This is a genomic window from Pseudomonas sp. MWU12-2037 (genome assembly GCF_023242345.1).
In the GTDB taxonomy this organism is placed as follows: Bacteria; Pseudomonadota; Gammaproteobacteria; order Pseudomonadales; family Pseudomonadaceae; genus Aquipseudomonas; species Aquipseudomonas gingeri_D.
Window position 1 is genome coordinate 1 of the sequence record NZ_JALLIZ010000017.1, and the last position, 112,724, is coordinate 112,724.

A 112,724-nucleotide genomic window follows, 5' to 3' on the forward strand; every position below is an offset into this window, starting at 1 on the left:
CCAACTACGCGGCCAGTCTGCGTCTGGAAGGCTTCAAAACGACCCCCGCAGATGGTGAGAAAAGCCTGCCGTCGCGTGAGGAGGTCCTGGAGGCTTTCTCCAAGAACTCAAGGCGAACCAAGTGAAAGAGCATTTCCCGTAATTTCCTATCGATGTTGGTCGCCATGTAGGACATTTCTGGTAGTTAGTTGGGATCTGTAGCAAACAGCGGTATTGCTCTTCTTTTCAGTCCTTATCTATCTTTATATCTGACGCCATCTTTCATACCTCAAGGATGTGAAGCATGGCGAACGGATTCATCAATGAAAAGACCATCCATTACCCCAGTCTGAAAAACCAACTGTTGATACAGCGCGGTTCACATGCACAGACCAAGTTTGACACGATCAATAGCCACCTGCGCCGCTCGATGGTGACATCGGGACAATTGGTGATCGTTCCCGATGACAGCACGGCGTCCTGCACCTTCGAAGAAGCCTGGCTGATGACCCGGGCACGGGAAATCGATCTGGCCTTGAGCCTCGACCCCAAGGCCGGTGTCGAGGTTCTGAACAACTATGATTTGTTACAGGGCTTGCTGGGCTATAGCTCGATTGGCATCGGCAGCACCACAGCGGCCTGGGGGCGGCATTTGACTGGGGTCGAGGAAACCTTGAAGGACATCGAAAAATTGCATCAGCAGCATTTAAAAGGCGGCAGCTCGGCCAGGAGCGAATTTATCGTCAAGCGCCAGGCCCTGTTCCAGAAGCTGGACACTCAACTCCAGGGTGTGGGCCATTACGGCACCAGCCTGCGACACAACGAGTCGATCAAGAAAATGCTCGGCATTTCCACCCAACGCTACCTGCATCGCCAGACCATCGACGGCTATGCGCAGCGGATCAACAAGATTGCCAGCACCTCGCGTTTTCTGAGCAAAGGCGGCTATGTGGGCATGGCCCTGGACGTGGGGGCGGCGGGGCTGGCGATTCAGGAGGCGTGTTCGACGGGGCGGGAGGAGCAGTGCAGAAAGGCTCGGTATGTGGAGGGCGGCAAGGTGGCGGGAGGAATTGCTGGTTCTCACTTCGGAGGAAAGCTTGGGGCGCGTGCAGGGGGATTGGTGTGCGCGGTTGGGTTGGGTGTTGTATCGGGCGGGTGGGGAGCATTGAGTTGCGGAATTATTGGTGGGGTCGTAGGTGGATATACTGGCGGAATAATATTTGGAGGGCTGGGAGAGCTTGCGGGTGATTTGATTTATGAGGGAACGCATTGATGATGACGTTGGAGGCGATGAGTGTTTTTCTACTTCTGTTTCTATTGTTCTTTAGTCTTGGCTTGTCAGCCTATATCACTAAAACAAAGCTGGATTTGGTCGAAGCCTATTTCGATAATAACGAAATGATGATCGGTGACCGCAAGTGGTGGGGCAGCAAGTCTTACAAACATCGCTCAATGAGGTTATGTCTGATCGGCATTGTTATCATGTTTCCCAAGATGTTCATCTGGCGGGGACTCGTCACCCAGCGAGAGCTCGACGCCATACCACAGGGGCTCAAACGATGGAGCAAAGCACCTTTGTATCTTGAGCTTCCTCTATTCTTCGGCATGATTGCCTTTTGGATATGGCACCCATTTCTGTGAGATGGGCAGTGCGCAAGTTCACGCTGAGCAACTGGCCGACGTATCACGCCGGCGATGTCATTGTCAGCCTGGATGCGCGGGTCAGCGGGGCAGGCAAGAGGTAGACTGCTGGTTTATCCTTCGTCCGGAGTAGCTTCCCCTTGGAACTCAAGCAACTGCGCTATTTCGTGAAGATCGTCGAGCACGGCAGCCTTGGCCGTGCCGCATTGGAGCTGGACGTCGGCGTCTCAGCACTAAGCCAGCAGGTCGGCAAGCTTGAGAGTGAACTGTCGACTCGCCTGCTAAACCGTACCAGCACCGGCGTGACACCGACCAGCGCCGGGTTCGCCTTCCTGCACCACGCCCAACTGACCTTGCGCCAGGCGGAGAACGCGATCCTGGCAGCACATCGCGGACGCATGAGCGGATACGTCAGTGTCGGTCTGCCACCCACCACCGCCACGGTTCTGGCGCTGCCATTGATCAATGCAATGCGCGAGCGTTACCCAGACATCCAGTTGCACCTGGTGGAAATGCTATCCGGGCACCTCGCGGCGCAGCTCAATGCACGACAGATCGATCTGGCCATCCTGTTTCAACTCGAAGGCGGCAAGCGCTGGAGTGTGACGCCGTTGCTGGACGAAAAACTATTCGTGATTACCTCCCGGGAGCTGCCAGGCGCACCGCGTGGCGACAGCGTGCAACTGGCAGATCTTGGTCAACTGCCGCTGGTGATGCCCAGCTCTCAACATGGGCTGCGTACGACTCTGATGACTGCATTTGAACGCTCGGGCGTGACGCCCAACATCATCATGGAGATAGACGGGCTGGTCGTGCTGATGAACGCGGTACGGGCCGGACACGCCGCTACGATTCAACCAGGTGCCGCCGCAGCATTAGAAGGGGAGTCGGGACTGTCACTGGTACAGATCGCTGATGCGCACGTTGGGCGTAGGAATTTGCTGGCGACTCTTGCTGACGACGAACTGTCTCCGGCTGCTCTGGCGACGCGGGTCGTGATAACCGATGTAGTGCGACACCTGGTCAATGATCGGCAGTGGCCCGGAGCGCGTTTGATCGAGGAAATTTGAGACTTGGAACCCTATCACCGTACCTATGCCTTACAGGCAATGCCGCCCACTCAATAGTTGTTCGCTTCGCATAACCGTTGCGATCAAAGGGGCCGTTGCCCGAAGAGAGTTCACTTCTCCCCCCTTTAGCAAAACTAAAGCCCCCATGTAAAAACCCGCCTTTCGCCCCCTTGGGTGCCGCACTACTGTTCGCCCACTCGCCAGCAGCAACTCGTTCCCGTCTGCTTGCGAATTGAGGAGAAACGATGGTTGATGTTTTGGTTATAGGTGGCGGTAACGCGGCCTTGTGCGCGGCGCTGATGGCGCGGGAAGCCGGTGCCAGCGTGATGTTGCTGGAAAGCTCGCCAAAGGTCTGGCGTGGTGGTAATTCACAGCACACGCGCAACCTGCGCTGTATGCATGATGCGCCGCAGGATGTGCTGGTCGGCGCGTATCCGGAAGAAGAATATTGGCAGGACTTGCTCAAAGTTACCGGCGGCATAACCAATGAAAAATTGGCACGCATCGCCATTCGCGCCTCTTCCTCGTGTCGTGACTGGATGCGATCCCACGGCGTGCATTTCCAGCCGCCGCTGTCCGGCGCGTTGCATGTAGCGCGCACCAATGCGTTCTTCATGGGCGGAGGCAAGGCGCTGGTCAACGCGTACTTTCGCAGCGCCGAACGCCTGGGCGTCAAGATTCGCTACAACGCTCAAGTCACCGATATCGAGCTGCAGGATGGAAAGTTCGTCGCCGCGCACATAGGCGTGCGTGAGGTCGATGGGCAGCATTTGCCTTCCGAACGTGTTGAAGCCCGCTCCTGTGTGCTGGCAGCCGGTGGCTTCGAATCCAACCGCGAATGGCTGCGCGAGGCTTGGGGCCAAAACGAACGTGGCGAATGGCCGTCGGATAACTTTCTGATCCGTGGCACGCGTTTCAATACCGGGGTGTTGCTACGTCGCATGCAGGATCTCGGCGCTGACATCATCGGTGATCCGACACAGGCGCACATGGTTGCCATCGATGCCCGGGCGCCGCTTTACGACGGTGGGATCTGCACCCGCATCGACTGCGTGTCGCTGGGCGTGGTGGTCAACCGCGACGGCGAGCGCTTCTACGACGAAGGCGAAGATTTCTGGCCCAAGCGCTATGCAATCTGGGGGCGGCTGGTGGCCGGTCAACCCAACCAGAAGGCGTATTCGATCATCGACCAGCAGGCGATCGGCCGCTTCATGCCGCCGGTTTTCCCTGGTGCCAAGGCCAACTCGCTGCAAGAGCTCGCGCGTCTTCTGGATTTGCCAGAAGCGCAGTTCATGCAAACCATCGAAAGCTACAACCGTGCCTGTCAGGTCGGCACTTTCGACCACACCGCTCTGGACGACTGCCATACCGAAGGTCTGACACCTGCCAAGACACACTGGGCACGGCCTTTGGTCAAACCGCCGTTTTATGGCTATCCGCTTAAACCCGGTGTGACCTTCACCTACTTGGGTTTGGCCACCGACGAAACGGCGGCTGTGCACTTCAAAGGCAGAGCCAGTCCGAATCTGTTTGTCGCCGGGGAAATGATGGCGGGCAATGTGCTGGGCAAGGGCTACACCGCCGGCATCGGCATGGCCATAGGCACTGCTTTCGGGCGTATTGCTGGCGTTCAGGCGGCGGCCTCGGTGGGTTTCGGCCCTTCTACTGTGATATCGGAATCTCGACATGCAACTGTTTGATCCCCAAGCGTCCAGCCAACTGATCCCAGTCCTTAATCTGGAGGTAAGTGAAGTTGAGCGGCAGATGACCATCTGCAATGCCTGTCGCTATTGCGAAGGTTTCTGTGCGGTGTTTCCGGCCATGACCCGGCGTCTGGAGTTCACGCAGGCAGACATCCATTACCTGGCGAACCTATGCCACAACTGCGGCGCTTGCCTTTCGGCGTGCCAGTACGCCGCGCCCCATGAGTTTGCGGTCAATGTGCCTAAAGCAATGGCCAAGGTGCGTCTGAACACTTATGCCGAGTACGTTTGGCCGCAGCCTTTGGGCAAGCTTTACCAACGTAACGGTCTAACCCTGGCTCTGGCTTCGGGTGGCGGGTTGGCGTTGTTTCTGTGCTTGACCCTGGTGGCGATGGGTAACCTGTTCACGGCCATGCCGGGGGGCAATTTCTACGGTATTTTCCCGCACAACACACTGGCCCTGATGTTTGGCGCGGTGTTCGGCTTTGCGGCACTGGCGCTGACAATCGGAGTACGACGCTTCTGGCGTAACGTCTCACCTGCCGACGCGCCGCTGCCACTGAAAACCTCTGCCGCCCTGGAGGCCACGGCCAACGTCGCACAGCTCAAGTATCTGGACGGCGGCCACGCAGAAGGCTGCAATAACGACGATGACAAATTCACTCTATGGCGCCGTCGCTTCCACCACTTCACCTTCTACGGCTTCCTGCTGTGCTTCGCCGCCACGGCAGTGGCCACGCTCTATCACTTCCTGCTCGACTGGTCTGCCCCATACCCGATCTTCAGTCTGCCGGTGATGCTCGGAATCCTCGGCGGTATCGGTCTGCTGGTGGGCCCGGCCGGATTGCTATGGATGAATCTGCGCCGCAACCCGGAACAGGGCGACGAGAACCAGAAACCCATGGATCGCGGATTTATCGCGCTGCTGTTGCTGGTCAGTTCCAGCGGCCTGGCGTTGCTTGCTTTGCGCGAGACCAGCGCCCTGGGCCTGCTGCTGGCAATCCACCTGGGGCTGGTGATGGCGTTCTTTCTGACCATGCCCTACAGCAAATTCGCCCACGGTATCTTCCGTAGCGCCGCGCTACTCAAGTACGCCATCGAAAAACGGCTACCCAACCCGATCAACGCCGGCAGTGACTGACCGTCACGACCTCTATTCCAATAACAATATCGAGTAGCACCGTAACCATGGTCAAAATAAAAACGGAAAACACCCGATCCCGGACGTCAAAATTCGGCGCTATCATAAGGGTCACCAGCGGCAACTTTCTCGAACAGTTCGACTTCTTTCTGTTCGGGTTCTACGCAACCTACATATCCCAGACGTTCTTCCCCGCAAGCAGTGAGTTCGCCTCGCTGATGATGACCTTTGCCGTATTCGGTTCGGGTTTCCTGATGCGTCCATTGGGCGCCATTGTGCTGGGCGCCTATATCGACAAGGTGGGGCGTCGCAAGGGGTTGATTGTGACGCTGTCGATCATGGCATGCGGCACGGTTCTGATCGCATTGGTACCGGGGTATGCCAGCATTGGTGTCGCGGCACCGATTCTGGTGCTGTTGGGTCGATTGCTGCAGGGCTTCTCGGCGGGTGCGGAACTGGGCGGTGTGTCGGTTTATCTGGCCGAGATCGCAACGCCGGGTCGTACGGGTTTCTACACCAGTTGGCAGTCGGCCAGCCAACAGATCGCGATCATCCTTGCGGCGGCGTTGGGCTATGGGATCAACGCCTACCTGAATGCAACCGAGATAGCGGCGTGGGGCTGGCGCATTCCGTTCTTCATCGGCTGCGTGATCATCCCGTTCATTTTCATTATTCGTCGTTCGTTGCAGGAAACCGAAGCGTTCAAGACTCGTGCGCATCATCCAAGTACTGCCGAAGTGTTTCGCTCCATGAGGGAAAACTGGCGCACAGTGCTGGCGGGCGGACTGTTGGCCTCGATGACCACGACTACCTTCTACCTGATCACCGTATACACCCCGACATTCGGAAGAACGGTGCTGCACTTGAGCACCACTGATAGCCTGGTGGTGACGTTGTTTGTGGGTCTCACCAACTTTATTTGGTTGCCCATCGGCGGTGCGATTTCAGATCGAATCGGCCGTCGTCCACTGCTGTTGGCGATCTCGCTGCTGTGCATTTTCACAGCGTATCCGGCCATGCATTGGCTGGCTGAAGCCCCCAGTTTCGAGCGATTGTTGGTGGTCTTGCTGTACTTCTCGTTTTTCTTCGGCGTGTACAACGGTGCAATGGTCGCGGCCTTGACCGAAGTCATGCCACAGAATGTGCGGGTGGTGGGGTTTTCTTTGGCCTTCAGCCTGGCGACCGCAATTTTTGGTGGGTTTACCCCGGCGATGTCGACCTTTCTGGTGCAGGCAACCGGCGACAAGGCGTCTCCGGCCTATTGGTTGATGTTCGCAGCGTTGTGCGGGTTCTCGGCAACGATGGTCTTGTATCGGCAACGTAATAGGTCTGCGAAAAAAAACGGGCCGCCCCCAAAAAGGGGATTGTCGCGAAAAACGCCTGACCAGGTGGTTTAGCGTGGCAGCGAATTTTCACGCGATATCTGAGCAAATATGGCAATTGAGCCTGGCCTGTACAATCGGCTGTTAGATTGCCAGCCGTTGAGTTCAGGGATGACAGGAGCAGTGCCAGTGCAAGGAAGCACAGATGGAAGAGCCTTGGCTCTGGCTGTAGTCGGAAGGGGCTCGGGATAGGCGCCTTGCGATATTCCTTCGTTGCGCATGCCCTATGGACAAGATGTGCCGTTGACCCAGGCATCGGCGGGGATGCGCCGTATCGCGGCACTGGCCTATCTGCTGGTGTGGACATGGCGAGAGCATCAGCTTGCTTACGAACGTTATCGAGTCCCACCGGCAAGAGAGATCATCTTTCTCATCGACGAGATCGAGTGCCATCTGCACCCACGATGGCAGCGTCGAATTGTTCCGGCCTTGCTGAATGTCATGAACGCGCTGACCGGCACCCGTGAGGTGCCCGTGCAACTGTTGGCGGCGACCCATTCACCGCTGGTGCTGGCGTCGGTCGAACCGGAGTTTGACGACAATCGTGATTGCATTTGGGATTTCGACCTGGTCGGGACTGAGGTTCACGCTTCGCTCTTTCCGTACTCGCGCAAAGGGGATGTGAATGCCTGGCTATCGTCCGAGGTGTTCAACCTGAAGGCGCCCAGCTCTGTCCCCGCCGAGGAAGTGCTGGAGCGTGCTCGAGCCTTTTTGCGAGAGGTGGCCTCTCAGCCGACACCGCTGACGGCCGAGCAACAGAGCACCTTGGCAGAGATTGATTCAGCGTTACGCGGCAGCCTCAATGATGTCGATTTCTTCTGGATCCGCTGGAGCCATTTCCGCGAGCAGAAGGTGGGCGGCGCATGATTAGAGTTCCCTTTCTGCTTTCTGTGCAGCCATTTCTCCGTGAATTGTTTCCGACAATCCGTCAGACGCGCCGCGACAGGAGCACCAGGTCGGCCGCTTCCTCAGCGTCTTTGAGGAGCGTCGTGCGCGGTGTGCCCATCTGCGCACGCATGGTCAGCCCACGCGCTAGATCCGTGACTTGGATTGCACGCGCGGTTACGGGAAAGTCAGACGGGATTTCTCCCGCGCTGATCCCGTCCCGGAAACGGCCTTCCACTAGCGTCACCGCGCCAGCTCCCGCGTTCTGCAGGAACTGCCGGACCTCGGGGTCGTTCACAAGCGGCGCGACGCACACGAGAAGACAGCCTGGGGCAGAACCTTTCTCGGTCGCACTTTCTACGGCCTGCCTCAGGAAGCTGGTGAGCGAGTCGCGAAGAGTCCCTGGCGAGAGGAGGGCTTTGGCTGCGAGAGCGCCTTTCCTCTCCGCATACGCCCTGAGGGTACGCAAGAATATCGTCCGCTTGTCCCCAAAGACGGCATACAGGCTTGGCCGTCCCACACCCATCCCGGCGACGAGATCGTCGATCGTCACTCCGTCGTAGCCCTTCGACCGGAACACCTGGGTCGCCTTTTCCAGCGCCCCCGCTTCGTCGAAGCTGCGCGGTCGGCCCCGCGGCCTAGCTGTATTTTGAATCATTTAGTTCAAAACTCGTTGACAATGGTTGTTTCGCAAATATATAACTGAATAGTTCTAAATTGGCAAGCCGGCTCCGGCTTCGCGTTTCACCACGGAGACACCTATGGAACATTCGATCGCACTCGTCACCGGCACCACCTCCGGGCTCGGTTATGCGGCAGCCCGCACTCTTGCCGGAGAGGGCTGGCGCGAGATCATCGTCACCGGGCGCAGCCTGGCCCGGACCCAGGAGACGGCCGCTCAGCTCGCGGCGCAGACCAAGGCGCAGGTCTTCACGCCGCTGGAGCTGGATCTGAACTCGCCGGCCAGCGTCGAGTCCGCCCTCGCCGAGCTGGTCAAGCGCGGTAGGCCGATCGATTTCCTGCTGCTCAATGCAGGGATGGTTCCAGGCAAGGAGCGCGTGATCACGGCCGCAGGCGTCGAGGCTTCCCAGGCCCCGCTGGTCGGCCATCATCAACTGACGGTCGGCTTGCTTCGCGCCAACCTGCTGAGCCCCAACGCACGGATTGTTATCGCCGGTGCGGAGCCTGCCCGAGGGGGCGTACCCATGTTCCGCTACACCGACGTGCCAGCCTTCGCGGCCAAGTACTACCGGGGTGACCAAACCGCCGCTGTGGAAGCCTTGATCCGCAACGGGCCGAACGTGAAGTACGTGCCCAACAATGCGTATGCCGACGCGAAGCTCATTGTCGCTTGGTGGGTCGCGGCGCTGGCCCGCCGGCTACCTTCCGGCATGGCCGTATACGCCGTGTCGCCCGGTGCCGCGACCGCTACCAAGGTTTCGCGACAAGCTGGCTTGGCCGTGAAGTATCTGTTTATCCCAATCGCGAACCTCATTCCCGGCATGAATCAGACGCCGGAGACCGCGGCCCGTCGGTACCTCCAGGCGTCGGAGTTCGGAACCGACGTCTCAGGGCAATTCTTCGCCTCGGCTCAAGGGAAGTTCTCAGGCCCCATTGAGGTGCAACGCCAACCACACCTCCACGATCACGCCAGCCAGGAAGCCGCGTGGCAGGCCGTCGTCAAGGTCTCCGGCGTCGACTTGTCCTAGCCTGCATCTTTGGCGATGGCGACCAAGAACTGATCGCCCTGACAGCCTGCCAAGCCTACGTCAAAGAAGTTTCAACACCAGGGTGACCGTGGGGCTGTCTGAGTGCGCGAATATCCAGTTCGGTCGGCCCAACAATCTCGATCGACATTGGCTGAGTGCCTGCCTGATACAGTATCCAGGCGTGTACCAACCTCAATTGCCAGGCCGTCAGTTGTATCGCAACGCCAGGGGCGTCGTATGAAGGACTCCATCCTGTTGCTTCTCACCGCGCTGGTGGTGGCCGCCGTGTCCTGGGCGTTTTGGCATTTTGCTGGCGCTGATGGGTTTGCAGTCTTGAACCTTCTCGCCCTTGTTGCTTTGGCTGCAGATAACCTGCGACTACGTAGAAGGTTGAAACGGCTGCTCTAAATTCTGCTGTCGTCGTCAGGCTGCGTCTGTTGTGGTTCAACGGTGCCGGGCACTGCATTGGTTTTCTGCTCAGTCCGAACAGGTATCAAGCAATGGCCTGAGGGGCTGATACGGCTGTAGAGCTCCATACTCAATGAACGGGAAGATCCGCTTCCCGTTCATCTATCGTTTTAGAGTTGTCAGCTGCTGACGCTGGCCGCTTGCCCATCCAGGACCGAGTCCATTTTGAGCTGTGCGAGTTCGATCAGATGCACCACACCCATCGCCACCTTGCGGTTCGAACCGGTCTGGTTGTCGGCGTGCTCATAGGCCGTGGCCGCCGCGGATTGCAGAATTGAGTAGACGTTGGCCAGGGCGTCTTCCTGGTTCCCGGGTTCATGCAGATGATCATGCAACACGGTAACAGGCGCTGGTTTCGTACCTGCCTTCGGACCGAGGTTGTAGTGAGACAAAGCACGGTCGGCGATACGAGGGTCGATGCTTTCGATGTTTGAGGTTGCAGGCGGATTGGGGGTGGGCTTGAACATAGTACGAGGTACTCCAAGTGCATGTATTGAAGCCGTCACCATCGCTACCAAACGATTGAAGGGTGGCGGCCGTACGCAGGTTGGTAGACCGGTGCACTAGGAACCCGGCGCGTCCGCGGACGCCCTGCGCACGGCCACCATAAAAGCTGAGGCCGAAAAAAAGCGCCTTGCTCAAGGTGGCGCTTTGCGCCTAGTTACACCGAGGGCTACCAAACCCTGTCACTGATGTGCAGTGACGGATCGAAGATAACCAGCGATATGGGCAGGCGCAAGCGGTCAGGATTTTCTAGGAAATTTCACTCAAGGGAAAGAGAGAACTCTTGCCGGACGCTGAAATTGCCGGCTCCAGTGAGAGACCGTGAGCACCACTGGCCCTGTGTTCGACCCCACTGGTTGAAAGGTGCCGTTGATGGCCGGCGGCTTTCGAGCCATGGCAGGCGTAGGTAGCATGAGGAGGATGCAGAAAACTCAAACGCAGCCGTTACAAAGGCGCGTTCCAATTGAAGCCACACACCTCCTGTCGAAACCATTGCGCTAGAACACATCATGATCGATCTATTCATTGCTCTTCTGGAGTTCCTGGGCCCTCTGGACTCTGTAGCCCAAGCAGACGGGCCGTCCACATGGGCACGACGTCATCGGAAGCTGATCAGAGTCTTGTACATCCTTTGTATGCTTCCCGTGTGCGTAGCGCTTTTGCTGCTGGTTATCGACTGGGTGGCTGGCCTCGGCATCGGAGGGAAGAGGGTGGTCATGGTCGTGGTGGGGATGCAACTGATCGGTTTGTTTGTCCTGCTGCACCGCAAGAGCAATAAATAAACGTCATCGTTTGGTTCCGCCATCTCCGTAAGCGGCGACGCGGGCCCGTTCCGAGATGTCTCTGTCTCGGGCACTCAAGGAAGGATAAAACGTGGTCGACGAATACAATCAAGCACTCATCATAGGTGCAGCCTGCAGCGCCATGGCTGTCGCTTTACACATAGGCGTTGTCATTTCAGGTCCTGCCGGATGCCAGTTTGCCGGCGCAGGAAAACGCTTTGTTCGCGCAGCGGAGGCGGGAAGAGCATTTCCGGCAATCGTCACAATTGGAATCGCGCTGATCCTCACGGTCTGGGCTCTCTATGCCCTGTCTGGCGCAAGCTTCAGGTCCGTCATCAACTGATCGCGGGTGTCTGATGGATACTGGGTGGTGTTGCCCCTCTCTAGCGTTTAACGAAAGTTCGTTACCTGAATAGAGCATTCTTCATCTTTAGCAAAAGGGCAAAAAGCTATCATCGCCCAGCAGTAAACGCTGCAAGGATAAATTGGAACGGGAGCTATTTTTCCATGATGGAAAACGCCGAGCTGGAAGCTTTCAAGGCTATTGTCGATTACGGCAGTGTCACTCAGGCCGCGCTGAAGCTCAACCGCGTGCAATCAAGCATCTCATTCCGTATCAAGACGCTGGAATCCAAGCTGGGCACCCGCTTGTTCGAACGCTCAGGGCGCCGCATTGTAGTGACGGCTGCTGGCAACGAACTGTATGGCTATGCCTCGCAAATCCTTGAGTGGGTAGCGAAGGCCGAGGCTAGTTTTGGGCAGGGTAGCGGTCCTCAGAAGCTGCGCCTTGGGGTGATCGAAAACTTCACGCTTTCTCGTCAGCCGTTATTGCAGCGAATAATGAGCAATCCGATAGCGTTGGATATCGATATTACCTTAGGTAACTCCACCTATCTGATCGATGCATTGGAGTCGGGCATTTGCGACGCCGCCATCGTCGGCGCCGGAATCGCACCTGGGCATTTGACGCGCCTCGGATTGTTCGAAGATCGGCTCACGCTGATTTATGGCGAGTCCCATGCTCCGGTATCGCTGGATACCCTGGATGGGTGCAGCTTTTTGGTCAACAGCCGGCAGAGTGCCTCGCAGCGCAATCTTAAAGAGTTGCTGACGCTTCATCGTGCGACACCTGACCGGATCGTTGAGTGCGGTTCCTACTCGTTGTTGTTCTCTCAGGTAGCGAATGGTGCTGGTGTCTCACTGGTGCCCCAAGCACTGGTTGAAGTCTTTGCCCCCACCCACAAAGTGCTTAGCCTGGAACTGACGGGCCCCTATGCGACGTTCAATACTGAAATGGTCTTTCTGGATGCGTCACTGGGTTCTGCTGCAAGGCGGCTTACCGAATGGATTCTTGAAAGTGAGACATGTGAGGTTAGGTCGACGGTTGGGCAGCGAGTGGAGATGAGCCACGGCTAACCATGGCTCATCGTGCTCAGCTATCTGCGGATGGACCTATTAGTTACAGGAGCAACGTACGGCTTCGTCCTCATAGCTTACGCTGATCTCAAGTGAATCCAGATCTGAACAGGCAGTAATCAAATCCCCGTCCTTGAGTTGAAAACCGTCGCGATCGCTGCTGATTGCGGCGCCCAAAAGAACGAAATGGACGGTCCCCGGTTCGCATAACGTGTCATGTTGGAACAGCATCGTTTCCAGTTCGGGTTTGCTGATGTTCAATTGAGCTGAGCCTAGCTGCGAAGACTTCTTCCAGGCGACTTCTCCCTTTCTGATGACCGAGCTGCTAACGGTGGTCTGTTGCGGAAGGTCGCCAAGGACCAATTCGGGGCACACCACTGTTTGACGCAGCTTTGACAAGCCCGCCAGGCTGGGATGTCGATGACGCAGATCCGGGTCCGAAAAGTCGAAAGCCAGTGTATAGCCGCAGTACCTGGGGTTGCGAAGGTGGTCGATGACATAGACGCAGATGTACTCGACCTCGAAGCCTGCGCTGCAGGCGTGAAACGGTGTCGTCACGATCTCCTGTGCAACCACCAAACTGCTACCGTTCCCTTTGTAGTACCAGTCCGGCGCCTCACGAGTAGGGGCCTTCACTGCATTGACGTGGGTGTGCGTGTATCCAAACCCACTGACACAGCAATCCCTTGGCGCGCTTGGCTTTAGTGGGATAACGGGACGGGTGTTAGGGCACAGGGGACTCAATTGAGCGTCGAATGCCAGGCGCTCACTGAATGTTTCGAAATCCAGTCCGCTGGCAATCTTTTGCAGCATGAGGTCGAGCCCGCTATCGAAGCCGTTGAGCGTGCGATACCCGTACGCAGCCACACTTCCTTGCGCAATGCTGATCCTGCGAGCTCCGTTATCGTCCACCCGTTCTATTAATTTGTTCATCAGGCAGTCTCTACCTTGCTCATCAGTTTCGGCTTGGGTTTGGCCGAGCACATCACAACGCCGACGGCGATAAGCAGCAGGCTCACCCAGTGGTAGGCATGGAGTGGCGTGCCCAGGAAAATGATGCTCAGGATGCCCCCGGACAATGGGACGATATGCGTAAAAATCTCCCCACGTGTTGCTCCGATTTCAGCGATGCCGCGGTTCCAGAACAGGTAAGACAGCCATGATGGAAAGATGACCAGGTACGCCAGCCCCCATAAGCTGACGGTGCCATTCAGCATCGTGTGAAGGCTGTCTGGTGTTAGGTATATCGTCACGAGCGTGAAGGGGATCAGCAGTAAAGTGCCAACCAGTGCGGAGTAGGTGACAAAGGCGCCGCCAGGAATTGTCTTGGGCTTTGTCCGCAGAAAGGCGCAGTACATTGCCCAACTGGCAGCCGACAGCATGGTCCATAGGTCACCCTTGTTGAATTGCTTGAGGAAGCGTAGGTCCGAGAGGTGGCCCATGGTAACCAGCCATATGACGCCTAACGTACTGGCTACGACGCCAAGCCAGTTGCCACGCGATATGTGGTCGCCGAATACAAAGCGATTGATTGACAGTACCAAGCACGGTGTTGCCGAGAGATAGATGGCAGCGTTCAACGACGTGGTGTACTGCAGCCCTATGTACAGGGTCAGCGGGAACAACACCTGGCCGCAGATTGCGAGCATCGTCAGAGTTTTCCAGGACTGACGAATCGCCCCCATTGATCGGGTCAGAGGTCGATAATTAATGATCAGTAGCAACGCACTGGTCAGCAGCCATCGAGCTTGCGACAGGAGAACAGGATCGATGTCGATGACCATCAACTTGCCAACGACATAGTTGCCACCCCAAAAGACGGCAGCGAGGGATAGATAAAGATACGGCATGGGTTGTCTCCTTTACACCTTTTCCAGGCAGGCGAATTCCAGATGACCGAGCTTGATGTCTGCGCGGCGAATGAATAGCGCAGACGCCGAGTCACCAAGGGTGTTCAATGCCGTCAGTGGATAGAGGAGTAGGCCTCCAGGGGCGCAGACTCTGAGGGCTTCATCAACCACAGTGGTGGGTGGTTGACCTTCGACAGCGCTTACCACGACGACGCCATATCCCAGCTTTCGGCGATAGTGGTAGTGACCTCCGGTGACGAAGGGCAGTGCATCCGCATTGAGGTCCGCGCGTACCCGCAGGCGTCGTTGCCCTGCATCCTGAGCCCACTGCAAAAGTCTGGCAAAACCAACACGCGAGTCACTGATGATGTCGGTGGCTCGATCTGCGAACCAGGGGGCCATCCTTTGGGCATCAGGCCCGACCAACAGGGCGCAGGCTTGGCCTGTAAGTTCTTTGAGCACTGCCTTGAGCTCGGTAGGTGTTTCGCAGTCCAAAGGTTCTTCATCGCGATAGGCGATCAGCCAGTCAGCATTGACCACCTCCCAGTCACTGATCTGGAGTGTTTGTTCCACGGTTGGCTGAAAGCTTTCCATCAGCCAGGACTTATAGGGTAGGTACTGAAGAATTTTTCCTTGGTCGCCAACAATCGAGTAGTCACCAACCCAACTGTTCACGAAGCTGCGCAGACCAACGATGCTGCCTTTGCCCAAGTAGTCTGCGTTCCAGCCAACAATTGCTTCCCGACCGACCCAGGCGTAATCGCAGAGCCGCACGGGGGGCAAGCGTGTCATGGCAACGGTTCTGGAGCCGATCGAGAGCCGGCCGTAAGGATCATGGTCTTGGCGCAGCAACTGCGATCCTGGCGACAGCCAGGCGCCATCGCCGATGCGAACATCGCCTCCCGCGTTTATGGCTGCGTTGCGACCGAATCGGACGTATCTGCCCACTTGGATTTTTGGCAATTGCTGTGCGCCGTAATCCAACTGATGGTCGGCGTGAGGATGGCTGAAGTAGGCGCCATTTTCGAAGTGAGTGGGTGAGATCAGATGCTCACCGGCGGCTTCCTTCACGATCAATGGGTCGCCGTCGTTAATGATTTGGAAATGGGTCTCGTGTAGGCCAAGCTCGTTCGACAGATCAGAAAGCCGGGACTGGACCGTTCTGGAGAACTGGATTTCGTCCCGATGTCCGCTGATGCCTTGTGACGCCTTGCGCAGTTGACGCAGTGCATTCACATACAGCGGAATAGGGCGATTTTCCTGCGGGCTGGACAAGGCCCATTCGAGTGCACCCAGGGTGCCGCCCTGTTCGGGGATGGCGGTGGGAGTCAGCGTTACACTTTTATCCAGATAACGGTCAAACACTTCAATATTCCTTCAGCTTTCAAACCCAAGAACCGAGCGTCGTGCTCGGTGAGGGAAGCTTACGAAGGCGTTGGCCGCACGAATATCGAGTTATTTTGCTGGGTCAATTCGAAGAAAACGAATGATCGGGCGCAGGGGGGGCCGCTATCCTCGAACGCCTCAACGACTGGGTGCCTCAGGGTCCGTGTAGCAACGGTGGTGGCGCTTGATGACTATCTGACGCCGCAGCAAGCCGAGTCGCTCATTGCGCAAATGCCCGCCATCATGGCGTTGAGCAACTTTGGCGATATAGGCCCACAATCTGAAAAGGGCAATCGGTGTACTGGGGGCCAGTGGGTTGATTGCCTTGATGGGATGAGTCATTTCATTTTTGCCGGTGGCAAAAACGCAAATGCCCCGACAAGTCGGAGCATTTGTTTTTGGCCCTTGATGGTTTTTGTCGCGAGAGGGTTTGCGACACGCTCCGTGCAGACGCATCAATAACAGGTGTTTGGCACATCAGGCGGCAACCGCCTGCCGTTGTTGCTTGAGCAACGGCACGGCGCGTACTGAGCTGCCCGGTTGCAATCGCAGGCGTTTGGCGGTCAGGCGATCGACCAGCAGGCAGTTGCCGACCATTCGGGCGCGGGCGGCGGTGATGCGGCAGTTTTCCAGGCGCTGGTTATGGATCAGCCAGAGTGGCGCATTGTCGTCAGGTGTGCCGACCATCAGGTCCAGCGACTGGCTGTCGCGCACGGCACGGATTTTCGAGATCTGGGCTTCTATGACCGGACCGCCGTCGAAGATGTCGATGTAACCCTGATGGGAAAAGCCTTCGTTGCAGAGGATTCTGCGCGCCGGTTCGGCGTATTGATGGGCCTTGCCGATCACCGCCTGAGCTTGCTCGGTGAGCAGGCAGGTGTACAGCGGCTGACGTGGCATCAGCTCGGCGATGGACGACTTGTTGCCAAGCCCGGAAAGGTGATCGGCGTGACTGAAGTCCATTTTGAAAAAATGTCGACCGAGGCTGTCCCAAAACGGCGAGCATCCGTGCTCGTCGGCGCTGCCGCGCAGTTCGGCGATCAGTTTTTCGCCGAACAAGTGTGGGAACTCGGCGACAAACAGCAATCGCGCAACTGATAACAGTCGGCCGTTATGGCCTTGACGCTGATCCGGGCGCAGGAACAACGAGCAGATTTCCGATTGGCCGGTCATTTCGTTGTTGAGGAACAAGGTCGGGATTTGTCGACGGATTCCCAGGTCTGCCGAGGTGTTGACCGTCAACCCGACACGGTAGTTGTACCAGGGCTCACGCAGCCCGACGGCACCTGCCAGGGCGCTGACGCCGATCACTTGCTGATCGTCGTCTTCGAGCACGAACAGGTAGTCGGCGTCCGCCCGTTCTACCTGCCCGACAAAGGTCCGCTGCGCCCAGCGTATGCGCAGGGTCAGACGCTCCTCGTTGGCCGGCAGCGTAGTGAACTCCGGGCCGGCGAGGCGTGCCAGCGCCAGTAACGCGGGCAGGTCGGTCATTTGAACCGGGCGCACGATCATGATGGAGCTCCTTGGGGGCGGAAGATCTGCTTCATAGCGCAATCAGCCTAACGGGGCTGCCGTTGTCCAGTTGCAAGGCGTCGAGCTGGGTGGAGTTGAGCAAGACAGGCTCCTCAAGGCTCCAGTCCAGCTCGGCGATAATTGCCCGGTAGTTTTCCAGTGCGTCATTGCTCAGCAGGTACGGCGTCTTGCCACTGCTGTGTGGGCTCAAGTGCGCAACGGCCGTGCGGGTCTGGGTGATCGAACGAATACTCGCGGTGCGCGCAAACAGCGTTGGTCCACCGTCGACGAGGTCGATGTAGCTGTTGCTCTCGAAGCCTTCGCGTTCAAGGATATCGAAGGCTTCCTGGCCGTCCGGATGAATCCGGCCAATACACGCCTGAGCGCTTTGCGGCAGCATCGGTACGTAGATCGGGTAGTGCGGCATCAACTCGGCGAGAAAACTTCGGTTTTTCAAGCCGCAGAGGCGTTCAGCCTCGACATAAGGCAGGTCAAAAAAGTGCTTGCCCAGTGCATCCCAGAATGGCGATTCACCTGCGTCGTTGCTGTAGCCGACGATTTCGGCAATCACTGCGTCGGAAAAGCGCTGAGGGTGGGCGGCGATGAACATCAGGCGGGCCCGGGAAAGCATTTGCGAAGAGGGTGTGCGCTCAAGCTCGGTGTTGAGATGAAAACCTCGCAGCAAGGTATGTGCGCGGAGGTCCTGGCATAACGACAGCGCCGGCACCCCGTGATGAATGTTCAGCTCGCGCGACTCGCTGGTGAAAGGGCGGTTGCGCAGGCTGTAGAAGGGCTCGCTGAAACCGGCGGTCGCGAGGACTTCCGAACAGCCCAGCAGCCGTTGACTGGCCAGGTCCTCCAGCACGAAGAAATAGTTCTCCGGGCCATGGCTCTTCACGTCACTGGCAAACGATGCGCAGGAAGCGAGAATCTTCTGGCGCAGGCGCTCGCTGTCGTCCGGAAACGAGGTGGCACTCTCCAGGCTGTCGCGTGCAAGTTGCTGCAACTGAGGCAGGTCGGATAACTGAACTGGACGTAAGGCCAGCATGGAGGTACTCCTGTATCAAAGAGCCTGATACCGGGGCATCAGGCTTGACTATCACTGTCGGCATCCACGCATACAACGGCGGTCGGCTAATCACCGTCAGCGACCGCTCGACGTTTTGAACACTGTTTTTTTCAACTGTTGGACGGGTCTGGCAATACGCTGCTGGCGCCGATTCTGTTGAGGAAAAACAGGTAGACCAGGCCCGCCGCAATCCAGATGCCGCCGAGCTTTTGCGCATCGACACCCATGTTGTAGAGGATGGCGCTGACGATGATGAAGCCGATCACCGGGCAGATCAGATGGCGGATCACCTGGCCGGATTTCTGCCGGCGCCAGTAGTAGTTGATCACTGTCAGGTGCAGCAGCATGAAGCCGCTCAGGGCCCCGAAGTTGACCAGTGAAGTGAGGGTGTCCACCGAGTTGATGAACAGGTAGCAGATCAGCAGCGACAGCACCGCCACCAGGTAAATGCTGATGTGCGGGGTATTGTGCTGGGGATGTACCTTGGCCAGCACCTTGGGCAGTTTGCCGTCTCGTGCCATACCGAACAGCAAGCGCGATACCGCGGCTTGCGAGGTGATCGCCACCGCCACGCCCCAGGCCAGTGCCGTGGCCACGCCGGTGACAGTCGCCAGCCAGCTGCCGGCGGCGATTTCGGCGATTTCATAGAACGCGGTATCGGCGGACTTGAAGCCCATGCCGGCGGCCAGGTCTGTGGCGATCCAGGTCTGTACGACGAAAATCCCCCCCATGACCACCAACGTGATCAACGCGGCTTTGCCGACGCTGCGGCCCGGATCGCCTTTGATCTCTTCGGCCAGGGTCGAAATCGCATCGAAGCCGAGGAACGACAACACCGCGATCGACACTGCCTGCATGAGCAACGCGAAGTTGAAGTGCTCAGGGTTGTACAACGGTGCCAGGGTCAACTGGCCGTTACCGGCGCCACCGTGCAAGGCGGTCCAGGCGTAGAACAGGAAAATTCCCAGCACCACCAATTGCGCCAGCAGAAAGAGCATGTTCATCCGTGCGGTAAAAGTGATGCCCCGCAGGTTGACGAAGGTCGCGCTGACCAGGAAGGCGAGGATGAAACCGACCTTGGGAATGTCCGGGTACAGGTGATTCAACGCCATCGCCGCATACACGTAGAGCAGCGGCGGGATCAGCAGGTAGTCGAGCAGCATCAGCCAGCCGGCGATAAAGCCGACATGCGGGTTCAGCCCGCGTTGAGCATAGGAGTAGACCGAGCCGGCGATCGGGAAGGCCCGCGCCATGCTGCCGTAACTCAAGGCGGTGAACAGCATCGCCACCATGCCGATGATGTAGGCCAGCGGCACCATGCCGGGGGCCTCCTGGTTGACGTAGCCATAGACGCCGAACGGGGCGATGGGGATCATGAAAATCATCCCGTAAATCACCAGGTCGGTCAGCGACAGGCTGCGTTTCAACTCTTGCTTGTAGCCGAATTCTTCTATTTCCATGAAGCAGTTCTCCTTGTAAGCCACTATGGCAATGTGTTTGAACCAGGCAGGTAAAAACACGCTACAGCGTTGGTTATCGTTGTTTTACCGGTACAACCCTCCGTTTTTTTTCAGCTTGAAACTGTTCGCTTGAGGCCTCGGCTTTACAGCAACGGCGCCAGGTAATCGCTCCAGGTCTGGACCGCCAGCCGATTGCGCAACAGGTCGTTGCGCACCTCGATCAGCACCGAGTCGATGCCACGGGCGTCGCCGTGAACCGGCACCGTCATGTCGGCCGCAGGGTTGATTTTGTAGGGCTGATTACCGGCGACCCGCAGTGGATGCCTGGCCAACCCGTCGACCAGCCGGCTTGCATAATCCTCGGCCCGCCCATACAGCACGCCGGCTTCCAGCGCTCGGGGCTGGCCGAAGTAGATTGGCGTGAAGCTGTGAATGCCCACCACCCGTACCGTGCGGCCCTCGGCCACGCGGGTATCGATCAGTTCGCCAAGGCGTGTGTGAAATGGTGTGAACAGGCACCGGCGTCGGTAGTCGCGGGTCGCATCGTCGAGATTCTGATTGCCCGGCACCGGATAAATTTCGCTCTTGGTCGGGATGCTGTCCGGCGCCTGCAACGGACGGTTGAGGTCGATCAGCAGGCGCGAGTAGTTGGCCGCCAGCAGGGTCGCGCCGAGAGCTTTGGACAGGCTCTCGGCGAGCGCCAGCGCACCGATGTCCCAGGCAATGTGCTCGTGTGTGGCATCGCCGCTCAATCCCAGATCGTTCAAGGCGCTCGGGATGTAGCGGCTGGCATGTTCACACACCAGAATCAGCGGGTGCTCGGATGCTTCCCGGCTCAGGCTGTAAGCCGGCTCGGTGTAGAGTCCAAACTCGGCGGACTCAGTAGAGGCGTGCATAGTGCTCACACAGTTGGGCGGGCGACAGGTGCTGGGTCAAGGCAAGTTCCTCGGTTTTAACGGCGAAGTAGGTGTCGAGCAGCGCGCCTGGCAAGGCTTCAAGCAAGGCCTCGCTGCCCCGCAAGTGGCTCAGGGCCTGCGCGAGTGACGCCGGCAGGGCAACGATGCCACGGTGCTGGCGTTGTTCTTCATTCAGCGAGTCCGGGACTTCATCGGTGATCGCGTGCAGCGCCAGGCGTTGCTCGATGCCCAGTCGGCCGGCAATCAGCACGGCGGCCATCGCCAGGTGGGGGGAGGACGTGGCGTCCATGGCGCGGAATTCGAGGTTGTATTGCGCGGCCTCGGATTTTCCGCCCAGGCTCACGGTCGGGCAGATCCGCAGAGAGGCTTCACGGTTGCGTTGACCCAGGCATGCATATGACGCGCTCCAGTGATGCGGTTGCAGGCGCTCATAGGAAATCGGTGTCGGCGCGGTCAACGCGCAGAGGGCCGGCAAGTAGTGCAACACGCCCGCGGACCAGTGCTGGCCAAGGGGCGACAGGCCGTTGGCGGTCCCGGCGTCATACAGCACCGGATGGCCGGACAGGTCGTGCAGGCTCAGGTGCAGGTGCACGCCATTGCACACCGCGTGCTCCGAGGTCTTGGGCGCAAAGCTCAGGTTCAGTCCCATCTGCCGGGCGATCTCGCGGGTAATCTCGCGCACGTTGACCGCACGGTCGGCCGCTGCGACGCCCAGGGTCGGTCGGCAGGTGATTTCGTATTGGTGTTTGCCATATTCGGGCAGGAACATTTCCGGCTCGACCCCACCTGCGCGCAAGGCGCTGAGTAGCCAGCCACCGAACGTTGCGCCTTGACGCTGAGCCTCTAGCGAAAACGCCAGATGTTCAGCCTGGACGCTGTCGGTGGTGAGGTTGAATTCGTGCTCGAAGGCCGCAGTGATCTGCAGCCCAAGTTCATCGTGGTAGCGCTGTACTTCGTTGCGCAGCAGCGTGCGCGGGCAGGTAGCCCATGGACGGCCATCGGTTTCGCAGATGTCGCCATGGATGAAATCCAGGGCCGGCGCACTGGCATCGGGACCGTTGCTGACCGTCACGCGACTGCTCAGGTCGGGGATCAGCCGCAAGTCACCGTAGGCCCCCCACGGATTGCTGGCGGCGATGATGTCTTGCGGGGTCAGCGCGCTGTTGGCCGGGACCCAACCGCAACCAGCGGTCTTGTAGTGCTCCAGTTCATCGCTCGGAAACGACCGGCCACGGGTCACGCCGATCAGGTCCGTGGTGATGATGGTGGTCATTGCCACGGGCGTCAGAGGCTCACCGCTGTTGGCGCGGCTCATGCCTGCAACGCCTGCAAACGATCGAGTACGGTTTGCGTATCGGTGATCCAGCAATAGCCCTTGATCGCGCTCAGGCATGCCAGATGGCGTTGCTCGGTATAGGTTGCACAGGCGTCTTCGACCAACGTCACCAGATAGCCGCGGTCAGCCGCATCGCGCACGGCCATGTCGACACACTGGTCGGTGACGATGCCGGCAATGATCAGATGGCGGGTTTGCAGGTTACGCAGCACGTAGTCGATGTTGGTCGAGTTGAACACCCCGGAGGAGGTCTTGGGCAAGACGATTTCATTTTCGACCGGTGTCAGCGCTTCAATGATGGCGGCTTGCGGGCTGCCTTTTGGCAGGTGCATCTGCGACAGTTTGTGGTCCAGCGAGCGGTCGCGCCCGTCGGCGGTGAGGCTTTCGATGATCGTGTGTAGAACGTTCTGCCGAGCCGTGCGCACGGCGGCCAGCAACCTGAGTTGGTTGGGAATCACCTGTTGACGGGTGCGGTCGAGGAAGTACCTGGCGTCCGGCCCTTGCAGATGCGGGTCGAACTGCGGCTCAAGCCAGGCGCGTTGCATGTCCACCAGCAGTAGCGCGGTTCGGTTGGTAGTAAACGGCAGGTCACGGGGCGAGTGATGGGGGAGCATAAACATCCTTATTTTTCCTCCAGCAGGTGAGTGGTGAAATCGTTTCGTAGTGCGTCGATGCCTTCCAGTCGCTCGGCAAGATCGGGGCAACGCAGCGTCAGGCAGGCAATCAAGGCTTCGACCTGGGCCAGTGCCGGCACCAAGGTGTCGAAGGCCGATACCGACTCCACGGGCGCGGTGATCACCAGGTTGGCCATCTCGCGCAGCGGCGAGGCGTAGATGTCGGTAAACAGCACGACGCGTGCATGCCGGTTCTTGGCCGCGCTGGCGACACGCAGAGCCTGGGATTGATAACGTCGATAATCGAACAGCAGCACCACGTCCTGACGTTGCACATCGAACAGGCGATCAGGCAGTTGCGCGTTGTCTTCCAAGGCAAAGCAGCCCGCACGCAACAAGCGCAAATGATTGAGCAGGTAGTGGGCGAGGAAGCTGCTGAAGCGTCCGCCGAAGCAATGCACTTGATGCCGTGTATCGAGCAGCCACTCCACCAGAATGCGCACATCTTCGGGTTGAGTCAGGGCCTGGGTTTCGAGCAGGGTACTGTGACTGTCCGCCAGGTAATGACTCCAGACGTCGTCTTGCTTGAGGTGTGAGCGCGGTCGCAACAACGTGCTGGGCGAGCGCAGGCGGTGATCCATGTCGCTGAGAAGCGCGTCCTGAAAGTCGGCATAGCCACCGAAGCCGAGTTTTTTCACCAGGCGCACAATAGTCGGATCGCTGACGCCGGCGTGCTCGGACAGACGCGACATCGGGCCCAGCCCGCTACGCGGGTAGTGGTCCAGCAATGCACGTATGACTTTGCGTTCCGACGGCGTGAGGTCCAGGCCGGGATCGGTGATCCGGTCTCTAAGTGAGGGCATCCGAGCTCCTGCTAGAGGGGGGGGGTGTTGCTTTTATTTCATAATTGGCTAAATAAATACTTATGTAATTTATGCTACATGTCTAGCGGGTTTTTTCATATGCCTGACCTGAAAAGCACCGAAATGGGGTGGAGGTCTTGTTGGGTAAGGCCTGCGTGGGTTTTGCTTATCTGCGAGCGCTATATCACCGATCCGACTTATCGCTTCGTCGAGGCCCATAGCCTGAGCGAGGGCGCGGTTCAAATCTACAACGCCAGCGTTGTAGATTTGAACCGCGACAAGCAACAGATTTGAGGTGATTCTCTGCATCAGCAGCGTCCAGGCCTTGGCGGCTCGGTACAAGGTCACACAACCCAGCCGGGTAGAAAAATCGGGTTCAGGGCCCCCCCAGCAGTACCCCGGTGCAATCATGCTGATTACCCTGATCGTCACCAGTACCCCGGTTTTTTGCATCATGCTGGGGTTTATGCTGCGTTCGGCAACCGTGACTGTCTGGCATCTGTTGTGCGCAGCCCTGGGCATTGGCGCGGCGATGATGCTGCTGCTACCCAGTGCGGCGCTTCCGGAGGGCTCGTCACGGTGTTGGTTGGGCGCAGCCATTGGGGTTCCAGTGAGCTATGCGCTTTACAACCTGTACGTCGCCTGGTCGGTGTTGTTGCTCGATGAGCAGATCACGCAGTGGATGAATGTGAGCATCAGTGCGATTGTTCTGTCGCTATTCTTGTGTCTGGTCGGGGATCGAAGTCAGGCACGAAGGGCATCACTGAGCGAAGCCTGAGCCAATCAGTGGAGTCTTGGTCCTACGCCCACTCGTTTTGCGGTGGGCAACCGAGAACCTGGAAAGCATCGACCTTGCATCGCAATGCGGGCGCCGCAATGTGTCAGTTAGGGCGCCATTACGGCCAAGGCCGGCTCCTACAGGATGTTATCCCGATGTTGATTTTGGGCTGATTTTTTTCGCGGTTCGAATTCAGGCTTCGCTCTATGCAGTGAGGGTAGGAGTCCACTGAGAGCTTGGCGCTGGTACTCGCTGACAGCTGTGAACAGTGCTTCTGCCTCGAGACGCAGCCGCCCAACTTCGTCTGCTGATTGCGTTCCCTGAGCTTCGTGGTACTGCCGCAGCACATCCAGCGCCTGTGTCATCAAGGGTTCACCCTCTTTGATTTTGTCGATCAGGCTCTGGCCAGCGCTGTAATGGTTATCGTTGCTCATCGAACTACTCCATCCCGATTGAGGATCAACGCAGTATAGGCCGTCCCACACGACAACCCTGCACGTCCATCATAAAGCTGAGGCGAAAAAATGCCTTGCCCAAGGTGGCACCTTGCACCTGGTTACACCGAGGGCTACCAAACCCCGTCACTGATGTGCAGTGGCGGCTTGAGGATAGTCATCGACGTTAGCAGCGGAATCTGATGGGTGGTCTACAATTGAGATTCAAAATATCAACTCGCAAGACGCTTTCATCATGATGTAGGGGGTGTTGATATGTCGGTGATTTTGGAGTTGGCACTGTGGCGGTGCGGATAAAATGGATTTGCATGAAGGGGGTGTGAATAGTTCGGCCGCTACCGGCGAGCCGCCTGACGCTATCCATATTGTAATTAAGCTTTATGTCTGCTTGCTGCTCGCAGGGTTTGCGTTTGTTCCGGCTTATCTGATTGGCTACTTGTACGTCTTCCAGGATCCGACCCTTATATTCGAGAACCACACGTTCCATATCATTGCTATCACGGCCGCCACCCTGGAAGGGCTGTTTGTTACTTACGTAACCTGGTGCTGCTATCAGTCATCGGGAGATCCGCTGCTGCGCTGGATGACATTGGGCTTTCTCGGGTTTGTGATGATCTATGCCTTGCATGGGGCGTTCACCGGGCTCGCTCACTCCCATCTCTGGCTCTTCCTGCTTTACGGACCGGCCTCTCGACTGGTCATGGCAATTCTGCTGTTGATCGGCATGCTGTCGTACCATCAACCACCTGACGCCGCTGCCCAACGCACAAAGCTCCGCCCGTGGTTGACCTGGATAGGGCTGTTCCTGCTGGTTGACCTGGCGGTGGCACTCGTTGCGAATTCGCAGGTTGCGGGCCATCCCGCAGTACGCCTCGCGCTGGAAGGTGGGGCCCTGTTTTTTTCCGCCGTGAATGTGGCAGTGCTGCTGTTGCGTCGTTTCCGTTCGCCGCTGATGGTGATTTTTGCCATCTCGGTTACCGCGTTCGCGTTGTCATCTCTTGCGTTCATCCTAGGGCGTCCCTGGAACCATATGTGGTGGCTCGCCCATGCGATCTTCGCTGCTGGATTCTTCCTGTTGAGCTATGGGGTCGCGCAAGCGTTCCTCTCCACTCGGTCGTTCTCGAAGATTTACAGTCAAGGGGAGTTGATGGTGCGTCTTGCCGAGTCAATGGCCTACGCTGAAAATGCCCTGCAGGAGCTCCAGCGCACCAATCGGGAACTCGGCCACCTTGCCGCGACCGATCCACTGACGGGTGCTGACAATCGGCGTCGTTTCATGGAGCGGGTCGATGCCGAAATTGACCGGGCTAAGCGCGGCGACGTTCCGTTCTCGGTGTTGGCGCTCGACCTGGACAACTTCAAGTCCATCAATGACCGCTTTGGGCATCAGGTTGGCGATGACATCCTCAAGAGGTTCGTGCAGGAGTGTCTCGAATCGATCCGGCCGTACGACGGCGTAGCCCGAGTGGGTGGGGAAGAGTTCATGATATTGCTGCCCCAGACTCCACTCGAAGGCGCACACGTAATCGCTGAGCGTCTGCGGAACACCATTGCAACGACTTCTTTCAATATCAGCCAGCAACGGCTGACCACGGTCACAGTGAGCATCGGCGTATCGCAATACGGACGAGACGGGGACTCCATCGAAGACATTCTGCATGTAGCCGATCAACGCCTATACGACGCGAAACACCAAGGTCGTAACTGTGTCGTCACTACCATCAAAACCATCCTGCAGCCTCAGCCCTGATACTACTGCACCATCGAAACGGTGCCGGTTATCGGTACATTTCACGGGGAGGGCGAACAGGCTGTGTTCGACGAGATCGTCAGGCTTGAGGCTACCGACCCAGGTATCGCTTTTTGGGGGCTTCCAGCGCCGGCTGACTCCGATCTGCAAACTGAAGATTGCCCATTGCTCGTTCTACAATATCTCTCTGGAATGGATAACGGCTCGGAATCTTCAAGACCTGAGTCGACGGCGACACTTGTGATGGGCTGAAATCGGTGGAGGCTCGAGAAAATACTTAACGTCATGTCCGAGATTCGTTGATCACTACAGCGTCGGCCGTTTGGGGCAGACTGGGACACCCCTTATGTGCAGGATCGTTGTTGGCGGGACGATATGCCAAGCGCGGCGAATCGACTCTAAAACTTACACCAGCTCTTTAACCATAGGAACACAAGCCAGTTGAAGCCCGGAGGGCGAATGGTAAATCGCAGGGGCATCACCAACGAAACCGCATCGCCGGTAAAACTCTGCAGCGTTCAAAGTCGCGTCCAGGTTGACTTTCTCCAGCCCCAAGTCGCGAGCCAGGTGTTCAAGGTGGTCCAGGACCTTCATGCCGATGCCCTGCTGCATAAAGCTTGGGAGTACAAAGATCGCGCCGATTTCACTTTTCTCCAGATCAAGCATGCCTGTCGCCACGGGGGTACCCCGAATACATCCCAGATAGAAGTGCTTTTCCATCAGTTCGCTATACCCATTCTCAGGCGATCCTGCTGTCCAGGCCAGTATCTGCTCTGTGGTATAGGCGCCGACGCATTGGTGCCGTATCGCTAGAAGGCGAATGTCGAATGCTGTTTGGGAGTCGCTTTGCGTTGCTCGTCTAATCGTGAACATGTTTATTCTCCGTTAGCCAGAGGCGGACGGAAAACTAAAAAGCCCCGTCCATTTTCTGGCGGGGCCTTGGGGTAATTACGTCATGTTTTAAGCGCGCATAACCTCATTGCCCGCCAGAAGCGGTCATCAAGGTGCACATCATGTTCATGCCGGGTGTATGGATCATAGTCAGATGGTCTTCTGGATGATCGGATTTGTCAATCTTGGGGCGGAGTCAAGGTTCAGCCCTGAGCGCAATAGCGGTCATGACCACCTGTTTGCATTCGATCGGACCAGCATTGCTTCGTGGCCATGGTCGGTAGAGAGCGACTCGAACGGACTTGTCCTCCAACGCCACATCAACGGTCGATGCGTTATTATCGTCTTTCGACATCAGCCAAGGAGGCACCCATGAGCATTCGTGGTAAAGACCGACAGATCGACAACATTGAGTTCAATGTCGGCGACATCGCCCGTAGCAAAGCCTTCTACGGCGAGGCGTTCGGCTGGACATTCGTCGATTACGGCCCTGCCTATACAGAATTCAGTGATGGTCGCCTTACGGGGGGCTTCACTACGGGAGAGCCCGTTCGGCCCGGCGGCCCTTTGATCATTTTGTACTCGGATGATCTCGATGGGGCGCAGCAGCGGCTCAAAGCCTTGGGGGCTGTTATTTCCCGCGAAACCTTTTCGTTCCCTGGTGGAAGCAGGTTCCACTTCATTGATCCAGATGGCTATGAGCTGGCGGTTTGGACCGCTCAGCCGTAGGTCCCGGCCTCTCTTGAATGGGCTGGGTCCGTTTTCAATCAGCGCCAACAGCTCACGCCATCTCGGAGGAGCGTGCCAGTGCTTGCGTGTCGATATATTCGCGGATGTTTGTCACTTTGCCATTGCGAACAGTCATGGCGAAGACAAAATGGTCCTCGAACGTCCTGTTCGTGGCCTTAACTTTCCCCATGGCGAACCCGACCATCAGAACCCGGTCCCCCTGCGCTACAAATTCGGGGGGCTCCGGGAATGAAGTCTCCATTTCGCAAGCCTTCTGAAGTAAATCCGCCAATCCCTGGTGCCCGCGGTGCGTGCCGGCCAGCGGCCAGTCCTGGCCCGGAATGATCCACTCGATATCTTCGGCAGACAACGCCAGAAGACCGGGCCTATCGCCGCGGCCCATGGCTGCAAAAAAACTCTTTACAGTCTGGACATTCCCTTGTGTGCTCATCGAAATCTCTCCATTTCCTTTACCAGGGATCGTGTCCGATCACATCGGACACGTTGTGGACCTGCTGGTGAGGACGGGGTGTCGGTGATTCAGCCGATATCGACTTTCATGGCGATGTCCCAGCTGCCGGCGCCGTTTTTGGCCAGGCCGATCATCATCAGGCCGAGCGCCTCGAGCGTCTGGGCCATCTGCAGGCCGCCAACATCCAACGGACGCAGCCCGAGACTCTCGAGAAACGTCGAGACCCGCGCCTTGGCGTGCGCATCGTCCGCCGCGATGAACGCGTCGAGGCGTTCACCCTTGGCAAGTACGTGGCCGAAGAGGGTATTGAACGCCTTGACGACATGCGCGCTGGCGGGGGCGCCCTTGGCGATCTCCTGCGCACCGGAACTGCCGTGGGGGGTAACGAGGCCCGAGAGATCGGGAGCGACCGGGTTGGTGATATCGATGATCACCTTACCGTCGAGCGATTTCCCAAAGTCGGCCAGTACCGCCACCGCGCTGGGGTACGGCACGGCGAGAATGACGATGTCGCCCGCCGGAGTGGCGCCGTAAGTCCCTGTGATCGCTCCGGAGGCGAGCTTGTCGGCAAGCGCCTGCGCCTTGGCGGGATCGCGGCTGAATACCTCGACGGTGTGTCCGGCCTTGGCAATACGGCCGGCGACCGCCGTGGCCATGCCTCCCGAACCGATGATGCTGATAGTGCTCATGTGCAGTCTCCGTTCTGAAATCAGGTATTTTTCGTCTTTTCTGGACGGGTTACGCCGTCGCGGCTTGGCCACCCGCCGGGCGCAGTGCGGCCCGGCGCAGTGCGGCCCGGCGGTGTGCCGTCACCTCATCAGACGGCCGGGAAGTAATGACCGTTATCAAGATCGGCGAAGAGTCCGGGCTGGGTCGGTTCCCAACCCAGAACCTGGCGCGTGATGGCGTTCGATGTCGGGGTGTCCAGCGTGACCAGATTCGCCAGGAACCCGAAGTAGCCAGGCAGCATCAGCACGTCCGCGGGAATAGGCACGGCGGGCAGATTCAATCGGCTGGCAATGGCTTCGGCGATCTGGCGGTATGGGATGGCCACTTCGGCGATTGCATGCCAGCTTCTGCCCGCGGCGCCTTTCTCCAGCGCCAGGCGAAACACGCTGGCGAGGTCACGGGCGTGCACGGCCCCCCAACGGTTGGCACCGTCTCCGGGGTAGCCGACGACACCCTTTTCCTTGGCCAGCCCGATCAACAGCGGAAGGAAGCCGGCGTTATCGGTGGAGCTGTGCATGATCTCAGGGATCCGCACGATTGAAGACCGTATGCCCTTTTCGGCGAGACCGATCACCGTGGTTTCCACGATGTTCCGAACCCGCAGGGTATTCTTGTACGGATCGCCGCCGGGAAGGGGCGGATCCTCCTCGGTGGCCGCCCGGCCCAGGCCCTCCCAGCCGGGCGAGCCGACGCTTCCAGACACGACCAACGGCTTTCCGCTTCCGGCCAGTGCTTGGCCATAGGCGAGCATGATCTCAAGCTCCGCGGCCGCAACGGCGTTGATTCCGCCGGTTGGAATCAGGTCCTGCCGGTGCGCGAGGTGGATGACTCCGTCCGAGGCTGCGGCCGCCTCCTTGAGCCCGTCGAGATCCTCGAGATGGCCGCGATGTACCTTGGCGCCGAGCGCAGCCGCCTGCGCGGCGGCCTTGTCGGACCGAGCCAGGGCCGTGACCTCGTGGCCGGCGGCGATAAGATCGGAGATGATGTACGGACCGGAATGCCCGGTGCCGCCAGTGACAAAAACGCGCATATGCGTGCTCCTCGTGGGTGATGGGGTGCGAGAAAAGGTGTCAGGGGACTGTGCCGGGCGCATTGGCGATCCAGCGCCCCGCCGTCAGCTCAAGTCAGTCGGTGGAAAGTAATGGCCGTTGTCCAGGTCCTCGATCAGACCGGGCTGAACGGGGTCCCAGCCAAGAGCCTGGCGGGTGATGGCGTTCGACGCGGGGAGGTCCAGCGTGGCCACTGCCGCCAGGAACCCAAAGTAGCCCGGCAGCATCAGCTCGTCCGCGGGGATGCTCACGGCGGGTATTCCCAGGCGAGCGGCTATAGCCTCGGCGATCTCGCGGAACGGGATTCCCTCGTCGCCGATCGCGTGCCAGGTTTTGCCTGCGGCCCCTTTCTCGAGCGCCAGGCGGAACAGAGAGGCTAGATCGCGGACGTGCACGGCGGGCCAGCGGTTCTTGCCGTCTCCCGGATAGCCGGCGAAACCCTTTGTTTTCGCGAGCGTGATCAGCTGCAGGCGACCGGTCGCACTGTGTAAGAGCGTGGGAATCCGCACGACCGACGATCTGACACCTCGCTCGGCGAGGCCCACGACGGCGGTTTCCACGATATTGCGTGTCAACAGAGTGCCTGAGTCGTTCGGGCCGCTGGGTAGAGCGGGATCCTCTTCGGTCGCCGGGCGGCCCAGACTGACCGGTGCGCCGATAGGCGCCGCCCTGCCCACATTCATGGGCGTGCCGATACTGCCTGCAACGACCAGTGGCTTATTCGTGCCCGCCAGCGCCTCGCCGAACGCGAGGACGGTCGCGAGTTCCGATTCGGCCAAGGCGGCGATCCCGCCGGACGAAAGCAGTTCGGCCCTGTATCCGAGGTGAATGACGCCGTCGGACTCAACCGCCGCCGCCTTGAGCCCTTTGAGGTCGGCAAGATCTCCACGACGCACCTTGGCGCCGAGCGCTGCCGCCGCTGCCGCGGACGCGTCTGACCTCGCCAGAGCGACGACCTCATGGCCGGCTGCGATGAGGTCAGGGATGACGTACGAACCGACGTGGCCGGTGCCGCCAGTGACGAAAACGAGCATGTTATTGGCCCTTCTGAGCAGTGTGATACGAAACGCGCTGGTGCGACTGCGTTCAACTTAGAAGCCATGCTGGTCGTCTCGCTTGCAAAAAGCAAGTGAATTGTAGGAATTTACTTGCTCCATGCAAGCGATGTTAAGGTCCGGTCATGAAAAAAACCTCGATTTCTCGAGATTAAGGAGTGAACCAGAGGGCAAGAAAAAACGAGGTCAGAAACCTCGCGACCGGCAGCAACGGGTCGATTCTGTTGAAAAAGTCGACCCTGAACGGTCACATCGTCAATGTCCGTTCAGGGTCGAAGGCTCTGCCTGCTCCGCTATTGCAGCGGAACATACACATCTGTTTGCCATTGATCCTGCGGTGTCTCGGGATAGATGCTCAGGTAATTGAAGAACAGCGGCTGGTCACGCAGTTCCTCTCCACTGGCAGGAAGCCAATCGCGGTAAATCGGATAGATCGTTTCGCCGATGTGATCCGGTGACCCCACGTGTCGCACCACGACGCAGCGACCGCCAGGAATGACGATCTCGTGCACGCCGAACTCATTCGGTGCCACGGCCTCGTGAATCTCGCCGCAGATTGCGAAGCGGAATGCTTCTGGTGGAGTCGTATCGGGGTTGTTATAGGGAATGCCAAAGTTGCGACTCGATGCCACCGGCGACTGTCCGCTCTGCCTACGCCACTCGATGAACCTGCGCACGCTCTCATTGACGAGCCCGGGTGGTCCGCAGTGCTCGAGCGCGGCTACCTTGACCTCAGGGAAATCTACGATTCGTATTTGCATGACAATAATCCTGGAAAAGTGAGGGATGGCGAACACCGCATTCCAGACCTGCCAGTTCGGTTCCTTCCTGAACGCACTCGGCGTCGTACCGAATGCCCGTCTGAACGCCCGGCAAAATGCCTCGGGACTTTCAAAGCCGGCACCGAGTGCGGCGTCCAGTACCGAGTGATCAGCGAGGGCGGCCAGGCGATGTGCCGCACGTCGTAGTCGCATCAGTTGCACATAACGTGAGACGGGCACGCCAACGAACGCGGTGAATTGTCGATGGAAGTGAAACGCCGAAAAGTTCGCCACATGGCTCAACGTCTTCACCGACAGGTCACCTTCGAGATTGGCATCAATGTAGGCGAGTACGGCGTTGAAGCGCTTTGTGTAAGCGAAATGGGTCGGCATGTCGGGCACTGGGAAAAGCTCCTGGAAGTACGGTCGGCAATAGAATCGACTATAGCGGCGCGGACGTGCCTAGCCGCGCTTGCTCAAGACCCATTTTGGATGGGCCAATGCGATCTCTTCCAAGGCGTTCCTCTATCGTTTGAGCCACTGTTATCAGCTGACACCTACTACTGAAGAACCCAATACCCAGGCGGGCCGGCGGTGCTCGGCAGCGTGCATTGCCAGGTAGGCTTTGAGGTTTTCGTCACCGATCCCCAAGGTGTATAAGATTCCAGCCATGAAACTGACCGGAGCGGTACCCGGCGCCGTAATTACGCGCTTATCGGCGATCGCATAGGGGACATCCTGATAGTAAGCCGCTCCACCGTAATTCAGTTTCGACAGGTTCTCTGCCGAGTTGGAGGTGTGGCGCAGGTTATCGAGCACGCCCGATTGTGCTAACACACGGGTACCGTCGCAAATGCCGGCGAGGATGATGTTTCTTTCATGGGCCGCGATAACCAGGTCCGTGATATTCGGGGCCTGATCGGTCTGCCAAACGGTACCCCCACAGATGATCAGCAGGTCGAGCTCATCGAGCTGTATGGCTTCGATCGCCAGGTGTGGGGTGACGATCATCCCACCAGAGGAGGTGACTTGGGTGCCCCCTGAAGTCGCGAAGCGTGTATCGAAGCCGTAGTAGCCACGACCGGTGGAGTTGATCAGGGCTGTTTCCCAATCCGAGAAATTCTCGGTGAGAATAGTAATGGCACGTGTCATTAGAGTGTCCTTCTCTGACGGCATTGATAAATATCTGAGGGGGCCTTTTCCTCGGGGGCCAAAGGGTAACAAACACGATCGTCAGTTTTTGTCAGTAGCGCTTGGGGCGTGCGTAGGGATGGTGTCAACTTCATACCGCGCTGGGTTTTGAGAAGCGCTTTACGACGGCTCGGGGGAGCAGTTGCAACAACTGGCCGCTGTCGAGCAAGGGCTTGGCGATGAACGAGGGCAGATCGCCGATACCGAGGCCGGCCAGCACCGCCCTCGCTGACTACGTCCAGCAGGCGGTCGTCGAGAATGACATGACATCGGCATATGCATGCTCGCCTGGTCAGGCTGTTCCAGTCTGTCGGCGAGCGGCGCCAATACCCAGCGGGTGGTTCGGCTGAAAAAAGCATGGAACACCTCTCCCTCGGTCAAATGGGATCAGCCTGTAAGGGTTGCATCGGAGCCGACAAGGCACATGAGTCAAAGGCTGTCGCCCCCGGCAGGGCTTGCCAGGCCGACGGGCCGGCGGCGATTTCCTGAGTACTCAACAGGCAGTTGTCGAGCTCACGCTGCAACACCTCGGTATCCAGATCCTGGCCGATAAAGACCAACTCCTGTCGGCAATCGCCGACAATGCTGTCCCACTTGGCCATGATGCTCTGCAACCGATATTCATCCCGCGGCCATTGCGACTGCTCGATGAAATTCCACCAGCGCCCGACATAGTCCCACTGGAACTGCCTGCCGCTTTGCACCAGCAGGCCGGTTTCCAGGTGCCGACTGGCGAGCCAGAAGTAACCTTTGCTGCGCAGCAGGTGCCCGTTGCGCCAGGGCCGCTCGAGAAAATCGAGCAAGCGCTGTGGGTGAAACGGGGCGCGCTCGCGGTACACCCAGGACGTCACGCCATAGGTGTCCGACTCGGAGGCCGGTGTGTCGTCGGCCTCCATTTTCTTCATCCAGCCCGGTGACGCCGCGAGGCTGGGTAAATCAAACAGGTGGGTACCGAGGATGCCTGATAACTCAAGGTTACCGTGGGCCATCGGCATGATCCGCGCGGTCGGGTTAAGGCCGGTAAGAATCGCATGCACGGCCTGGTAACCAGGCTCATCGATCAGGTCCAGTTTGTTGACGAGAATGATGTTGGCGTACTCCACTTGCTCGATCAGCAGATCTGCCAGATGGCGCTTGGGCGTGTCCTCATGTGCGTCGTCGCGGGCCACGATGTCCGGCGACTCGAGCAACGCCTGAAAACGGCTGCCATCGACCACCGTCACCAAGGTATCGAGCCGTGCCAGCTCGCTGAGGCTGAAGCCCTCTGCGTCAAGGAACGCAAACGTCTCCGCAACCGGCATCGGCTCAGAGATCCCCGTGGATTCAATAAGCAGGTAATCGAAACGCTGCTGACGTGCCAGGGTACTGATCTGCTCGAGCAAATCGGCGCGCAGCGTGCAGCAGATACAGCCATTGCTCATCTCGATCAACTCATCGCGACCGCGGTGCAGTGACACGTCGCGCCTCACCGCTTCGGCATCGATGTTGACGTCGCTCATGTCATTGACGATGACTGCCACTCTCAGGCCTTCGCGATTGCGCAGGATATGGTTGAGCAGGGTGGTTTTGCCGGCGCCGAGGAAGCCAGAAAGCACGGTCACCGGCAGTCGGCCCGCCTGGGCGCCGTCTATCATGCGTTCACCGCTTGTTTGCTGGCGGCCTTATCCAGGTAGCTTTCGAACAGGTCGACCACCACAAACCCCTCATCGGCCGCATCGCCCCACAGATCTTTCACGCGGAACTCGACGTGGTAGGTCGGCTGATGCGCCGCACTCGTATCGCCATGGCCAATCGCGTCCGGGAACGGCCACTTTTCGGAGGTGCGGTGCAGGACCACGCCTTCCTTGCCGCGCACGTAGGCCGGCATGCGGATATGCCCGGCCACATACTCGTCTCGCACGACAACCCGGTCGCCCACCTCAAAGGGCGCTCGGCCGGTGATCGCCGGACGACCTTCAGCATGCGCGGGGTTCGCCAGCTTGAAGTGCGAACCCAAGGCCTGATCGAGCTCCGCTTGAGTGATGACGCCCGTTTCAACCAGCAGGGTGGCGGTGGCGATGACGTAGCGTTCGTAGTACTGGGTGCCGACATGCTGGCGAACATCCAGGCGTTCGACGGCGTGACGCACTTCGTCCACGCTGAACTTCTTCAAGTGATCGGCACCGATAAACATCAAGCTGTAGGCCAGGTGTTCCCAGTCCTGTTTGAACACCTGTTTGTAGCTCAGGCTATTGATGGAGTGAGGGACTTTTCCAAAGCCTTGGAAACCGCCGAGATCGTGAAAGCCATCCATAATAAAAACTCCGGGAGTTGAACGATGATGCGTTGTTTTTCTCAGTCAACGCGGGGCAGGGCGACACCAATCAGCACGTCTTTCGTCACCAGCTTCTGCAGCTGCTCTTCACTCATGTGCTCGGAGCCTTCAGGCCTTACCGGCAACACCAGGTAGCGGCTTTCGGCGCTGGTGTCCCAGACCTTGACCACCACGTCGCTCGGCAACTCCGTCCCCAGCTCGCGCAGGACCGTGCGCCCCTCCCGGACCAGCCGCGCACGAAATTCAAAGCCCTTGTACCACTCAGGTGGCAGGCCGAGGACAGGCCAGTTGGTGCAGGAGCACAGGCTGCAGACAATGACGTTCTTGACCCCCGGCGTATCTTCCAGGGCGACGATGTACTCGCCCTGGGGGCCGGTATAGCCGAACTGGGCACAGGCGGCCGTGCCGTCCTTGAGCAACAGCGCCCGGAACTGCGGATCGACCCAGGCCTTGGCGACCACACGAGCGCCGTTCTCCGGGCTCCAGCCGTGCTCCATCAATTGCGTGAGTTGCTCGACGTAGCCCTCTGGGATGAGTGCCTTGCTCTTGAGGACTTGAAACAATGCCCATGCCCGCTCACCGGGCGTTGAAGTGGTCGCAGTTGTGGAAGTAGATGGACTCATTGGGTATCTCCTATCAGTCAACGCGGTTGTGGAGTGATTGAAACGTGCCGGTCTTTCTTATTTTCTTCAGGTAAGAGACTCAGAGCGTGCGCCAGTCCACCGCGGCTTCAAACGCCGCCGCGGCCTGGTAGATCGTGCCTTCGGCATAGTGCCTGGCGACCAGCATCAGCCCGACGGGCAGGCCGTCCACCAGACCGCACGGAATCGACATGGCGGGATGCCCGGTGATGTCCTGCGCAGCGGTATTGCCGATCATTTCCAGCGCGCGCATCACATACTCAGTGATCGAGCAATCCGCTGCCGGGTGGGGTTGGGCCGTGATGGGCGTGGTCGGCATCACCAGCAGGTCATAGGTCTGCAGTGCCTTGTCATAGCCTTGCCGGGCAAAGCGTGCGAGGTTTTGGGCCTTGGCGTAATAACGGCCGTTGTAGTGCGTCAGGCCGTATTGGCCGACGAACATGCACAGTTTGAGCGACGCGGATAATTGGTCAGCCTGCTCGCGCCAGCCGGCTTGTTTGTCCAGCAGGCCGACGTCGTAAAGTCCTTTCCAGTTAAAGCCCGCGCCGTTGCCATGCATCATCTGCATGGTCAAACCTTCGCAGCCAATGGGGTGCCACAACGACCCCGCCAGGTTGTGTTCGGGAATGGACACCGGCTCGACATGCGCGCCCAACGCCTCGAGACGGGCGATGGCTTCGCGCACCTTGTCTGCCACGCGGGGATCCTGGTTGGCCAGCGCGAACCCCTCCTGCAGCACGCCGATTCTGAGCCCGCCCAGCCCCCGTGCCAGGTAGCTGCAATAGTCATCGACCTGCGGCGCCGCCTGGCGTGGGTCGAGTCCATCCGAACCGGCCAGGGCCTGCAGCATCAGTGCGTTGTCGCGCACGTTGGCGGTAATGGGACCGACATGATCGATCGTGGCTTCAATCGCCATGATGCCGGTGTAGGGCACCAAGCCATGGGTCGGCTTCATGCCGTAGGTACCGCAGAACGACGATGGGATTCGTATGGATCCGCCTTGATCACCGCCCACGGCGATGTCCACCTCGCCGGCGGCGACCAATGCCGCACTGCCCGACGAAGAGCCGCCCGCGGCATAACCCTGGCGATGTGGGTTGTGCACTGGGGCAGGATCAGAGGTGTGGCTGCCCCCCGAAAGGCAGTAGTGCTCGCAGGTAGCTTTACCGAGGATGATTGCGCCGGCATCGAGCAAACGCGTGACCACGGTGGCATCAAACCCCGGTACAAAGCCTTCCAAAGGCGCAGCGCCGTTCATCATCGGGACGCAGGCCAAGGCGATGTTGTCTTTGAGCGCCACGGTTTTGCCGGCCAGCAGGCCCTCACGGGCGCCGTTCACTTCAGTCCGGTAGTACCAGGCGTTCAGCGGGTTTTCCTTGTCCGAGGGGCGATAGCCTGAACTGCGGTCGTAGCGAATGGGGGGAACGAAATCGCACAGTTCGTCGACCAGGTCGTATGCATCGAAACTCGGTTGCATCAGATCCAGGTAGGACGCGGCCTGCTCGGGCGTCAGTTGCATGTTCAACTGACTCGCGATGGCTAAAAGCTGATCAAGCGTGGGACGAATAATGGCCATGGTTTTCCTGTCTTCTTATCAATTCAATCCGGTGGCAATGGGGCCCAAATTAGGCATCTATCGCCGTCTGCGCATGGTTGAGCAGGACACTCACTTGGTTGAAAAGGACATCGGGATTCAGAAGACTTTCAAGACGCGCAGATTCAGACGTGCACCTTCCTTGAAGCCTTGCTCTACCTCGATGTCCTTGCCGAGTTGAGCCTGGAGTTGCAGCGTTGGATCGACAAAGTGAGTGACGGTAAAACGTGCGTAGGACGTCGAGACACCGTCGTGCTGGTCAACGCCGTCCACGGTGGTCGCGGCCCCGGTGACGTAGCCCCCGCCGAATGCGAACGTGGTGCTGGGCGACCAGTTGTAGCGCACGGCGGCCTGGTATTCGTACCGGGTGTTTTCTTCGAGTTTCGCGCTTGTGGCGCCGTAGTCATTATTGGTCGATACCCAGGACACGTCCGCGACGGTGTCCAATGCCCATTGCGCGGAAAAGTGATGGATGTAGGCCGCTTGTAACGTCGCCCGCCAACGGTTCTCGCCCAGGTTCAAGGCATCATTTTTGTTGTAGCTGCCGATCGGGATGTACAGATAGGGGGCGAGGGCGAACACATCTTTGTTCGCGGTGGGTAATGTCCACTTGAGAGGCGCGGTGAGAATCGGGTCGCCCACGCCATGGGTGTCGCCCAGCGCCCCGGCATCGCCCGAGGCGTTCATGTAGCCGAACGGCAGCAATATCTGCGGTTCCCATGAAAGGTTCTCGCAAAGGCCCATGGCGTGGATGTAACGCAGGATGCCCACATCTGAGCTGAGCTTGGCGTTATCGGAGGTTCTATGGCCGTCTTGATAAAGGTCAGACCGTTGCGCGTGTTGGTAGTAGAACAACATGGCATTGGCCCCGGCGGGCAGCGGCTCGAAATCCCCGGGCGCTACTTCAAGGGCCTGGCTTTTGACAAATGGCAACATTCCCAGCACAAGCACTATTCGACTCAATTTCATGATCAAATTCCTGGCAAAAAGTGGCCCCTACCCCATGCGCTAGAGATGAGGGACCAAAAAGTGATGGTGTGAATCCAGGGGCAGACAGGGACAAGGAGCATCCTCATCCAAGCCGCATTTGTCGGTGTTGAGTGTCAGGCCGGCGCGGCAACGGCATCCCGCAGCATTCCGGTGTGCGGATGGCAGTTGATGTACTCGAAGATCTGGCTCTTGGCGTCCGACACCGACACTTCGTGGTACAGCCGTAACTTTTTCAAACCCGCGGCCACGCGGAAGAACGTCACGAAAATACGCAGGTGGGTAGGATGGGATTCGGCCCAGCGTTCGAGTTTCTCCACCGAGCGCCAGTGGCCGATGTTGTAGCTGACGTCGAGAAAGTTGCCGTCCAGGTCGATATTGCGCACGAACCGGTTGCTGTAGCAGCCCAACGGTTGGCCATTGTCACGAAGGAAGTCCATGCCGTCCTGCAAGGTCGGCAAAATTTCGTCCAGGTACAGCGAGCGTTCGTCCGCCTCGGCATCCGCCCAGTCCTGGCCTGAACGAATCAGCGTGAGGTTGTCATGCCCCAGGACCACGACCCGTCCGCCCCGGGCAGGGTCACCCACGATCACTTGCAGCTCGCTCGTAGGCTTCATCCAGTCGGTCTGGGAGATCGGGAAGCGGTCGCGCATCGATCCCCAGTAACCGTGCTCTTCGATCTCGTCACTGGTCGCATCCATGACCGCGCCGACACCGGGAAGATTGTCCCGGAAGGCGTACAACGTCTCGAACTGCTCGGCGCGCGGTGCGGTGATTTCGCGGAAATAGCCAAGACCATCATTGAGGCGATCCGGCGAAGCCCACCAGTCGTTTACCTCAGGCGAGCGTAACCAGCGACAGTGGGCGGCAGGGTCTTTCCAGTACCCGACCACAATCAAATTATCAAAGCCGCTGTTGTCGGTGTGGTGGGTCAAATCATGGATCTGCGGGCCATCGGCCAGGCTGAAACTGCCGACGATGTGACGCATGGCCTGCAGCGCGGCGTCGCGCTGTGCCTCGCCTCGATACTGCACACCAAGGTAAGCCATCACCACTTGTTGCAACTGCTCGTCGGCGCGTGCAACCCACATCGGAAAGGGCGGCTGGTACTCTTCAGGCACGCGGCGAGACAGGGTGCGTGGGCATTTGAGATGTGTGTCGATTGCAGATTCCATCTTGAACTCCTCGTTATTTTCGTTCAGGCCTACGGGTGGGCGTCAGCGCGTCAGCGGCTGGTCGCGCTTGGCGATCTGTCGTCGGTACAGCAGCCTCATGGCTCCCCATTCAATCAACCAATAAGCCGACTCTTCAGGCACAAGGTCGCGCCTTTGCAGAAACCAGGAGCAATCAGCCAATCGTTGTGAAGACGGTCGATGCATGGCGTGCCTCATCAGGGGGATATGAGCTGCTGTGAGGTGGAAATTAGGCTGGACGGTGAGGGGGCGCTTGGTTCGTCGGGACAACCGTTTGGTTGGAAAAGACAGCGCTGGGCTGACGGTCCACCCATGACCGGCGTTGGTGCGCCGGTGCCGAAGTTCGCGTTTTGTGCCTCTAAATGGGGATGGCTAGGGCGTCAAAAGCCTTGCCGACGTGGAGACAACCTCGATGAAAACCCGCCGTTGCCTCCTCAAGGATGCCCGTGAGTACGCTTGGCCTATTAATTGCTCTCGGTGACAAACCCGTTACACCTTCTCGAGTTCTTACCGCATCGCTGTACCGAGGTCCGTGCTATGAACCCAAGCACTCAGTATTCGACCCTTGCCGTTCCTGCACCACGTCGCTTTGATTATTGGAAAGAAGTGGTCTGCCGTCATTGCCTGGCGGCCGATAGCAAACCCTTGTCCCAGAGCAATTTCGACGGCGCGCTTGCCGTCAATACCGTAGGCGATCTGGACCTCTGTTCGCTGTCATCGCCACTGCATTACTGGGAACGTTCCGAGCGGCACCTGCGCAGCGGTCCGGCCGAAGATTTATGGTTGGGTTTCGCTCTAAATGGCCATGGCCAGATTGAGCAAGGCGCGAGAAAAGCCAGTCTGGCGGCTGGGAATCTGTTTCTTTATGACGCAACTCAGGCGTTTCGCTTCAGCTTCGGTGGTACCGAAAACCACCTGGTCCGTATTCCGCGAGCCTTGCTCACCGAGCGGCTACCGCGTATCGCGGAATACACCGCGATGGTCCTCGACGACCGGCGCCCCGGCGTAATTCCCTTGCGTGAGATGCTGCGTCAGGCCGCAAGCACGCCGGTGTCGTTGCAGGATGAGCACATCGCCAAGCGTTATTCAGCGGCATTGATCGACCTGCTTGTGATCAGCCTGGAACTCCAGGACCTCAACACCACCCACCAAGAGCTGGACCTCTACGGTCGCATCATGAAGTACATCCAACGGCATTTGACCGAGCCGGACCTGTCGATTGAGGTCATCGCCCAGGCCCACAATGTATCCACCCGAACCGTTACGCGGGCGTTCGCGCGCTACCAGAAAACCCCCGTTGCGGAAATTTGGAAAGAGCGCCTGAACGCCAGCCGTGAAGCGATTGAACGCGGCCAGGTACGCAGCGTGTCCCAGGCGGCGCTGGACTTCGGGTTTTCTGATTTCTCCCATTTCAGCCATGCGTTTCGCAAAGCGTTTGGTGTGGCGCCGAATACGCTTTTGCGCCGGAATTGACGTTGCCAGGTTTATCAAGTCGACGTGAAGATGGGCGCTTCGTCAGGCTTAATGAGTCAGTGCTTAAGCCGGCAACGGTGCGGCAGTTTAGGCTGCACTGGAAGTGAGTGTCCGGTTTGGAAAGAAACTCATCATGACCCTGTGCCTTGCCTGGGCGAACGCACGCCTTGTGGTTCAGACCGGAAGGCGGAATTGCTTACGTAAGGTCCTGTCGAAGAATCCTGCGGGGGCAAAGCGGCGCAACAAACTGATTTGTTGTGCTGTCTTCCCGGCAGTGTAGCGATGGTGAGGGCGGACATCGGTCGCCGCTTTCACGACTACCGCCGCCACGACTTCTGGACGGTCGGCTTTCGGCATCACCTCGCCTAGCAATGCCCTGAACCCGGCTCGAGCCTGATCGTACTCCTTCAACTGCGAGTCCGGCTCAATGCCGTTTTGATCGAAGACGGTACGCACGAATGCGGGCTCGATGACCGAGACGCGAATATCGAAGGCACGTACCTCGTGATCGAGGGATTCCGAATAACCTTCCAGAGCATGCTTGACCGCCGAATAATGGGCAGAGTAGGGCGCGGGTACCAACCCTAGAATCGATCCGATATTGATGATGCGGCCTTGGCTATGTTCCCGCATCGACGGTAATACCGCATTGGTCATCCGGATGACGCCAAACAAATTGACATCGAACAATGCCTGCACCTGCGAGATCGAGAACTCCTCTGCACCACCAAGCAGACCTACACCCGCATTATTGACCAAAAGGTCGATCCGCCCGGTCTGAGCGAGCACAGTAGAAACGAGAGCATTGACAGAGTCATCGTCTGTCACATCGCAAGTGAGCATGGACACCTGCGTTGGACTGGCACTCGCCTTCCGACTCGTGCCAAATACCCTATACCCTGCACGCACCAGAGCCTCAGCAGTAGCTTGACCAATACCGGATGATGCACCGGTCACTATCGCGGTTCTTTCGGAAGATGTTTTCATTTGATACTCCAGTGTGTCCGTGAGTCGCTATCGGCGATAGCCCACTCGCATACGTCTGACCCTCGTCCTGAGCTTCAGTGATCGAGTGCCAGTTGTCGTCATATGAGTTTGATGACCACCTTGCCTTTGGCTCTGCCTCGTTCCACATAACTCAAGGCCTCAGCCGTTGACTCGAAAGGGACGGTTCGGTCGATCACAGGTTTGATAACTCCGGACTCGACAAGCGCCGTGATTTTCTCTAATTGAGCGCCGCTCGCGCGCATGAACACGAACGCATATCTGACGTTCTTTTGGCGGGCTTTTCTGCGTATGCCGCTGCTCAACAGACGCATTACCCAACCCAGTCCCCAGAACAGCTTTTGTTCTTTTGCGAACGCTGCCGTCGGTGGCCCGGAGATGGAGATAAGCTGGCCACCAGGCTTGAGAATGCTCAGTGATTTTTCCAGCTCGACAGGACCGAGGCTGTTCAATACAACGTCGTAATCGCGCAAAACGTCTTCGAAGTTTTGCTGCTTGTAGTCGATGACGACGTCTGCTCCCAACGCCTTGACCCAATCCACGTTACGGGTGCTGGTCGTCGTCGCAACGAAGGCGCCCAGGTGTTTTGCAAGCTGGATGGCAACTGTGCCGACTCCACCGGAACCCGCGTGGATAAAGACTTTTTGCCCCTTCTTCAATTGTGCTGTTTCAACCAGCACCTGCCAGGCAGTCAGCGCAACCAAGGGCAGGGAAGCCGCTTCTTCCATGGTGGTATTTTTGGGTTTCAGTGCGAGGGCACTTTCCTCAACCGCGATCAGCTCGGCAAAGCCTCCGATACGCGCCTGGGGCGGGCGGGCATAGACCTCATCACCGGGCTTGAAGTGGCGCACGCCTGGCCCCACGCGAACGACGACGCCGGCTAAGTCGTTACCCATGATCAGCGGGAATTTGTACGGCAGGATCAGTTTGAATTCACCTTTGCTGATCTTCAAATCCAGCAGGTTGACGCTGCTGGCATGCACCTCGACCAGGACGTCGTTGATTCCCGGTTCTGGTTGCGGTACCTCGGCAATACGTCCATGGCTCTTGCCGTAACGGTCGATCAGAAAGGCTTTCATGATTCAGTTCTCATGGTTTCAATGGGATGGCAACATGCGCACCCCAGCGTGCCGCTATAAGACGAGCCGAAGGTGTTCAGGCATCCGAAAATGCCGGAATAGATGCTCTTGAATGGATGTCGAAAAGCGATTCAGTCTCTCTGACTGTTCAGCCCTGCGCGGAGCTGGATTCGGCAAGTGTCGGGTAGTCGATATAGCCCGCTGCGCCGCCGCCATACAGAGTCGTCGGGTCGAATGTGGATAAGGTGGCGCTGCTCTTGAGCCGCTCTACCAAATCGGGGTTGCCAATAAACGGACGTCCGAAGGCGATCAGATCAGCCTTGTCATCTTTGAGTTGGGATGCCGCTAGATTCAGGTCATAGCCGTTGTTGGCAATGTAGGTATTTTTGAAGCGCCGGCGTAGGGAGCCAAAATCAAAAGGGGCGATGTTGCGCGGCCCGCCAGTTGCACCTTCAACCACATGCAGGTAAACCAGGCCCAAGGCATCGAGCTGATCGACGACGTAATCAAACTGCTGCTGCGGATCACTGCTTGAAACGCCGTTGGCAGGTGACACGGGAGAAATTCGGATGCCTGTTCGATCAGCACCGATCTCGTCCACCACTGCGGCAGTGACTTCGAGCAGCAAGCGCGCACGGTTTTCAACCGAGCCACCGTAGGCATCAGTGCGAACGTTGGAGCCGTCCTTGAGGAATTGATCCAGTAAATAGCCGTTTGCGCCGTGGATCTCTACGCCGTCAAATCCTGCAGCGATGGCGTTTTTCGCTGCTTGGCGAAAGTCATTGACGATCCCAGGCAACTCTTCGATATCCAGGGCTCGGGGGGCTGAGACATCTGCGAAGCTGTTGTTGACGAATACCTTCGTCGCGGCTTGCAGGGCAGAAGGCGCTACCGGGGCAGCACCGTTTTTCTGAAGGTCGACGTGGGATACGCGCCCGACATGCCACAGCTGCAAGAAAATGCGTCCGCCTTTGGCATGAACTGCGTCGGTGACTTTTCGCCAGCCCTCTATCTGCGCCTCTGTATAGATACCGGGCGTATCTTGATAGCCCTGACCTTGCTGCGAGATCTGGGATGCCTCGGAAATCAGCAGGCCTGCCGACGCTCTTTGACTGTAATAGGTTGCAGCGTGCTCACTCGGAACAAACCCTGTCCCCGCGCGGTTTCGCGTCAGTGGCGCCATTACAATTCTATTGGAAAGCGTCAGTGAGCCCAGTGTGTAGGGTTCAAACAAGCTTTTGTCGTTCATATCGATTCCATACACGTTGATCAGAGAGGGCGATCTGCGCCGCACAGCTGCAGGGACGTGCGGCTGTGATTTTATGATGTCGATCATGCTCAAAGATGTCAACAGTTTTGATTATGAACGACATCATAGTATATTCGGGTAATTGTTCAGGAGAGGCAGGGGCTCGAAATGAAGATCACCAAGACGCAATCACTTGCCAACCGGGCTCATATCGTGGACACAGCGTCAGAGCTGTTTCGTGAGCGTGGCTACGATGGTGTGGGGGTGGCGGAGCTCATGGCGACTGCCGGTTTTACCCAGGGAGGCTTCTACAAACATTTCGGCTCCAAGGCCGACTTGATGGCCGAAGCGGCTGAAAACAGCCTTTCAAAATCCCTCTCGAGCACCAGCGATCTCGACGTGGCGGGATTTGTAAATCTGTACGTGTCGAGGGATCACAGAGATGGCAGGGGAGCGGGTTGTACTATGGCCGCCCTGTGTGGTGACGCCGCCCGTCAGTCAGATGATTTGAAGGCGACCTTTGCCAATGGCGTTGAAAACACGCTTGCAGCACTCGAGGAAAAGTACACAGCGGGTCTGGATGCGAAGAAGCAAGAGGTTCGAGCGAAAATGATCGACCTGCTAGCCCATGCAATCGGTGCTGTCATGCTGTCACGGGCGTGTCCGGATGACTCCTCTCTCGCGGATGAAATACTGGAAACTTGCCGTGCTGAGATAATGGCATCACTGCCACCGAGTCAAAAAAGCAGCCTCTAGAGCACCATCGGCGATGATGATTTCACTGGTGCCAGCTTTTTTCCAAGGCCAGGCCCAGTGTCGGAGCCGTCAGTGCATCATCAGCTTCGAGACACAGATCAAGGCTCACTTTGAACCCTCCTTTGTCAGCCTATAACGCCCATTCTCCGAATGAAATGGTGAGTTATTCGACGACTACACCTAACCGATAATGAGAATTAGTTTTAACTGCGAATGGTTTGCTATAGCATGTTTGGGTGTTGTTGGCGTTTTTACCCTCTGCATTGACCTATTCGTAAAGGTTTTCCTCTCCATGCGTCAAACCCTGCTTTCCATTTGTGTGCTGCAAGCGTTGTCGTCTTCCTCATGGGCTGAACAAACGGATGTAACCCCCTCAACCCTTGAGCTGGACGCAACCGATGTCATCGGTACCGCGAATTACGAAAGGGCGGACGGCCCGGTGCAGGGTTATCGGGCAACACGCTCGGCCAGCGCCACGCGTACTGATACGTCTATCCATGAAACGCCACAATCGATCAGTGTGGTGTCGAAAGAGGCAGTCGAGGATCTCGGGGCTACCCGTTTGCAAGATGCGCTGGATTACGCCGGGGGTGTTGGGCGGGCGAACAATTTCGGCGGGCAGGGCCTGACCACGTTTACAGTTCGCGGCTTCACCACGGGCGAGTTTTATCGCAACGGTTTTCCGATCAATCGCGGCTACCCGAATATGCCGGATGCCAACACTATCGAGCGACTCGAAGTGCTGCGCGGCCCGGCAACCATGCTCTACGGTCGTGGTGATCCTGGCGGGACGTTCAACGTGGTTTCCAAGCAGCCGCTGGCCGAGCGCACCGTCACCCTGGGCAGTCAATTGAACGATCAGGGCATGAAGCGCGGCACGCTGGACGCTTCCGGCCCGCTCGACGAAGAGGGCCGCCTCGCTTATCGACTGAACTTGGTGGGCGAGGGCGGCGACACCTTCCGCGATCACGTCGAGACAGAGCGCTACGGCATCGCGCCGGTACTGACGTGGCAGGCGACTGACGCGACCAAGCTGATTTTCGAAGGCGATTTCATGCGTAACAACGCGCCGCTGGATCGCGGCGTTACACGTTACGCCAGGCAGATTGGCATCGCCTCTCGCGACAGCTTTTTTGGCGAAAAAGACGTTGGCAAATTGCATAACGACAACAACATGGCGCAACTGCGTTTCGAGCACATGCTCAACGACGACTGGACGCTGGGCGGCGGCTTCCAGTGGCTCGATGGTTCGCTCAAGGGCAACGCGATCGAGGCCAACGGTATTGCCGCTGACGGCCGCACCCTGGGACGCAACTTCAACTATCGCAAGCTGGAATGGACCGACAAGGACACCCAGCTCAATCTGACTGGCCATTTCGACATCGGTGGTTTGCAGCACACCTTGCTCACCGGTATCGAGTACGAAGAGTACGACTACAAGTCGGTCATTAAACGCTCCAGTGGTGCGGTCGATGCGTACCCGATCGACATCTTCGATCCGGTGTACGGCCAGCCGCGTCCCGCACTGACTCGTACGCCGACCCACGACAAGGAAAACCTCAAGACTTATGCCGCGTTCGTGCAGGATCAGGTGGCATTGACCGACAAACTGAAAGTACTGGCAGGCGCTCGTTTCGAACGCTTCGAACATGACTACGAAACCTACGTGCCGGGCGGCAAGAATTGGCAGGCCAGTGACAACGCGGTGACCCCGCGTATCGGCTTGACCTACGATTTGACCGAGACTTTAGCGGTATACGCCGACACCGCGCGCTCATTCAAGCCCAACACTGGCGCAAGCCGTCTCGGCGGTGGGTTTGCGCCGGAGAAGGGCACGTCTCACGAAATGGGGATCAAGTGGGAAGCACTGGATCGGCAGTTGAGTGTCGATGCGGCGATCTATCAGATCGAGAAACGTAACGTATTGACCACCGATCCTGTTGATTCGACCTTCAGCGTTGCTGCCGGTGAAGTGCGCAGCCGCGGTTTCGACGTCAACGTCGCCGGCAACATCACCCCCGAATGGCGCTTGATCGGCAGCTACGCCTATGTCGATGCCGTGGTGACCAAAGATAACGTGCTGCGCTCTGGCACGCGTCTGCTGAACATCCCGAAAAACAGCTTCAGCCTGCTCAATATGTATGAGTTCCAGGACGGTACTCTCAAGGGGCTAGGCCTGGGCACCGGCCTCAAGTACGTCGACGCGCGCGCAGGCCAAACCGCCAACACCGCGTTTTCGATGGGTAGTTACACCGTCGTCGACTTGCTCAGCTTCTACAAGATCAATGACCAGGTGCGGCTCAATCTCGACGTGAAAAACCTGTTTGATCGCGACTACGAAGAAGGCGCGTTCGGCAACGTTTATGCCTATCCGGGTGCGCCACGAACCGTGCAAGTCGGCATTTCCTATACGTTGTAGTGCTCTTTGCCATTGCTTCCCCGATCTGATCCGGTGACCCCACGTGTCGTATTACGACACAGCGACCGGCAGGCATGACGATCTCCTGCACGCCGAACTCATTCGGCGCCACGGCCTCGTGAATCTGCGACCTTGGGTGTTTAGCTAGCGCTACTCCTTAGATAAAAAACGTTCGGTGATCATTGCCACCGCCTGCGCCGGAGAGGTCAGGGCGGTGTCTATATTAAACGGAGCGGTATCCCAAGCCTCATATTCATGATCCAGTACAGACTGCCAGGTTGGTGGGGTCAGTCCAGGAATATCAATTTTTCTGGTTTCTACCCGGCGCTGATGTTCATGTCTATCGGAGCAGATCACTTGGATGTTCACTAATGGAGCACCAGCGCGTGTGGCGATATCGCTCCACGCCCTTCGGCTTTCGATCACTGGGTTAACACAGTCAACTATGACCGTGCTGCCAAAACGAAGATTGCTCAGAGCAAGCTCATTGGCGACCATGTAACCGCTCCGTCCTACATCTTGTGCAAGAGCACCAGAGTCGCGAATAGCCTGCTCAATCGTATCGATCCGCAGATACACAGCACTTGTTCTGGTGGCAAGGTCACTTGCGATAGTCGTTTTTCCGGTACCTGGAAGGCCGCTGAAGACAATGAGCATTCTATGTCCTTGGGTGAGTGGGTTACCCAGCATAGCTGGCTGCCCGTTATGCGGCAGCAACGGGTCGATTTCACTGGCCCGTCGCGCCGCCAGTCAGCGGCTTTTCAAGTCACGTCTTATGGAGGCTTACGTCATGCAAACTGCAATTTTCGTTCTCCTCACCTAACGTCCAGCTAATATCCTCACGCCTCGGAATGCAAAAAACCGCCTACTCGCCTGAAAAGGCGGGTAGGCGGTCAGTTAGCCTCAGTCAAACTGGGGCAGGGTGGGTTCAACGGGCAGGAGCAGGTAGGTGAATTGCCTGTCTGCCGAGGTGATGATCCAGAGCACCTTCGCCGCTCCAACGCCAACGTCGTATTGCGAGAACAAGCTGGCGCCGGTCAGCACCGCCCGTTCGTTTTTCAGTCTGTCCGCCCCAGGCAATTCTCCCCAATCACCACAGAGATGACGGTCCAGAAAATGCGCTATGTCCAACAGACCTTGTTGAGCAAGCGCCTCTACGCCCTGGGTCATGACGATTTCACCGAAAGCAAAGAGCTCTCCAGGAATCCGTTTTTCAAGTGCCTCGGCCTCATACCTGAGCATGAGCGTCAGCACATGCAGTTCATCTTCCTTCCGATCTACGACCAGGCGCAGATCCAACAGGACTCGATCTGATCGCTCACCCGTGGAGGGAAAGCATTCGTGGCTGAAGTCAAAGAACAAAGGCTCATCGTCCCACGCCTCCTGGATGATGGTTTCGTGAATGGCCTGAAGTACTGCAGTCAGGCGACAGCCCTGTTCGGCGATGTTCAGTGGCTTTGCTATGTAAACACTTTCATTCCAAGCCTTAATCGTGAAAACGACAGGTAGGTCGAGCAGTGCTTCTTGTTGCGGTGTGAGTGAATCCAGTTTCATGGGTCTCTCCAGAAAAGCCCAAAACGGAGAGACACTGCGCCCGGACGGGGAGTGTTCCCCGCATGGGCAGAAAGTGTGGTGTATCAGTACGGCGGGGACAGTGCCCACTGTCTAAAGCGTTTAAGCTACAGGCCGAAACCTGCCGGCAGAGCAGTACAGCTTTGGTTCATGAAGCTATTTCCCAATGAGGAAATCATTAGCCACTTTTATCCCTATACCCACGACAACAGTGACGATAACGCTGAGCTGCCAGTGCACGTATTTGAATTTTGACTCGACGCTTTTGATGGCCGCCTCTAGTTTGATACCTTGCTGTTCAAGAGCATTTTCAAGTTTTACAGCCATTTGGTTTAGTGCTGTTTCCTGTGCTTTGATTGCGGTGTCAGTTTGACGGCCTTGCTTTTCCATCGACAATCGGAATTCATAGCCTTGTGTTTCTATTGCACGTCGAAACTCGCTGCCTTGCTCCTTGATTTCAGCGCGAAGCTCGATCCCCTGGGTAGCAATCGCTTGGCTGAGCGCGTTTATTTGCTCGCCATGGGTTTTGACCGTGTCGCCTAGCTCTTTGCTCGAGCCACGCAGCTCTCGACCCAGGTCGACGGTTTTTTGGATCAACTGCTTCTCCACTCGTACCAAATCGGATTTCGTTGCTACGTTTCGCACTTCGGCCTCCCAAGCCTCTACGACGGCTTTGGCTTTTTCCGGTGGTACGCTGATGGCTGACAGCGCGTTATACAAAGCCATAGATCTACTCATGGTGTCTCCTACTCAATGCAGACGTGACGAGGAGGCACCACCTGACGGTAGGTCTCCGTCACGGTGGGGTTGGGGCATTCGATCGGCGAGGGTGTCGACGACTGTTCGCACTTCCGAATGCTGGGCGAACTAGGGATGATCAATGTGCTATCTGCACACCGTGGCCTCGAAGATCACGACCACTTGGGAAGGTGCTGCCAACGACAGCTAACCAGGTCAAATCATCGATCCAAACTCACTGGGTGAGATAGCCAGCCACTTCCGGTGAAAATGTAGGAAACGGCCTAGCTCATTGCGCGCAACTACACGTATGCCGCGCACAGTCGTACAGAGAGCAGGGGGCTCTGTTCTCAGTTCTGGATGTAGTGTTCTTGTATCGCACGTGCTGTCACAGGGTGTGCTTCATGGAAACGTTGTTTTAGCATGAGGGCTTCGAGGGGAAGTGGGCAATGGCGGTGTCTACGATGAGCCAGTATGTTCCCAGTCATGCAAAGTGGACTTCGATATCCGACTTCCTGAACCACCTGACCGCTGCGCCCGGACCCTGGGGAACGAGACCAGCAGAGTAGTCACACCAATCAGGGATGTGCTATCCACTATCATTGTGACTCAAGCAAACCTTTAGGCCATTCCCAATGAACAGCTTCCTGGCGCAGGCACAAAACAACCAGTGGTCGAACCGGCGATTGCTTTCCGCATGCTTCGCGTTAAGCCACGAGGAGTACGTGGCTGCACGAACGAGCTTCTTTCCCTCTATCGAACGAACGCTGTTGCATATATTGGACGTGGATCAGTTCTACCTCGCAGCACTGGAGCTTGATCTGGAAGGCCAACGTAAGGAACTCTCTTCAGATTTATCGCTTCATCAGATAGCGCAGCTTCAATCGGCGATAGACATCCGACTGATAGCTTATTGCGAACGGTTGGATGAGAGCTCATTGGGTCGCCAAGCAGAGGTTGTGCGGGCGGAGGGCATAGTACTGGAGCGGGTCGACCGCCTACTGCTGCACCTATTCCAGCATCAGATCCATCATCGGGGACAAGTTCACGCGATGCTGTCCGGCACCCGTGTTGCACCTCCACAGCTTGACGAATTTTACCTGGATGGAGATCTACCACTACGAGCTTTGGACGAGGATCGGCTTACCTTCCCTCCGACGAACGTTCCATTACGCCCAGCCCCTGACGTTCCCAGCTGAGAGGCCTCACCGCATATGACTGGGCGGCTAAACACATAGCACCTGAAGGGGACTGGTCGAGTCAGTAGCACCAAATTTCTCGCGGGGTATAGCGATCCGAGCGAGGGGGTCGCTGGCAAAATTGTTACTCCACTGTGGGTCCAGGCTGTGTAAAAACGCTTCGTCAAAATTGAAGTTTGCGCGTCTATGCGAAATCTGAAAATTATCGGCTGCTCAGGATCTGGATTTTGCGTAGAAACGCGATTTTCAGTCCAGCACTGGGCTCCAATCGCGCTGAAAAACGTTTTTACACAGCCTCGGTCGTCGCTGGCAGAAAACGGCCAGAAGCAGCCTCTGACCTTTGGCCCGCTTTGAATCGATTGTTTTCAAATGGCCAGCGGGGCGGTTAGAGTGTCGTCCCCCGGAATTGGATCCTGGGATTTTTGCCATGGAGTTGTTCAGTGAAGTACCTCAGTAAAGTTGTAGCCGGTGGTGTTTTCGGCCTGATTCTGGCGGGTTGCACCGGAGCCCCGATAACCTCGCCGCACTATGACAGCAGCCAATACACCGTGGTGGGTCACAGCGAAGCAACCGCCACTGGCCTGATGTTGTTCGGTGTGATTCCGATCCGCCAGAACAGCCGTTTCGTCCGCGCCCAGAACGCTGCAATCGAGGCCAAGGGGGGCGATGCGATGATCAATACGCAAGTGCAGGAAAATTGGTTCTGGGCCTGGGTCCTGAGCGGCTACACCACCAAAGTCTCCGGTGATGTAATCAAGCTGAAAAACGTGCAGTAACTATCGCCCTGGCGGGTTCTGCTGGATCAAGATCGGTGCTGTCTCGACGCAGTTCATCATGCACTGGAACAGCCTTTGATCATCAGACTACCCATTAGCTCGAGCGACGCTACACGACGCAATCGGCCAGATCCCACGAAATCGCTCTCTTCCGAGTGACTGGCCGCTTGCGGCCGATGCTGTTGAAAAACAGTCGGCCCCCATTTCTGCGGCCGAGCGACTTTTTCAACAGAGTTGGCCAGAAGCAGACATTCAAGCCACTAGCCAAATACACTATCGCGAAGATCGCACTCAAAATTTTGGTGCAACTGTTCAGGCAGGAAAAAGGGAGGATTCATGAGTCTTGATCTGTGCTTGGAAGCTGATAGTGCGCTCACAATTTCAGCACTGAAAAGCGCCCTTGAGAATGCGGGAGCTTTGGAAATAGAGGTAGCGGGTAATGGCTTGTCCGCTGTATTTGCCTCGGGGCTTAGATTGAGCGGCGGCGATGTAGCAGATGACTCTACGATCTATGCTGAGAATACAAAGGGTGTCGACTTTCCTGTCGCTTTGCGTTGCACCATCAGAATAAAAGGGCCCGAACCTGAGGGGGAATCGTCTATGGACGATTTGGATAAAATCGCTCAATCCATATCTCAGTCGTGTTCGGCCTTCTTTCTTATTAGCTTTCAATTCGAAGAAACCTTGTACTGGCGGGATGCGACAGGGCTGCATCGTCCTTGAGATCGGTGCCTGAGCGTCTTCTTTCAGTCATTTCTGAATAGTTTTTTCGGACGGAAACACCCCTGAATTGAGGGGCCGCATCTGGCCGATGTCAGGCGACAGCCCTGTTCGGCGATGTTCAGTGGCTTTGCTATGTAAACACTTTCATTCCAAGCCTTAATCGTGAAAACGACAGGTAGGTCGAGCAGTGCTTCTTGTTGCGGTGTAAGTGCATCCAGTTTCATAGGTCTCTCCAGAAAAGCCCAAAACGGAGAGACACTGCGCCCGGACGGGGAGTGTTCCCCGCATGGGCAAAAATTATGGTGTATCAGAGCAACGTGGACAGTACCCACGTCTTGAAACGTTTAAGCCACAGGCCGTAGCTTACCGGTTGAGCAGTAAAGCTCGGGATCATAAAGCTATTTTCCAATGAAGAAGTCATAGGCCATTTTTGCCAAGAAACCAACTACAGCAGTGACGATGACGCCAAACTGCCAGCGCACGTACTTGATTCTTGACCCGACCTCTGTGATGGACGCCTCTAGTTTGACACCCTGTAGTAGGAGGGCTGTCTCTTACCCTTTGATTGTTGTTCTGAGTTCGACACCTTGGTCCTTCATTTCGGTGCCCTGCTTAGTCATTAAATTTTTTAGCTCGCTTACTTGGTTCTTGAACTCTGTACTAAGCTGTTGGCCTTGCTTTTCCATCGATATCCGGAATTCATGACCCTGTTTTTCTATCGCAAGTCGAAACTCGCTGCCTTGCTCCTTGATTTCAGCGCGTAGCTCGCTGCTTTGTTTTTCCATTGCGGAGCGAAATTCGCTACCTTGCTCTCTTATTTCAGAGCGAAGCTCATTGCTTTGTTTTTCCATCGCAAGCCGGAAGTCATTGCCCTGCTTTTCTATTGACGCGCGAAGTTCGTTACCTTGGTCTTTGATCTCCGTACGAAGCTCACTGCTTTGCTCCTTCATTTCAGCGCGTAGCTCAATCCCCTGGGTAACTATCGCTTGGCTGAGCGCGTTTATTTGCTCGCCATGGGTTTTGACCGTGTCGCCTAGCTCTTTGCTCGAGCCACGCAGCTCTCGACCCAGGTCGACGGTTTTTTGGATCAACTGCTTCTCCACTCGTACCAAATCGGATTTCGTTGCTACGTTTCGCACTTCGGCCTCCCAAGCTTCTACGACAGCTTTGGCTTTTTCCGGTGGTACGCTGATGGCTGACAGCGCGTTATACAAAGCCATAGATCTACTCATGGTGTCTCCTACTCAATGCAGACGTGACGAGGAGGCACCACCTGACGGTAGGTCTCCGTCACGGTGGGGTTGGGGCATTCGATCGGCGAGGGTGTCGACGACTGTTCGCGCTTCCGAATGCTGGGCGAACTAGGGATGATCAATGTGCTATCTGCACACCGTGGCCTCGAAGATCACGACCACTTGGGAAGGTGCTGCCAACGACAGCTAACCAGGTCAAATCATCGATCCAAACTCACTGGGTGAGATAGCCAGCCACTTCCGTTGAAAATGTAGGAAGCGGCCTAGCTAATTGCGCGCAACTACACGTATGCCGCGCACAGTCGTACAGAGAGCAGGGGGCTCTGTTCTCAGTTCTGGATGTAGTGTTCTTGTATCGCACGTGCTGTCACAGGGTGTGCCTCATGGAAACGTTGTTTTAACATGAGGGCTTCGAGGGGAAGGGGGGCCATGGCGGCGTCCTTGCCGCGTCCCACAAATGCTCACTGCTGTGTACGGTGTGAGCGCAGATCAAGAGAGACAAGCTTGCCGACTGACGTTGAGTTTTTGAAACCTTGATGTCAGGTGGTCCTGGCGCCAGCAGGGACTGTCAAAATTTTAAAGGCTTTCAATGTGTAGTTTAAAAACAGTTAGAATTATTATCACCGTGGTCATCAGAATGACCATCCATTTTCCGATTTTGTCAGACCGTTGCTCTTTGGCCCTATCACGTTCTATACGATTGTTCAGTGCGATTTCTTCGGCAATTTCCTTACAAAACTGACGGCGTTGATCGATGAGGGGTTTGCTGAGAGTAGCTATGCTCTCGCTCTGTTCTTTAATAGACGTACGTAGCTCTCTGATCGAGGCGTTTAACTTATCGCCCTGATTTGAGATGTTTCGATTCAACAGATTTTCAGTAGATGTCAGATCATATTTTGATGCTGGATCTCTCACTTCGCTCTCCTAAGCCATTGACAGCGGCTTTGGTTTTGTAGAGTGGTCCATTGACGTGCTCACACTTGCAAAGTCTGGGCGTACCATCAACCGATCAATGAACCGTCAGTACACGGTGCTCTCGAGGACAACACCGCCTGGGAAGAGGTTGTTGTCAGCCGTCATCCCGATCTAATAGTCGAGCCAAACCCATTGACTGAGATAGCCAGCCATTTCTCGGGTGATTGTAGGGATATACTTCGTTTGACGCGTGCAGATGATCTGCTCTCTGCTGGAAAGCTGAGTGAATTTTGGCGCACTCCTAGAGAAAGAGGCCTCCTCACAACTGGCGCGTGCTTTTCCCTTTTGATCGGGCGTTTTTTCTGACAGGTGATCCTTCAGGGAAGCACTACATAGGTCTGATACTCAGGCTTCCAGCCTGGAAGAGCTAGCGCTTTAACCAGTAGCATTTTGGATGACGAAGAAGGGTGATGGGGTCTCAAAGATTGGCGAGCATGAGCTCCAACTGCCGATGTTCCCAAGCGCTCAGTAGATCAACTGGATTGGTTCCGTAACGCTGCCAGTCTTCAAGCGCTCCTGTTCTTCCAGCAGGGCACGTCGCGTCTTCACAGTAATCCAGAATGTCGCCGTCATTGAAAAGCGTAAGCGTCCAGCCATCGACCTCAACGGGCATAGGTCCGGTATGGATCTCGCTCCAGGACTGCGGGCTCAGTCGACGCAGGGCGCGTACACCCAGAGCGACCTCTTTGAGCACCTGGTAAACCTCACGAGCGATGAGGGGGGTGGCTGTCATGTGCGTCGCTCCGCTGTGGCCTGCGAGGCCCAGCTATAAGGCGATGCGAGTGATCTGCTTTTGCGGCTCGGCATTGCAACCCACTGACTTGGATAAAGGGGCCTCTCAGTATACTGAAGTCTGCATACCTCACCCGAGGCGTGAGGTAGAGGGCGGACTACTGCGTGATCAACAGCCACGGCCACATGGCGTTGGTGGCCCGTCTGGCTAAAAGCCTCGACGACTGAATAGCGAAACATCGGATCCGCTTTTGAGGCCTTGTTACCATCTTTGGCACGTCTGTAGCGGAGGGTTAGGGGCACAATGCCGGCAGAGACCTCACACCCGTACGCAGGCGTGCTCTGCGTACGGGATATGAATGGCTGTGAATCAGCACGTAGACCGTGCCGAGCAACGAGAGAACCACAAACGCCAGCCCGCCAGTGATACGGTGAATGCGCTGTGCCCTATTTGACGGCATCTATCAATGCCAAGGCAACGATCGTGATGAAGAGGGGGGCGACGATCGCTAGAATAGTGCTGGCCCACAACTGTCTATTGAACTTGACCATATCCAGATCGGATTTTACGTTTCTGATCAAACAGGTTAATTCGCTGCACTGAGAACGAATGGACGAATGAAGCTGATGTTCTCGCTGTCTGATGGTTAACCTTAATTCGTGATTGATCTCCTTCAGTTCATAACTTGAAGCGAAACGGTCAATGTCGGCCCGCCATGCCTCTACCGCAGCCTTGAGTTTTTCTTCAATACAACCGGCAGCCTCGAGCGCGTTATCCAGGTGTTTTGAGGACTTCATCGTATCTCCTGCAATCGATCATTTGTCCGGAGGCATTGCCTGGCAGCAAGCGTCCGTCAGTGTGAAAATCGGGCATTCGGTCGGTGAGGGAGTGACGCCTGTCCTCGCCTATGAATGCCCGGCGTACTGCACTGATCAACGCACTCCTGTACGTCGTAGCCTTGTAGATCATGACCACCTGATGAGGGGCTGTTCCTCGACAGCGACCCTGAGCAAATAGTCGATCAATTCTGTTGGTTGAGGCAGTCAGCCGTTTCCCACGATTTAGTCGGCCAAAAGCTGACTTTATGCCTGTAGGTGCATGAAGGGACGGGCGAATCAGGCACTTGATCGATTCATGTAAGAGCGGTCCTACTTTTTCACCTGTACCGGTACGGTTCAGGCCCGCATCGACCCCTTGTTGCGAAAATCGGGTGACATCTCCCCTGACGTCCCGCGCCCTAAAAAGGTCCTAAAAGGCGCGTTGAAACCGAAGGGGATAAGGGGAGCAAAACGAAGGACAAAGGGCTTACCCGCAAAAGGTTATCCGTGCATTGAACAGCCATAAGGCTCCCTCACACGTCACATTTATGAAATGAAAACATGCGAGTTTTGTCTGCCAAAAAAGAACGTGACAAAGTAATTCGGCACGCTAATACGCTGTTTTAACTATGGAAAATGGATTTTAAGGAAAGCCGATGTCGATGTTTTGTCAGATCATGGATAAATCTGATAGTGGTGGGTACGGGTGCCGACTGCTTGATTTTCAACAGTGGCTCCAATACCCGGTGCCGGTTTTCTGTACGCCAGAGATCGCTACGGATTGTCGTCGTTGATTGTTGGTGGCGGCCAGGAAGGCGGGTTGCGCGGTGGTACGCAGAATTACCCGGGTGTTCTTTCGATTGAAACCGCGTTGCAGGAGATACAGCAGAAATACGGCTCCGCAAAAGCCGCGGCACAACGCAGTCGGGAAGCGTTTGAACGTACGCTGCAAGCGATGCTGGGCGAGGTGGTCATGATCGGTGAGCAAGCACCGCGTATACCGTGCGTGAGCTTTATTGCATCGCCGGGAGTGAATACAAAAAAACTACAGTCGGCCTTGAACACGCAGTCGATCTACATAACCGCAGGGTCGGCGTGTTCGGACAAGGCACTCAGCCTATCCAACACGGTCACACAGCTGGGATATCCCGACTGGGTCGTCGGAGCCACCGTGCGTATTTCCATCGACGAAGAACAGTGTCAGTTCGCCTATGAGCGGATTCTGGAGGGTATGGCCCACGCGCTGAAGTTGTCTTCGACTGTCTCGGCAGCTCACGCTGTGGCTCGCGTGTCATGAGGGTGGTGACCTCCGGGTCGGCGTACCTGGACATCGACGCGTATGCCTGTTGCATTGCGTACGCCGAGCTGTTGAATCAACAGGGCGTCGATGCTCGGGCCGTCAGTAGTGCCCCGCTCAATGCCAGCATCTCCAGGACCGTGCTCGGATGGCAATCCTCTCTGGACGATTATCGGCCGAGAGCGGGTGATGAGTTCGTGTTGGTGGATGTCTCCGACTACCACCATTTCGACCCGGTGGTGGTGCTTGATCAGGTGGTGGAAGTCATTGACCACCACCCTGGTTTTGAAAACTATTGGGCGCAGAAGCTTGGATCTGGTGCGGAGATTCTGCAGATCGGAGCAGCAGCGACTCAGATTTTTCAGCGTTGGGAAGCGACGGGGTTGTTGCCGCGGATCAGCAAAAAAAGTGCTGCGTTGCTGGCCACGGCGATTCTGGACAATACCCTGAATTTCACCGGGCAGTTGACCACCCAATCGGATATCCGGGCTTATGAGGTCCTCGCACGGCGGGCGAAACTGGCTGCGGACTGGCCTGAGCGGTATTTCTCCGAGTGCCAAGCGACTATCGAGTCAGACCTGATTGGCGCGTTGGCGGTTGATATGAAGCGGCTGAAAGTCGATAGCAACCTGCCGCAGGTTTTCGCGCAGATGGCGGTGTGGGATGCCAGTGCGCTGATCCGAACGCATCGCTCAACGATCGCTCACTGGCTGGCGGCGCAGGGTGGAGATTGGCTGTTGAACGTCATCAGCATCCGCGAGTGCAAGAGCTACTTTCTGGCTGAGCCCTTGGTCAGCCAACAGAAGTTGAGCCATTTGCTGCCGATCGAATGGCAGGCCGGAATGGCGGTGCTTGAGCGCTCGCTGCTGCGTAAGGAGCTGGTGAAGTTGGGCTTGGGCCGTATCTCCATTGCAGACGCCATACCGGAGATAGCGAGAAGTTGAGCCGCCAGGTTGGCCGAATACGCCACCGGCTCGCTTTGTCGCAACAGGTGACCGTGATTTCGATACATTGCTCTGCCCGAGGCACTTGTGGGTACACTCGCTGACCACTTCCAGCCCTCACGGTGCCCTGCATGAAAGTTGGAGTGATTTCCGATACTCACGGCCTTCTCCGTCCCGAGGCCCTTGCTGCCCTGAAGGGCTGTGAAAAAATCATTCACGCCGGCGACATCGGTAAGCCTGAGGTGCTTGAGCACCTGGCCGCTATCGCTCCACTATTCGTTGTGCGCGGTAATAACGACCAGGACGCGCCCTGGGCAGCCCATCTGCCGGACCTTCTGCGGCTCGACCTGAGCGGATGGCGGACCCTGCTCGTGCATGACATCGCCGATGTTCCAACAGCTCTGGATGAGGGCATAAAGCTGGTAATCACCGGCCACTCGCACAAGCCTCTCATTCAATGGCGTGATGAAACCTTGTACCTCAACCCAGGGAGCGCGGGTCCACGGCGTTTCAAGCTTCCGGTGACGCTGGCACTGCTGGAGGTGCTTGAGACCTCCATCGAGCCACGCCTGGTTTCGCTTCTGCCATGATCCGAATGAACGAAAACGGTGGGGCCATCCGCTTCTTTCCTACCGTACAGGAGAGAAACCAAAGCGGCTTTTGAAACGCATTGAAAATCTCGAGATTGCGCGATACCCACAGGCGTCGGCTATTTGCGAAATGCTGAAATGCGTCGTCTGTAACAGCATCATCGCGTGATGCATTCTAATCTCGGTCAGCACTGCGCTGAAGCTGACGCCTTCTTCCGCGAGGCGTCGCCTCAAGGTGGCTTCACTGACGGCTAATTCGCGACCTACCTGTGCCGCTGTCCAGTGTTTGTCCGGAGCCTTGGCCAGTAACTGGGTTAATCGCTCCGCCAGCCCAGGGATTGAAGGACGGAGGAATACAATATTCCGCTCCTGCAATGCCAACAGAAGTCCCATCAACCGATTTGTCTGTTGCGCCTCCGAAACGGTTCGTGAGTCGATTCCTCGAATGCAAAACTGCAGCGCATCATTCAAGTCTTCGTCCAGTTCCGCCGTCTTGCATTCAGTGACCATGGATGAGGCCGTGACGTTGTGCCCATAGCGTTGGTGAAACTCAGTGATCAGGCCCGGTGCGAACGTCAAAAACAGAGAAGCAAACGTCGAACTGTTCTTATCCGGTATTTTTTGAATATCCGTGATGGCGTTTTTTGCCACGGCCATCAAGGTACGGGGATCAGCCAACTCCCAGGTACGTTCACCACTGTCCAGTGTCAAATGGCCTGATGTCACGACCAGCAACGTCGCTTCAAAAAAGCGGAAGTTGGTAGCGTGCTGAGGGCTCATCAGGCGCGGCCTGGCCAGCATGCATGGCGCTTGCGCTTGCAGGGGGGCGCCCGATGGCAGCAGCCAGCGGGCGTCGTCCGGTTGCGGGGCAGTCACCGGCTCAGGCCGATCCATGGTGAGGGTGTGGTTCCTGAAGTTGGCCGCAAAATCACAGGTCCATGTTGAGGGTGTAGGTGCCCGTAAGGCTGGCCTTGGCCAGTACATGCCCTTGCAGTGCATCCAGAATATTCGCGCCGTTAACCGGGCCCGATATCACGAGGCTGGGCACGTCCAAAGCGTAGACAGTGAACACGTAGTGGTGCAGCCGCTCGTCATTCCACGGCGGGCATGGGCCATCGTACCCGTAGTACTCGCCGGACATTTGTGGGTCCGATGCAAACCAGGCGGTGTAGTCATTGAGGCCATGGCGTTGGCCATCGCCAGTTTGCGGACCGTTTTTGCCTCGGGGGGTGATGCCGTTGCTATGACTCCCTTCGGTAATTTCCCGCTGGTTGGCAGGAATATCGATCAAGAGCCAATGGTAAAAATCGACGCGCGGCAAGGACGCGGCAATGACTTTACCTTCCTGATTCACATCATCGCCCACACTCGGGACGTCTGGGTCGTGGCATATCAGAACGAACGATTGAGTATGCTCCGGGACTTCTGTCCACGCCAGATGTGGGTTGCGGTTGCTCGAGAGTGTGTAGTGGCTCTCCGCGTTCGGAACAGCAAAGGCGTATTCCCCCGGGATGGCGGCGTTGTCATCAAAGGCGTTACTGGTCAGTTTCATGGTTGGGCCTGAATAAGCAGTGAGGTATCGGACGCCTGGCTCATCGAGTGAATGTGGCACTCGGGATCGTGGCGTTTACCAGTCCTCGAGAAGGGGCGGCTGCGGGAGTGATTTTAGAGTGGAAGTGAGTTTTGCCTTTGACCCAGCCAATCAGAAACTGAACACATCCAGTCAACTTGGGCCAGGTATAGGCATGCGTGGAGGCAGAAGAAAAGGTACTGGGTCGTAAGTCTCTGCGAAAGGGCAGGGAGACCCTACCGTCATTACAACCTCCTGATCCTTCTCAACTATGCTTATGCCATACCAAACCGGGAGCCGTTCCCCGTGAGTTTTTCTGCGGACTGTTATACAGAGCAGTCGGAGCTATACAGCAGAATGGCTGTCGAAACAGAGAGCTAGGCGTCAATCGAAAGGAGGCATGAACATGACACGCGTCCGAGTTGCGGGTTTCACTATCTCGCTTGACGGATACGGAGCGGGCCCGAATCAGGAGTTGAATCATCCGCTCGGCGTGGGCGGGACAGATTTGCACCAGTGGTTAATCCCAACACGCACCTTCCAGCGCACCCTGTTTGGCGCCGAGGGTGGCACAACGGGGATTGATGACGACTTCGCTGCGCGGAGCTTCAAGAACGTGGGTGCCTGGATTCTTGGAAGAAACATGTTCGGACCGATTCGCGGCCCCTGGCCCGACATGAACTGGAAAGGCTGGTGGGGAGACAACCCGCCCTATCACGTTCCAACGTTCATCTTGACTCATCACCCGCGCGCGCCCATCCATATGGAAGGCGGAACGACGTTCTACTTTGTCGCCGGCGGTATTCACGAGGCGCTTGAGCAGGCGCGCGATGCCGCCAACGGAATGGATGTGCGCATTGGTGGTGGGCCTGACACGATCCGGCAATATCTTCGTGCCGGCCTGATCGATGAGCTGCACATCGCTATTTCGCCGGTCCTGCTGGGCGGGGGAGAGCGATTGTTCGAGGGGGTTGACGCGCGCGCCCTGGGATACGAATGCGTTCAGTTCGTCGCATCGGAGAAAGCCACCCATGTTGTACTCCGGCGCCAAGGGGGCAATGGCGCTTAACAACCGATGCGCTGTCTGCGCCCATACCTGATCCGCCCGGTTCAGCGGATAGGCAGAATGGCCCGGATACGGGGATCGCGCGCGTAGAGGCCGCCCCAGGTCATGGCGCCCAGAAGCAGGGAAATGATTTCCGGCGGCGACCCCAACTCACCCATGCGGACATGGGCGCAGATGGCCCCTCCCAAAAAGCCCGTCACCAGGATCGCGCCGAGGACGGTGGTGGCCGGGATGGCGTAAAGGAGGGCGCAGGCGAGTACGATCGGACCCACCACGTGGGTCAGGTCCATCGCGAACCCGGTTTCCTGCAACAGGCTCGCGATCTGTGCCGGCGCGAAAAGCTGAACGGTGCCGTCTGCCACCAGGGCGATAACGACCAACGCGCTCATGATCCGGCCGACCCACAGGGCGCGATGCGAGGTCATGATTTCAGGCACATGATGCAGATTCATCGTTTCGGACACTTGTCTTTCTCCGCTGGGGTTATCCAGTTTCGAAGCTTACTGTGTCTCCGGGATGTTATAAGCACTGACAAAGTGAACGTACTGTTCTCTCTGTGGTGAACAATTCCGAGGCCCGAACATGCAGAATCTCGAACCCCTCCTCATATTCATAACAGTGGCGGAAATGGGCAGCTTCACTCGCGCGGCCGATAGCCTGGGTATCCAAAAGGGCAGGGCCTCGACGGTGGTCCGCAAGCTGGAGGAGGAGATGGGTGTCAGGCTCCTGCACCGGACGACGCGCAGCGTGCAGTTGACGGAGGATGGACGCGCATTTCATGCCCGTGCCCGCGATCTGCTTGCTGATGTCGATGACCTGCACTCGATGTTCGCGGATGATCGCGTGACACTTCGCGGGCGTTTACGGGTCGATTTCCCGACCGAGGTGGCGCGCGCCACTATCGTACCGGCCTTGCCGGCCTTCATGGCGGCTTATCCCGAGTTGGAGTTGGAGGTGTCGAGTACGGATCGGCAGGTCGATCTGGTGCAAGAAGGGTTTGACTGTGTCTTGCGGCTTGGACCCATAAGGGACGAGACGCTGATTGCCCGTCCACTGGGCCAGTTGCCCATGGTCAACGCCGCCAGTCCCGCCTATCTGGCGCGCTATGGTGTCCCTCGAACGCTGGAAGATCTCCAGCGTCAGGGACATCAGATCATTCATTTTTCGACGATGTTGGGTGCAAGACCCTATGGATGGGAATATCCGGACGGCGACAGCCACGCGACGCTTCAGTTGCCAGGTGCGCTACACCTCAACAGCGCGCAGACCTACGAAGCGGCGGCCCTCGCCGGCCTTGGCCTGATTCAGGCACCGCTCTTGGGGATCGGCCAATATTTGGAGAGCGGATCACTGGTAGAGATCCTCCCCGATTTGCGTCGCCGAGCGCTGCCCGTGTCCCTCGTCGTCGCACATCGGAGCAATCTGTCGCGCCGGGTCCGGGTATTCATGAAGTGGGTCGAAGATGTGCTGAGGCCGCATCTGCAATAGCGAGGCGAACCTCTTCGTCCGTCCCCAACCGGAGGGGCTTGGATTTCAGGCACTCTGAGATTTTCCGGATCGCAAGTATCCGGCAATCAAGGCAACACGCGCGCCATAGAGGCGTGCTGTCTCCAGATCCCCTGGCGACATCTCTTCAGGGGAAGCATCGGCAGGCGTCTGCGCCATCGGAGCGATATAGGAGCCCATGCGATTCAGGTCATCGCGCTTCGAAGCCTTGACGTTCGCCGGCTTGATATCCATACCCACCCAGATGCCAGCGTGCTGCCCGGAGAGCAGGAAGAAGTATTCAAGGGTATTGAGCTTGTCGCCGTTGATACTGGCGCTGTTGGTGAAGCCGCCAAAGATCTTGTTTTGCCATCCGCCCTCAAACCAGATCTTCGAGGAGGCGTCCGCGAATCTCTTGAACTGCCAGCTAGGACCTCCCATGTAGGTCGGCGAACCAAACAGGATGGCGTCTGCGCCGGCGAGAACTTGCCAGGCATCCTCGGCAACATTCCCCTCGGCGTCGATTGCAACGAGCACAGCGCCGGGGCCGGCGCCTTCAGCGATGGCGGTTGCCATACGCGCGGTATGGCCATAGCCCGAGTGGTAGACGATGGCTGTTTTAATCGAAGTGGTGTGTGGATTCATGAGTGCTTCCCTGTGTGATTCGTGCTGGTGGGTAACATGGGAATCACTCTACTGGGGCGAAAATGCTTTATAAATCACGGTAGATCGAACAGTCTGTTATCGCTCTGGTGAACAATGCCAACCCCGTGTGCCAGGGAAACTCCACCCATTATCGAAGGAAATTGATCTATGAGCGTACCCCCAGAAGGACTTCCCATTTATCGCGTACTGACTGGCCCCGATGACGCCGCCTTTTGCCACCGCGTCAGTGACGCCTTGAGCATGGGGTACGTGCTGCATGGTTCTCCTGCAGTCACTTTCAATGGGCAGCAGGTGATCGTTGCGCAGGCAATAATCTGGTCCGCAGGTGCTACCTCCGCCAAATAGTCAGCGACTATCTCCTGGTGCGAGGACGGCCGCTTTCCCTACAATCCGAGGCCTCATGAACAAGCAACTTGCTTGCCGGGGCATCTTCCTGGCTCCGAGGCCTCATGATCCTTTTCACCGCTTGCAGGTCATTGGTCGCGATAGGGCACTTCTTCGTCCGGGCCCAAGTACACCGGTACCCGCCATCCCACCTCGCGTAACGAGTGCTGAACCTGGTCTTGAACACCCAGCAGTGTGGCAAAGATGGCCATGCGTACGGCGATACCGTTATCCGTCTGTTTGAAGATGGTCAGTCGCGAGTCGGAGTTGAGATCGACGCTAAGGTCATTGGCGTCCGGGCGCGAGTCCCGTGGTAGCGGATGCATGATCAGGGTGCGGGCACCGCAGGTGGCGTTGACCAGGGCCTGGTTGATCTGGAAGTCGGTGCTGTAGCCCTCCAGCGTTTCCTGCTGGGCAAAGCGCTCTTTCTGGATGCGGGTGGCGTAGACCACATCCGCGCCCTTCAACCCACTGGGCAGGTCGTGGGTCTGTTCGACATGGTGACCATTGCGTGCAAGGTGCTCCACCAGGCTCTCGGGCAACATCAGCGACGGTGGCGAGATCAGGGTGATCCTCAAGTTGCGGTACAGCACCAGCAGTTTGCTCAGCGAGTGCACGGTGCGGCCGTATTTGAGGTCGCCGACAAAGACGATATGGGCGCCATCAATCAGCTTGTCCAGGCGCGAGAATTCGCGTTGGATTGTGTAGAGATCGAGCAATGCCTGGCTGGGGTGCTCACCCGGCCCGTCGCCGGCATTGATCACCGGCACGTGAGTGGCACGGGCAAACTCGGCTACCGCTCCCTGCTCTGGATGGCGCACGACAATGGCATCGGCGTAGCCGCTGATGACCCGGCTGGTGTCATGGATCGACTCGCCCTTGGCCATTGAGGAAAAGGTAAATCCGGTGGTGTCGCACACCGATCCACCCAGGCGGGCGAAGGCTGAGCTGAAACTCAGGCGGGTGCGGGTGCTGGCCTCGAAAAACAGATTGGCCAGTACCGCACCTTCCAGTACGCGTGTGGTTTTCTGGCGGCGTGCAATCGGCTGCATGATGTCGGCGACACGCAACAGCGCCTCTACCGAGTCGCGGGTATAGCTGTCCACCGACAACAGGTGTTGGCCCGATTCACTGTTACCTGCTGGATGGGTATCTACACTGTGTGTATAGGCCGATGTCTTTTTTAGAATTTCCAGGACGAACCGCTGGGCAATCTCCGGCATATTACGGACTTCTGGCGACTCGTCTGGCAACAGCCAGCTATCCAGGGCTCGCCTGGAAACGCCGATGCGCTGCGCCAATGCGTCACGGGTGAAGTTCAGGCGACGCATGGCATCACGCAGGAAGACTTGCTGGGACATTGGGAGTGATCTCGAATGATGTGTACACTTAGCGTATTGTTGCTCGCTGGTTCGTGTAACTCAAGCGTAGATTTTCGGCTGGTCTCGCAGGCGGGTGCTTCACCGGTTCATGCCCAAGTGTGCTCAGGTGCAATTTCTGCTGGAGCAGTTCCAGAAGCAGGGCAAGGCTAGCTATACGACGCTAGGACAGCGCAAGAATCCAAGGCGCACCCAGGCCCAGCAGCAGAATGAGAAACAACCCGCCGAAGATAGAGCCCAGGCGCCAGTAATCGGCACTGGGCAGATAACCACTGCCGTAGTAGACCGGGCTCGGCCCCGTGCCATAGGGTGTGATGATGCCCATCAGCCCCAGCGACGTGCCCAGCAGCAGCGCGAAGGCTTGCAGATCGATGCCGCTCACCCCCATCCCGGCCGCCAGCATCACCGGCAGCAGCGCGGTGGTGTGGGCGGTGGAGCTGGCAAACAGGTAATGGGCCAGATAAAACACCACCACCAGCAGCATCATGGCAACGTTTGGAGAAAATCCATTCAGGTGGGCCGCGACGAATTGACCAAACCACGGCACAAAGCCCACCCGTGTCAGCCCGTCGGCCAGGGCCACCAGGGTGGCGAACCAGGCGAAGGTGTTCCAGGCGGCCTTGTTGCCCAGTGCGTCATCCCAAGTAATGACCTGGGTCAGAAGCATCAACACGATGACCAGGATGCCCACCAGGGCCGGGTCAAGCCAATCCCCCGCGAATATCCACAGTCCGAGCGCACTCACCACCAACGCCAACAGGATCTTTTCGCGGCGAGACAGTGGGCCCAGATCTATCAGTTCGCGGGCCGCCCAGGTCGGCACTTCTTCGTTGCTCTTGATCTGTGGCGGATACAGCCAGTACGCCAGCAAGGGCAGCACTGCCAGTAACAGCAGGCCGACCGGTGCGGCGGCGATAAACCACTGGCCCCAGGAAATATGCACGCCGGCGATTTTTTCGATCAGGGCCGAGGCCAGCAGGTTGGGCGCCAATGCGGTCATGAACAGCGAGCTGGTGACACAGGTGGAGGCGATGGCAACCCACATCAGATAGGAACCGATGCGCCGGGCGCTGGGGTCGTTCGGCTTGGAGTCGTAGAGTCCGGGCAGGTTACGAATCACCGGGTAGATGGTCCCGCCACTACGAGCGGTGTTGGACGGGGTAAAGGGCGCCAGCACCAGGTCCGCGAGCATGACGGCATAGCCCAGGGTCAGGGTCTTGCGGCCCATGCGCTTGACCAGCAGCAACGCGATCCGCCGCCCCAGCCCGGTCTTCTCATAGCCCAGGGCAAACATGAAGGCGCTGAAGATCAACCAGACCGTGTTGTTCGCGAAACCCGACAGGCCCCATTTCAAGGCCTCCGCGGGCACCTTGAAACCTGGGCTGGCCAGTTGTTCCGGGCTGAACAGCACCCAGGGGGCCAGCACCGCCGCGACCGCGACCCCGATCAGGCCAATCACGGCGCCCGGCAGCGGTTCGAAGATCAGGCCGACGACCACCCCGGCGAACAGGGCGAAAAAATACCAGGCATGGGGGGCCAACCCGGCCGGTGCCGGCAGGAGGGCGAGCACCAGGGCAACACAAGGTGGCAGCAGAAATGTCCAGAGATTACGCACGATCGAGTTCCTAATAATACCGGGGCTGAATGCGAGTGAAGGGTGATTGCAGGTCATCAACCCACGGCAATGACTTGAGCGGCGTATTCGTTGCGAAATTGCTTCAGGGAGCTGAGCACCACCGTTGCCGCGCCATCGATCAGGCCACAGCGGCCGCTGCCCGGAAGCAGATGGCAGAGACTCTCCAGTGCCTTCAGGTCATCGGGCAGGCCCATACCGGTATCGATTCGCCGCAGCAACCGCGAGAGTTGATAGGTCCCGGCTTTACACGGCGGGCACTGGCCGCAGGAGCCCGCCGCAAAGAAGTCGACGTACTCCGCCACCTTGCGCACGATGCTGGTGCCCTCCGAAATCACGATCATGGCCCCGGTCCCCAGGCTTGAACCCCGGGCCTTGAGCGTATCGAAGTCCAGGGGTACATCCAGGTCCTCCGCGCCCAGCAGGGTATTGGAAGGACCGCCGGTGAATACCGCCTTGAAGGCGCGTTCGCACAACATGCCACCACCGTGCTGGAAAATCAGCGTGCGCAACGAGGTGCCCATCGGTAGCTCGTACAGGCCTGGCCTGAGTACGTCCCCGGAGAGCGAGTAGAGCTTGGTCCCGCAGGCGTCACCCAGGCCCAGGTCTCGGTACCAGGCGGCGCCATGGCGCAGGATGTGGGCAACATGGGCCAGGGTTTCGATGTTGTTGATCAGCGTCGGTTGGCCATGCACGCCACTTTGCGCGGGGTAGGGCGGTTTCTGCCGGGGGAAGGGGAAACCCCCTTCGACACTGGCGATCACCGCGGTTTCTTCGCCGCCGATATACAGGCCCGAGCTTTCCACCACCGCAAGGTCGATCGGGCGATTCTGCTGCCGGGCGACTTCGGCCAGGAGGGCGCAGCCCCGCCATTGCTCGACGGCCTGACGCACAACGGCCACTGCGCTGTGCTGGTGCGGGTTGACGTAGAGGTAAACGTGATTGGCCCCTGTGGCCAGCGCGGCAATCAATGCGCCCTCGATCACCTGATGCGGCGACTTTTCCAGTAGCTCGCGATCCTTGAAGGTGCCTGGCTCATCCTCGTTACCGTTGCACAGGACATACTTTTCCAGCTCCGCGGGCTGCTCCGCCACGGCGGCCCACTTGCGATGGGTGGGGAAACCGGCGCCACCCAGGCCGCGCAGGTCTGCCTCGGCCAGGGTCGGGAGGATGCCGCTCGGATGGCTGAGTGCGGCGCGCAAGCCTTCACCGCCGCCCTGGGCGAACCAGGCATCGAGGTCGGCGCCCACTTGTACGGCGGGGGCGAGTAATACGAGTTGAGTCTTCATCTCAGGCATCTCAGTAAGGCAGCGAGTCGGCGTGAGTGGTCGGCAGTGCACCCTTGGCCCGGTGGGGCACGGCACTGTGCCGGCGCAGGTCGAAGTTGCCGTACCCGGGGAACAGCTCGGGGCCGTAGACGTCCAGCGGCAAGCCGGCGGCGATCAACTGGCGTTGCCAGTCGTACACATGGGACAGGCCGACCTTCGGCGCGGGCGTGGGGTCGGCGGTGTGGGCCGCGTGCTCTCCAGCCCGGCGTCCGAAGGTGATGATCTCTGCCAGGGCGTTGCCCATCATGCGATTGCGGCCATGGATGCCGCCGCTGATTTCGCCGACGCAGTACAGCCCGTGTACCGAGGTCTCGCCGTTCTCGTTGATGGCCACGCCACCGTTTTGATAATGCAGGGTCGGCCGGACGATCAGCGGTTCCACGGCCGGATCGATACCGCACTGGGCCGCGACATGTCCCAGGCTCACCAGGCGTTCCTTGAGAATCCCCGGATGGCGGCGCTCCAGCCCGGGGGTATCGAGCAAGACGCCCAGTTGCCCGTCACGCTCGACGCCACGGCCTTCGGCGCATTCCTTGAGGATCGCGGCGGACACCACATCGCGGGTTTGCAGTTCGGGGATGAAACGCTGCCCCAGGCCGTTCACCAGATAGGCGCCGGCCGAGCGCGCGGCTTCGGAAACCAGCCCGCCGACACGATGCGACGGCCAGGCCAATCCGGTGGGGTGATACTGGAAGGAATCGATTTCGCGCAGGCGAGCGCCAAGACGATAGGCCAGGATCAAGCCGTCGGCGGTGGCGCCATAATGGTTGGAAGTGGGAAAGCCATTGAGGTGCAGGCGCCCGGCGCCGCCCGTGGCGAGTATCACGCGGCTGGCGCGCACGAGGATGAAGCTGTGTCGTTCCAGGTTGTAGAGTACGCCGCCCACGCAGGTGCCGCTTTCATCGGAGAGCAGCTCGACCAGAGGGCAGCGGTTCCACACGCTCACCCGCTCTTCCAGCTCCACCGCCTCGCGCAGCACCCGCATCATCTCCAGACCCGTGTAGTCCTTGAACGAGAGGATGCGCGCACGGCTGGCACCGCCGGGCTTCTTGCGCAGCAGCTTGCCACCGATCAGGCCGCCCTCGGCGAGATCGAAGTGCATGCCGCGCTCGATCAGCCAGCGGATAGTCTCCGGCCCCGACTGGGCGAGGCGCGCCGCCAGCGTTCGATCGGCACAGAGGTGGCCGGCGCGCAGGGTGTCTTCAAAGTGAATCTGGGGGCTGTCGTCCTCGCCGACGGCCGCCTGTATACCGCCCTCGGCCATCACCGTATTGCTGTCGCCCAGGCGCAGCTTGGTCGCGAGGATGACATGGGCACCGTGCTCCACGGCGGTCAGCGCCGCCGCGCAACCGGCACCGCCGCCGCCGATAATCAGCACGCCGGTATTGACCACCGGGGCACCGGCCAGGGCCGCGTCATCAATTTGCGCGTTGCTGTGCAGGCGCTCCGTCAGTTCGCGTGGGCAATGGTCCCCGCGATTCACGCCCACCCGCAGCGGCGTATTGGCCCCCACCCGATAGTCCGGGTGGAAGGCGTGCAGCAGTGCCTGTTTATCGAAAGCTTCAGAGGCGGGCTCGCAAGCGCTGGCGCGCAGTTGGGCCAGGGCTTGCGGATAAGGAATACCGGGCATGTCGTGTTCCTTATTCCAGCGTTACGTTGGGGTCGACGTTCATCACGCCGCGGTTGATCTGGCTCAGGCGCTGCATCAGGTCCGCCGGTCGGAAGCCGACGGACGCTGACATCCGGCGTATGTAGAGGCCCAGATGGTTCGGCGAAATATGCTCGGGGCAGGCGATGGTGCACAGGTTGCACATGATGCATTCGTCGAATACCTGGCTCGCTGACAGATCTCCGACGGCGGCCAGGTTGACGCCTTTCTGCACTTCCAGGCCCTTGGGGCAGGCGCGGTCGCAACCGCCGCAGTGCCGGCAATGGCTGGCTTCGGGAAAGGTGGCGGCAATGCGCTCCGAGATGTTCCAGGTGTCATCCCAGTCATGGAGGTTGTAGGTGTGGTGCCGGTTCATGGGCAGATGGTCGAGGAAGCTGATCTGCAAACCCTGCTCGACCCGTGTTTCGCAGGCCAGGGCGGTGCTGACCTCCCGTTCGCCGGCGCGCCGGATCAGCACCCGGCACGAGCCACAGACGCCTTGGCCCATGCAGCCGACCGCGTCGATAAGCGGTTGTCCCGAGTCGATAACGGCTTCCAGGATCGAACGCAGGGCGCTGGTTTCGATCAGTTCTCCATTGATGGTGACCTGAACCGGGGATGTTGGCATAAAAACTCCTGAACGCCCCGCAAACGGCAAGGGCTCAAGGGCAGCCTAGAGCATCACGGCCAGAGGGGAACTGATACGGCTCAATAAAACCGAACACGCTCCTGTCGAGTTTGTCGTTTGCAGATGCTTAAGCCGCCCAAGTGCCCACCGAGACATCTGGAGCAGGGCTGTCATACACTGGATGTCCCTTACGTTGAGGTCGATTCATGAGACGGGTGCTCGGCTGCTGCCTGCTGTCTTTCCTTGCTTTCTCGGCTACCGCAGCGGATCTGCGCATGCTGACCGATAACCATCCACCCTTGCATTTTCAGCGCGGCGATGAGTTGGTGGGGTTTGGCGTTGACGTGGTGCACGCTCTCGCAGAGATAACCGGCGATCATGTGCATATTGAACAGGCGCCCTTGCTTAGGGCCTTGCAAGTCGCTGGCTCGGGCTCGGACACGGCAGTTTTTACCGTACTGCGTACTGCCGAACGCGTGTCGCACTACCAATGGGTAGGCCCATTGCTGGACGTCGAAACGGCACTTTATGCGGGATCTGGAAAAGCACCGCCGTTGCATAGCCTGCAAGACGCCAGTGCCGTCGGCCGAATCGCACTGCCGCGTAAATGGCTGGCTTACGATTACCTGAAAAAACAGGGGATGAGTAATTTGTACGGCGTGGAAACCCCCGAGCAGATGATGCGATTGCTACGCCTGGGGCGAACAGATCTGATCGTCGCGGATACGCTCACCATCGCCACGCTGGCTCATGAGGCCGGGCTCAAACCTGACGAACTGCACTACCAATGGCCACTGATGACGCAGGGCGCCTATATCGCCTTTTCCCCACAGACGGACGCCCACCTGGTTGCGCGCTGGCAGAACGCGTTCGACGAGATGAACCGTGATGGGCGCCTGCAACAGCTGAAGCAGCGTTGGTTGCTTGATCGCGTAACAAAGTGAGCCCGGTACTTGGACGGGGTCTTAGTCGCGTTTCCGGCTTTACCCGCGACGCCACTGAGAGTGTCGCTTGCATACGACTTGGATCGAACGGGCCATGTGGACTGGCGACGGGCCTGACCGTCTCGAGTACAACCAGGAGGTTGAGATCGAAACGCGTCAGATCGCCATTCATAAACAAACCACCGACCCGCTAGATCGGGCTCTTGGTGGCATACAATTTTTTGGCTTCGGCAAAACACTTTTCGGCGATGGCCGAGCATGGTTCGGTTTTACGCATCACCAGGCCCAGAGGCGCAAGGACGCTGGCATCCGGCAGGTTGATAAAGGCCAGGTTCTCGATCGGATTATCCAGGCCACTGTCCAGCGGCATGATTGAACAGCAAAAACCTTCGTGGATCGCCTGGAACAACTGATACGTCGAATCGCTTTCGAGTATTGGCTGTGGGTCGAGGCCGCGGCTGCGGAAACTCAGGTCAATGGATTTTCGATAGTGCATGCCATTGCTGATCATCCCCAGGGGCAGCTCGGCGGCGTCTTCCCAACTCATTTCCGTGCCTTCGAAATGGAAATGGCGCGTGTCGTAAAGCAGGCCGACGCGGGTCTCGCCCAGTTCGAAAAACTCCAGGTAATTGGGGTTTACGTGGTCGAGATAACACACGCCCAGGTCCAGTTGATTAGTGCCCAGCGCTTCGATGATCTGGTCCGAACTCATGGAGGACAAACTGAACTTGAGCTCCGGGAAGGTCTGGGACAGACCCTGGATGTAGCTGATCGGGCTGAAGCCGCTGAGCGGCACCAGGCCCAGGCGCAGGTTGCCGACCAGCTGACCGCGACAGGCGGCGGCTTCGGCGAACAACCCGTCATGGGCGGCGAGCAAGGTTTTGGCCCAGGCCAGCACGCGTTCACCGGCCTGGGTGAACCCTTCGAAGCGCTGGCCCCGGGTGACCAGTTCCAGGCCCAGTTCATCCTCAAGATTGCGCAAACGCATGGACAGCGTCGGCTGGGTAATGTGGCAGCGCGCGGCAGCCTGCCCGAAGTGTCGAGTCTGCTCCAGCGCGATCAGGAATTTGAGTTGCTTGATGTCCACGATGGCACCTGCTGAGGAGTAAATAAGAGGTCAGTATTGAGGCCGCTGTGCAGAACGCAGGGATGGTTTCGGTAATCCTGGTCCGGCCCTTTGAAACAATGCCGTGGGCGTTATCCGATGGACGCCGATGGCCAGCCTGTGGGGTGCGCAGACAATCTCACTGTCCTGTCCGTGTGTCCAATCACAAGCATTGAATGGCTGATCGATTGACTCAATCAGCGGCGAAATGCCCCGGGAAAAATCATTGATAGAGGCACTCGATAACCCGGTCAGCCGTAACGATTAGACAGTCATTGTTTTAGCGCCTTAGCCTCTGGCAATTGTTTTGATGATGGCCTGCCGGAGAATGACATGAACGTGAAATCGGATGCATTGTTTGTACCCTTGAATATTGCCGTATTGACCGTCAGCGATACGCGGGAATATGCCAATGATACCTCCGGGCAATTGCTGGTCAGTCGATTGCTGGAAGCAGGGCACAGCCTGAGTGAGCGCAACCTGCTCAAAGATGATCTGTATAAGATCCGCGCCCAGGTCGCTACCTGGATTGCCGATGAGCAGATTCAGGTGGTGTTGATTACCGGGGGCACCGGCTTCACGGGCCGCGACAGCACGCCCGAGGCCGTGAGCTGTTTGCTGGATAAGCAAATCGATGGTTTCGGTGAGTTGTTCCGGGCGATTTCCATTCTCGATATCGGCACGTCCACGGTACAGAGTCGCGCCTTGGCCGGGCTGGCGAACGGTACGCTGGTGTGTTGCCTGCCGGGCTCGACCGGTGCCTGCCGGACCGCCTGGGAAGGCATCCTCGCCGAGCAACTGGATGCGCGCCACAGGCCGTGCAATTTCGTGCCACACCTCAAGTCGGTGCCCCTCTGCGGGACGCGGGGATGAGCCAGTCACCTCTGATACCGGTGGAGGAGGCCATTGCCTCGCTGCTGGCCATGGCCCAGGAGCAACGTCTGCAAGAAAGCGAGCCGGTTGCATTGAGTGAAGCCCGGCAACGGGTGCTGGCCAATGATCTGGTGGCGACACTGGACCTGCCTCCCTGGCCGAACAGTGCCATGGACGGTTACGCCTTGAATATCGACGACTGGAACGGCCAGCCGCTAGCCGTGTCGCAGCGTATTTTTGCCGGCCAGGCGCCGCAGGCATTGCTCGCGGGTACCTGCGCTCGAATCTTCACCGGAGCGCCGGTACCCGAGGGGGCCAACTGCGTCGAGATGCAGGAGAACGTCGAGCTGATGGAGGACGGTCGCGTCCGTTTCAAACAGCCGCTGAGCGTTGGCCAGAATATTCGTCCGCAAGGCCAGGAGAACCGTGCCGGGCAGGTGTTGCTGCAGGCCGGCAAACGACTCGGGCCGTTCGAGCTGGCCATCGCGGCGGCGCAGGGTTGCACCCATGTGCCGGTGGTACGGCGTCCACGGGTCGCGCTGCTGTCCACGGGCGACGAACTGGCCGAGCCGGGAACGCCGCTGGAACCCGGCTGTATCTATAACAGCAATCGCACATTGCTCAGCCACTGGTTGAGCGCCTTGGGCTGTGAGGTCATCGATGGCGGCATTCTTCCCGACCAGCCGCGGCACACGCGGCTCAAGCTCGAGCAACTGCAACAGGCCGCGGACTTGATCCTGACCACCGGTGGTGTGTCTGCCGGTGATGCCGATTGCCTCGGCGAGGTGCTGCGCCAGTGCGGCAAGCCGTTATTCTGGAAACTCTCGATCAAGCCGGGTAAACCCCTGACCGTGGGGTACTTTGGCACCGTGCCGGTCATCGGTCTGCCAGGCAATCCGACGTCGGCGCTGGTGACATTCGGGCTACTGGCCCGGGCTTACCTGTTACGCATCCAGGGTGTCGAAGACGTCACGCCCTTGAGCTTCCCGGTTAACGTCGGTTTTGACTGGCCGAAAGCAGGAAACCGTCGGGAATACCTGCGGGCCAAACTGGTGGAGGGGCGGGCGGTGCTGTATCCGAACCAGAGTTCAGGTGTGTTGCTGGGCGCCTCCTGGGCCGACGGGCTGGTCGAAATCCACGAGGGTTGTACGCTACAGGTCGGTGATACGGCACGGTTTATTCCCTTCTGCGGCTTGTTCTGATGCACTGCATTCCCCCCAACCGGGTTGGGGGGATTTCATGCATCCCAGCGATTCGCCGCCAGCCGATCGCTCTCTCTTCCCTCTACCCAGCGCTCACCGGACGGGGTGTGTTCACGCTTCCAGAAAGGCGCGCGGGTTTTCAGGTAGTCCATTAGAAACGCGCAGGCATCGAAGGCCGCGTGGCGATGTTCGCTGGCAACGCCGACAAAGACAATGGGCTCGCCGACCTTCAACAGCCCCACGCGGTGGACGAGGGTCACCCGTTGCAGCGGCCAGCGTTCATGGGCCTGATCGACGATCAGTTGCAATGAGCGCTCGGTCATTCCCGGATAATGCTCAAGGTACAAGTGGCTGACCTTATCCCCTTGATTACGATCACGCACATAGCCCACGAAGGTGGCCACGGCACCGATGCCAGGGTCTTCGGCGTGCAAGCCGTGGGTCAGTTCACCCAGATCAAACAATTCGGTCTGAACCTGAACAGCCATCACTCAACCCCCGGTCACTTGGGGGAAGAAAGCGATCTCATCGAAGTCTTCTATCGGCGCCGCGGGCGTACACAATTCCTGGTTCAGCGCGCACATGAGGCTGGTTTCGCCGAGCACTTCCCGCCAAATCGCGCCTCTGGCGCCCAGTCGCTCCCTGACGTCGTCAATGGTTTTCAAGGACCCGTCCAGCGCGATTTTTTCGCCTTCGATGCCGAGTTGTTCCCGATAGCGGGCAAAGTAGTTGATCAGGATCATTGGACGTCACCGGCGACAAAGGTACCCGATTTTCCGCCCTGTTTTCTGAGCAACTGGACACGTTCAATGACCATTCCCCGGTCGACGGCTTTGCACATGTCATAGATCGTCAGCGCCGCCACACTGGCCGCCGTCAGGGCTTCCAGTTCGACGCCGGTTCTGCCGTTGAGCCGGCAGGTGCTGACGATTTTTACGCTGTCGGGCTCCTCGGCGCTCAGCTCGACGTGAATCGAACTCAGCATCAATGGGTGGCATAACGGGATCAGTTCATGGGTTTTCTTCGCCGCCATGATCCCGGCGATTCGGGCGATTGCAAACACATCACCCTTGGGATGGCCATTTTGCTGGATCAGCTTCAAGGTGGACGGCAACATGCGTACCCAGGCTTGTGCCTGTGCCTCACGGTTGCTCGGGTCTTTATCCGTGACGTCGACCATGCTGGCCCTGCCTTCGGCGTCCAGGTGCGTCAACGTGTGTTCGAATGCGTTCATGGTGGTCCTCGGATCAGTTCAGTACAAAATCGATGGGTTGGAGTACGGGAGGGAGCTCCGTGGCGCCGGTGGCACCCAGTACTTCACGTTCAATGTTGCGCACGATGGCATTGGTCGGCAGGTCGTTTTCGTCGTGGCCAAAGGGGTCCTCCAGTTCGTCGCCAATCGCGTCCAGTCCGAAAAACGTGTAACTCACGATCGCGGTGAAAACGGGTGTCAGCCAACCCAGTGGCTCGGCCATTGCGAAGGGCAACAAGATGCAGAACATGTAACTTGTTCGGTGCAGCAGGAGTGTGTAGGGGAAGGGCAGCGGCGTGCTTTTGATCCGCTCGCAAATCGTCTGTGTCGTGGTCAGGCTGCTCAAATGTCCGGCCATCAACATATAGCGCCATTCGCTGATGCCCCCTGATTCGACGAGTGTCGAGCATTGTTGGCTGACTCGACACAGAACACTTTCCGGGATATTGAGTGCGTTGAAAGAGGGCAATCTGTCCAGCCAGGGCTCGGCCACGCCCAGTTCGTCTTCCTGGCGAAGCCTGGCGTTGAGCGCATGGGCGAATCCACAGAGGTTGCGCAGGATCTCGCTGCGCTGGCGGGTGTCCTTGATGACTTGAGTTTCCCGAATCATCCCCCGTATATCCATCACCATCGCCCCGAGCGCCTTGCGCCCTTCGTACCAGCGGTCGTAACAGGCGTTGTTGCGAAAACTCATGAAGATCGACAGTGACAAGCCCAGCAGTGTGAAGGGCGTGGCGTTGACCTTCGAGAAGTACGCGGGGTGGAGGGTTTCGACCAGCACAATCGCCGAAGCCAGCAGTGCCACCAGAAGGCTTCGCAGCGCAATCCGCTTGGCCACAGAACCCTTGAGTGAAATCAATACATTGATCAGGTTGGGTTTGGCTCTGACGATCATGGAAAACAACCTTATGAAAAATAATGAAACCGGGCAGGCTATCCGCCGGTCATGTTCATGAAGCGCACCACTTGCACCTCGTCATTGAGTTCGAAGTTGTGTCGGTACGGCTTGATTTTCATCGCTTCGGTAATCGCCTGCTCCAGCCGCTGCGGTTCGCCTGGGTGGCGGCGCAGTACGTCCTTCAAGTCGACCGAATGCTCATTGCCCAGGCATAGCAGGAGGCGGCCCTCGACGGTCAGTCGAACGCGATTGCAGGTCCCGCAGAAGTTATGGCTGTGGGGTGAGATGAATCCCAGGCGAATGTGCGGCGCTTCTGCCAGGCGCCAATAGCGCGAAGGGCCCTGGGTCGATTCCGCGGAGTCGATGAGGGTGTAGCGTTCGGCAATCCGTTCACGTACTTGCATACTGGAATAGAACGCTTCGGCACGGCTGTGCTCGCTGATGACACCCAGCGGCATTTCTTCGATGAAGGAAATGTCCAACCCGCGTTCAATCGCGAATGCCACGAGATCGTTGATCTCGTGATCGTTGCGGCCTTTCATGACGACGCAATTGAGTTTGGTGTGTTGAAAGCCGGCGGCATTGGCCGCGTCGATGCCCGCGATGACCTTGGCCAGATCACCGGTGCGCGTCAGTTCGCGGAAGCGATCGGGGTCAAGGCTGTCGAGGCTGATATTCAGGCGCTTGAGCCCCGCCTCGAACAGCGGTGCCGCCAACGTGCCGAGCTGCGAACCATTGGTGGTCATGCATAACTCGCGTAGACCCGGCAGCGCCGCAATGCGCTTGCACAGGTCGACCACGCCTGGGCGAATCAACGGCTCGCCACCGGTCAGGCGGATCTTTCGAGTGCCCAGGGCCACAAAGCTCAGTGCCATTTGATAGAGCTCTTCCAGCGTCAGAATGCGTTGGCGCGGCAAGAACTCCATGTCTTCGGCCATGCAATAAACACAACGGAAGTCGCACCGATCGGTAACCGACATTCTGAGATAGTCGACCGGGCGGGAGAAACGGTCCATCAATATACGATCGGTCATCACAGCCTCCAGCAGTGGGCAGGTTCACTGTTATATGAGGGCCTTGTTGAGTGGAGGCTAAAGTTGTTTTTAGTTCTCGTCTAATCACTATTAATAACCGGCTGATCGACCCAATCTATGGGGCGAAAATGTGCCTTGTTTAAGGGCGTGTTAAATTTTCAATGTGTTGATTTTTAAGGTTTTTTATCTTGATAGATTGTTTCGATGGGGCGGTCATTAAGAGTGATTAGACAGGTGTGGCACACACCGAATAGGCTGGATTCGTCATCCTGAATTGGGCCCATTCGTTGGCCCTGCGTGAATAAATCCGTTGTGGGCGTTAACTACGTGCGCATGGATGTGCGCATAAAAACAGCCGTTAACAATGACTTTAAGTCAGGCCGCTGCCTGCGTGCAAAGTCTTGGAGAAATACCATGAGCGAAGTTGAACGTTATAAACCGTACAAGGGAGCCGCCGCGGGTTGGGGGGCGCTGATTGCGGTCACCAGGAACTGGCTGGGCAGTGAAAACGCGTTCAAGAATATTCGAGCGATGCTCAAGACCAACCAGAATGGCGGCTTCGATTGCCCGGGTTGTGCCTGGGGCGAGTCGCCGGAAAACGGCATGGTCAAGTTTTGCGAGAACGGCGCCAAAGCAGTTAACTGGGAAGCCACCGGGCGGCTGGTCAACCCGGCGTTTTTCAACAAATACAGCGTGTCGTCGCTTGCGGCGCAAAGTGACTATTGGCTTGAATACCAAGGGCGCCTGACTCATCCGATGCGCTATGACGCTGTGGCTGATCGTTATGTCGAAACCAGTTGGGACGATGCCTTTGCCCTGATCGCCAAACACCTGAACGCACTGACTTCGCCCGACCAGGCCGAGTTCTACACCTCGGGCCGGGCCAGCAACGAGGCTGCTTATCTTTATCAGCTGTTCGTTCGCACCTACGGTACCAATAACTTCCCCGACTGCTCGAACATGTGCCACGAAGCGAGTGGCCTGGGCATGGACGACAGCGTTGGCGTCGGCAAAGGCACGGTGACGTTCGATGACCTGGAAGAAGCCGACGCGATTTTCGTCATCGGCCAGAACCCTGGCACCAACCACCCGAGGATGCTTGAGCCACTGCGCGAAGCGGTGAAGCGGGGCGCACAGGTGATCTGTTTCAACCCGCTGAAAGAGCGTGGCCTGGAGCGCTTTCAGCACCCGCAGCATCCGCTGGAAATGCTCACCAATGGCTCCGAGCCGACCTCGTCCGCCTACTTTCGTCCTGCACTGGGCGGCGACATGGCCGCGTTCCGTGGCATCGCCAAGTTTCTCTTGCAGTGGGAGCGTGAAGCGCTGCTGAACCATGGCGAGGCAGTGTTCGACCGTGCGTTTATCGCCGAGCACACCTCGGGCCTGGACGCTTATCTGGCGGAGCTTGATGCCACGTCGTGGGAGCACATCGTTGAACAGTCCGGCCTCACGCTGGAAGATATCGAACTCGCCGCGCGCATGTACCGTCGTGCCAAGCGGGTCATCATGTGTTGGGCGATGGGCGTGACCCAGCACACTCACTCGGTCGTGACCGTGCAGGAAATCATCAACGTGCAGTTGTTGCGCGGCAATATCGGCCGGCCGGGGGCAGGGCTGTCACCGGTGCGCGGGCATAGCAACGTGCAGGGCGACCGCACCATGGGCATCAACGAACTGGCCCCGCCGGAGTTGATTAACGCACTGGAAGCACGCTTTGACTTCAAGGTTCCGCGTCGCCACGGCCACAACACGGTGATGGCGATTGCGGCGATGGAGGAGGGGCGTTCGAAAGTGTTCATCGGCCTGGGCGGCAACTTCGCCCAAGCGACGCCCGACAGCCCGCGCACCCACGACGCCCTGCGCAACTGCGACCTGACCGTCCATATCGCCACCAAGCTCAATCGCAGCCATTTGGTCACCGGTCGTGAGGCCCTGATTTTGCCGTGCCTGGGGCGTACCGACATCGATATGCAGGCGCAAGGGCCACAAGGTGTGACGGTGGAAGACACCTTCAGCATGGTGCACATTTCCCACGGCCAACTGAAACCCAAATCGCCGTTGATGCGTTCGGAGCCGGCGATCATTGCCGGGATCGCCAATGCGACACTGGGCAAACACCCGATCGACTGGCTGTGGGCGGTTGCCGATTACAGTCGCATCCGTGACCTGATTGCCGACACCATTCCCGGCTTCAAGGACTTCAATAATAAACTGCTGCACCCCGGCGGCTTTCACCTGGGCAACAACGCCGCCCAGCGCATCTGGAAAACCACCACCGGCAAAGCGCAATTTGCCCCGAGCGTGTTGCCGGCACACCTGGTCAGCGAAGGTGTGCGCAACCTGGCCGTGAAACCGGACCTGATCCTGCAAACCATGCGCTCCCACGATCAGTACAACACCACGTTGTACGGGCTTGATGACCGTTATCGCGGCGTCTACGGCATGCGCGACGTGGTGTTCGTCAATGAGCAGGACATTCGCAAACTTGGTTACGAGCCGGGGCAAAAGGTCGACATGATCTCGCTCTGGGGCGATGGGCGTGAGCGCAGAGTCAGCGGTTTTACCTTGATCGCCTACGACATTCCACCGGGCCAGGCCGCAGCCTATTACCCGGAAACCAACCCACTGGTGCCGCTGGAAAGCTACGGCGACCGCACCTTTACGCCGACCTCGAAGTTCATCGCGATTCGCCTTGAGCCAGCAGCGGTCAGCAACCTGATCCAGTCCTTTGGCGCTTGAACCGGGCCGGGGCGGCGTGAGCGTCGCCCCGATTTTTCCTGATCATCGGGCATCAGTTCGCTGCGAGTCGCGAAACACTCTGAGGGTATCGTCATGTTAAATCCGGGGGCGTTGGACCTGGCGCGCATTCAATTCGCGTTTACGGTCTCGTTTCACATCATATTTCCCGCCATCACCATTGGGCTGGCCAGTTTCCTGGCGGTGCTCGAAGGCCTGTGGCTGAGAAGCAACAACGCGGTGTACAAGGACCTGTATCACTTCTGGTCAAAGATTTTTGCCGTCAACTTCGGCATGGGCGTGGTCTCCGGGTTGGTCATGGCCTACGAGTTCGGTACCAACTGGAGCCGTTTCTCCGACTTCGCAGGGAGTATCACCGGGCCGTTGCTCACGTATGAGGTGTTGACGGCATTTTTCCTTGAAGCAGGCTTTCTCGGGGTCATGTTGTTCGGCTGGAACCGGGTAGGACGAGGGCTGCATTTCTTTGCCACGGTGATGGTCGCCCTCGGTACGTTGATCTCGACTTTCTGGATCCTGGCGTCCAATAGCTGGATGCAGACGCCACAGGGCTTCTCGATCGTCGATGGGCGGATCATGCCGATGGACTGGCTGGCCATCGTCTTCAACCCGTCGTTCCCGTTTCGCCTGGCACACATGGCCATCGCCGCGTTTGTGGCCACGGCGTTCTTTGTCGGGTCATCGGCGGCCTGGCATCTGCTGCGTAAAAACGACACGCCACACATCCGCAAGATGCTCTCGATGGCGTTGTGGATGGCGTTGATCGTGGCGCCGATCCAGGCGGTGGTCGGTGACGCCCATGGTCTGAATACCCTGGAACATCAACCCGCGAAAATAGCCGCCATGGAAGGGCATTGGGAAAACGTCGGTAACGAGCCGACGCCGCTGGTGCTGTTTGGCATCCCGGACATGGCGGCCGAGAAGACCCGCTATGCCATCGAAATCCCTTACCTGGGCAGTCTGATCCTGACCCACAGCCTGGATAAACAGATCCCTGCGCTCAAGAGCTTCCCCAAGGAGGACCGTCCCAACGCGACGATCATTTTCTTCAGCTTCCGGGTCATGGCCGGGCTGGGCATGTTGATGATCCTTACGGGGGTGCTGGGTCTTGCGTTACGCCGCAATGGCGCGCTGTACCGCAATCGGATGTTCCTGCGCCTGGTGCTGTTTATGGGGCCGACCGGTCTGATCGCGATGCTGGCGGGCTGGATCACCACCGAAGTCGGTCGTCAGCCGTGGGTGGTCTACGGGCTGTTGCGCACGGCCGATGCCGCGTCCAATCACACCGTCACGCAACTGAGCATTTCGCTGGCGTTGTTTGTGTTGATCTACTTCTCGGTGTTCGCGGTGGGCATCGGTTACATGATGAAACTGGTACGCAAGGGGCCTCAGCCGCATCACGATCATCCGCCGCAAGGTGGTCCTGGCCAGGAGCGTACGCCACGCCGCCCCCTGTCCGCCGTCGCCGAGACGCTTGCGTCCAGCGATCACGTCAACTGAGCAAGGGGATTGAACATGGGTATTCAAGGCATCGATTTGTCGTTGATCTGGGGCGTCATCATTGCCTTCGGGGTGATGATGTACGTGATCATGGACGGGTTCGACCTGGGGGTGGGCATCCTGTTTCCGCTGATCCCCGATGCGCAGGAGCGCGATGTGATGATGAACACCGTCGCGCCAGTATGGGACGGCAATGAAACCTGGCTGATCCTCGGTGGGGCAGCGCTTTACGGTGCGTTTCCACTGGCTTACTCGGTGATTCTGGAGGCGTTGTACCTGCCGCTGATGTTCATGCTGGCCGGGTTGATCTTCCGCGGCGTGGCGTTTGAGTTCCGCTTCAAGGCCAGTCCTGAAAAGCGTCATATCTGGGACCTGGCCTTTATCGGCGGCTCACTGCTGGCGACGTTTTGCCAAGGCATCGTGATCGGCGCGTACATCGCAGGTATTGCGGTCGTCAATCGGCAGTTTGCCGGTGGCACCCTGGATTGGCTGGCACCGTTCCCGTTGTTCTGTGGGGTTGGTTTGATTGTCGCTTATGCGTTGCTCGGCAGTACCTGGTTGCTGGTCAAGACCGAAGGCATGCTGGAGTCACGTATGCGCCACTACACCCGGCCGCTGGCGTTTGTGCTGACGGCAGTCGTCGCGGTGCTCTGCGTATGGACGCCATGGCTGCATCCCGAGATTGCGACACGCTGGTTTACCCACGCGCACATCGTGGTGTTTGGCGGGTTGTTGGTCCTGGGTGTGCTGGCGCTGTTCGGGTTGCTGCGCGCGTTACGCCAGTATCATTCCCATTGGCCCTTTGTGTGCACCCTGGCGCTGGTGTTCCTGGGTTATATCGGATTGGCGTTCAGTATCTGGCCGAACATCGTTCCACCGTCCATCAGCCTGTGGGAGGCGGCTTCGCCCCCTACAAGCCAGTTGTTCATCTTGATCGGCACGTTGTTCATCCTGCCGATCATCTTGATGTACACCTGCTGGAGCTATTACGTGTTCCGCGGAAAAGTGAGGATAGGCGATGGCTACCATTGATAGCGAAAACACTGAAGTGTCGGCTGCACAAAACGAAGCCACCCCTTGGTATCGGCAGGTGCTTTGGCTGATCTCCATTTGGTTCGGCAGCGTGATTGCACTGGGCGTGGTGGCCGGCCTGTTCCGATTCATGATGCACATGGCCGGAATGACCAGTCACTGATTTCAGGCCGCGAGGCCCCGGCGCGATTTTTCGCGCCGGGAATTTCAGGAGGCGCTGGAACGAACCACTTGCCGGCTGGCCGGTGATGCGCTTGAAGGCACAGCTGAAGGCCGCCTATTGGCCTTGGTGCTGCTGCCTGCTTCTGTGCCGTGTCAGGCGTTGCTGTTGGTCCTCTGGGGCATGGCTTTCGGCGGCGTGCCAGTGGCGTGGTCGAACTGGGTTGCCCGGGCGGTGCCCGATCCTCGTTTCACCATCGCGCGCCATTGCTGCACGCTCGATCGCTCGTGCATCCTGGCCTGCCAGGCGGCCAATGCTTCACATTCATCAGGTATCGGCAGTTTCACCAACGAGGCGAAAATCATGCCGCCCAGCAGCGCAATATCGGCCATCGAGAATTCATTACCTGCAACAAAAGGCTGACCTTTCAGGACACTGTTGAAATAGTGCATCCCCCTGACTGCCTTGTCCCGCATCCGCTCACCCCATTCAGGGTTCTGAGACAGCTCGACGTCCGGCCCAAGCCCGGGCGTTGCGTGATGGAAATACACACTGACAGCGTCTAGAAATTCGATTTCCGCACGCTTGGTCATCATATGGATGAGGCCTTTCTCGGTGGGGGTTTTACCCGTGAGCGTAGGGGCGCCTTCCAGTGCATCAAGGTACTGGGTGATGGCGGTGCACTCGGCAATGAGCATGCCGTCGCCCAGCTCCAGGACGGGCAGTGTTCCCGAGTAATTGAGGGCCAGGAACTCGGGTTTCTTGTGCTCGCCTGCCCATAGATTGACCGGTACAAACTCGATCCGGGACAGCAGTCCTTTTTCGGCTAACGCGATACGGACACGCGCCGGGTAGGGGCCGTTGTACCAGTCGTAGATTTTCATCGTTGGGGATTCGGACACGTCGTGCGGTTGCTGGAAAGTCATGATTTATCTACCTGCCTGTCAAATGGTAGGTAGAGGTTGAGCGCTTGGTTCTGCGTTGTCAACAACTACCTGCCAGTTGGCAGGTAGCGACGTGTGCGAGTAACATCGGGCTCAATGACCCCATGAATCAAAGCATCGAGGAATGAAAACGTGAGCGAAAACGCCCGGGAAGCCATATTGGAAGCGGCCAAGGGAGCGGCTCAGATCCACGGCTACAGTGGGATCAATTTCCGAACCATCGCTGATGCAGTGGGGATCAAGAACGCGAGCATCTATTACCATTTCTCGAGCAAGGCCGACCTCGGCGCTGCCGTCGCCAGACGCTACTGGGAAGACACCGCCAGTGTTCTGGAGGCCATACGCGGGGCAAACCCTGAGCCGATCAGCTGCCTGCAGGTGTACCCGACGATCTTCCGAAGCTCACTCGAGGGCGGAAACAGGCTGTGTCTGTCCAGCTTCATGGCCGCGGAATACCAGGACCTGCCCGAGGAAGTGAAGCGTGAAGTGCTGGCGTTTGCCGACATCAATGTGGCGTGGCTGGCGAAAGTACTCTCTGATACCGGCCTCGCAGGCGTTGAAGTGTGCGAGCGGCGTGCCCGGGCCATTTACACCGCGGTTGCTGGCGCTCAATTGATTGCCCGAACGCGCGTGGATATCGGTTTATTCGACGAACTGGTTCAGAGCTACCGGGAGGCGGGGCTCATTCCGACATAACAGGCTTGGCGCGTCAGGACGGTTGGCGACCGGAGCGCCCATGGCAGAGGTGCGGAGCAGGGAAAGGGACTACAAATCCAGCCCCACTGTCAGTATAGGAATTTTCAGGCAGCCCCTAGGTCCAGTTCAGCCCAACTCAGCAACTTGAGCTTTCTGCTCTTTCGATCTGTAGTCAGTGAAGGCACAATGCGCATCCTTTTTTGACTGGCCATGTCGGAGGCCTTGAAATGATCAAGACGCCGTACTACCTCATCGACAAACAAAAGCTGCTGGTGAACCTGCAGAAGATCGCTTACGTGCGCGAACAGTCCGGGGCCAAGGCCCTGCTGGCACTCAAGTGCTTTGCCACCTGGTCGGTGTTTGACCTGATGCAGCAATACATGGACGGCACCACCTCGTCCTCGCTCTACGAGCTCAAGCTCGGTCGGCAGAAGTTCGCCGGCGAGACCCACGCCTACAGCGTGGCCTGGGCCGATGACGAAATCGAGGAGATGCTCGAAAACTGCGACAAGATCATCTTCAACTCCATCAGCCAGTTGCAGCGCTACACCGAAGCCTGCGCCGGCAAGGTCCGCGGTCTGCGGGTCAACCCGCAGGTGAGCAGCTCGGATTACCTGCTGGCCGACCCGGCGCGGCCATTCAGCCGCCTGGGCGAGTGGGACCCGGCCAAGATCGAGCAGGTCATCGAGCAGATCTCCGGCTTCATGTTCCACAACAACTGCGAAAACGGCGACTTCAACCTGTTCGACCAGATGCTGTGCACCATCGAAGAGCGCTTTGGCCATCTGTTGCACAAGGTCGAGTGGGTCAGCCTCGGCGGCGGTATCCATTTCACCGGTGAAGGCTACGCGCTGGACGCCTTTTGCGCGCGCCTCAAGGCCTTCTCGGAAAAATACGCCGTGCAGGTTTACCTGGAACCGGGCGAAGCGGCCATCACCCAGAGCGCCTCGCTGGAAGTCACCGTGCTCGACACCCTCTACAACGGCAAGCACCTGGCGGTCGTGGACAGCTCCATCGAAGCGCACATGCTCGATCTGCTGATCTATCGCCTGAATGCCAAGCTGGCCCCTAGCGCGGGCGAACACACGTTCATGGTGTGCGGCAAATCCTGCCTAGCCGGAGACATTTTCGGCGAGTATCAATTTGATCGCCCACTGACCATCGGCGATCGGCTGTCGTTTGTTGACGCAGCAGGTTACACAATGGTCAAGAAAAATTGGTTCAACGGCCTGAAAATGCCGTCCATCGTGGTGAAGCAACTCGACGGAAGTGTCGAGGTGGTTCGTGAGTTTGGTTACAACGACTACATGTCCAGCCTTTCCTAAGCTGGCAGATAAAGAGAAATAGATAATTGAAGAAGAACGTACTTATCATTGGTGCAGGAGGTGTCGCCAAGGTGGTGGCCCACAAGTGCGCGCAGCACAACGACGAACTCGGTCGTATTGCTATCGCGTCGCGCAACATCTCCAAATGCCAGGCCATCATCGACAGCGTCAAAGCCAAGGGCAGCCTCAAGGTGCCCGCCGATATCCAGGCCTTCTCGTTGAACGCCCTGGATGTCGAAGCGACGAAGGCACTGATCCGCGAAACCGAATCGCAGATCGTCATCAACGTCGGTTCGTCCTTCCTGAACATGTCGGTGCTGCGTGCCTGCATCGATACCGGCGTGGCCTATCTGGACACCGCCATTCATGAAGAGCCGGGCAAAGTCTGCGAGACGCCGCCCTGGTATGGCAACTACGAGTGGAAGCACCTCGAGGAATGCAAGCAGAAGAACATCACTGCCATTCTCGGTGTGGGCTTCGATCCGGGTGTGGTCAATGCCTATGCCGCATTGGCGCAGCAACAGTATTTTGACAGCATTGACTCGATCGACATCCTTGACGTCAATGCCGGTTCCCATGGCAAGTATTTCGCCACCAATTTCGATCCGGAAATCAATTTCCGCGAATTCACCGGGCAGGTGTGGAGCTGGCAGAACAGCCAGTGGACCAGCAACACCATGTTCGAAGTCAAGCGCACTGACGATCTGCCAGTGGTCGGGGCGCAGAACCTGTACCTGACCGGCCACGATGAAGTGCACTCGCTGTCGAAGAATCTCGGCGTGCCCAATGTGCGTTTCTGGATGAGCTTTGGCGAGCACTACATCAATGTGTTCACGGTGCTCAGGAACCTTGGCCTGCTCTCCGAGCAACCGGTCAAGACCGCCGAAGGCCTGGAAGTGGTGCCGCTGAAAGTGGTCAAGGCCGTGCTCCCTGATCCAAGCTCGCTGGCACCCGGCTATACCGGCAAGACCTGCATTGGTGACCTGGTCAAGGGCACCAAGGACGGCCAGCCGCGTGAGGTGTTTATCTACAACGTGGCGGACCACGAGCAAGCCTACGCCGAAACCGACAGCCAGGGCATTTCCTATACCGCGGGCGTGCCACCGGTGGCGGCCGCCTTGCTGGTCGCTCGCGGCGAGTGGGACGTGCAACGCATGGCCAACGTCGAGGAGCTGCCGGCTGAGCCGTTCCTCAAGGCACTGGACGTGATGGGCCTGCCGACCCGCATCAAGGACGAACACGGAGACCGCCCCTGGAACGGCAAGGCCTGAGACCTCCACGCTAGTGTGAGTCTCGTTCCCCGTTCCATGCGCAAGAACGCCGCTCTTTGAGCGGCGTTTTTATTTGTGGGTAAGCACGCTCGACAAGGCCAGCAACTTTCAGCGATGAATCCCCTCCAAGGAGCGATACTTGCATCGTGTCAGCCACCCATTTCACCTCGACCGGCTTTTCTTTTGGCTGCCCGGCCCTTGAGCCACCAGCCAGTGGCTCTTCGATAGCGTATGACGGATTTTTAAATGAGTAGCCCCACCACAGAAAACACCGACAACTGGCAACCGGTCATTGCGCTGGCGTTGGCCGCCTTTGTCTTCAACACCACCGAATTCGTGCCGGTCGGCCTGTTGAGTGCCATCGGCGACAGCTTCGACCTGTCGAGCGCGCAGGTCGGGCTGATGCTGACGATCTATGCCTGGGTGGTGTCCCTGACCTCGCTGCCGGTGATGCTGCTCACCCGCAACGTCGAACGACGCAAACTGCTGATGGTGCTGTTCGGCCTGTTTATTGTCAGCCATGTGCTGTCCAGCCTGGCCGCAAGCTTTGGTGTCCTGCTGGTGAGTCGGATCGGCATCGCCTTGTCCCATGCGCTGTTCTGGTCCATCACCGCGTCCCTCGCGGTGCGGGTGGCGCCGAAGGGCAAGCAGGTGCAGGCGCTGGGCCTGCTGGCGACCGGGACATCCATGGCCTTGGTGCTGGGGATTCCGCTGGGCCGTCTGCTCGGCGAAGCCATGGGCTGGCGCACCACCTTTCTGGTGATTGCGTTGATGGCCGGCGCCCTGGTGCTCTGGCTGGGCAGAAGCCTGCCGTTGCTGCCGAGCCAGAACTCGGGCTCCCTGAGAAGCCTGCCCATACTGTTCAAACGCCCCGCACTGGTGGCGGTCTACGGCCTGACGGCGACGGTGATCACGGCTCAGTTCACGGCCTATAGCTATATCGAACCGTTCATCAAAACCGTGGCCGGCATGAGTGGCGAGGTGGTGACCCTGATCCTGCTGCTGTTCGGTGGCGCGGGGATTTTCGGCTCGCTGCTGTTCAGTCGATTCAATCGGCAGCACCCACAGCGCTTTCTGCTGGCGGCCACTGCGTTGCTGGTGCTGTGCCTGGCATTGCTGTTGCCGTTGAGTGGCGAGGTTTCGACGCTGGGGGTACTCAGCGTGTTCTGGGGCATGGCGATCATGTGCTTCGGGCTGTCGCTGCAATCGAAGGTGCTGGTGCTGGCGCCGGACGCAACCGATGTGGCGATGGCCCTGTTCTCGGGGATCTACAACATCGGGATCGGTGGCGGGGCACTGGTGGGCAGTTGGGTGGGGCGGCAACTCGGGTTTGCCTATATCGGTGTGGTGGGGGGCGTGTTAGCAGGCCTGGCGCTGGCGTTCTACGGTCTCTCGATTTATCGCGCTGGCCGGGCAGGGGCGGGGCGCTGAGTCCTGATCGAACCTGAGCGCCAGGAGCCCGGTCAGGTTCCTGGCGCTCAGCGTGTGGCAATTACATCGCGGCGTGGAAAATCTCTTCGATTTGCGCCTGTTCCGCCGTCCGCGGATTGGTGAAACCGCAGGCGTCTTTCATGGCATTGGCCGCCAATGTTGGAATGTCCTCCACCTTGACCCCCAATTCAGTCAGGCCGCCTGGAATGCCAACGTCCAAAGACAATTTACGGATGCCGGCAATGGCCGCGACCGCACCTTGCTCGTGGTCAAGATGCTGGGTATCGATCCCCATCGCCCTGGCGACGTCCGTCAGGCGAGCCTGGGAAACGCTGGCGTTGAAGCTCTCGACGTGGGGCAGCAATATCGCGTTGCAGACACCGTGGGGCAGGTCATAGAAGCCACCCAGTTGGTGGGCCATGGCGTGCACGTAGCCCAGGGAGGCGTTGTTGAACGCCATCCCGGCCAGGAACTGCGCGTAGGCCATATTCTCCCGCGCCTGCATGTCGCCGCCGTTGGCGACCGCATTGCGCAGGTTGGCGGAGATCAGCTCCACGGCCTTGAGCGCGCAGGCATCGGTGATCGGCGTGGCCGCGGTGGAAACATAGGCTTCGATAGCGTGGGTCAACGCGTCCATGCCGGTGGCGGCGGTCAGGCCTTTGGGCATGGCGGCCATCAATGAGGGATCGTTGACCGACAGCAGTGGCGTCACGTTACGGTCGACGATGGCCATTTTCACGTGGCGGGTTTCGTCGGTGATGATGCAAAAGCGGGTCATCTCGCTGGCGGTGCCCGCCGTGGTATTGATGGCAACCAGTGGCATTTGTGGCTTGGCGGACTGATCGACGCCTTCGTAGTCACTGATATGCCCGCCATTGGTCGCACACAAGGCGATGCCCTTGGCGCAGTCATGGGGCGAGCCGCCGCCGAGGGAGATAATGAAGTCGGCGCCGCTGAGCTTGAGTCGCTCCAGACCGTTTTCGACGTTACTGACGGTCGGGTTCGGCTTGGCCCCATCGAATAGGGTCGCCTGGATGTCCTGCGCCGCCAGCAGTTTGGCGACCTTGTCCGCGACCCCTGCTTTTGCCAGCCCGGCGTCGGTGACGATCAGGGCGTGACGCAAACCATATTTGCGAATGGCGACCATGGCTTCATCGAGACTGCCGATGCCCATCATGTTTACGGACGGAATGAAGAACGTGCTGCTCATGACTAGCCCTCGTTATTGTGATTATTGGCCCGAACGGCCGGTGGTGCATTCATCAAGACGCACTCATCCTAGGAACGATGGCATAACGGTTAAATGGTCCTTTAGTCCTCGCAAGGGGGGTCTTTGGTCGTAATGGCACGCGGCTTCCTCCCATCGCAGGGGGGACCCCCTACCGAAGTAGGATACGGACCCGGGTCCAGTCTTCGTAGACTGAAGGATCAGACAGCGCACTTTGCGGAAGGCGACCATGGGACAGACCCAAACAGACGGCATAATCAGCGCGATGTCGATGGCAACCGAGGCGCAAGAGGTGGCCCAGGAGCTGGCGCGGCAGCTATTGCACCCGTACTTGGGGTTTGTGCTGTTCTTTTGTTCGGTCGAATACGATTTGCGCGCCCTGGGCAGCGCATTGCAGCAGAGCTTTGGCGGCATTCGCGTGGTGGGCTGTACCAGCGCCGGGGAAATCACCCCGCAGGGCTATGGCCGAGGCTGTGTGACCGCGGTGGGTTTTGATCATCGGCATTTCTCCATTGCCGCCGAGCTGATCGACGAATTGGAACGTTTCAGTCTGATCGACGCCCAGCAAATGGTCGAGCGACTGGTCGGCGGCTGTCGCAGCAACAGCCTGGCGCCGATCAAGGGCAACAGTTTTGCCCTGACACTGCTCGACGGCCTGTCCAGCCGCGAGGAAACGGTCCTTGCGGCGCTGAGCGCCGCCTTGGGCGATATCCCGCACTTTGGCGGCTCTGCCGGAGACGATAACTACCTGACCCATACCCATGTGTACTTCGGCGGCGAATTCCACAGCGGCGCGGCCGTGGTGCTGTTGGTCAATACCTGGTTGGACTTCGAAGTGTTCACCACGCACCACATTCTGCCGCGTGCGGAAAAGCTGGTGGTCACCCGCGCCGACAGCGGCATGCGCCGGGTCTACGAACTCAATGCCGAGCCTGCGGCCGAGGAATACGCGCAGATCATCGGGGTGCCCGTGGCACAACTCAATCACCAGGTTTTTGCCGCTCACCCGCTGGCGGTTCGTATCAACGATCAGTACTACGTCAGGGCCATTCAACAGGTCAATCCTGACCTGAGCCTGAGCTTTTACTGTGCGGTGGAGAACGGCATCGTGCTCACGGCGATGACGCCCGGCCCCTTGCTGCCGAACCTGCAGACGCTGTTCGACGGCTTGCGGGAGCGCCTGGGGCCGTTGTTGCTGACCATCGGCTGCGATTGTTTCCTGCGGCGCCTGGAGCTGGAAGACGATGGCAGTGTCCAGCAGATCGGCGCCTTCCTGCGCGAGCAGCGGGTGATAGGTTTCAACACCTACGGAGAGCAGTTCAATGGCATGCATATCAACCAGACCTTTACCGGTGTCGCCATTGGACGCAACCGTGCAGCCATCTCCCGCTGAGCTGCTTGAGCAGATCGAACAACTGCGGCGGGACAATCACAAGCTGCGGCGGATCAATACGGCGCTGATCGAGCGGGTCGAGTCCGGGACCGCCCGTGGCAATGATTCCTATGCGGCCTTTCAGCACTCGGTGGTCCTGGCCGAACAGGTCAGGGAGCGTACCGATGCGTTGAACCAGGCCATGGCCGAGCTCAAGGCCAGCAATCATCTGCTCAGTGACGCACGCCTGCGGGCGGAAACGGCCCATCAACATCTGGTCGATGCCATTGAAAGTATTTCCGATGCGTTCGTGCTGTTCGATGAAGACCAGCGCATCGTGCTGTTCAACAGTCGCTTCAAGGCGTTCTGGGCCAACAGCCGGGTACGGATCATCGCGGGCATGCGCTTGACCGAGGTCAAGCGGTTGCTGGCCAGTACCGGGTTGTTCAGTGAAGAGCCGCGACACAGCGCCGGCGCACACCTGCTGTACCGTCTGAATGATGGTCGCTGGCTGCAGGTCAGCGAGCGGCCGACCCGCGAGGGTGGCCGGGTGATCCTGTTTACCGACATCACGGACGTCAAACTCAGCGAAACCATGCGCCGCGAGCAAGCCGTCGCGCAGAAGTCGCACCTGCTGCAACGGGCCGTCGACAACCTGTCCCAGGGTGTCGCGATGGTCAACGCCGAGGGCATCCTGGAACTGTGGAATCGGCGTTTCCTGGAGCTGAGCGGGCTGGCGCCGGTTGCCGCGCACAGGCTGTTTTCCGAGGTCATCGCCGACAGCGAACTGGAACTGTTGACGCCGGACAGCCGCGACGCCAACGGCCGGGTGATCCATGAACGGGAGCAGCGGCTGGACGATGGCCGGGTGCTGGAAATTCGCACGCATCCCTTACCCACCGGCGGTTTCGTCAACACCTTCACGGACATCACCGAACGCTACCAGCATGCTGAAGCCCTCAGCGAGAGCGAGCGCTGGATCCGCCTGATCACCGACCATGTGCCGGCGCTCATTGCCTACCTGAACGCCGACCTGGTCTATGAGTTCACCAACAAGGTCTATGAACAGTGGTACTGCTGGCCGCGTGGCGTGATGCTCGGACAGAGCCTGCGCGAGGTCCACAGCGAAGAGCATTACCAGCGCCTGGAAACCTATGTCGAACGCGCCCTTGCGGGGGAAAGCGTGACCTTCGAATGCCCTGAGATCAACATCAACAATCAGGAGCGCTACATGCTGCGCTCCTATGTGCCCAATCGCTTGGCCAATGGTGAAGTGATCGGCATCTTTGTGCTGATCCGCGATATCACCGAACGCCGCCGTACCGCCGAAGCGCTGCACCAGGCTTATCAGAACCTCGAGCAGCGAGTCCGCGAGCGCACCACCGAGTTGACCACCCTGAACAGCCAGCTGCTGCGCGAGATCGACGAGCGCAGTCGGGTCGAGTCGCGCCTGCGTGAAGCCAAGCTCGAAGCCGAGCAGGCCAACCTGTCGAAAACCAAGTTTCTGGCCGCCGTCAGCCATGATCTGCTTCAGCCGCTCAACGCCGCACGCCTGTTTACCAGTGCCTTGTTGGAGCGCCGCGAACCGGAGGCCAACGCAACCCTGGTGCGTAATGTCAGCAATTCGCTGGAAGACGTGGAGAATCTGCTCGGCACGCTGGTGGATATCTCCAAGCTGGATGCCGGGGTAATCAAGGCCGATATCGCGCCGTTTGCCCTGAGCGAACTGCTGGAAAACCTGGCGGTCGAGTTCGCGCAAGCGGCTGCCAGCGAGGGCTTGCGCCTGGCGTTCGTGCCGTGTTCGGCGCTGGTGCGCAGCGATATCCAGTTGCTCGCGCGGATTCTGCGCAACCTGCTGAGCAACGCCATCCGCTACACCACCACTGGCCGCGTGGTATTGGGTTGTCGTCGGCATCGCCATTGTCTGTCCATCGAGGTCTGGGATACCGGTATCGGGATTGCCGAGAACAAACTGGAGGAAATTTTCCAGGAGTTCAAACGCGGCGACGTGCAACGGCCCCATCAGGATCGCGGGCTGGGTCTCGGGTTGGCCATTGTCGAAAAAATCGCCGGGATCCTCGGGCATAAGATCAGCGTCCGCTCGACCCCCGGCAAAGGCTCGATGTTCGCTGTCGAAGTGCCGCTGACCCTCTGCGCGCCCAAGCCACAGATCCAGTTACCCATGACGGGGCCCATGCTCGAAAGGTTGCGCGGGGCACGGATCTGGGTGCTGGACAATGATGCGACGATTTGCGCGGGGATGCGCACGCTCCTGGAAAGCTGGGGCTGCGAGGTGGTCACCGCGCTGTGCGAACAGGACCTGGCGCGGCAGGTGGACAACTATCATGGCGACGCCGACCTGTTGATTGCCGATTATCACCTGGACCATGAGCAGAACGGTGTCGATGTCGTGGCCACGATCAACGCCCGACGTGGCTTGCCCTTGCCGGCGCTGATGATCACGGCCAACTACAGCAATGAACTGAAGCTGCAAATGCGTGAGCTGGGCCACACCTTGATGCACAAACCGGTGCGGCCGATGAAGCTCAAGACTGCCATCAGTCATCTGCTGGGCAAGGAGTCGGTGGGTTGACCCACTCAGCGCCGCAGGTAGGCGGTGAAATCGATATCCCCGGCGCTGAGAATCGCCTGGACCCGGTTATGCACGTTGAGCTTGCGCAGGATGGCCGAGACGTGCGCCTTGACCGTGGTCTCGGCGATTTCCAGGGTGTAGCCGATCTGTTTGTTCGACTCGCCCTTGGTCATACGTTCCAGGACCAGCAATTGCTTGCGGGTCAGCGATTGGAGTAACTCAGGCGCAAAGCCGGGGGCGCTGTTCATGCTGCGCCGGGTATCGGCCTTTGGCGAGTGGATGATATCCGGAGGCAGATAGACATTGCCGTTGAGGATCTGCTCGATGGCGTCAGTCATCTGCGCCCGTGGCGACGACTTGGTAATAAAGCCCACCGCACCGTACATGATGGCTTGCAGCACAATCTGCTTGTCTTGTTCGGCGGACACGATCACCACCGGGATGGTGGGCGCCTCGTTGCGCAGATTGATCAGGCCATTGAGGCCGTGCATGCCAGGCATATTCAGGTCGAGCAGAATCAGGTCGAAGTCGTCATGGCGCTGAGTCAGTGCCAGCGCGCTCTCCAGGTCGGCGGTTTCCATCACTTCGCAGCCCGGAAAACCGTCGCTGATCACATTGGCGATGGCTTCACGAAACAGCGGGTGATCATCGGCAATTAGAATTTTGTACATGGCCTTGCACCTGTTTATTTTTGATTGCGGTGTGGTGGCGGGGCATTTCTGTTGTTCAGGGAAAGGGCTCAGGGTACGAAGTCCTGGGTAGGCGGCATAAGGGCGATTCCTTTCTTGTAATGGCGGCATTACATGCCACTCCCCCTGCTTTGTGAATGCGACGATAGTCAGGTAAACCCCTACTAAAGTACGAAGCGTTGCGCGTTTGCGGTTTTCCAGAAGGGCCCAATTACGACTAAATGACAAGGTGACCCCTGCCAAGGGCGTATTCGTTTGGCGGCGCAGGCTCTCTAGCATCTGTTCATCGCGTGTGCGACCCACAGACAATGACCCGCAAAGAGGCCTCAATCATGATTTACGCACCCCCCGGAACCCCAGGCGCTGTCGTTTCTTTCAAATCGCGCTATGGCAATTACATCGGCGGTGAGTTTATCGCGCCGGTCCATGGCGAATACTTCACCAATACCTCGCCGATCAACGGTGACGTGATTGCCCAGTTCCCCCGTTCCACCGCCGCTGATATCGAACTCGCGCTGGACGCCGCCCATGGGGCGGCCGATGCCTGGGGCAAGACCTCGGCACAGGATCGCTCGCGGGTCCTGTTGAACATTGCCGACCGCATTGAACAGCATCTTGAAGTGCTGGCCGTTACCGAAACCTGGGACAACGGCAAGGCCGTGCGCGAAACCCTGAATGCCGACGTTCCGCTGGCGGCCGACCACTTCCGTTATTTCGCCGGTTGCATCCGTGCCCAGGAAGGCGGTGCCGCGGAGATCAACGAACTGACCACGGCTTACCATTTCCATGAACCCCTGGGCGTGGTGGGGCAAATCATTCCGTGGAACTTCCCACTGCTGATGGCGGCCTGGAAGCTGGCGCCTGCGCTGGCGGCGGGCAACTGCGTGGTGCTGAAACCGGCCGAACAAACGCCGCTGTCGATCATGGTCTTCGCCGAGCTGATCAACGACCTGCTGCCACCGGGTGTCTTGAACATCGTCCATGGCTTTGGCCGTGAAGCCGGCGAGGCCCTGGCCACCAGCAAGCGTATCGCCAAGATCGCATTCACCGGCTCCACGCCGGTGGGCGCGCACATCATGAAGTGCGCGGCCGAGAACATCATTCCCAGTACGGTAGAGCTGGGTGGCAAGTCGCCGAATATCTTCTTCGAAGACATCATGCAGGCCGAGCCGCAGTTTATCGAAAAGGCCGCTGAAGGCCTGGTGCTGGCGTTTTTCAACCAGGGCGAGGTTTGCACCTGCCCGTCGCGTGCCTTGATCCAGGAATCGATCTACGACGCGTTCATGGCGGTCGTGATGCAGAAGATCGGCAAGATCAAGCGTGGCGATCCTCTGGACACCGAGACCATGGTCGGCGCCCAGGCCTCGGAGCAGCAATACGACAAGATTCTTTCGTACCTGAAGATTGCTCAGGAGGAGGGGGCGGTGCTCTTGACCGGCGGCGCGGCGGAGCACCTGGAAGGCGATCTGTCCACCGGCTACTACATCCAGCCGACGCTGCTCAAGGGCAACAACACAATGCGCGTGTTCCAGGAGGAGATCTTTGGCCCGGTGGTGGGCGTGACCACCTTCAAGGACGAAGCTGAAGCCCTGGCGATTGCCAACGACAGCGAGTTCGGCCTCGGTGCGGGCCTGTGGACCCGTGATATCAACCGTGCCTACCGTATGGGGCGGGCGATCAAGGCCGGTCGCGTGTGGACCAACTGCTATCACCTGTACCCGGCGCATGCCGCGTTCGGTGGCTACAAGAAATCAGGGGTCGGCCGTGAAAACCACAAAATGATGCTCGACCACTACCAGCAGACCAAAAACCTGCTGGTCAGCTACGACATCAATCCGCTGGGCTTCTTTTGATGCGCTGAGCCTTTTACCGGCAAACGCTTGAAATGGCAGGAACCTGGCATGCCCTCGTTCCTGCCGTTCGTTTTGTCCATGCTCGGCTCGTCGCAGCAATCGAAGGCTGGTGGGCGAATAGAGGGCCGATTTGTTTTCCGTTGTGCGTCCCTGGCTTGTTAGTGGAGCGTCACCACCCGGCGGCTCTCGCCGATCCGGATCCTGTCCAGCGCCCGGTTCAAGGCGTCCAGGGCATCGAGAAGTGCTTTTGCCTCGGTCTCCCTGCCATCCCCCCAAAGGCGTTCAGCCATTTTGTTCAGGGCCTGGATTGACCTTTCGATCTCAGCAGCCGTTGCTGCCGCGCTAGCTGCCGGCTTTGTCTTTGGCATTTTCAGAACTTCAACTGTCGGGTGACTGATTTATTTACCATGGCAGGATCTCTCCTGGAAACGTGTTTTATCCATGGGGAAGGCTGGAATGGAACCTCTCGACCAAAGGACGCGACAGTTATGGAAACCCTTTTTTCTCAAGTCGGCGAGCGTTTGAACGATCGCCGATTTACGGTAGCAGGCAACGCCCACGGGCTATCCGGTGCAGGCACGGTATTTCATTACCATGTCGAGGGAAACGCTATTTCGGGCACCTACCAAGGCGGCCGGATCCGCATGGGGCATCAAGTCGGGCGCGTGACAGGCCCGGATACCATTGAGCTTCTTTATCATTGCTTGACCACGGAGGGCGAGATGCTTGCCGGTTGGTCCCGTGGCACGGTAGGCGTTGATCACGCAGGGCGTACCACTCTGGCTTTCGTATGGGGTTGGTTGTCGGGCGCGACTGGCGGTGGGGAGTCCAGCTACATCGAGCTTGTCGCGTAGTCGTCACGCTTAACCATTAACAGTCCTTGTATTCGGGGAGAACCGAGCGTTACGGATGTGCTCATCCTGCCATTCTAAAAACTTGCGCGGGTTCCACGCTTTCATTGCCCGATGGGTTGGCTGTACCGATCCTGGATGCGCTTCAACTCACCTGACTGGCGCAGTTGCTCCAGGGCGTCGGCCCAGGCGGCTACCCGTTTGTCGTCACTGTCGCGGCTGAAGGCAATGTACAGCGATGAGCGATAAAGCTCGATGGGAATCTGCCGCAGCGTGCCGGGGGCGATGTTCAACTCGCGGCTGTAGTAAGCCACCCCCGCGGCGGTGTCACCGACGATGATGTCAGTGCGTCCGGCGAGCAGCATGCGATAGAGCTGCCGGCTCTCGATTGCAACTTTTGCGAGGTTGTTGAAGCCCCGCGACTGCAGAACCTCGGGTATCAGGCCGGCCTGTCTCGTCGTGATCTGTGGCGCGCGTAGTAGCTGTTCCAGGGAATTCACCGGCTGCTGCGCATTGGCTAACTGATAGGGGTAAATGGACTCCTCCACGATAGGTCCGACCCACTTGTATAAGGGATCGCGCTTTGCCGTGCGGAACAGGGAATACAGGATGGTCTTGGGGCGGGTATTCAATGCGTGGATGCTGCGCATACTGGGCAGCAGCACCATCTCGAAGTCATCCCCGGTCCGCGCCATGATGGCCCGGACGATCTCCGTGGACATGCCCGTGAGCTGATTGTTCTCCTGATAGTTGTACGGTGCCCACTCCTCGGTAACGACCAGATAGGACTCGGCCCTGGCGGGAGCGCCGAGCAATAGACAGAGCAGCGCTACAGCAAGTGTCGAAGACTTCACGTGTTCTGCCTGGTTGACTACACGGTGATCAAGGCTGGCTCCTGATTAAAGGGGCAAAATCAGTATAGACCCTGACACCTGTCTGACGTCTGAGGCAGTGTCGTAAAAGGTGGTTCAGGTTTTCGCTGAAGCTTGTCCTGGCTGAGCATAGGCGTCGCAGCCAGTGGCATGAGTCAGCCTCCGGGCACCCAGTGCCCGGAGGTTGTCGCCTGTTACTCGAGCAATTGTTCCAGGCTTGGGTCGCGGATCACGCGTTGCAGTGGCTGCGGTGCGCCATTGCCAGACTTCAGCATCTTCAACTTCAGGCCGGCGGTTTTCGCGCAAGCGTTGATGCCGTTTTCGTAGATCCCGCCCATGTCACACTTCCACTGGTAGAAGTTCACCAGACTGCCCGACATCTGCAGGCTGAAATCCGTGCTCTTGGTACCCGGGGTGAACGGATGGCCTGCCGGAATGTTCTGGAACCATCTCATCCAGTCAGGCGAACCCACCGGTGGCGGATCTTTCTGGAACAGTGGATTCATGATCGCCACTTGCGGCGCCTCGGCCGTCATATGGCAGCTCTGGCAGGAGCTGTTGGGATTGTCCACCGGACCGTTGAGGCGCCCGTTCCAGCCCAGGTGGGTCGGCGGCAGCTCCTGGGTGTTGGCGTTGATGGCGGTCTGTTGCAGCTCCGGGTTGATCTTGGTGACGGTCGGTTTCGGGTTGGTGAAGTCATTGCCGGTTTCTTTCGGATCGTTGCCCCAGATGATCCCCACCGGCACCAGGTTGTCCCAGCCAGCCTTGCCGGTCTTGGCGCCGTTGTACTGGAAGGTGCCGAAGATCCAGCCGGTCTCCTTCATGCGGGTGTCACGTACGGCGATGTCCATCTGGATCAGGGCGACATCCTTCACCACGCGATTGGCGGAGGTGAAGGTGTCGGTGATATAGCCCTGCCACAACACCGGGTTGACCAGGAACGGCACGGTGTTGCGGTCGATGTCGGCAAACAGGGCCTTGCACACGACCGTACCGTTGGGGAAGCTGTTGGGCTGCGAGGTGTAGCTCGGATCAGGGTTCTGTGGGTCTTTCCAGACCTTGCCGATGGTGTAGGCGCCGATGTCGTTGTAAATGCCCACGGCGTAAGTCTGGCCGGTGGCGGTTTGCGTGGACGCCAGTTGCTGGGCCTGGATCTGCGCTTCCTTGGTCAAGCCATGGATGCCCTCGCGCCCCAGCGGGCCATAGTGCTGCCACGGCATGTGGTACCACTGGCGAACCTTGTTTTTCTGAACGTCCCAATTGACGTCGACGTTACCTTCCAGGCAGTAGTTTTTCACGGCGTCCATGTAGGCACGCCAGGTTTCAAAATTGTTGTCCTGCTTGGTCGGCAGCTTCTTGAAGAACTCCGGCAGCGGGCCTTTGGGCGGTGTGGTGGGATAACTCTGGCTGAGCACGAATTTGGCGCCGGTATAGGTGTCGGGTGGCGCGTAGCCATAGTCAGGGTAGGTACCGGCCTGGGCGGCGACGCTGAACAACGCGGCCGCCACCGCGAAGGCTGTGAGCTTTCCTAGGGGTTGGGTCATCAATCATCTCCTTGATAGGGAAAACGCCTGGCATCGCTTGGGCTTATGCCTGCCAATGCGGGGGCTTCCTTTTATTTATTTTTGGTCAAGGTCTCGGTTTGATCGCCGAGACGGCTTCACGGGTGAAACGGGGTATCGGGTATGGGTGGTCTACCTCCTCGGCGGTGCCGGACGACTGAGTTCAATCCCCAACGATTTGCCAGGAATGATCAACAGAGAGGAAACGGAGTGTGCGCAGGGAGGGCGGGGGATTCTGACTATCGACTCCTGTCGATCGCTGGCCGTTCTTCCTTGCTATCAGGTGTAGGTCATTTTCAGGAAAGTGCCATTCTTTTAGATGGCAGCCAGGGGAACATCGGGAGGCATGCACGTGCTGAATCCATCGCGTTGGACACATCCTATAGTGTGATCAATGGACCGCTGGATTAACGGCTCAGGTCACTAGACAGATATCAAATGGCCGCCTACGCTGCAAATCGCTACTGTTAAACCTGTGCCTACACAAGCTGGATCGTTCGGTAATACCTGACATCGGATGTAAACTCTTCATTAGCCAGGAGGCTAACCTTATGTCTGTTCAACCGCTTACGCATGTACTCATCGATACCGATGTCGATTTCGACGATTACATGGCCATGTCGTATTTGCTCAAGCATCATGGGATAAAAGTCGAAGGTATTACTGTGACGGGGGTGGGCGCTGTTCACTTGAGTCACGGTGTTGAAAATGTCAGCAATTTCCTCACTTTGTTTAATGACCCTGAGATAGAACGTATCCCCGTTGCGGCGGGTCTTCAGCGCCCCATGGTGTACAGCAATACCTTTCCCTTTGAAACACGCCAGGCGGCGGATCACCATTACGACGCCCTGTTTCCACGGAAAAACCCCAATCCCACGCGAGCTGATGCGCTCGCTTTCTTAAGGGAAACCTTGGAAAAGGCCGATCATAAATTTACCGTGTTAATGATCGGCGGTGGTACGACCTGGGGGCATTTGTTCCAGCACGCTAAAACCGACAGTGCGTTGCAACGCTTGTTGCTCAGTAAAGTAGACCGCATCGTGATGATGGGCGGGAATTTGTTGCCGGAATACGTCCAGCCGGGTGCGGGCGGTAATATTATTGACGCTTTGGGCGACGCGCCTTATTACACCAACGAAGTTGCCGAATGGAATATCTTCCTGGATCCGCTGGGTGCCCAATATGTCTTTGATGGCGGTATCCCTGTGCAATTGGTTGCGCTGAACGCCAGTAACTTTATCCCTATTACCCAGAATTTCGTGAGCCAGCTCTCCCGGATTTCCAACCCGGTGGCTCAGTTCCTTACCCACGTGCTGCAAAGCTCGACCATCGCGCCGGGTATCGGCAAATATCTGTATTTCTGGGATCCCTTGGCGGCCACCGCGATAACCGACCCTCAGTTTCTTCAATTTACCCGCTATCACCTGCGGGTGGAGCAGGAGCTGAACGAAGAGCAGGATATGACCGGGAAGTTGGTGCCGGATAACGCGGGTGCCCCAGTCGATGTGGCCCTTTCGGCCGCCCCCGGGTTCGTCACCACACTTTATCTGTACACCATCGCAGGCAACTCGACCGAAGCCACCGCCGAAAACATGGCCAAAGCAGCAGAGGCCGTGGCCGATAAGTAGCGTTGCAAGGCAAGGGCCGGCAGCCAGGGAACAGCTACGCCGATCAGGGCGCCTCCGCGCCCTGTAGTAGCCGCTATTCAAAGGAGCGAATATATGAACGTCAAAGCAATGCTGGGTCGACTGTTGCTGTGCCTGGGTGGCGTGCTGGCGGTCTCGTCGGTTTATGCGGAGAGTGTGATCATCGCCACACCGCAACAAGGTGTGGGGATCACGGTCGATGTCTTTGATCATCCAGAGGCTTCAAGTGGCACGCCTTCTTCGACGAGCACGGTGCCCTTCAGGCCGCAAGCGTTTTATATACCCTCGGTGCAGTCGTTCAAGGGTAAGGTTTATATGTTCTGGGCCAACAACAATGACCAAAAGCATATAAATTATGCCACTTCGGCGGAAGGGAAAAACTGGTCTGCCACACAAACTATCAGTGTGGATAGTATTTTTAGTAATGTCTCGGTGAGCGTGTTCAATCAAAAATTGGTACTGACCTTTACCGATCCCCAGGGCCGCTTGAAGACCGTCAGCTCCGAAAACGGCACCGGCTGGTCCACGGCCAAGCCTATCAGTACGCTCCATACGGCCATCAATAACAAACCGATTGTGTATAACGGACAGCTCTTTGTCTTGTATAGCGAAAACTCAGGTAACGCTGTTTATTATGTCACCTCGAATGACGGTGTTGCGTGGAGCCGGGAAAATCTGGCCTTCCAGGAAAGCGCCGACAAAATTCTAACGATGGTGCCCGTCGTCTATAACGGTCAATTGTGGGCTTATTACGCTTTTGAAAATGGCGCCATGTTCGCCCGCACTTACGACCGGGCCGGCCAGTGGGGGGCGAAGCAAGCGCTGACGGGGATAAACGGCCAGGGGCCCAGGGGCTTCCTGAACAGTGCAACGATGATCGGCGAGCGCGTGTTTATCAGCAGCAGTTCCAGTACGTTTTATTCAAACGACGGGCTGCATTGGAATGCGTATTTCTCCAAACGCTTCCCTGGGAATTCGGCCTATCCATCGGGATTGGGCGTTTCCTATGCCATCACTGCAAACGATTTGACCATGAACAATCCGCAACTGCCCGCGGATCTGGCCACGGGCCTTAGCCATACCGATTATGCAACTTTCGCCTGGCGCAGCTTTATCGCACTGAACAATGCCGCCAACACGCCGTTGCCCGCTAACCGCGGCATTGGCAATCCCTCCAGCAGCTTTGCCGATTCGGGCAAGCTGCCACAATCTCCCAGTCCCTTGTTGTGGCAAACCTTCGCCCACCGCACCGAGTTGTTTCCTCCGGGAGGGGAAAAAAAAGGCGTAGGCGGCCCTACGCGGCCGTTCGCTTCCAGCCCGCAATACCGCTATGTCAGTTTCCCCAACGGTGTGCCTTTGGCCCCAGGCGCGAGTTTTGCTCATTACAACAATCTGGATGAGGCGACTCAAATAGGGCAAAACGCGATATTTTTCCCGGTCAACCCACCACGACCAGCAATGAACGGGAGTCACTATGCCCCTTCGAACGACAGCCAGATCCTGTTCGAGGCCAAGGCCAATCCCGTCATTTACACGTATGCGCAAGGCCTGAGCATGTACCCGGATCATATCGTCCTGCCCGACGGCGCGGTGGAGGTCAAGGCGGCATGGCGCAAGCTGGCGGATATTCCGGTGGCGCAGCGTGCGCGCTACCATACGGCGACGGTGGTGACCTATCACGGCACCGATAAGGCACCGGTGGCGTACAACGAAGACTATGCCCTGGTCGCCTTGCATATCATCCATAAGACGGCCAACTACCCGACCTTCATTTTCGCCACGTTCGAGCATGAGGATGCGATGACCTTGCCCGACAAGTCGCCGACCGGGCTTTACTATATCGCCAACTACGACAAGGTTGCCTACTCGCCGGATAACGGTTCACCGCCGGTTGCTACCTTCTCTGACGGCAACACCACCCATACGGTGACCCTGCCCAGGGGCGATGTTGCGGACTCGGCCCATACTCCGCCCATCTACTCCGGCAGCAACGGGATCCCCAAGGGGCAGGCCGGGCCGATTCGTGTCGTGCAACCGCAAACCATCTATTCCGAAGTCACGGCGGTCAACAACCAGGTCAAGCAACTAATGGACGGCAGCAGTGCGTTCAACAATTCGGTCTGGAAGCACTACCGGCTTAAAGGGGTGCAGGCCATTCCGTCGAGCACTGAAACCGACCCGGATTATTACCTGGCCAATATCCTGGTCGAAAGCAGCCAGCCGGGGATTCAACTCTTTCGCGGAAGCAACGTATTCCCCGTTCCGGAGGACAACACCCTGACCAATATGCGCACGGTGAAGAACATCAAGGTGCCGGATTTTGATCACAGCACTGGAAGCCAGACCATGGGCGGCTGCATGGGTTGTCATGGCATCGCCCAGAGCACACTGAAACAAGGTTTCAGTTTTCTGTTTGATGCGATCAATCGCGCTAACTTCATGGACCCCTCCAGCCCTACCGGCTTTGCGAATCCGGAGACCATAGGTTTGCCGGATACTCGCACCCAGCATGCACGGGCTCTGAAATACTCTTTCGGCTTTCAGAACAAAGGCGCGGTTGAGGAGACGGGCAAGTAGGAAGCCGGTGTGGCTCACTCCCGCTTCTCGGCCACCAACAGCAATGACTGAGGCGCAGCACTCTGTGGGTGCTGCGGCTCCTGCAAAGTACTCAACCGAAAACCGGCCATGTCCAGTGCATTGAGCCAACTGGACAGGGTTCGGAAATACCAGGGCATGGCTTGCCACTGCCCCTTGAACCCATCGAAGGTCTCGTTCCGCCAACCATCCTGATAGTCGCCCGCCGCCGCAGTCCACGGATGGAGGGTCTGGATCACCAGCGCGCCGCCAGGGGCGAGCAGGGCGTTCATGGCGGCGAGCAGAGGGATGATGTCCTGGTGCAGCAGGGCGAAGTTGGCGCAGATCAGGTCGTAGTCTCGGCCGACATCCACCTTCGCCTCCACCAACGCTTCGTAGCTGGCCAAATGCACTGGCGAAGAGCCCGCCGCCCGCGCGGCCTCAACCAGCGTCGCATCGCCGTCCACACCAACCGCGTTGATGCCCCGTGTCGCCAGTGCCCGCAACAGCCAGCCCTCGCCACAACCCAGGTCGAGCACACGCTCGGGCTGGCGGCCCAGCACCGCCAGCAGGATGGCCTGGTCGGTGACCTGGCGGCGGCTTTCGATGGCGCCGCCGCGAACCGCTTCAATCCAGGATTGGGCGTTGTGATGCCAGCTTTGCAGGAGGGCGGATTCGGGGGCGGGCATTTCGGTGTCCGGAGTAGGGGCGTTGGCTGGAAGGATAGGACAAGTACAGGTGGAACGGGCCTCGTCGATGATGCTTTGCCTGCATCCGTTCAAAGCCGCTCAACCGTCCTCAATCAACATCCCTCGCGCAATAGCTACATCAAGGTGCTGGGCGCAATCCCCAGGAGACCCGTCAGGGTGTTCATGATGGCCTGTTGTCTGGTGCGGTTGGCCTGGTGTTCCGCTTCTGCGGCAGCCACATCCGCTTGGCAGTGCGGGCAGGTCGACTCGTGGGGATAGATGTATTGCAAACAGCCACGGCACAGGGCCAGTTGCACGGGAATGCGCCCTTCATCCGGCGATTTCTGCCCTTGATTGGCCCAGGCCAGTTTGATCACCTGACCGCTATCGCTGACGCTGCTGACTTTTTCACCGGTGTCGATACGCTCGGTGATCAGGTCGAAACGCCCGACCGCGAAGGAGGCCTGCGGGGCGTCCTCGATTTTCACGATTCGTTCTCGCAGCCCTTGTTTTTCCAGATCCAGCGCACGGTAATGGCAGTAAGGGTTGTTGCCTGGCTTGCCCAGCAAGGAGTGTGAGGTCCAGGTGCAGCCACCGCGGCATACATCGTTGTAGTAACAGCTGCGGCAATAACCCCACAGGTCCTCGACGCCGCGCAGGCGCCCGAAGTGCATGCCTTCGCTGTAATGCCAGATGTCGTGCAGATTCATATTGCGCACGTTCCCGCCGGAAAAGCCGACGGTGGCCAGGGAAGGGCAGCCTTTCACCGTGCCATCGGCCTCAAGTGCCAGAACCGTTTGGCCGGCGGCGCAGCCACTCCAATGCACGCGCTCGTCACCAAAGCCGCGCCAGAGATGTTCGTAAGGGCCGTAGTAGCCAATGTTGTTGCCCACGTTCATCAGCAGGCCGCGATCGACCCCCTCCCGGTAAAGCCGCGCCAGCAACGGCATCACCTCAAGCAACTGGCTGGGTTGTAGCAGTAGCTCCGGGTGATCGACGGCATTGCCCATGGCGACCGTGAGCTGGATCTGCCAGTGAGTTGCGCCCAGCTCGATAATGGTGTCCATGAGCGCCGGCAAATCAGGCAAGGTGGCCGCGCCGATCTGCGTGTTGACGCTCACGGCGAGCCCGGATTGTTTGGCGCGGCGCAAGGTGTCCACGGCCTTGTCGAAGGAGCCCGGGACATTGCGTACCGCGTCATGCAGCGGGGCAAGACCATCGAGCGAAACGCCGACGCCATTGAGGCCGGCGTCGACCGCGGCCTGCATCTTGGCGGGCGTCAGGTTACGTCCGCCTGTTTGTATGGCGCAGTACATGCCGTGATCGTGGATCGCCCGGATCAGCTGCGTCCAGTCCTTGCGCAAATAGGCTTCGCCACCGATCAGGGTGATCTCTCGGGTACCGAGAGCCGCCAGTGAGTCGATCACCTCCAGGCATTCGCGGGTGTTCAGTTCATCGGGACGTCGATGGCCCGCGCGTGAGCCGCAGTGCAGGCATTTGAGGTCGCAGGCCAGGGTGATTTCCCAGACCACATGAACCGGTACGTAGCGTTTGAGGTCGGTCTCACTGAGATAACGGGCAGGGCGGTTGTCTGACATGGGGAAATCCTTGCGCGCGGGCACGGCGCGATACGAGTCCATCGAAGTGTTCGCGCCTTCCCTAGCGTCGATGGCGCGGTTGGATTTGCCTCTGGTTGGAAAGACCCGGGAGAGACCAGAATCGGCCTCGCCCGGGCAAAGCGGACTAGCGTGCTTCCAGGCGCGCGATTTCCGCGTTCAATTGCTCGAGGGCGCTTTGCAGCACACCGTGATGCGCCAGTTGCTGCTCTCCCAGGTGCACAACGGATTTCAGTTGCGCCAGATCGCCACTGGCTTGTGCCTGCTGCACCGCCACGGCGTAGAGCGGCAATACGGGATGCCTCCCAGGCTCGTGCTGCTCGACGGGGGCCTGGCTGACAGCGGCGTGCCTGACGTAATGCTCTTGGCCATGCTCGAAGTAGTTATAGTCGACAAACCCGCTGGCCCAATCCGCGCCGAGGATCCCCTTGAGATGAAACGTCTCGGCGATCTGGCTGGGCGGTCTGCTTGGGCCACCCTCCAGGGTGAGGACAATGTGGTTCTCCACCGAGGCTGTCAGTTTGGCCTCGGAGTAATTGCCCCAGACCTTGGCGCGGAAATTAACCGTTGGGTAGGTACTGGCGAACACACTGGCAATTCCGGTGACGGTCTTGCGAGCGGTATCGACCAGCAGATCGAGGGTAAGTACCGGCGCACCCAGCAGTGGGGTATGGGTGATGAGGCGAGTATGAAAAAGTCCAATCGACATGGTGCAACTCCCTTGTTTGTATGCGGACAGTTCAGTCTGATCGCGCCGCCAGTCAGCGCCGCTCCAGCCTGCTGATTTCGCCCTTCGCGGCTTCCAGTGCGCTCTGCAACTGGGGTTGTTGCTCCAGTTGCTGTTTGGCGAGGCCGGCCAGGTGTTTCATCTGGGCCAGGTCGCCGCTGGCAATGGCGCTCTGAATCGGCGCGGCGTACAGGGGCATAATCGGTGGGTAGGGCAGAATGACCGGGCCAGGGCCCATGGGTGGAAAGAAGCGGGATTGCACCGGTTCATTGAGGTGGGCGGGGACGTTGTTGACGCTGACCCAGCTCTGGCCATTCAGGTACTGGTAGCTGGCCACGCCTTCTTTCCAGTCACTGCCCACCACCAGGTGCAACTTGAAGTTCACGGCAGTGTTCGCAGTGGGGCCGCCGTGGTTGCCTTGAGCGGTAATCAGGATTTTGCTGACGGCCGGTGACATGACCGTCATGTAGGTGTATTCACCCCAGACATCCGACTGTAGATCGAGCGGCGGGTTGATCGCCTGGGTGACGATGGCAGTACCACTGATACTCTGCTCGGGTGTAAAGACCAGCAGATTGAGCGTCAGGCTTTGTGCCCCGGGGGCCGAGGTGCCAATTCGATAACTGAGTGGGAACAAGCCGACAAGTTGCTGAGTAGAACCAGACATAGTTATTGCCTCCATTGCATTGAGAGAAAGGCCCTAAAGCTTCTCTAAACGGGAAACTTCCTTGGCCAGCTTTTCATACGCGGTTTGCAGGTCTTTCGAGTGCGGCGTCGTTGAGTCACGTTGCTTCAGCAACGCTTTCATCTGCTGCAGATTGCCCTCCTCGATCGCGCCTTGGATGGCGGTCCCGTAAGGAGGTAAAGCGTGGGGCGTTGAACGATTCATAACGATGGATCCTTCCGTGGTGTTGCCAAACCCTCCTTCCGGGAAGGAGGGCACCCTTATGCACGCTGACCCCGTTTCGGGGCGATGTTTTGCCCGTCGACAATGGCCGCTTGCAATTGCGCGTTAGCGAAGGCACCGGTGGTGGGCGACGATTCAATCGCGCCGTTGAGTTGCCCACGCTGACTGTGTAATGTTCGGGGGCGTCTTGATGACCGGATTGTGATGATCGGCGGCCAGGAGGGGATGTGAAAAAAACGTGCGAATCGATAGTACGTTGGTCATCTTTCTATCCTTGAGAGAAAACAACGAAACGCAGGGATCAACTCGTCACTCAGGGCGAGCGAATAGATGATCGCAAGCACAAACCATCCCTGATTTTCTTGGGTATTAGCTGTCGGTAACAGCAGGTTTTCCGATACTCGCAGACTGGCATTTCGCCAGTTACGTAACCCTAGATATGAATTTCCGATCGTGCCAAAAAAAGCGCCGAACGGTCATGTCGGTTCATTTTCAGGAAGCGTGCGCTGTGAGCCGTTGTATCAAATGGCGCCCTATAGACCGCAAGGTACACGACAATCGCCAGCTCACCTTAGAGGGCATCAGCCCATGGACAGTAGAATCTTACGCAACCTGATGCGCATCGTGCAGACCGGCTCGTTGTCGGCGGCCGCGGAGCAGTCCAGTTTGACGGTGCAGGCGTTGGCCGCGCAGTTGAACAAGGTCGAAGAGCAGTTTGGTTTTCGCCTGTTTCGGCGCTCCAACAAGGGCTTGACCCTGACCCCCCAGGGCACGGAACTCACGCCCTACATGGACAAGGTGTTGGTCGCCACGCGACAGATGGAAGAGAAAGTCACCGCGCTGAAGGCGCCTGGGCAACGCACCCTGAAGGTGGCGCTCAATACCACGCTGTCGGAGGACTTCAATCGGAGAATGATCGGGCGCCTGATCGAGGTGTTCCCTGACCATCAGTTGGAATTCAGCTACGCCGAGTCGATGGAAAACCTCAGCAAGCTCAAGAACGAAGGCTTCGACCTGGCCGTGTTGATCGGCCCGCAAAAGCTCGGATTGCCGAGTATTGTGCTGCCGGATGTGCATATCCGGGTGGTGGGCGCCCACTGTGGTGATGAGCGCGATCCGTTGGTGCTGCTGGGTAATAAGTTTCTGGTTCGTCCGGCGGATGATTGTCCGTATTCCCACAGTTTCTCGCGCTTTCTCGATGCCGGCCTGGGGCGCTATGAATCCGCCCAGCGGATGATCTACTCCGGCAGCGAAATCCTGACCCTTTCGTTGATCACGCAGATGGACGGCCTCGGCATGGTGTCCCGCGAGGCGGCCCTGCGTCACGGCTTGAGCATCTTTCCTGGTTTCGAGGATTTCCTCGAAGTGCGATTGGTGGTCAATAACCCGGAGTTGTCGAGCCAGGCACTGAACGATGTGGTCGCGTTGGGCCTGCATGAGCGAGTCGCGCACCCTGTACGCAGCCGTTCGAAGCCCGGTATCGAAAATGTGCTTCAGTGATCGGCGGTGTCGTTGGCACTGGTGTTCAACCACAGGCGCAGCTCCGTCTTGAGGAGTTCGCCGTAGCTGTTCTTGAGCAGTACGTTACGCAGTTCTGTCGGGTAGATGGGCGCATCGCCGTAGATGATGGTCTTGATTTCCCCGCCATCGTAGCCTAGGCGGCGGGCCTGTTCGACCATGCAGGTGAACATGGCGGGGGCCACGAACAACGCGATATTGCCGAACCCGCTCGCCAGTTCGAACAGTTCGTCGACCTTGAAGCCGCGAGACTCCGGGACGACATGGCGAGCGGCCCGGCGTACATGGATCAGGTTATAGAGCCCGGCACAGTGAGACATCGGCGCTGCATAGACCACGGCCTCATCGGCGTCGATCGGATCGACATCGGGTGAACAGCCCTGTGACATGGCCGTCAAGTTACCGTGGCTGAGCATCACCGCCTTGAAGCGATCGGTGGGGCCACAGGTGTAGAACAGCCAGGCGAGGTCATCGGCCTGACGCGGGCAGGGCGTGTCCGGCGGCGAAGTGATTGAGGTGAGTGCGCCCATGTCCTCTCGATCCAGCTCTCGACACGCCTGGGGCAGGGCCCCGGGCGCGAACACCTGGCCGCCATCGGTCAAAATCAGCCGGGCCCGGGCATTGCGCACGATCCAGCCAGCCTCGACGGGGTGCAGCTTGCAGTCGATCGGCACCGCCACCGCGCCGGCCCACCAGATGGCATAGAGCAGTTCGAGGTATTCGCAACAGTTCATCATGAACAGCGCGACCCGATCGCCGGGGGCAATGCCGTGCTCGTCGATCAGATACCCGGCACGGTGCCGGACCAGGTCGACAAAGACGCCGTAGTTGGCGACTTGCCGTCGTCCCTCGAACAAGGCCGGACGCTCTGGGTAACGAAGGCCGGCGTCGTCCAGCCAGTTGGCGATATTCATGCTCGGCTCCTGCGTGGCTGATCGCGGATTTCCTGGTCAGTCGTCGACGCCAACTGCCCTGTTTAGAGCGAGCACTACGAGTCTTCACCGCATGGAGCGGCATAGTCCGTCAGGTGTGGATTTGCGTCCATGAGAAATAACTTCAGGCATCTCAAGCGTTGTTTGAATCGCCCTTCAAGGCAAAGTCCGCGGGGTCGAACCGATCGCTCGTGTCCATCCGAATATTTCGCAGCCCCACTGTTTCCAGGTGCGACGCGTATAGGGGTTCCGAGAAATAGCTGATCAGGATGGAGCGACGGCGTGCACCGATGACGTTCAGACTGCCCGCATGCACCAGATCGACATCAAAGACCAGGATGTCTCCCGCGGAGCCTGAAAGCTGCACGGACCGGGACTCGTCATTGAAGTTCAAGGGTGGTTCTTCCTGCCCGGGGCGATGGCTGCCGGGGACGATCCGTGTTGCGCCGTTCCCGGGGCCATAGTCGTCAAAATAAGCCAGGGCGCCGACCATGTCGCCAGGCCGTTGGGCCGACAAGTCGCGGTGCAGCTGTTGATGGCCGCGACCGGCCAGGGGCTCGCGACCCTCCACCTGGGAGAGGAAGAATCGTTCTCCGATCAACTCACCCACCACCGCCAGCAACTCCGGCAGACGGCACACCGCCTGAACCCTGGAATCATCGTCCAACAACGAGTGGCGACAATCCATGCCCCGCGGTACTGGCCATTGATCCGACGGTTTCACGCCTGCATCGAATACGGTGCGAAGCTCATCCAGCCACTCGGCCGGGATCGCTCGGCGCAGCAGTACATAGCCCTCTCGATGGAGTTGCTCGCGGTCAGTCATAGTGTCCTCAAGTCCCTTGCCACCCACGCCTCCTGCAGAACCGGCCCATGGCGTTTTTGCAGCATACGGGGCTTCCACGGTGGTGACCACACCGGCGGGAGACGTTTGCGCGTCTCCCGTCAAGGGCGGGCTCAGACGCTGAGCGGGTTCAGCTTGGCGATCAGGACCTGGGCGGCTTCGGTGGAC

112 protein-coding genes and 2 pseudogenes (1 of these 114 running past the window's edge) are annotated in these 112,724 nt (G+C 58.3%); 47 read left to right on the forward strand and 67 right to left on the reverse strand.

What is annotated here, in order from left to right; genetic code table 11:
* The 8 genes from M5B42_RS24605 to M5B42_RS24640 form a co-directional block, all read left to right on the forward strand.
* Positions 1–125: YhfG family protein (locus M5B42_RS24605; RefSeq protein ID WP_248747349.1), on the forward strand; the 125-nt coding region annotated here is incomplete at its 5' end.
* Positions 126–283: 158 nt separating this feature from the next.
* Entirely contained in the window at positions 284–1,252 is a 969-nt protein-coding gene (locus M5B42_RS24610) for a hypothetical protein (RefSeq protein WP_248747270.1), read from the forward strand.
* Complete coding sequence (locus tag M5B42_RS24615) at positions 1,252–1,620, forward strand: hypothetical protein (protein WP_248747271.1); 369 nt, start codon at positions 1,252–1,254, stop codon at positions 1,618–1,620. Before M5B42_RS24610 ends, M5B42_RS24615 begins: the two co-directional genes overlap by 1 nt.
* Before the next feature lie 140 nt (positions 1,621–1,760).
* Positions 1,761–2,690: a LysR substrate-binding domain-containing protein gene (locus M5B42_RS24620; RefSeq protein ID WP_152739976.1), complete on the forward strand. Its 930-nt coding sequence runs from the start codon at positions 1,761–1,763 to the stop codon at positions 2,688–2,690.
* Between the two features lie 245 nt (positions 2,691–2,935).
* Positions 2,936–4,390, forward strand: a complete 1,455-nt coding sequence (gene tcuA / locus M5B42_RS24625; protein ID WP_248747272.1) for an FAD-dependent tricarballylate dehydrogenase TcuA — start codon at positions 2,936–2,938, stop codon at positions 4,388–4,390.
* Complete coding sequence (gene tcuB, locus M5B42_RS24630) at positions 4,377–5,534, forward strand: tricarballylate utilization 4Fe-4S protein TcuB (RefSeq protein WP_248747273.1); 1,158 nt, start codon at positions 4,377–4,379, stop codon at positions 5,532–5,534. The genes tcuA and tcuB overlap by 14 nt, the downstream gene beginning before the upstream one ends.
* 47 nt (positions 5,535–5,581) lie before the next feature.
* A complete protein-coding gene (locus M5B42_RS24635) occupies positions 5,582–6,931 on the forward strand; it encodes an MFS transporter (protein ID WP_248747274.1) in 1,350 nt (449 codons plus the stop codon).
* A gap of 204 nt (positions 6,932–7,135) precedes the next feature.
* Complete coding sequence (locus M5B42_RS24640) at positions 7,136–7,783, forward strand: AAA family ATPase (protein WP_283099840.1); 648 nt, start codon at positions 7,136–7,138, stop codon at positions 7,781–7,783.
* A gap of 61 nt (positions 7,784–7,844) precedes the next feature.
* Here the strand turns inward: M5B42_RS24640 and M5B42_RS24645 are convergent, their stop codons facing one another.
* Complete coding sequence (locus tag M5B42_RS24645; RefSeq protein WP_177103592.1) at positions 7,845–8,459, reverse strand: TetR/AcrR family transcriptional regulator; 615 nt, start codon at positions 8,457–8,459, stop codon at positions 7,845–7,847.
* 103 nt (positions 8,460–8,562) lie between these two features.
* Between M5B42_RS24645 and M5B42_RS24650 the strand changes: the two genes are divergently transcribed.
* Both M5B42_RS24650 and M5B42_RS24655 read left to right on the forward strand, forming a co-directional pair.
* A complete protein-coding gene (locus M5B42_RS24650; RefSeq protein ID WP_248747276.1) occupies positions 8,563–9,510 on the forward strand; it encodes an SDR family NAD(P)-dependent oxidoreductase in 948 nt (315 codons plus the stop codon).
* A gap of 237 nt (positions 9,511–9,747) precedes the next feature.
* On the forward strand, positions 9,748–9,918 hold the full coding sequence (locus tag M5B42_RS24655) for a hypothetical protein (RefSeq protein ID WP_178130051.1): 171 nt from the start codon (positions 9,748–9,750) through the stop codon (positions 9,916–9,918).
* A 179-nt stretch (positions 9,919–10,097) separates the two neighbouring features.
* On the opposite strand, the gene M5B42_RS24660 is transcribed toward M5B42_RS24655, so the two are convergent.
* A complete protein-coding gene (locus M5B42_RS24660; RefSeq protein ID WP_248747277.1) occupies positions 10,098–10,445 on the reverse strand; it encodes a hypothetical protein in 348 nt (115 codons plus the stop codon).
* 546 nt (positions 10,446–10,991) lie between these two features.
* Between M5B42_RS24660 and M5B42_RS24665 the strand changes: the two genes are divergently transcribed.
* The 3 genes from M5B42_RS24665 (at position 10,992) to M5B42_RS24675 (ending at position 12,680) form a co-directional block, all read left to right on the forward strand.
* The gene (locus M5B42_RS24665; RefSeq protein WP_248747278.1) at positions 10,992–11,264 is read left to right on the forward strand and encodes a hypothetical protein; all 273 of its coding nucleotides are present in this window, start codon (positions 10,992–10,994) and stop codon (positions 11,262–11,264) included.
* Positions 11,265–11,355: 91 nt separating this feature from the next.
* On the forward strand, positions 11,356–11,607 hold the full coding sequence (locus M5B42_RS24670) for a hypothetical protein (RefSeq protein ID WP_248747279.1): 252 nt from the start codon (positions 11,356–11,358) through the stop codon (positions 11,605–11,607).
* A 164-nt stretch (positions 11,608–11,771) separates the two neighbouring features.
* Positions 11,772–12,680, forward strand: a complete 909-nt coding sequence (locus M5B42_RS24675) for a LysR family transcriptional regulator (RefSeq protein WP_152742311.1) — start codon at positions 11,772–11,774, stop codon at positions 12,678–12,680.
* Between the two features lie 39 nt (positions 12,681–12,719).
* Here M5B42_RS24675 and M5B42_RS24680 read toward each other — a convergent pair whose 3' ends face one another.
* From M5B42_RS24680 to M5B42_RS24725, 10 genes are all read right to left on the reverse strand, one after another.
* Positions 12,720–13,613 carry a hypothetical protein gene (locus M5B42_RS24680; protein WP_248747280.1) on the reverse strand — a complete coding sequence of 298 codons (894 nt, stop codon included), beginning with the start codon at positions 13,611–13,613 and terminating at the stop codon, positions 12,720–12,722.
* A complete protein-coding gene (locus tag M5B42_RS24685; RefSeq protein ID WP_248747281.1) occupies positions 13,613–14,530 on the reverse strand; it encodes a DMT family transporter in 918 nt (305 codons plus the stop codon). Before M5B42_RS24685 ends, M5B42_RS24680 begins: the two co-directional genes overlap by 1 nt.
* Positions 14,531–14,542: 12 nt before the next feature.
* Entirely contained in the window at positions 14,543–15,895 is a 1,353-nt protein-coding gene (locus tag M5B42_RS24690; protein ID WP_248747282.1) for a hypothetical protein, read from the reverse strand.
* Positions 15,896–16,393: 498 nt separating this feature from the next.
* A complete protein-coding gene (astA, locus tag M5B42_RS24695) occupies positions 16,394–17,428 on the reverse strand; it encodes an arginine N-succinyltransferase (protein ID WP_152742314.1) in 1,035 nt (344 codons plus the stop codon).
* Positions 17,429–17,459: 31 nt separating this feature from the next.
* Complete coding sequence (locus M5B42_RS24700; RefSeq protein WP_152742315.1) at positions 17,460–18,476, reverse strand: arginine N-succinyltransferase; 1,017 nt, start codon at positions 18,474–18,476, stop codon at positions 17,460–17,462.
* A gap of 131 nt (positions 18,477–18,607) precedes the next feature.
* Positions 18,608–19,957 carry an APC family permease gene (locus M5B42_RS24705; protein WP_152742316.1) on the reverse strand — a complete coding sequence of 450 codons (1,350 nt, stop codon included), beginning with the start codon at positions 19,955–19,957 and terminating at the stop codon, positions 18,608–18,610.
* A 143-nt stretch (positions 19,958–20,100) separates the two neighbouring features.
* Positions 20,101–20,853: an N-formylglutamate amidohydrolase gene (locus M5B42_RS24710; protein WP_152742317.1), complete on the reverse strand. Its 753-nt coding sequence runs from the start codon at positions 20,851–20,853 to the stop codon at positions 20,101–20,103.
* Entirely contained in the window at positions 20,837–22,189 is a 1,353-nt protein-coding gene (locus tag M5B42_RS24715; RefSeq protein WP_248747283.1) for a glutamine synthetase family protein, read from the reverse strand. The genes M5B42_RS24710 and M5B42_RS24715 overlap by 17 nt, the downstream gene beginning before the upstream one ends.
* A complete protein-coding gene (locus M5B42_RS24720) occupies positions 22,186–22,830 on the reverse strand; it encodes an isochorismatase family cysteine hydrolase (RefSeq protein WP_103497519.1) in 645 nt (214 codons plus the stop codon). The genes M5B42_RS24715 and M5B42_RS24720 overlap by 4 nt, the downstream gene beginning before the upstream one ends.
* A 2-nt stretch (positions 22,831–22,832) precedes the next feature.
* Positions 22,833–23,687, reverse strand: a complete 855-nt coding sequence (locus M5B42_RS24725; RefSeq protein WP_103497518.1) for a MurR/RpiR family transcriptional regulator — start codon at positions 23,685–23,687, stop codon at positions 22,833–22,835.
* 99 nt (positions 23,688–23,786) lie between these two features.
* Between M5B42_RS24725 and M5B42_RS24730 the strand changes: the two genes are divergently transcribed.
* Both M5B42_RS24730 and M5B42_RS24735 read left to right on the forward strand, forming a co-directional pair.
* Entirely contained in the window at positions 23,787–23,981 is a 195-nt protein-coding gene (locus tag M5B42_RS24730; protein WP_248747284.1) for a hypothetical protein, read from the forward strand.
* Positions 23,982–24,096: 115 nt separating this feature from the next.
* The gene (locus M5B42_RS24735) at positions 24,097–24,465 is read left to right on the forward strand and encodes a hypothetical protein (RefSeq protein ID WP_248747285.1); all 369 of its coding nucleotides are present in this window, start codon (positions 24,097–24,099) and stop codon (positions 24,463–24,465) included.
* Positions 24,466–24,602: 137 nt separating this feature from the next.
* Here M5B42_RS24735 and M5B42_RS24740 read toward each other — a convergent pair whose 3' ends face one another.
* The gene (locus M5B42_RS24740; protein WP_248747286.1) at positions 24,603–24,899 is read right to left on the reverse strand and encodes a hypothetical protein; all 297 of its coding nucleotides are present in this window, start codon (positions 24,897–24,899) and stop codon (positions 24,603–24,605) included.
* A gap of 340 nt (positions 24,900–25,239) precedes the next feature.
* Here M5B42_RS24740 and M5B42_RS24745 point away from each other — a divergent pair, with 340 nt between their 5' ends.
* Positions 25,240–26,670, forward strand: coding sequence for a diguanylate cyclase (locus tag M5B42_RS24745; RefSeq protein WP_349292788.1), 1,431 nt, complete (start codon positions 25,240–25,242; stop codon positions 26,668–26,670).
* 405 nt (positions 26,671–27,075) lie between these two features.
* On the opposite strand, the gene M5B42_RS24750 is transcribed toward M5B42_RS24745, so the two are convergent.
* Entirely contained in the window at positions 27,076–27,543 is a 468-nt protein-coding gene (locus M5B42_RS24750) for a GNAT family N-acetyltransferase (RefSeq protein ID WP_103497514.1), read from the reverse strand.
* A 390-nt stretch (positions 27,544–27,933) separates the two neighbouring features.
* On the opposite strand from M5B42_RS24750, the gene M5B42_RS24755 reads away from it, so the two are divergent.
* Positions 27,934–28,290: a VOC family protein gene (locus tag M5B42_RS24755; protein ID WP_103497513.1), complete on the forward strand. Its 357-nt coding sequence runs from the start codon at positions 27,934–27,936 to the stop codon at positions 28,288–28,290.
* A gap of 52 nt (positions 28,291–28,342) precedes the next feature.
* Here M5B42_RS24755 and M5B42_RS24760 read toward each other — a convergent pair whose 3' ends face one another.
* The 12 genes from M5B42_RS24760 to M5B42_RS24815 form a co-directional block, all read right to left on the reverse strand.
* A complete protein-coding gene (locus M5B42_RS24760) occupies positions 28,343–28,741 on the reverse strand; it encodes a nuclear transport factor 2 family protein (RefSeq protein WP_248747288.1) in 399 nt (132 codons plus the stop codon).
* A gap of 89 nt (positions 28,742–28,830) precedes the next feature.
* Positions 28,831–29,451: an NAD(P)-binding domain-containing protein gene (locus tag M5B42_RS24765; RefSeq protein ID WP_103497511.1), complete on the reverse strand. Its 621-nt coding sequence runs from the start codon at positions 29,449–29,451 to the stop codon at positions 28,831–28,833.
* Positions 29,452–29,579: 128 nt separating this feature from the next.
* Complete coding sequence (locus M5B42_RS24770) at positions 29,580–30,521, reverse strand: SDR family oxidoreductase (protein ID WP_152742322.1); 942 nt, start codon at positions 30,519–30,521, stop codon at positions 29,580–29,582.
* Positions 30,522–30,605: 84 nt separating this feature from the next.
* Positions 30,606–31,574 carry an SDR family oxidoreductase gene (locus M5B42_RS24775; RefSeq protein ID WP_103497509.1) on the reverse strand — a complete coding sequence of 323 codons (969 nt, stop codon included), beginning with the start codon at positions 31,572–31,574 and terminating at the stop codon, positions 30,606–30,608.
* 314 nt (positions 31,575–31,888) lie between these two features.
* Positions 31,889–32,758: an AraC family transcriptional regulator gene (locus M5B42_RS24780; RefSeq protein ID WP_248747289.1), complete on the reverse strand. Its 870-nt coding sequence runs from the start codon at positions 32,756–32,758 to the stop codon at positions 31,889–31,891.
* Positions 32,759–32,902: 144 nt separating this feature from the next.
* Entirely contained in the window at positions 32,903–33,508 is a 606-nt protein-coding gene (locus tag M5B42_RS24785; protein WP_248747290.1) for a DJ-1/PfpI family protein, read from the reverse strand.
* Between the two features lie 416 nt (positions 33,509–33,924).
* Positions 33,925–35,181: a GTP-binding protein gene (locus M5B42_RS24790; RefSeq protein WP_248747291.1), complete on the reverse strand. Its 1,257-nt coding sequence runs from the start codon at positions 35,179–35,181 to the stop codon at positions 33,925–33,927.
* Positions 35,178–35,840, reverse strand: a complete 663-nt coding sequence (gene nthB, locus M5B42_RS24795; RefSeq protein ID WP_103497505.1) for a nitrile hydratase subunit beta — start codon at positions 35,838–35,840, stop codon at positions 35,178–35,180. Before nthB ends, M5B42_RS24790 begins: the two co-directional genes overlap by 4 nt.
* Positions 35,841–35,881: 41 nt before the next feature.
* Positions 35,882–36,484, reverse strand: a complete 603-nt coding sequence (nthA, locus tag M5B42_RS24800; RefSeq protein WP_248747292.1) for a nitrile hydratase subunit alpha — start codon at positions 36,482–36,484, stop codon at positions 35,882–35,884.
* Between the two features lie 79 nt (positions 36,485–36,563).
* Positions 36,564–38,078 (reverse strand): amidase, encoded by a 1,515-nt coding sequence (locus tag M5B42_RS24805; protein WP_248747293.1) that lies wholly within the window; start codon positions 38,076–38,078, stop codon positions 36,564–36,566.
* Positions 38,079–38,195: 117 nt separating this feature from the next.
* Positions 38,196–39,065 carry a transporter gene (locus M5B42_RS24810; RefSeq protein ID WP_248747294.1) on the reverse strand — a complete coding sequence of 290 codons (870 nt, stop codon included), beginning with the start codon at positions 39,063–39,065 and terminating at the stop codon, positions 38,196–38,198.
* 134 nt (positions 39,066–39,199) lie between these two features.
* Positions 39,200–40,258 (reverse strand): phenylacetaldoxime dehydratase family protein, encoded by a 1,059-nt coding sequence (locus M5B42_RS24815; RefSeq protein ID WP_248747295.1) that lies wholly within the window; start codon positions 40,256–40,258, stop codon positions 39,200–39,202.
* A gap of 555 nt (positions 40,259–40,813) precedes the next feature.
* Here M5B42_RS24815 and M5B42_RS24820 point away from each other — a divergent pair.
* Entirely contained in the window at positions 40,814–41,749 is a 936-nt protein-coding gene (locus M5B42_RS24820; protein WP_103497500.1) for a helix-turn-helix domain-containing protein, read from the forward strand.
* 174 nt (positions 41,750–41,923) lie between these two features.
* Here M5B42_RS24820 and M5B42_RS24825 read toward each other — a convergent pair whose 3' ends face one another.
* The 3 genes from M5B42_RS24825 to M5B42_RS24835 form a co-directional block, all read right to left on the reverse strand.
* Positions 41,924–42,736 carry an oxidoreductase gene (locus M5B42_RS24825; RefSeq protein ID WP_248747296.1) on the reverse strand — a complete coding sequence of 271 codons (813 nt, stop codon included), beginning with the start codon at positions 42,734–42,736 and terminating at the stop codon, positions 41,924–41,926.
* Positions 42,737–42,834: 98 nt separating this feature from the next.
* A complete protein-coding gene (locus M5B42_RS24830) occupies positions 42,835–43,833 on the reverse strand; it encodes an NADP-dependent oxidoreductase (protein ID WP_103497498.1) in 999 nt (332 codons plus the stop codon).
* 148 nt (positions 43,834–43,981) lie between these two features.
* Positions 43,982–45,082, reverse strand: coding sequence for an alkene reductase (locus tag M5B42_RS24835; protein WP_248747297.1), 1,101 nt, complete (start codon positions 45,080–45,082; stop codon positions 43,982–43,984).
* A 168-nt stretch (positions 45,083–45,250) separates the two neighbouring features.
* Between M5B42_RS24835 and M5B42_RS24840 the strand changes: the two genes are divergently transcribed.
* The gene (locus M5B42_RS24840) at positions 45,251–45,838 is read left to right on the forward strand and encodes a TetR/AcrR family transcriptional regulator (protein ID WP_103497496.1); all 588 of its coding nucleotides are present in this window, start codon (positions 45,251–45,253) and stop codon (positions 45,836–45,838) included.
* A 292-nt stretch (positions 45,839–46,130) separates the two neighbouring features.
* A complete protein-coding gene (locus M5B42_RS24845; RefSeq protein WP_248747298.1) occupies positions 46,131–48,257 on the forward strand; it encodes a TonB-dependent siderophore receptor in 2,127 nt (708 codons plus the stop codon).
* Positions 48,258–48,267: 10 nt separating this feature from the next.
* Here M5B42_RS24845 and M5B42_RS24850 read toward each other — a convergent pair.
* The 4 genes and pseudogenes from M5B42_RS24850 to M5B42_RS24865 form a co-directional block, all read right to left on the reverse strand.
* Positions 48,268–48,384: pseudogene (locus tag M5B42_RS24850) on the reverse strand (AraC family transcriptional regulator); the annotation flags it as partial.
* A 23-nt stretch (positions 48,385–48,407) separates the two neighbouring features.
* Positions 48,408–48,914 (reverse strand): AAA family ATPase, encoded by a 507-nt coding sequence (locus tag M5B42_RS24855; protein WP_248747299.1) that lies wholly within the window; start codon positions 48,912–48,914, stop codon positions 48,408–48,410.
* 246 nt (positions 48,915–49,160) lie between these two features.
* Positions 49,161–49,811: a hypothetical protein gene (locus M5B42_RS24860; protein WP_248747300.1), complete on the reverse strand. Its 651-nt coding sequence runs from the start codon at positions 49,809–49,811 to the stop codon at positions 49,161–49,163.
* Positions 49,812–49,985: 174 nt separating this feature from the next.
* Positions 49,986–50,567 carry a hypothetical protein gene (locus M5B42_RS24865; RefSeq protein WP_248747301.1) on the reverse strand — a complete coding sequence of 194 codons (582 nt, stop codon included), beginning with the start codon at positions 50,565–50,567 and terminating at the stop codon, positions 49,986–49,988.
* A 635-nt stretch (positions 50,568–51,202) separates the two neighbouring features.
* Here M5B42_RS24865 and M5B42_RS24870 point away from each other — a divergent pair.
* The 3 genes from M5B42_RS24870 (at position 51,203) to M5B42_RS24880 (ending at position 53,265) form a co-directional block, all read left to right on the forward strand.
* Positions 51,203–51,766 (forward strand): DinB family protein, encoded by a 564-nt coding sequence (locus M5B42_RS24870; RefSeq protein ID WP_248747302.1) that lies wholly within the window; start codon positions 51,203–51,205, stop codon positions 51,764–51,766.
* Between the two features lie 440 nt (positions 51,767–52,206).
* Positions 52,207–52,542 (forward strand): hypothetical protein, encoded by a 336-nt coding sequence (locus M5B42_RS24875; protein WP_103499541.1) that lies wholly within the window; start codon positions 52,207–52,209, stop codon positions 52,540–52,542.
* 336 nt (positions 52,543–52,878) lie between these two features.
* Positions 52,879–53,265, forward strand: coding sequence for a hypothetical protein (locus tag M5B42_RS24880; protein WP_103499542.1), 387 nt, complete (start codon positions 52,879–52,881; stop codon positions 53,263–53,265).
* A gap of 23 nt (positions 53,266–53,288) precedes the next feature.
* Here the strand turns inward: M5B42_RS24880 and M5B42_RS24885 are convergent, their stop codons facing one another.
* The 5 genes from M5B42_RS24885 to M5B42_RS24905 form a co-directional block, all read right to left on the reverse strand.
* Positions 53,289–53,489 (reverse strand): hypothetical protein, encoded by a 201-nt coding sequence (locus tag M5B42_RS24885; protein WP_247263503.1) that lies wholly within the window; start codon positions 53,487–53,489, stop codon positions 53,289–53,291.
* A gap of 330 nt (positions 53,490–53,819) precedes the next feature.
* Complete coding sequence (locus M5B42_RS24890) at positions 53,820–54,497, reverse strand: apolipoprotein A1/A4/E family protein (protein WP_248747303.1); 678 nt, start codon at positions 54,495–54,497, stop codon at positions 53,820–53,822.
* 597 nt (positions 54,498–55,094) lie between these two features.
* The gene (locus M5B42_RS24895; RefSeq protein WP_177104049.1) at positions 55,095–55,433 is read right to left on the reverse strand and encodes a hypothetical protein; all 339 of its coding nucleotides are present in this window, start codon (positions 55,431–55,433) and stop codon (positions 55,095–55,097) included.
* Positions 55,434–55,911: 478 nt separating this feature from the next.
* A complete protein-coding gene (locus M5B42_RS24900) occupies positions 55,912–56,226 on the reverse strand; it encodes a hypothetical protein (RefSeq protein ID WP_248747304.1) in 315 nt (104 codons plus the stop codon).
* A gap of 446 nt (positions 56,227–56,672) precedes the next feature.
* Positions 56,673–57,023 carry a hypothetical protein gene (locus M5B42_RS24905; RefSeq protein WP_248747305.1) on the reverse strand — a complete coding sequence of 117 codons (351 nt, stop codon included), beginning with the start codon at positions 57,021–57,023 and terminating at the stop codon, positions 56,673–56,675.
* An 802-nt stretch (positions 57,024–57,825) separates the two neighbouring features.
* On the opposite strand from M5B42_RS24905, the gene M5B42_RS24910 reads away from it, so the two are divergent.
* The 3 genes from M5B42_RS24910 (at position 57,826) to M5B42_RS24920 (ending at position 59,875) form a co-directional block, all read left to right on the forward strand.
* Positions 57,826–58,341, forward strand: coding sequence for an aminotransferase class V-fold PLP-dependent enzyme (locus tag M5B42_RS24910; RefSeq protein WP_248747306.1), 516 nt, complete (start codon positions 57,826–57,828; stop codon positions 58,339–58,341).
* The gene (locus tag M5B42_RS24915; RefSeq protein ID WP_248747307.1) at positions 58,338–59,285 is read left to right on the forward strand and encodes a DHH family protein; all 948 of its coding nucleotides are present in this window, start codon (positions 58,338–58,340) and stop codon (positions 59,283–59,285) included. The genes M5B42_RS24910 and M5B42_RS24915 overlap by 4 nt, the downstream gene beginning before the upstream one ends.
* Before the next feature lie 131 nt (positions 59,286–59,416).
* Positions 59,417–59,875 (forward strand): metallophosphoesterase family protein, encoded by a 459-nt coding sequence (locus M5B42_RS24920; RefSeq protein WP_103499748.1) that lies wholly within the window; start codon positions 59,417–59,419, stop codon positions 59,873–59,875.
* 39 nt (positions 59,876–59,914) lie between these two features.
* On the opposite strand, the gene M5B42_RS24925 is transcribed toward M5B42_RS24920, so the two are convergent.
* Both M5B42_RS24925 and M5B42_RS24930 read right to left on the reverse strand, forming a co-directional pair.
* Positions 59,915–60,769 carry a helix-turn-helix transcriptional regulator gene (locus M5B42_RS24925; RefSeq protein WP_248747308.1) on the reverse strand — a complete coding sequence of 285 codons (855 nt, stop codon included), beginning with the start codon at positions 60,767–60,769 and terminating at the stop codon, positions 59,915–59,917.
* A gap of 34 nt (positions 60,770–60,803) precedes the next feature.
* On the reverse strand, positions 60,804–61,427 hold the full coding sequence (locus M5B42_RS24930) for a YbhB/YbcL family Raf kinase inhibitor-like protein (RefSeq protein WP_103499750.1): 624 nt from the start codon (positions 61,425–61,427) through the stop codon (positions 60,804–60,806).
* Between the two features lie 424 nt (positions 61,428–61,851).
* Between M5B42_RS24930 and M5B42_RS24935 the strand changes: the two genes are divergently transcribed.
* Entirely contained in the window at positions 61,852–62,514 is a 663-nt protein-coding gene (locus tag M5B42_RS24935) for a dihydrofolate reductase family protein (RefSeq protein ID WP_248747309.1), read from the forward strand.
* Positions 62,515–62,555: 41 nt separating this feature from the next.
* On the opposite strand, the gene M5B42_RS24940 is transcribed toward M5B42_RS24935, so the two are convergent.
* Positions 62,556–62,975 (reverse strand): DoxX family protein, encoded by a 420-nt coding sequence (locus tag M5B42_RS24940; protein WP_248747310.1) that lies wholly within the window; start codon positions 62,973–62,975, stop codon positions 62,556–62,558.
* A gap of 118 nt (positions 62,976–63,093) precedes the next feature.
* Here M5B42_RS24940 and M5B42_RS24945 point away from each other — a divergent pair, with 118 nt between their 5' ends.
* The gene (locus M5B42_RS24945; protein WP_103498889.1) at positions 63,094–63,999 is read left to right on the forward strand and encodes a LysR family transcriptional regulator; all 906 of its coding nucleotides are present in this window, start codon (positions 63,094–63,096) and stop codon (positions 63,997–63,999) included.
* A gap of 45 nt (positions 64,000–64,044) precedes the next feature.
* Here M5B42_RS24945 and M5B42_RS24950 read toward each other — a convergent pair whose 3' ends face one another.
* Entirely contained in the window at positions 64,045–64,641 is a 597-nt protein-coding gene (locus tag M5B42_RS24950) for a flavodoxin family protein (RefSeq protein ID WP_103498890.1), read from the reverse strand.
* A gap of 168 nt (positions 64,642–64,809) precedes the next feature.
* Here M5B42_RS24950 and M5B42_RS24955 point away from each other — a divergent pair, with 168 nt between their 5' ends.
* Positions 64,810–65,007, forward strand: coding sequence for a DUF1737 domain-containing protein (locus M5B42_RS24955; protein ID WP_248747311.1), 198 nt, complete (start codon positions 64,810–64,812; stop codon positions 65,005–65,007).
* Positions 65,008–65,135: 128 nt separating this feature from the next.
* On the opposite strand, the gene M5B42_RS24960 is transcribed toward M5B42_RS24955, so the two are convergent.
* The 5 genes from M5B42_RS24960 to M5B42_RS24980 all read right to left on the reverse strand — a co-directional run bounded on the left by M5B42_RS24960 (position 65,136) and on the right by M5B42_RS24980 (position 71,662).
* The gene (locus tag M5B42_RS24960) at positions 65,136–66,407 is read right to left on the reverse strand and encodes an aspartate carbamoyltransferase (RefSeq protein WP_248747312.1); all 1,272 of its coding nucleotides are present in this window, start codon (positions 66,405–66,407) and stop codon (positions 65,136–65,138) included.
* 181 nt (positions 66,408–66,588) lie between these two features.
* Positions 66,589–68,040 carry an anion permease gene (locus M5B42_RS24965; protein WP_349292787.1) on the reverse strand — a complete coding sequence of 484 codons (1,452 nt, stop codon included), beginning with the start codon at positions 68,038–68,040 and terminating at the stop codon, positions 66,589–66,591.
* Between the two features lie 56 nt (positions 68,041–68,096).
* Complete coding sequence (locus M5B42_RS24970) at positions 68,097–69,347, reverse strand: NADH-ubiquinone oxidoreductase-F iron-sulfur binding region domain-containing protein (protein ID WP_248747314.1); 1,251 nt, start codon at positions 69,345–69,347, stop codon at positions 68,097–68,099.
* Between the two features lie 10 nt (positions 69,348–69,357).
* A complete protein-coding gene (locus M5B42_RS24975) occupies positions 69,358–71,016 on the reverse strand; it encodes an FAD-binding protein (protein ID WP_248747315.1) in 1,659 nt (552 codons plus the stop codon).
* 10 nt (positions 71,017–71,026) lie between these two features.
* The gene (locus M5B42_RS24980; protein WP_103498897.1) at positions 71,027–71,662 is read right to left on the reverse strand and encodes a 4Fe-4S dicluster domain-containing protein; all 636 of its coding nucleotides are present in this window, start codon (positions 71,660–71,662) and stop codon (positions 71,027–71,029) included.
* Positions 71,663–71,868: 206 nt separating this feature from the next.
* On the opposite strand from M5B42_RS24980, the gene M5B42_RS24985 reads away from it, so the two are divergent.
* Entirely contained in the window at positions 71,869–72,606 is a 738-nt protein-coding gene (locus M5B42_RS24985) for a transporter substrate-binding domain-containing protein (protein WP_248747316.1), read from the forward strand.
* A gap of 190 nt (positions 72,607–72,796) precedes the next feature.
* Here the strand turns inward: M5B42_RS24985 and M5B42_RS24990 are convergent, their stop codons facing one another.
* On the reverse strand, positions 72,797–73,693 hold the full coding sequence (locus M5B42_RS24990; RefSeq protein WP_248747317.1) for a LysR family transcriptional regulator: 897 nt from the start codon (positions 73,691–73,693) through the stop codon (positions 72,797–72,799).
* A gap of 351 nt (positions 73,694–74,044) precedes the next feature.
* Between M5B42_RS24990 and moaB the strand changes: the two genes are divergently transcribed.
* Positions 74,045–74,584: a molybdenum cofactor biosynthesis protein B gene (gene moaB, locus M5B42_RS24995; protein ID WP_100940289.1), complete on the forward strand. Its 540-nt coding sequence runs from the start codon at positions 74,045–74,047 to the stop codon at positions 74,582–74,584.
* Positions 74,581–75,786, forward strand: a complete 1,206-nt coding sequence (gene glp, locus M5B42_RS25000; RefSeq protein WP_248747318.1) for a gephyrin-like molybdotransferase Glp — start codon at positions 74,581–74,583, stop codon at positions 75,784–75,786. The genes moaB and glp overlap by 4 nt, the downstream gene beginning before the upstream one ends.
* A gap of 35 nt (positions 75,787–75,821) precedes the next feature.
* Here glp and moaE read toward each other — a convergent pair whose 3' ends face one another.
* From moaE to moaA, 5 genes are read right to left on the reverse strand one after another with little or no spacing between them, the layout of a single operon-like run.
* On the reverse strand, positions 75,822–76,274 hold the full coding sequence (gene moaE / locus M5B42_RS25005) for a molybdopterin synthase catalytic subunit MoaE (RefSeq protein ID WP_103498906.1): 453 nt from the start codon (positions 76,272–76,274) through the stop codon (positions 75,822–75,824).
* Between the two features lie 3 nt (positions 76,275–76,277).
* Entirely contained in the window at positions 76,278–76,529 is a 252-nt protein-coding gene (locus M5B42_RS25010; protein ID WP_103498901.1) for a MoaD/ThiS family protein, read from the reverse strand.
* Positions 76,526–77,020 (reverse strand): cyclic pyranopterin monophosphate synthase MoaC, encoded by a 495-nt coding sequence (gene moaC, locus M5B42_RS25015; protein ID WP_248747319.1) that lies wholly within the window; start codon positions 77,018–77,020, stop codon positions 76,526–76,528. Before moaC ends, M5B42_RS25010 begins: the two co-directional genes overlap by 4 nt.
* A gap of 13 nt (positions 77,021–77,033) precedes the next feature.
* Positions 77,034–77,933 (reverse strand): bestrophin family protein, encoded by a 900-nt coding sequence (locus M5B42_RS25020; RefSeq protein ID WP_248747320.1) that lies wholly within the window; start codon positions 77,931–77,933, stop codon positions 77,034–77,036.
* 38 nt (positions 77,934–77,971) lie between these two features.
* Positions 77,972–78,970: a GTP 3',8-cyclase MoaA gene (gene moaA, locus M5B42_RS25025; protein ID WP_248747321.1), complete on the reverse strand. Its 999-nt coding sequence runs from the start codon at positions 78,968–78,970 to the stop codon at positions 77,972–77,974.
* Positions 78,971–79,384: 414 nt separating this feature from the next.
* On the opposite strand from moaA, the gene M5B42_RS25030 reads away from it, so the two are divergent.
* From M5B42_RS25030 to M5B42_RS25045, 4 genes are all read left to right on the forward strand, one after another.
* Positions 79,385–81,709, forward strand: coding sequence for an FdhF/YdeP family oxidoreductase (locus M5B42_RS25030; protein WP_248747322.1), 2,325 nt, complete (start codon positions 79,385–79,387; stop codon positions 81,707–81,709).
* 93 nt (positions 81,710–81,802) lie between these two features.
* Positions 81,803–83,224 (forward strand): cytochrome ubiquinol oxidase subunit I, encoded by a 1,422-nt coding sequence (locus tag M5B42_RS25035; protein ID WP_248747323.1) that lies wholly within the window; start codon positions 81,803–81,805, stop codon positions 83,222–83,224.
* A 15-nt stretch (positions 83,225–83,239) separates the two neighbouring features.
* A complete protein-coding gene (cydB, locus tag M5B42_RS25040) occupies positions 83,240–84,256 on the forward strand; it encodes a cytochrome d ubiquinol oxidase subunit II (RefSeq protein WP_103498911.1) in 1,017 nt (338 codons plus the stop codon).
* Positions 84,243–84,419, forward strand: a complete 177-nt coding sequence (locus tag M5B42_RS25045; RefSeq protein WP_248747324.1) for a DUF2474 domain-containing protein — start codon at positions 84,243–84,245, stop codon at positions 84,417–84,419. The genes cydB and M5B42_RS25045 overlap by 14 nt, the downstream gene beginning before the upstream one ends.
* Positions 84,420–84,571: 152 nt before the next feature.
* On the opposite strand, the gene M5B42_RS25050 is transcribed toward M5B42_RS25045, so the two are convergent.
* On the reverse strand, positions 84,572–85,342 hold the full coding sequence (locus tag M5B42_RS25050) for a glutathione S-transferase (protein ID WP_248747325.1): 771 nt from the start codon (positions 85,340–85,342) through the stop codon (positions 84,572–84,574).
* Positions 85,343–85,492: 150 nt separating this feature from the next.
* On the opposite strand from M5B42_RS25050, the gene M5B42_RS25055 reads away from it, so the two are divergent.
* From M5B42_RS25055 to M5B42_RS25070, 4 genes are all read left to right on the forward strand, one after another.
* Positions 85,493–86,056 (forward strand): TetR/AcrR family transcriptional regulator, encoded by a 564-nt coding sequence (locus tag M5B42_RS25055; protein ID WP_177104586.1) that lies wholly within the window; start codon positions 85,493–85,495, stop codon positions 86,054–86,056.
* Between the two features lie 227 nt (positions 86,057–86,283).
* Complete coding sequence (gene nspC / locus M5B42_RS25060) at positions 86,284–87,381, forward strand: carboxynorspermidine decarboxylase (protein ID WP_248747326.1); 1,098 nt, start codon at positions 86,284–86,286, stop codon at positions 87,379–87,381.
* Between the two features lie 26 nt (positions 87,382–87,407).
* Positions 87,408–88,652 (forward strand): saccharopine dehydrogenase family protein, encoded by a 1,245-nt coding sequence (locus M5B42_RS25065; protein WP_152741949.1) that lies wholly within the window; start codon positions 87,408–87,410, stop codon positions 88,650–88,652.
* A gap of 246 nt (positions 88,653–88,898) precedes the next feature.
* Positions 88,899–90,083, forward strand: a complete 1,185-nt coding sequence (locus tag M5B42_RS25070; protein WP_248747327.1) for a sugar transporter — start codon at positions 88,899–88,901, stop codon at positions 90,081–90,083.
* A gap of 61 nt (positions 90,084–90,144) precedes the next feature.
* Here M5B42_RS25070 and yiaY read toward each other — a convergent pair whose 3' ends face one another.
* A complete protein-coding gene (gene yiaY / locus M5B42_RS25075; protein WP_177104584.1) occupies positions 90,145–91,293 on the reverse strand; it encodes an L-threonine dehydrogenase in 1,149 nt (382 codons plus the stop codon).
* A gap of 247 nt (positions 91,294–91,540) precedes the next feature.
* Between yiaY and nosP the strand changes: the two genes are divergently transcribed.
* Entirely contained in the window at positions 91,541–92,704 is a 1,164-nt protein-coding gene (nosP, locus tag M5B42_RS25080) for a nitric oxide-sensing protein NosP (RefSeq protein ID WP_103496848.1), read from the forward strand.
* Entirely contained in the window at positions 92,634–95,276 is a 2,643-nt protein-coding gene (gene nahK, locus M5B42_RS25085; protein WP_248747328.1) for a hybrid sensor histidine kinase/response regulator NahK/ErcS', read from the forward strand. The genes nosP and nahK overlap by 71 nt, the downstream gene beginning before the upstream one ends.
* A gap of 5 nt (positions 95,277–95,281) precedes the next feature.
* Here the strand turns inward: nahK and M5B42_RS25090 are convergent, their stop codons facing one another.
* Complete coding sequence (locus M5B42_RS25090) at positions 95,282–95,947, reverse strand: response regulator transcription factor (protein WP_103496846.1); 666 nt, start codon at positions 95,945–95,947, stop codon at positions 95,282–95,284.
* Positions 95,948–96,297: 350 nt separating this feature from the next.
* Between M5B42_RS25090 and M5B42_RS25095 the strand changes: the two genes are divergently transcribed.
* Positions 96,298–97,818, forward strand: coding sequence for an aldehyde dehydrogenase family protein (locus M5B42_RS25095; RefSeq protein WP_248747329.1), 1,521 nt, complete (start codon positions 96,298–96,300; stop codon positions 97,816–97,818).
* 158 nt (positions 97,819–97,976) lie between these two features.
* Here the strand turns inward: M5B42_RS25095 and M5B42_RS25100 are convergent, their stop codons facing one another.
* Positions 97,977–98,186 (reverse strand): hypothetical protein, encoded by a 210-nt coding sequence (locus M5B42_RS25100; protein WP_103496844.1) that lies wholly within the window; start codon positions 98,184–98,186, stop codon positions 97,977–97,979.
* Positions 98,187–98,306: 120 nt separating this feature from the next.
* Between M5B42_RS25100 and M5B42_RS25105 the strand changes: the two genes are divergently transcribed.
* The gene (locus tag M5B42_RS25105) at positions 98,307–98,672 is read left to right on the forward strand and encodes a hypothetical protein (RefSeq protein ID WP_248747330.1); all 366 of its coding nucleotides are present in this window, start codon (positions 98,307–98,309) and stop codon (positions 98,670–98,672) included.
* A gap of 101 nt (positions 98,673–98,773) precedes the next feature.
* On the opposite strand, the gene M5B42_RS25110 is transcribed toward M5B42_RS25105, so the two are convergent.
* Positions 98,774–99,523, reverse strand: a complete 750-nt coding sequence (locus M5B42_RS25110) for a transporter substrate-binding domain-containing protein (RefSeq protein WP_103496841.1) — start codon at positions 99,521–99,523, stop codon at positions 98,774–98,776.
* Positions 99,524–99,735: 212 nt separating this feature from the next.
* Entirely contained in the window at positions 99,736–101,085 is a 1,350-nt protein-coding gene (locus M5B42_RS25115; protein WP_248747331.1) for a hypothetical protein, read from the reverse strand.
* A 569-nt stretch (positions 101,086–101,654) separates the two neighbouring features.
* Between M5B42_RS25115 and M5B42_RS25120 the strand changes: the two genes are divergently transcribed.
* Positions 101,655–102,731 (forward strand): nucleoside hydrolase, encoded by a 1,077-nt coding sequence (locus M5B42_RS25120; protein ID WP_248747332.1) that lies wholly within the window; start codon positions 101,655–101,657, stop codon positions 102,729–102,731.
* A 93-nt stretch (positions 102,732–102,824) separates the two neighbouring features.
* Entirely contained in the window at positions 102,825–105,326 is a 2,502-nt protein-coding gene (locus M5B42_RS25125; RefSeq protein WP_248747333.1) for a sialidase family protein, read from the forward strand.
* A gap of 14 nt (positions 105,327–105,340) precedes the next feature.
* On the opposite strand, the gene M5B42_RS25130 is transcribed toward M5B42_RS25125, so the two are convergent.
* The 5 genes from M5B42_RS25130 to M5B42_RS25150 form a co-directional block, all read right to left on the reverse strand.
* Positions 105,341–106,012, reverse strand: a complete 672-nt coding sequence (locus tag M5B42_RS25130; protein ID WP_152741942.1) for a class I SAM-dependent methyltransferase — start codon at positions 106,010–106,012, stop codon at positions 105,341–105,343.
* 134 nt (positions 106,013–106,146) lie between these two features.
* Entirely contained in the window at positions 106,147–107,610 is a 1,464-nt protein-coding gene (locus M5B42_RS25135; RefSeq protein ID WP_103496830.1) for a GDL motif peptide-associated radical SAM/SPASM maturase, read from the reverse strand.
* 145 nt (positions 107,611–107,755) lie between these two features.
* Entirely contained in the window at positions 107,756–108,337 is a 582-nt protein-coding gene (locus tag M5B42_RS25140; protein WP_103496829.1) for a DUF1842 domain-containing protein, read from the reverse strand.
* A gap of 52 nt (positions 108,338–108,389) precedes the next feature.
* Positions 108,390–109,022 carry a DUF1842 domain-containing protein gene (locus M5B42_RS25145; RefSeq protein WP_248747334.1) on the reverse strand — a complete coding sequence of 211 codons (633 nt, stop codon included), beginning with the start codon at positions 109,020–109,022 and terminating at the stop codon, positions 108,390–108,392.
* 33 nt (positions 109,023–109,055) lie between these two features.
* Entirely contained in the window at positions 109,056–109,244 is a 189-nt protein-coding gene (locus M5B42_RS25150) for a DUF1843 domain-containing protein (protein WP_100941712.1), read from the reverse strand.
* A 606-nt stretch (positions 109,245–109,850) separates the two neighbouring features.
* On the opposite strand from M5B42_RS25150, the gene M5B42_RS25155 reads away from it, so the two are divergent.
* The gene (locus M5B42_RS25155; protein WP_248747335.1) at positions 109,851–110,762 is read left to right on the forward strand and encodes a LysR family transcriptional regulator; all 912 of its coding nucleotides are present in this window, start codon (positions 109,851–109,853) and stop codon (positions 110,760–110,762) included.
* Positions 110,763–110,848: 86 nt separating this feature from the next.
* On the opposite strand, the pseudogene M5B42_RS25160 reads toward M5B42_RS25155, so the two are convergent.
* The 3 genes and pseudogenes from M5B42_RS25160 to M5B42_RS25170 form a co-directional block, all read right to left on the reverse strand.
* Positions 110,849–111,694 (reverse strand): annotated as a pseudogene (locus M5B42_RS25160) (AMP-binding protein); the annotation flags it as partial.
* 151 nt (positions 111,695–111,845) lie between these two features.
* On the reverse strand, positions 111,846–112,538 hold the full coding sequence (locus M5B42_RS25165; protein WP_152741939.1) for a phytanoyl-CoA dioxygenase family protein: 693 nt from the start codon (positions 112,536–112,538) through the stop codon (positions 111,846–111,848).
* 131 nt (positions 112,539–112,669) lie between these two features.
* Positions 112,670–112,724, reverse strand: partial view of a type 1 glutamine amidotransferase domain-containing protein gene (locus M5B42_RS25170; protein WP_248747336.1) — the 3' portion only. 635 nt of this gene lie beyond the right edge of the window; 55 of the gene's 690 nt are visible here — the last part of the coding sequence; the start codon falls outside the window, past its right edge; its stop codon occupies positions 112,670–112,672.

Coding starts and splice junctions, on each gene's coding strand:
- M5B42_RS24610 (WP_248747270.1), top strand. CDS start 284: ATGGCGAACGGATTCATCAATGAAAAGACCATCCATTACCCCAGTCTG.
- M5B42_RS24615 (WP_248747271.1), top strand. CDS start 1,252: ATGATGACGTTGGAGGCGATGAGTGTTTTTCTACTTCTGTTTCTATTG.
- tcuA (WP_248747272.1), top strand. CDS start 2,936: ATGGTTGATGTTTTGGTTATAGGTGGCGGTAACGCGGCCTTGTGCGCG.
- tcuB (WP_248747273.1), top strand. CDS start 4,377: ATGCAACTGTTTGATCCCCAAGCGTCCAGCCAACTGATCCCAGTCCTT.
- M5B42_RS24635 (WP_248747274.1), top strand. CDS start 5,582: ATGGTCAAAATAAAAACGGAAAACACCCGATCCCGGACGTCAAAATTC.
- M5B42_RS24640 (WP_283099840.1), top strand. CDS start 7,136: ATGCCCTATGGACAAGATGTGCCGTTGACCCAGGCATCGGCGGGGATG.
- M5B42_RS24645 (WP_177103592.1), bottom strand. CDS start 8,459: ATGATTCAAAATACAGCTAGGCCGCGGGGCCGACCGCGCAGCTTCGAC.
- M5B42_RS24650 (WP_248747276.1), top strand. CDS start 8,563: ATGGAACATTCGATCGCACTCGTCACCGGCACCACCTCCGGGCTCGGT.
- M5B42_RS24655 (WP_178130051.1), top strand. CDS start 9,748: ATGAAGGACTCCATCCTGTTGCTTCTCACCGCGCTGGTGGTGGCCGCC.
- M5B42_RS24660 (WP_248747277.1), bottom strand. CDS start 10,445: ATGTTCAAGCCCACCCCCAATCCGCCTGCAACCTCAAACATCGAAAGC.
- M5B42_RS24665 (WP_248747278.1), top strand. CDS start 10,992: ATGATCGATCTATTCATTGCTCTTCTGGAGTTCCTGGGCCCTCTGGAC.
- M5B42_RS24675 (WP_152742311.1), top strand. CDS start 11,772: ATGATGGAAAACGCCGAGCTGGAAGCTTTCAAGGCTATTGTCGATTAC.
- M5B42_RS24680 (WP_248747280.1), bottom strand. CDS start 13,613: ATGAACAAATTAATAGAACGGGTGGACGATAACGGAGCTCGCAGGATC.
- M5B42_RS24685 (WP_248747281.1), bottom strand. CDS start 14,530: ATGCCGTATCTTTATCTATCCCTCGCTGCCGTCTTTTGGGGTGGCAAC.
- astA (WP_152742314.1), bottom strand. CDS start 17,428: ATGATCGTGCGCCCGGTTCAAATGACCGACCTGCCCGCGTTACTGGCG.
- M5B42_RS24700 (WP_152742315.1), bottom strand. CDS start 18,476: ATGCTGGCCTTACGTCCAGTTCAGTTATCCGACCTGCCTCAGTTGCAG.
- M5B42_RS24705 (WP_152742316.1), bottom strand. CDS start 19,957: ATGGAAATAGAAGAATTCGGCTACAAGCAAGAGTTGAAACGCAGCCTG.
- M5B42_RS24710 (WP_152742317.1), bottom strand. CDS start 20,853: ATGCACGCCTCTACTGAGTCCGCCGAGTTTGGACTCTACACCGAGCCG.
- M5B42_RS24715 (WP_248747283.1), bottom strand. CDS start 22,189: ATGAGCCGCGCCAACAGCGGTGAGCCTCTGACGCCCGTGGCAATGACC.
- M5B42_RS24720 (WP_103497519.1), bottom strand. CDS start 22,830: ATGTTTATGCTCCCCCATCACTCGCCCCGTGACCTGCCGTTTACTACC.
- M5B42_RS24725 (WP_103497518.1), bottom strand. CDS start 23,687: ATGCCCTCACTTAGAGACCGGATCACCGATCCCGGCCTGGACCTCACG.
- M5B42_RS24730 (WP_248747284.1), top strand. CDS start 23,787: ATGCCTGACCTGAAAAGCACCGAAATGGGGTGGAGGTCTTGTTGGGTA.
- M5B42_RS24735 (WP_248747285.1), top strand. CDS start 24,097: ATGCTGATTACCCTGATCGTCACCAGTACCCCGGTTTTTTGCATCATG.
- M5B42_RS24740 (WP_248747286.1), bottom strand. CDS start 24,899: ATGAGCAACGATAACCATTACAGCGCTGGCCAGAGCCTGATCGACAAA.
- M5B42_RS24750 (WP_103497514.1), bottom strand. CDS start 27,543: ATGTTCACGATTAGACGAGCAACGCAAAGCGACTCCCAAACAGCATTC.
- M5B42_RS24755 (WP_103497513.1), top strand. CDS start 27,934: ATGAGCATTCGTGGTAAAGACCGACAGATCGACAACATTGAGTTCAAT.
- M5B42_RS24760 (WP_248747288.1), bottom strand. CDS start 28,741: ATGAGCACACAAGGGAATGTCCAGACTGTAAAGAGTTTTTTTGCAGCC.
- M5B42_RS24765 (WP_103497511.1), bottom strand. CDS start 29,451: ATGAGCACTATCAGCATCATCGGTTCGGGAGGCATGGCCACGGCGGTC.
- M5B42_RS24770 (WP_152742322.1), bottom strand. CDS start 30,521: ATGCGCGTTTTTGTCACTGGCGGCACCGGGCATTCCGGTCCGTACATC.
- M5B42_RS24775 (WP_103497509.1), bottom strand. CDS start 31,574: ATGCTCGTTTTCGTCACTGGCGGCACCGGCCACGTCGGTTCGTACGTC.
- M5B42_RS24785 (WP_248747290.1), bottom strand. CDS start 33,508: ATGACACGTGCCATTACTATTCTCACCGAGAATTTCTCGGATTGGGAA.
- M5B42_RS24790 (WP_248747291.1), bottom strand. CDS start 35,181: ATGATAGACGGCGCCCAGGCGGGCCGACTGCCGGTGACCGTGCTTTCT.
- nthB (WP_103497505.1), bottom strand. CDS start 35,840: ATGGATGGCTTTCACGATCTCGGCGGTTTCCAAGGCTTTGGAAAAGTC.
- nthA (WP_248747292.1), bottom strand. CDS start 36,484: ATGAGTCCATCTACTTCCACAACTGCGACCACTTCAACGCCCGGTGAG.
- M5B42_RS24805 (WP_248747293.1), bottom strand. CDS start 38,078: ATGGCCATTATTCGTCCCACGCTTGATCAGCTTTTAGCCATCGCGAGT.
- M5B42_RS24810 (WP_248747294.1), bottom strand. CDS start 39,065: ATGAAATTGAGTCGAATAGTGCTTGTGCTGGGAATGTTGCCATTTGTC.
- M5B42_RS24815 (WP_248747295.1), bottom strand. CDS start 40,258: ATGGAATCTGCAATCGACACACATCTCAAATGCCCACGCACCCTGTCT.
- M5B42_RS24820 (WP_103497500.1), top strand. CDS start 40,814: ATGAACCCAAGCACTCAGTATTCGACCCTTGCCGTTCCTGCACCACGT.
- M5B42_RS24825 (WP_248747296.1), bottom strand. CDS start 42,736: ATGAAAACATCTTCCGAAAGAACCGCGATAGTGACCGGTGCATCATCC.
- M5B42_RS24830 (WP_103497498.1), bottom strand. CDS start 43,833: ATGAAAGCCTTTCTGATCGACCGTTACGGCAAGAGCCATGGACGTATT.
- M5B42_RS24835 (WP_248747297.1), bottom strand. CDS start 45,082: ATGAACGACAAAAGCTTGTTTGAACCCTACACACTGGGCTCACTGACG.
- M5B42_RS24840 (WP_103497496.1), top strand. CDS start 45,251: ATGAAGATCACCAAGACGCAATCACTTGCCAACCGGGCTCATATCGTG.
- M5B42_RS24845 (WP_248747298.1), top strand. CDS start 46,131: ATGCGTCAAACCCTGCTTTCCATTTGTGTGCTGCAAGCGTTGTCGTCT.
- M5B42_RS24855 (WP_248747299.1), bottom strand. CDS start 48,914: ATGCTCATTGTCTTCAGCGGCCTTCCAGGTACCGGAAAAACGACTATC.
- M5B42_RS24860 (WP_248747300.1), bottom strand. CDS start 49,811: ATGAAACTGGATTCACTCACACCGCAACAAGAAGCACTGCTCGACCTA.
- M5B42_RS24865 (WP_248747301.1), bottom strand. CDS start 50,567: ATGAGTAGATCTATGGCTTTGTATAACGCGCTGTCAGCCATCAGCGTA.
- M5B42_RS24870 (WP_248747302.1), top strand. CDS start 51,203: ATGAACAGCTTCCTGGCGCAGGCACAAAACAACCAGTGGTCGAACCGG.
- M5B42_RS24880 (WP_103499542.1), top strand. CDS start 52,879: ATGAGTCTTGATCTGTGCTTGGAAGCTGATAGTGCGCTCACAATTTCA.
- M5B42_RS24885 (WP_247263503.1), bottom strand. CDS start 53,489: ATGAAACTGGATGCACTTACACCGCAACAAGAAGCACTGCTCGACCTA.
- M5B42_RS24890 (WP_248747303.1), bottom strand. CDS start 54,497: ATGAGTAGATCTATGGCTTTGTATAACGCGCTGTCAGCCATCAGCGTA.
- M5B42_RS24900 (WP_248747304.1), bottom strand. CDS start 56,226: ATGACAGCCACCCCCCTCATCGCTCGTGAGGTTTACCAGGTGCTCAAA.
- M5B42_RS24905 (WP_248747305.1), bottom strand. CDS start 57,023: ATGAAGTCCTCAAAACACCTGGATAACGCGCTCGAGGCTGCCGGTTGT.
- M5B42_RS24915 (WP_248747307.1), top strand. CDS start 58,338: ATGAGGGTGGTGACCTCCGGGTCGGCGTACCTGGACATCGACGCGTAT.
- M5B42_RS24920 (WP_103499748.1), top strand. CDS start 59,417: ATGAAAGTTGGAGTGATTTCCGATACTCACGGCCTTCTCCGTCCCGAG.
- M5B42_RS24925 (WP_248747308.1), bottom strand. CDS start 60,769: ATGGATCGGCCTGAGCCGGTGACTGCCCCGCAACCGGACGACGCCCGC.
- M5B42_RS24930 (WP_103499750.1), bottom strand. CDS start 61,427: ATGAAACTGACCAGTAACGCCTTTGATGACAACGCCGCCATCCCGGGG.
- M5B42_RS24935 (WP_248747309.1), top strand. CDS start 61,852: ATGACACGCGTCCGAGTTGCGGGTTTCACTATCTCGCTTGACGGATAC.
- M5B42_RS24945 (WP_103498889.1), top strand. CDS start 63,094: ATGCAGAATCTCGAACCCCTCCTCATATTCATAACAGTGGCGGAAATG.
- M5B42_RS24950 (WP_103498890.1), bottom strand. CDS start 64,641: ATGAATCCACACACCACTTCGATTAAAACAGCCATCGTCTACCACTCG.
- M5B42_RS24955 (WP_248747311.1), top strand. CDS start 64,810: ATGAGCGTACCCCCAGAAGGACTTCCCATTTATCGCGTACTGACTGGC.
- M5B42_RS24960 (WP_248747312.1), bottom strand. CDS start 66,407: ATGTCCCAGCAAGTCTTCCTGCGTGATGCCATGCGTCGCCTGAACTTC.
- M5B42_RS24970 (WP_248747314.1), bottom strand. CDS start 69,347: ATGAAGACTCAACTCGTATTACTCGCCCCCGCCGTACAAGTGGGCGCC.
- M5B42_RS24975 (WP_248747315.1), bottom strand. CDS start 71,016: ATGCCCGGTATTCCTTATCCGCAAGCCCTGGCCCAACTGCGCGCCAGC.
- M5B42_RS24980 (WP_103498897.1), bottom strand. CDS start 71,662: ATGCCAACATCCCCGGTTCAGGTCACCATCAATGGAGAACTGATCGAA.
- M5B42_RS24985 (WP_248747316.1), top strand. CDS start 71,869: ATGAGACGGGTGCTCGGCTGCTGCCTGCTGTCTTTCCTTGCTTTCTCG.
- moaB (WP_100940289.1), top strand. CDS start 74,045: ATGAACGTGAAATCGGATGCATTGTTTGTACCCTTGAATATTGCCGTA.
- glp (WP_248747318.1), top strand. CDS start 74,581: ATGAGCCAGTCACCTCTGATACCGGTGGAGGAGGCCATTGCCTCGCTG.
- moaE (WP_103498906.1), bottom strand. CDS start 76,274: ATGGCTGTTCAGGTTCAGACCGAATTGTTTGATCTGGGTGAACTGACC.
- M5B42_RS25010 (WP_103498901.1), bottom strand. CDS start 76,529: ATGATCCTGATCAACTACTTTGCCCGCTATCGGGAACAACTCGGCATC.
- moaC (WP_248747319.1), bottom strand. CDS start 77,020: ATGAACGCATTCGAACACACGTTGACGCACCTGGACGCCGAAGGCAGG.
- M5B42_RS25020 (WP_248747320.1), bottom strand. CDS start 77,933: ATGATCGTCAGAGCCAAACCCAACCTGATCAATGTATTGATTTCACTC.
- moaA (WP_248747321.1), bottom strand. CDS start 78,970: ATGACCGATCGTATATTGATGGACCGTTTCTCCCGCCCGGTCGACTAT.
- M5B42_RS25030 (WP_248747322.1), top strand. CDS start 79,385: ATGAGCGAAGTTGAACGTTATAAACCGTACAAGGGAGCCGCCGCGGGT.
- M5B42_RS25035 (WP_248747323.1), top strand. CDS start 81,803: ATGTTAAATCCGGGGGCGTTGGACCTGGCGCGCATTCAATTCGCGTTT.
- cydB (WP_103498911.1), top strand. CDS start 83,240: ATGGGTATTCAAGGCATCGATTTGTCGTTGATCTGGGGCGTCATCATT.
- M5B42_RS25045 (WP_248747324.1), top strand. CDS start 84,243: ATGGCTACCATTGATAGCGAAAACACTGAAGTGTCGGCTGCACAAAAC.
- M5B42_RS25050 (WP_248747325.1), bottom strand. CDS start 85,342: ATGACTTTCCAGCAACCGCACGACGTGTCCGAATCCCCAACGATGAAA.
- nspC (WP_248747326.1), top strand. CDS start 86,284: ATGATCAAGACGCCGTACTACCTCATCGACAAACAAAAGCTGCTGGTG.
- M5B42_RS25070 (WP_248747327.1), top strand. CDS start 88,899: ATGAGTAGCCCCACCACAGAAAACACCGACAACTGGCAACCGGTCATT.
- yiaY (WP_177104584.1), bottom strand. CDS start 91,293: ATGAGCAGCACGTTCTTCATTCCGTCCGTAAACATGATGGGCATCGGC.
- nosP (WP_103496848.1), top strand. CDS start 91,541: ATGGGACAGACCCAAACAGACGGCATAATCAGCGCGATGTCGATGGCA.
- nahK (WP_248747328.1), top strand. CDS start 92,634: ATGGCATGCATATCAACCAGACCTTTACCGGTGTCGCCATTGGACGCA.
- M5B42_RS25090 (WP_103496846.1), bottom strand. CDS start 95,947: ATGTACAAAATTCTAATTGCCGATGATCACCCGCTGTTTCGTGAAGCC.
- M5B42_RS25095 (WP_248747329.1), top strand. CDS start 96,298: ATGATTTACGCACCCCCCGGAACCCCAGGCGCTGTCGTTTCTTTCAAA.
- M5B42_RS25100 (WP_103496844.1), bottom strand. CDS start 98,186: ATGCCAAAGACAAAGCCGGCAGCTAGCGCGGCAGCAACGGCTGCTGAG.
- M5B42_RS25105 (WP_248747330.1), top strand. CDS start 98,307: ATGGAAACCCTTTTTTCTCAAGTCGGCGAGCGTTTGAACGATCGCCGA.
- M5B42_RS25115 (WP_248747331.1), bottom strand. CDS start 101,085: ATGACCCAACCCCTAGGAAAGCTCACAGCCTTCGCGGTGGCGGCCGCG.
- M5B42_RS25120 (WP_248747332.1), top strand. CDS start 101,655: ATGTCTGTTCAACCGCTTACGCATGTACTCATCGATACCGATGTCGAT.
- M5B42_RS25125 (WP_248747333.1), top strand. CDS start 102,825: ATGAACGTCAAAGCAATGCTGGGTCGACTGTTGCTGTGCCTGGGTGGC.
- M5B42_RS25130 (WP_152741942.1), bottom strand. CDS start 106,012: ATGCCCGCCCCCGAATCCGCCCTCCTGCAAAGCTGGCATCACAACGCC.
- M5B42_RS25135 (WP_103496830.1), bottom strand. CDS start 107,610: ATGTCAGACAACCGCCCTGCCCGTTATCTCAGTGAGACCGACCTCAAA.
- M5B42_RS25140 (WP_103496829.1), bottom strand. CDS start 108,337: ATGTCGATTGGACTTTTTCATACTCGCCTCATCACCCATACCCCACTG.
- M5B42_RS25145 (WP_248747334.1), bottom strand. CDS start 109,022: ATGTCTGGTTCTACTCAGCAACTTGTCGGCTTGTTCCCACTCAGTTAT.
- M5B42_RS25150 (WP_100941712.1), bottom strand. CDS start 109,244: ATGAATCGTTCAACGCCCCACGCTTTACCTCCTTACGGGACCGCCATC.
- M5B42_RS25155 (WP_248747335.1), top strand. CDS start 109,851: ATGGACAGTAGAATCTTACGCAACCTGATGCGCATCGTGCAGACCGGC.
- M5B42_RS25165 (WP_152741939.1), bottom strand. CDS start 112,538: ATGACTGACCGCGAGCAACTCCATCGAGAGGGCTATGTACTGCTGCGC.